This is a genomic window from uncultured Senegalimassilia sp., from assembly GCF_902464545.1.
Taxonomy (GTDB): domain Bacteria; phylum Actinomycetota; class Coriobacteriia; order Coriobacteriales; family Eggerthellaceae; genus Senegalimassilia.
The window spans coordinates 1-115,343 of record NZ_CABQJR010000003.1; the positions used below are offsets into that span (position 1 = coordinate 1).

92 protein-coding genes, 9 tRNA genes and 1 riboswitch (1 of these 102 running past the window's edge) are annotated in these 115,343 nt (G+C 61.1%); of the genes, 67 read left to right on the plus strand and 34 right to left on the minus strand.

Going from position 1 to position 115,343, the window contains the following annotated elements; all coding sequences use genetic code 11:
• Positions 1–114 precede the first annotated feature (114 nt).
• The 14 genes from rplI to RDW26_RS01265 all read right to left on the minus strand — a co-directional run bounded on the left by rplI (position 115) and on the right by RDW26_RS01265 (position 8,940).
• Positions 115–642, minus strand: a complete 528-nt coding sequence (gene rplI / locus RDW26_RS01200; RefSeq protein WP_281624589.1) for a 50S ribosomal protein L9 — start codon at positions 640–642, stop codon at positions 115–117.
• Positions 643–657: 15 nt separating this feature from the next.
• Positions 658–918: a 30S ribosomal protein S18 gene (gene rpsR, locus RDW26_RS01205; RefSeq protein ID WP_042432253.1), complete on the minus strand. Its 261-nt coding sequence runs from the start codon at positions 916–918 to the stop codon at positions 658–660.
• An 18-nt stretch (positions 919–936) separates the two neighbouring features.
• Positions 937–1,404 (minus strand): single-stranded DNA-binding protein, encoded by a 468-nt coding sequence (locus RDW26_RS01210; RefSeq protein WP_114620663.1) that lies wholly within the window; start codon positions 1,402–1,404, stop codon positions 937–939.
• 49 nt (positions 1,405–1,453) lie between these two features.
• On the minus strand, positions 1,454–1,747 hold the full coding sequence (rpsF, locus tag RDW26_RS01215; RefSeq protein WP_042432258.1) for a 30S ribosomal protein S6: 294 nt from the start codon (positions 1,745–1,747) through the stop codon (positions 1,454–1,456).
• A 343-nt stretch (positions 1,748–2,090) separates the two neighbouring features.
• Positions 2,091–2,633 carry a hypothetical protein gene (locus RDW26_RS01220; RefSeq protein ID WP_307982193.1) on the minus strand — a complete coding sequence of 181 codons (543 nt, stop codon included), beginning with the start codon at positions 2,631–2,633 and terminating at the stop codon, positions 2,091–2,093.
• Positions 2,634–2,767: 134 nt separating this feature from the next.
• Positions 2,768–3,241: a MarR family winged helix-turn-helix transcriptional regulator gene (locus tag RDW26_RS01225; RefSeq protein ID WP_294415249.1), complete on the minus strand. Its 474-nt coding sequence runs from the start codon at positions 3,239–3,241 to the stop codon at positions 2,768–2,770.
• A gap of 246 nt (positions 3,242–3,487) precedes the next feature.
• A tRNA-Ser gene (locus RDW26_RS01230) sits at positions 3,488–3,580 on the minus strand.
• Between the two features lie 76 nt (positions 3,581–3,656).
• A tRNA-Ser gene (locus RDW26_RS01235) sits at positions 3,657–3,748 on the minus strand.
• A 73-nt stretch (positions 3,749–3,821) separates the two neighbouring features.
• Positions 3,822–4,637 (minus strand): ATP-binding cassette domain-containing protein, encoded by an 816-nt coding sequence (locus RDW26_RS01240; protein WP_307982194.1) that lies wholly within the window; start codon positions 4,635–4,637, stop codon positions 3,822–3,824.
• An 81-nt stretch (positions 4,638–4,718) separates the two neighbouring features.
• The gene (locus RDW26_RS01245; RefSeq protein ID WP_307982195.1) at positions 4,719–5,933 is read right to left on the minus strand and encodes a peptidylprolyl isomerase; all 1,215 of its coding nucleotides are present in this window, start codon (positions 5,931–5,933) and stop codon (positions 4,719–4,721) included.
• 286 nt (positions 5,934–6,219) lie between these two features.
• A complete protein-coding gene (gene typA / locus RDW26_RS01250; RefSeq protein ID WP_294415255.1) occupies positions 6,220–8,031 on the minus strand; it encodes a translational GTPase TypA in 1,812 nt (603 codons plus the stop codon).
• A gap of 9 nt (positions 8,032–8,040) precedes the next feature.
• On the minus strand, positions 8,041–8,601 hold the full coding sequence (locus tag RDW26_RS01255; RefSeq protein WP_307982196.1) for a J domain-containing protein: 561 nt from the start codon (positions 8,599–8,601) through the stop codon (positions 8,041–8,043).
• Positions 8,602–8,716: 115 nt separating this feature from the next.
• Positions 8,717–8,792 (minus strand) — tRNA-Ala (locus RDW26_RS01260).
• Positions 8,793–8,863: 71 nt separating this feature from the next.
• A tRNA-Ile gene (locus RDW26_RS01265) sits at positions 8,864–8,940 on the minus strand.
• 205 nt (positions 8,941–9,145) lie between these two features.
• On the opposite strand from RDW26_RS01265, the gene RDW26_RS01270 reads away from it, so the two are divergent.
• Complete coding sequence (locus RDW26_RS01270) at positions 9,146–9,655, plus strand: bifunctional nuclease family protein (protein WP_294362460.1); 510 nt, start codon at positions 9,146–9,148, stop codon at positions 9,653–9,655.
• Positions 9,656–9,845: 190 nt separating this feature from the next.
• On the opposite strand, the gene gyrA is transcribed toward RDW26_RS01270, so the two are convergent.
• From gyrA to RDW26_RS01310, 8 genes are all read right to left on the minus strand, one after another.
• A complete protein-coding gene (gyrA, locus tag RDW26_RS01275; RefSeq protein WP_307982197.1) occupies positions 9,846–12,578 on the minus strand; it encodes a DNA gyrase subunit A in 2,733 nt (910 codons plus the stop codon).
• A 9-nt stretch (positions 12,579–12,587) separates the two neighbouring features.
• A complete protein-coding gene (gene gyrB / locus RDW26_RS01280; protein WP_307982198.1) occupies positions 12,588–14,549 on the minus strand; it encodes a DNA topoisomerase (ATP-hydrolyzing) subunit B in 1,962 nt (653 codons plus the stop codon).
• Positions 14,550–14,688: 139 nt separating this feature from the next.
• Positions 14,689–15,279, minus strand: coding sequence for a hypothetical protein (locus tag RDW26_RS01285; protein WP_307982199.1), 591 nt, complete (start codon positions 15,277–15,279; stop codon positions 14,689–14,691).
• Positions 15,276–16,400 carry a DNA replication/repair protein RecF gene (gene recF, locus RDW26_RS01290; RefSeq protein WP_307982200.1) on the minus strand — a complete coding sequence of 375 codons (1,125 nt, stop codon included), beginning with the start codon at positions 16,398–16,400 and terminating at the stop codon, positions 15,276–15,278. Before recF ends, RDW26_RS01285 begins: the two co-directional genes overlap by 4 nt.
• Before the next feature lie 15 nt (positions 16,401–16,415).
• Complete coding sequence (dnaN, locus tag RDW26_RS01295) at positions 16,416–17,516, minus strand: DNA polymerase III subunit beta (RefSeq protein ID WP_114620671.1); 1,101 nt, start codon at positions 17,514–17,516, stop codon at positions 16,416–16,418.
• Between the two features lie 364 nt (positions 17,517–17,880).
• The gene (dnaA, locus tag RDW26_RS01300; RefSeq protein ID WP_307982201.1) at positions 17,881–19,635 is read right to left on the minus strand and encodes a chromosomal replication initiator protein DnaA; all 1,755 of its coding nucleotides are present in this window, start codon (positions 19,633–19,635) and stop codon (positions 17,881–17,883) included.
• 81 nt (positions 19,636–19,716) lie between these two features.
• The gene (locus RDW26_RS01305) at positions 19,717–20,829 is read right to left on the minus strand and encodes an ATP-binding protein (protein WP_307982202.1); all 1,113 of its coding nucleotides are present in this window, start codon (positions 20,827–20,829) and stop codon (positions 19,717–19,719) included.
• 198 nt (positions 20,830–21,027) lie between these two features.
• On the minus strand, positions 21,028–21,468 hold the full coding sequence (locus RDW26_RS01310; protein ID WP_307982203.1) for a hypothetical protein: 441 nt from the start codon (positions 21,466–21,468) through the stop codon (positions 21,028–21,030).
• A 537-nt stretch (positions 21,469–22,005) separates the two neighbouring features.
• On the opposite strand from RDW26_RS01310, the gene rpmH reads away from it, so the two are divergent.
• The 8 genes from rpmH to RDW26_RS01350 all read left to right on the plus strand — a co-directional run bounded on the left by rpmH (position 22,006) and on the right by RDW26_RS01350 (position 27,322).
• Positions 22,006–22,140 (plus strand): 50S ribosomal protein L34, encoded by a 135-nt coding sequence (gene rpmH, locus RDW26_RS01315; protein WP_042432297.1) that lies wholly within the window; start codon positions 22,006–22,008, stop codon positions 22,138–22,140.
• 11 nt (positions 22,141–22,151) lie between these two features.
• Positions 22,152–22,478 (plus strand): ribonuclease P protein component, encoded by a 327-nt coding sequence (rnpA, locus tag RDW26_RS01320; protein WP_081468856.1) that lies wholly within the window; start codon positions 22,152–22,154, stop codon positions 22,476–22,478.
• Positions 22,479–22,529: 51 nt separating this feature from the next.
• Entirely contained in the window at positions 22,530–22,724 is a 195-nt protein-coding gene (yidD, locus tag RDW26_RS01325) for a membrane protein insertion efficiency factor YidD (protein ID WP_258795731.1), read from the plus strand.
• A 54-nt stretch (positions 22,725–22,778) separates the two neighbouring features.
• A complete protein-coding gene (locus RDW26_RS01330) occupies positions 22,779–23,570 on the plus strand; it encodes a YidC/Oxa1 family membrane protein insertase (protein WP_042432299.1) in 792 nt (263 codons plus the stop codon).
• Positions 23,571–23,646: 76 nt separating this feature from the next.
• Complete coding sequence (locus RDW26_RS01335; RefSeq protein ID WP_042432302.1) at positions 23,647–24,186, plus strand: R3H domain-containing nucleic acid-binding protein; 540 nt, start codon at positions 23,647–23,649, stop codon at positions 24,184–24,186.
• A gap of 168 nt (positions 24,187–24,354) precedes the next feature.
• Positions 24,355–24,996: a 16S rRNA (guanine(527)-N(7))-methyltransferase RsmG gene (gene rsmG / locus RDW26_RS01340; RefSeq protein ID WP_307982204.1), complete on the plus strand. Its 642-nt coding sequence runs from the start codon at positions 24,355–24,357 to the stop codon at positions 24,994–24,996.
• A 405-nt stretch (positions 24,997–25,401) separates the two neighbouring features.
• Positions 25,402–26,151 carry a ParA family protein gene (locus tag RDW26_RS01345; RefSeq protein ID WP_181859460.1) on the plus strand — a complete coding sequence of 250 codons (750 nt, stop codon included), beginning with the start codon at positions 25,402–25,404 and terminating at the stop codon, positions 26,149–26,151.
• Entirely contained in the window at positions 26,144–27,322 is a 1,179-nt protein-coding gene (locus RDW26_RS01350) for a ParB/RepB/Spo0J family partition protein (protein ID WP_307982205.1), read from the plus strand. Before RDW26_RS01345 ends, RDW26_RS01350 begins: the two co-directional genes overlap by 8 nt.
• Positions 27,323–27,417: 95 nt before the next feature.
• Here RDW26_RS01350 and rlmN read toward each other — a convergent pair whose 3' ends face one another.
• Entirely contained in the window at positions 27,418–28,467 is a 1,050-nt protein-coding gene (rlmN, locus tag RDW26_RS01355) for a 23S rRNA (adenine(2503)-C(2))-methyltransferase RlmN (RefSeq protein ID WP_307982206.1), read from the minus strand.
• A gap of 109 nt (positions 28,468–28,576) precedes the next feature.
• On the opposite strand from rlmN, the gene RDW26_RS01360 reads away from it, so the two are divergent.
• Positions 28,577–29,530 (plus strand): D-alanine--D-alanine ligase, encoded by a 954-nt coding sequence (locus tag RDW26_RS01360; RefSeq protein ID WP_307982260.1) that lies wholly within the window; start codon positions 28,577–28,579, stop codon positions 29,528–29,530.
• Positions 29,531–29,965: 435 nt separating this feature from the next.
• On the opposite strand, the gene RDW26_RS01365 is transcribed toward RDW26_RS01360, so the two are convergent.
• The gene (locus tag RDW26_RS01365) at positions 29,966–30,610 is read right to left on the minus strand and encodes a hypothetical protein (RefSeq protein ID WP_307982207.1); all 645 of its coding nucleotides are present in this window, start codon (positions 30,608–30,610) and stop codon (positions 29,966–29,968) included.
• Positions 30,611–30,744: 134 nt separating this feature from the next.
• On the opposite strand from RDW26_RS01365, the gene RDW26_RS01370 reads away from it, so the two are divergent.
• The 5 genes from RDW26_RS01370 (at position 30,745) to RDW26_RS01390 (ending at position 40,671) form a co-directional block, all read left to right on the plus strand.
• The gene (locus tag RDW26_RS01370; RefSeq protein WP_307982208.1) at positions 30,745–33,831 is read left to right on the plus strand and encodes a helicase C-terminal domain-containing protein; all 3,087 of its coding nucleotides are present in this window, start codon (positions 30,745–30,747) and stop codon (positions 33,829–33,831) included.
• Between the two features lie 14 nt (positions 33,832–33,845).
• Positions 33,846–35,186 carry a hypothetical protein gene (locus tag RDW26_RS01375; RefSeq protein ID WP_307982209.1) on the plus strand — a complete coding sequence of 447 codons (1,341 nt, stop codon included), beginning with the start codon at positions 33,846–33,848 and terminating at the stop codon, positions 35,184–35,186.
• Between the two features lie 55 nt (positions 35,187–35,241).
• Positions 35,242–38,946: a hypothetical protein gene (locus tag RDW26_RS01380; RefSeq protein WP_307982210.1), complete on the plus strand. Its 3,705-nt coding sequence runs from the start codon at positions 35,242–35,244 to the stop codon at positions 38,944–38,946.
• 132 nt (positions 38,947–39,078) lie between these two features.
• Positions 39,079–39,228, plus strand: coding sequence for a DUF5679 domain-containing protein (locus RDW26_RS01385; protein WP_042432320.1), 150 nt, complete (start codon positions 39,079–39,081; stop codon positions 39,226–39,228).
• A 96-nt stretch (positions 39,229–39,324) separates the two neighbouring features.
• Positions 39,325–40,671, plus strand: coding sequence for a citrate/2-methylcitrate synthase (locus tag RDW26_RS01390; RefSeq protein WP_307982211.1), 1,347 nt, complete (start codon positions 39,325–39,327; stop codon positions 40,669–40,671).
• A 230-nt stretch (positions 40,672–40,901) separates the two neighbouring features.
• Here RDW26_RS01390 and RDW26_RS01395 read toward each other — a convergent pair.
• Positions 40,902–40,989, minus strand: a tRNA-Ser gene (locus tag RDW26_RS01395).
• Positions 40,990–41,023: 34 nt separating this feature from the next.
• Between RDW26_RS01395 and RDW26_RS01400 the strand changes: the two genes are divergently transcribed.
• The 4 genes from RDW26_RS01400 to RDW26_RS01415 all read left to right on the plus strand — a co-directional run bounded on the left by RDW26_RS01400 (position 41,024) and on the right by RDW26_RS01415 (position 43,639).
• Positions 41,024–41,527 carry a nucleoside deaminase gene (locus RDW26_RS01400; protein WP_298628479.1) on the plus strand — a complete coding sequence of 168 codons (504 nt, stop codon included), beginning with the start codon at positions 41,024–41,026 and terminating at the stop codon, positions 41,525–41,527.
• A 56-nt stretch (positions 41,528–41,583) separates the two neighbouring features.
• A complete protein-coding gene (gene ispE, locus RDW26_RS01405) occupies positions 41,584–42,546 on the plus strand; it encodes a 4-(cytidine 5'-diphospho)-2-C-methyl-D-erythritol kinase (protein ID WP_294416204.1) in 963 nt (320 codons plus the stop codon).
• 174 nt (positions 42,547–42,720) lie between these two features.
• Positions 42,721–43,272: a LemA family protein gene (locus RDW26_RS01410; protein WP_307982212.1), complete on the plus strand. Its 552-nt coding sequence runs from the start codon at positions 42,721–42,723 to the stop codon at positions 43,270–43,272.
• Position 43,273: 1 nt separating this feature from the next.
• The gene (locus RDW26_RS01415) at positions 43,274–43,639 is read left to right on the plus strand and encodes a hypothetical protein (protein WP_307982213.1); all 366 of its coding nucleotides are present in this window, start codon (positions 43,274–43,276) and stop codon (positions 43,637–43,639) included.
• Positions 43,640–43,950: 311 nt separating this feature from the next.
• Here RDW26_RS01415 and RDW26_RS01420 read toward each other — a convergent pair.
• Positions 43,951–44,041, minus strand: a tRNA-Ser gene (locus tag RDW26_RS01420).
• A gap of 218 nt (positions 44,042–44,259) precedes the next feature.
• On the opposite strand from RDW26_RS01420, the gene RDW26_RS01425 reads away from it, so the two are divergent.
• The 3 genes from RDW26_RS01425 (at position 44,260) to RDW26_RS01435 (ending at position 47,736) form a co-directional block, all read left to right on the plus strand.
• Entirely contained in the window at positions 44,260–46,110 is a 1,851-nt protein-coding gene (locus tag RDW26_RS01425; RefSeq protein ID WP_307982214.1) for a DUF2207 domain-containing protein, read from the plus strand.
• 107 nt (positions 46,111–46,217) lie between these two features.
• Positions 46,218–47,129: a DMT family transporter gene (locus RDW26_RS01430; protein ID WP_307982215.1), complete on the plus strand. Its 912-nt coding sequence runs from the start codon at positions 46,218–46,220 to the stop codon at positions 47,127–47,129.
• 82 nt (positions 47,130–47,211) lie between these two features.
• Positions 47,212–47,736 (plus strand): shikimate kinase, encoded by a 525-nt coding sequence (locus RDW26_RS01435; protein ID WP_294362530.1) that lies wholly within the window; start codon positions 47,212–47,214, stop codon positions 47,734–47,736.
• A 600-nt stretch (positions 47,737–48,336) separates the two neighbouring features.
• Here RDW26_RS01435 and RDW26_RS01440 read toward each other — a convergent pair.
• On the minus strand, positions 48,337–49,911 hold the full coding sequence (locus RDW26_RS01440; protein WP_307982216.1) for a sodium:alanine symporter family protein: 1,575 nt from the start codon (positions 49,909–49,911) through the stop codon (positions 48,337–48,339).
• A gap of 170 nt (positions 49,912–50,081) precedes the next feature.
• Positions 50,082–50,228, minus strand: a riboswitch (glycine riboswitch).
• A gap of 556 nt (positions 50,229–50,784) precedes the next feature.
• Here RDW26_RS01440 and RDW26_RS01445 point away from each other — a divergent pair.
• The 16 genes from RDW26_RS01445 (at position 50,785) to RDW26_RS01520 (ending at position 71,138) form a co-directional block, all read left to right on the plus strand.
• Positions 50,785–51,264: a 23S rRNA (pseudouridine(1915)-N(3))-methyltransferase RlmH gene (locus RDW26_RS01445; RefSeq protein ID WP_307982217.1), complete on the plus strand. Its 480-nt coding sequence runs from the start codon at positions 50,785–50,787 to the stop codon at positions 51,262–51,264.
• Between the two features lie 267 nt (positions 51,265–51,531).
• A complete protein-coding gene (locus tag RDW26_RS01450; protein WP_307982218.1) occupies positions 51,532–52,476 on the plus strand; it encodes an exodeoxyribonuclease III in 945 nt (314 codons plus the stop codon).
• 385 nt (positions 52,477–52,861) lie between these two features.
• On the plus strand, positions 52,862–53,443 hold the full coding sequence (gene folE, locus RDW26_RS01455; protein ID WP_294418531.1) for a GTP cyclohydrolase I FolE: 582 nt from the start codon (positions 52,862–52,864) through the stop codon (positions 53,441–53,443).
• Between the two features lie 15 nt (positions 53,444–53,458).
• Positions 53,459–54,256: a TSUP family transporter gene (locus RDW26_RS01460; protein ID WP_307982219.1), complete on the plus strand. Its 798-nt coding sequence runs from the start codon at positions 53,459–53,461 to the stop codon at positions 54,254–54,256.
• Positions 54,257–54,392: 136 nt separating this feature from the next.
• Positions 54,393–54,662, plus strand: coding sequence for an ACT domain-containing protein (locus RDW26_RS01465; protein WP_307982220.1), 270 nt, complete (start codon positions 54,393–54,395; stop codon positions 54,660–54,662).
• A 157-nt stretch (positions 54,663–54,819) separates the two neighbouring features.
• Positions 54,820–56,190, plus strand: a complete 1,371-nt coding sequence (locus RDW26_RS01470; protein WP_307982221.1) for an isochorismate synthase — start codon at positions 54,820–54,822, stop codon at positions 56,188–56,190.
• On the plus strand, positions 56,187–58,196 hold the full coding sequence (gene menD, locus RDW26_RS01475; RefSeq protein WP_307982222.1) for a thiamine pyrophosphate-binding protein: 2,010 nt from the start codon (positions 56,187–56,189) through the stop codon (positions 58,194–58,196). Before RDW26_RS01470 ends, menD begins: the two co-directional genes overlap by 4 nt.
• Before the next feature lie 148 nt (positions 58,197–58,344).
• Positions 58,345–59,232 (plus strand): alpha/beta fold hydrolase, encoded by an 888-nt coding sequence (locus tag RDW26_RS01480; protein ID WP_307982223.1) that lies wholly within the window; start codon positions 58,345–58,347, stop codon positions 59,230–59,232.
• A 343-nt stretch (positions 59,233–59,575) separates the two neighbouring features.
• Positions 59,576–61,483 (plus strand): diguanylate cyclase, encoded by a 1,908-nt coding sequence (locus RDW26_RS01485; RefSeq protein WP_307982224.1) that lies wholly within the window; start codon positions 59,576–59,578, stop codon positions 61,481–61,483.
• A gap of 86 nt (positions 61,484–61,569) precedes the next feature.
• Complete coding sequence (locus RDW26_RS01490) at positions 61,570–61,926, plus strand: Hpt domain-containing protein (protein ID WP_307982225.1); 357 nt, start codon at positions 61,570–61,572, stop codon at positions 61,924–61,926.
• Between the two features lie 167 nt (positions 61,927–62,093).
• The gene (gene menB, locus RDW26_RS01495) at positions 62,094–62,933 is read left to right on the plus strand and encodes a 1,4-dihydroxy-2-naphthoyl-CoA synthase (protein ID WP_294416228.1); all 840 of its coding nucleotides are present in this window, start codon (positions 62,094–62,096) and stop codon (positions 62,931–62,933) included.
• Between the two features lie 42 nt (positions 62,934–62,975).
• A complete protein-coding gene (menC, locus tag RDW26_RS01500) occupies positions 62,976–65,825 on the plus strand; it encodes an o-succinylbenzoate synthase (protein WP_307982226.1) in 2,850 nt (949 codons plus the stop codon).
• Positions 65,826–66,153: 328 nt separating this feature from the next.
• Positions 66,154–67,674 (plus strand): basic amino acid/polyamine antiporter, encoded by a 1,521-nt coding sequence (locus tag RDW26_RS01505; RefSeq protein WP_307979782.1) that lies wholly within the window; start codon positions 66,154–66,156, stop codon positions 67,672–67,674.
• Positions 67,675–67,719: 45 nt separating this feature from the next.
• Positions 67,720–68,298, plus strand: a complete 579-nt coding sequence (locus RDW26_RS01510) for a xanthine phosphoribosyltransferase (RefSeq protein ID WP_298628405.1) — start codon at positions 67,720–67,722, stop codon at positions 68,296–68,298.
• Positions 68,295–69,635, plus strand: coding sequence for a nucleobase:cation symporter-2 family protein (locus RDW26_RS01515; protein WP_307982227.1), 1,341 nt, complete (start codon positions 68,295–68,297; stop codon positions 69,633–69,635). The genes RDW26_RS01510 and RDW26_RS01515 overlap by 4 nt, the downstream gene beginning before the upstream one ends.
• A 180-nt stretch (positions 69,636–69,815) precedes the next feature.
• Positions 69,816–71,138, plus strand: coding sequence for a hemolysin family protein (locus RDW26_RS01520; protein WP_307982228.1), 1,323 nt, complete (start codon positions 69,816–69,818; stop codon positions 71,136–71,138).
• A gap of 163 nt (positions 71,139–71,301) precedes the next feature.
• Here the strand turns inward: RDW26_RS01520 and RDW26_RS01525 are convergent, their stop codons facing one another.
• From RDW26_RS01525 to RDW26_RS01535, 3 genes are all read right to left on the minus strand, one after another.
• A complete protein-coding gene (locus RDW26_RS01525; RefSeq protein ID WP_307982229.1) occupies positions 71,302–72,108 on the minus strand; it encodes an amidohydrolase family protein in 807 nt (268 codons plus the stop codon).
• A gap of 416 nt (positions 72,109–72,524) precedes the next feature.
• Complete coding sequence (locus RDW26_RS01530; protein ID WP_307982230.1) at positions 72,525–74,489, minus strand: UvrD-helicase domain-containing protein; 1,965 nt, start codon at positions 74,487–74,489, stop codon at positions 72,525–72,527.
• Between the two features lie 163 nt (positions 74,490–74,652).
• Positions 74,653–75,474: a hypothetical protein gene (locus RDW26_RS01535; RefSeq protein ID WP_307982231.1), complete on the minus strand. Its 822-nt coding sequence runs from the start codon at positions 75,472–75,474 to the stop codon at positions 74,653–74,655.
• A 384-nt stretch (positions 75,475–75,858) separates the two neighbouring features.
• On the opposite strand from RDW26_RS01535, the gene RDW26_RS01540 reads away from it, so the two are divergent.
• From RDW26_RS01540 to yhbY, 7 genes are all read left to right on the plus strand, one after another.
• A complete protein-coding gene (locus tag RDW26_RS01540; RefSeq protein ID WP_307982232.1) occupies positions 75,859–79,650 on the plus strand; it encodes a molybdopterin dinucleotide binding domain-containing protein in 3,792 nt (1,263 codons plus the stop codon).
• 19 nt (positions 79,651–79,669) lie between these two features.
• Positions 79,670–80,329, plus strand: coding sequence for a 4Fe-4S dicluster domain-containing protein (locus RDW26_RS01545; RefSeq protein WP_307982233.1), 660 nt, complete (start codon positions 79,670–79,672; stop codon positions 80,327–80,329).
• 4 nt (positions 80,330–80,333) lie between these two features.
• Positions 80,334–81,251 (plus strand): DmsC/YnfH family molybdoenzyme membrane anchor subunit, encoded by a 918-nt coding sequence (locus RDW26_RS01550; protein ID WP_307982234.1) that lies wholly within the window; start codon positions 80,334–80,336, stop codon positions 81,249–81,251.
• Positions 81,252–81,468: 217 nt separating this feature from the next.
• Complete coding sequence (locus RDW26_RS01555; RefSeq protein ID WP_307982235.1) at positions 81,469–82,203, plus strand: 4Fe-4S dicluster domain-containing protein; 735 nt, start codon at positions 81,469–81,471, stop codon at positions 82,201–82,203.
• A gap of 10 nt (positions 82,204–82,213) precedes the next feature.
• The gene (locus tag RDW26_RS01560; protein ID WP_307982236.1) at positions 82,214–83,143 is read left to right on the plus strand and encodes a 4Fe-4S binding protein; all 930 of its coding nucleotides are present in this window, start codon (positions 82,214–82,216) and stop codon (positions 83,141–83,143) included.
• A gap of 601 nt (positions 83,144–83,744) precedes the next feature.
• Positions 83,745–85,136 carry an MFS transporter gene (locus tag RDW26_RS01565; protein WP_307982237.1) on the plus strand — a complete coding sequence of 464 codons (1,392 nt, stop codon included), beginning with the start codon at positions 83,745–83,747 and terminating at the stop codon, positions 85,134–85,136.
• 91 nt (positions 85,137–85,227) lie between these two features.
• Positions 85,228–85,530 carry a ribosome assembly RNA-binding protein YhbY gene (gene yhbY / locus RDW26_RS01570; RefSeq protein WP_042432390.1) on the plus strand — a complete coding sequence of 101 codons (303 nt, stop codon included), beginning with the start codon at positions 85,228–85,230 and terminating at the stop codon, positions 85,528–85,530.
• Between the two features lie 535 nt (positions 85,531–86,065).
• Here the strand turns inward: yhbY and RDW26_RS01575 are convergent.
• On the minus strand, positions 86,066–87,070 hold the full coding sequence (locus RDW26_RS01575) for an SGNH/GDSL hydrolase family protein (RefSeq protein ID WP_307982238.1): 1,005 nt from the start codon (positions 87,068–87,070) through the stop codon (positions 86,066–86,068).
• A 410-nt stretch (positions 87,071–87,480) separates the two neighbouring features.
• On the opposite strand from RDW26_RS01575, the gene RDW26_RS01580 reads away from it, so the two are divergent.
• The 10 genes from RDW26_RS01580 to RDW26_RS01625 all read left to right on the plus strand — a co-directional run bounded on the left by RDW26_RS01580 (position 87,481) and on the right by RDW26_RS01625 (position 97,771).
• On the plus strand, positions 87,481–87,849 hold the full coding sequence (locus RDW26_RS01580; RefSeq protein ID WP_303868747.1) for a hypothetical protein: 369 nt from the start codon (positions 87,481–87,483) through the stop codon (positions 87,847–87,849).
• Position 87,850: 1 nt separating this feature from the next.
• The gene (locus RDW26_RS01585) at positions 87,851–88,315 is read left to right on the plus strand and encodes a PIN domain-containing protein (protein WP_307982239.1); all 465 of its coding nucleotides are present in this window, start codon (positions 87,851–87,853) and stop codon (positions 88,313–88,315) included.
• Between the two features lie 260 nt (positions 88,316–88,575).
• Complete coding sequence (gene htpG, locus RDW26_RS01590) at positions 88,576–90,531, plus strand: molecular chaperone HtpG (protein WP_307982240.1); 1,956 nt, start codon at positions 88,576–88,578, stop codon at positions 90,529–90,531.
• A gap of 206 nt (positions 90,532–90,737) precedes the next feature.
• A complete protein-coding gene (locus RDW26_RS01595; protein WP_199669273.1) occupies positions 90,738–90,875 on the plus strand; it encodes a hypothetical protein in 138 nt (45 codons plus the stop codon).
• A gap of 49 nt (positions 90,876–90,924) precedes the next feature.
• A complete protein-coding gene (locus RDW26_RS01600; RefSeq protein WP_307982241.1) occupies positions 90,925–92,460 on the plus strand; it encodes a potassium transporter TrkG in 1,536 nt (511 codons plus the stop codon).
• The gene (locus tag RDW26_RS01605) at positions 92,457–93,038 is read left to right on the plus strand and encodes a hypothetical protein (RefSeq protein WP_307982242.1); all 582 of its coding nucleotides are present in this window, start codon (positions 92,457–92,459) and stop codon (positions 93,036–93,038) included. Before RDW26_RS01600 ends, RDW26_RS01605 begins: the two co-directional genes overlap by 4 nt.
• Before the next feature lie 18 nt (positions 93,039–93,056).
• Positions 93,057–94,067 (plus strand): ribosome small subunit-dependent GTPase A, encoded by a 1,011-nt coding sequence (rsgA, locus tag RDW26_RS01610; RefSeq protein WP_307982243.1) that lies wholly within the window; start codon positions 93,057–93,059, stop codon positions 94,065–94,067.
• A 187-nt stretch (positions 94,068–94,254) separates the two neighbouring features.
• Positions 94,255–95,550: a hypothetical protein gene (locus RDW26_RS01615; RefSeq protein ID WP_307982244.1), complete on the plus strand. Its 1,296-nt coding sequence runs from the start codon at positions 94,255–94,257 to the stop codon at positions 95,548–95,550.
• An 18-nt stretch (positions 95,551–95,568) separates the two neighbouring features.
• A complete protein-coding gene (locus RDW26_RS01620; RefSeq protein WP_307982245.1) occupies positions 95,569–96,396 on the plus strand; it encodes a sulfite exporter TauE/SafE family protein in 828 nt (275 codons plus the stop codon).
• A gap of 58 nt (positions 96,397–96,454) precedes the next feature.
• Entirely contained in the window at positions 96,455–97,771 is a 1,317-nt protein-coding gene (locus tag RDW26_RS01625) for a histidine kinase (protein ID WP_307982246.1), read from the plus strand.
• 43 nt (positions 97,772–97,814) lie between these two features.
• Here the strand turns inward: RDW26_RS01625 and RDW26_RS01630 are convergent.
• A tRNA-Leu gene (locus tag RDW26_RS01630) sits at positions 97,815–97,898 on the minus strand.
• 62 nt (positions 97,899–97,960) lie between these two features.
• Here RDW26_RS01630 and RDW26_RS01635 point away from each other — a divergent pair.
• From RDW26_RS01635 to RDW26_RS01665, 7 genes are all read left to right on the plus strand, one after another.
• Positions 97,961–99,472, plus strand: coding sequence for a Sapep family Mn(2+)-dependent dipeptidase (locus tag RDW26_RS01635; RefSeq protein WP_307982247.1), 1,512 nt, complete (start codon positions 97,961–97,963; stop codon positions 99,470–99,472).
• 220 nt (positions 99,473–99,692) lie between these two features.
• A complete protein-coding gene (locus RDW26_RS01640) occupies positions 99,693–100,406 on the plus strand; it encodes a LytTR family DNA-binding domain-containing protein (RefSeq protein WP_042432415.1) in 714 nt (237 codons plus the stop codon).
• A gap of 265 nt (positions 100,407–100,671) precedes the next feature.
• On the plus strand, positions 100,672–101,391 hold the full coding sequence (locus tag RDW26_RS01645) for a CPBP family intramembrane glutamic endopeptidase (protein ID WP_307982248.1): 720 nt from the start codon (positions 100,672–100,674) through the stop codon (positions 101,389–101,391).
• Between the two features lie 68 nt (positions 101,392–101,459).
• Positions 101,460–101,546: transfer RNA gene (locus RDW26_RS01650), tRNA-Leu, on the plus strand.
• Positions 101,547–101,729: 183 nt separating this feature from the next.
• Positions 101,730–101,816, plus strand: a tRNA-Leu gene (locus tag RDW26_RS01655).
• Positions 101,817–102,029: 213 nt separating this feature from the next.
• The gene (locus RDW26_RS01660) at positions 102,030–104,126 is read left to right on the plus strand and encodes a Na+/H+ antiporter (protein ID WP_307982249.1); all 2,097 of its coding nucleotides are present in this window, start codon (positions 102,030–102,032) and stop codon (positions 104,124–104,126) included.
• Between the two features lie 7 nt (positions 104,127–104,133).
• Entirely contained in the window at positions 104,134–104,769 is a 636-nt protein-coding gene (locus tag RDW26_RS01665) for a YigZ family protein (protein WP_307982250.1), read from the plus strand.
• Here the strand turns inward: RDW26_RS01665 and RDW26_RS01670 are convergent.
• Positions 104,766–106,481, minus strand: a complete 1,716-nt coding sequence (locus RDW26_RS01670; RefSeq protein WP_307982251.1) for a LuxR C-terminal-related transcriptional regulator — start codon at positions 106,479–106,481, stop codon at positions 104,766–104,768. The two genes, RDW26_RS01665 and RDW26_RS01670, sit on opposite strands and share 4 nt — an antisense overlap.
• Before the next feature lie 351 nt (positions 106,482–106,832).
• Here RDW26_RS01670 and RDW26_RS01675 point away from each other — a divergent pair, with 351 nt between their 5' ends.
• Together RDW26_RS01675 and RDW26_RS01680 are read left to right on the plus strand one after the other, a co-directional pair.
• Positions 106,833–107,492, plus strand: a complete 660-nt coding sequence (locus tag RDW26_RS01675; RefSeq protein WP_307982252.1) for an iron-sulfur cluster assembly scaffold protein — start codon at positions 106,833–106,835, stop codon at positions 107,490–107,492.
• On the plus strand, positions 107,489–108,715 hold the full coding sequence (locus tag RDW26_RS01680) for a hypothetical protein (protein WP_307982253.1): 1,227 nt from the start codon (positions 107,489–107,491) through the stop codon (positions 108,713–108,715). The genes RDW26_RS01675 and RDW26_RS01680 overlap by 4 nt, the downstream gene beginning before the upstream one ends.
• Positions 108,716–109,079: 364 nt before the next feature.
• Here the strand turns inward: RDW26_RS01680 and RDW26_RS01685 are convergent, their stop codons facing one another.
• On the minus strand, positions 109,080–111,218 hold the full coding sequence (locus RDW26_RS01685) for an aldehyde ferredoxin oxidoreductase (RefSeq protein ID WP_307982254.1): 2,139 nt from the start codon (positions 111,216–111,218) through the stop codon (positions 109,080–109,082).
• Between the two features lie 385 nt (positions 111,219–111,603).
• On the opposite strand from RDW26_RS01685, the gene RDW26_RS01690 reads away from it, so the two are divergent.
• The 3 genes from RDW26_RS01690 to RDW26_RS01700 all read left to right on the plus strand — a co-directional run.
• Positions 111,604–112,293: a ferredoxin-like protein gene (locus RDW26_RS01690; protein WP_288285480.1), complete on the plus strand. Its 690-nt coding sequence runs from the start codon at positions 111,604–111,606 to the stop codon at positions 112,291–112,293.
• Between the two features lie 109 nt (positions 112,294–112,402).
• Complete coding sequence (locus RDW26_RS01695) at positions 112,403–113,095, plus strand: molecular chaperone TorD family protein (RefSeq protein WP_307982255.1); 693 nt, start codon at positions 112,403–112,405, stop codon at positions 113,093–113,095.
• A 59-nt stretch (positions 113,096–113,154) separates the two neighbouring features.
• Positions 113,155–115,343 carry the 5' portion of a molybdopterin-dependent oxidoreductase gene (locus tag RDW26_RS01700; RefSeq protein WP_307982256.1) on the plus strand. Its footprint extends 16 nt past the window's final position, so the window shows 2,189 of its 2,205 coding nt (coding positions 1–2,189); the start codon lies at positions 113,155–113,157; its stop codon lies off the right edge, out of view.

The window sequence follows — 115,343 nt, forward strand, 5'->3', positions numbered from 1 at the left end:
ATAGCGGGCGGTTTACTTGGCGCGGCTACGCGCGCGCCAGACTGAAGTCATTAAATAAAAAAATCCCCCGCACTAGTGTGCGGGGGATTTGCTAGTTCGCTTTAAAGCGCTGAGTTATTCAGCGGCCTCTTCAGCAGCAGCCTCCTCGGCGACAGCCTCGGTCTCGACCTCTTCGGCCTCTTCCTCGGCAGCAACCTCGTCGATGCCCACCAGCAGCGTAACCGTGGCCTTGATGTCACGGTAGATGGAGATGACGACCTCGTGCTGACCGGCGGTCTTGATAGCCTTGCCAGCCTCGACGCGACGGCGGTCGATCTCCACGCCCAGAGCCTCCTTGATGGCCTCGGCGATCTGGGTGGCGGTGACGGAGCCGAACAGCTGGCCCTCTTCGCCGACCTTCGCGTCGACCTTCACGGAAGCACCGTCGAGCACGGACTTCAGCTTGTCAGCATCGGCCAGGCGAGTAGCCTCACGCTTGGCGATGTTGTTCTTGCGCATCTCCAGCTGCTTCAGGTTGCCCTTCGTAGCCAGGATGGCGATGCCCTGAGGCATCAGGTAGTTGTTGGCAAAACCGGGGGCCACGTCCACGACGTCGCCTTCGCCGCCCTTGCCCTTGAGCTCTTGGAGCAGGATGACTTTCATGGTTCCTCCTTGCGCCTAGCGATTGCGGCGGTCGCCGCGGCCGCTAATTGCGGGAACCGCGTAGGGCATCAGAGCCATCTCGCGAGCGCGCTTCACGGCGTTCGCGATGTCACGCTGGTGCTGGGTGCAGGCACCCGTCACGCGGCGCGGCTTGATCTTCCCGCGGTCGGTAACATACTTGCGCAGCATCTGAGTATCTTTGTAGTCGATGTACTCCGCGTCCTCTTTGCAGAACTGGCAGTACTTGCGACGAGGCTGCTTCGCGTAGTCGGACATTTGGTAAACCTCTTTCGCTTAAAACGGGATGTCTTCGTCGTAAACCGAAGCAGAGGCATCTACGATCGGAGCTGCAACGGGAGCGGCCATCGGAGCGGGCTGCGGGGCATAACCTGCGGTCATACCGTTGTCGTAACCCTGGTTGGCGTTGTTGCCGTTGCGGCTGGACATGAACTCCAACTCGTCGACGATCACTTCAAGCTTGCTACGGCGCTGACCATCGCGCTCCCACGAGCTGTAACGAAGCTTGCCCTCGATGGCCACTTTCGTGCCCTTCGTAAGGTAGGGCTGCAGCTTCTCGCCACGGGTGCCGAACATGGTGCAGTCGACGAAGTTCGGGTAGTCCTCCCATTCGCCGGTCTGCTGGTTCTTGCGGCGGTCGTTGACCGCAACGCCGAACCCCAGGATGGCCATACCGCTTTGCGTGGAACGAATTTCGGCGTCGCGCGTAAGATTTCCGCTGATCATGACACGATTGATGCTCATGTGTATCTACCTCTTCTCATGCTGGGACCTTGTGGGCCCCTACGTAATCCTATTCGCGGTCGGTGCGCTTTACGATCATGTGGCGAACAACGACATCAGAGATGCGCAGCACGCGATCGAGTTCTGCAACCTCGGCGGGATCAGCGTGGAAATCGATGAGGGTGTAGACACCGTCGGTCAGACCATTGATCTCGTAAGCGAGTTTACGCTTGCCCCACTCGTCAACGTTGTCGACGGAACCCTCAGCGGACGTGATAATGCCCTGGATACGATTCATCGTATTTGCACGGGTTTCCTCGTCGGTAGACGGAGCAATAATAAACAGCAGTTCGTAAGCCTTCATCAGCTCACCTCCTTTGGACTTTACGGCCCCGGGCTGGTGAAGGCATACACCGGGGCAGGAATTAGCCTGATTATATTATCAAGCCCGATTCCTTAATGCCAGCCTTTCACCTTGCTTTCTTTCTTCTGCACCGTTTCAACACATCGCCGCACCTCAGACGGCAGGCCCCTGCTCCACAGCCCGCCGTCTGCCCGCATCTCCAACTATAGGCACGCCATCTTGCAGAACCCTTGTCGAAATGACGAAGGCGGTTCACCTGAACCTTGCTGGTGAACCGCCTTCGCGTCTATCCGCCATCTTTTAGCTTGGCTGAATAAGCTTGCATGGCTTGCCTGTGTTTTGGCTATTCCTCTTCGGAACCTTCGTCCACCATATCGAACTCGGTTTCGTCCTCTGCGGTGTACTTCTCGTCGATCTCGTCATCGCTGTACTCGCCCGGGGCCTTCAGAGCGATCATGAAGTTCGGGGCCTCTCCGATGTACGCCGGCTCATCCTCGAACTCGACGGTGCCGTCCTCGGAGCACTCGTACAGATAACCCACTGCGAAACCCTTGTCAGCGCCGGGCACGCCGCCCTCGGCGATAAGAGCATCCTTCGTACCCTCGTCAACCTCGACGTAACCGTCGTAGCAGAGCGCATAAGCCTGCGCGCCCTGGGCATGCTGCACCGTATGGCGAGCTGCGTTGAAACACGCCTCCACGGACTCGCCGGGGTGGTTCTCGATGAACAGGTTCTCTTTGACCGCCAGCGCGGTGAAGGGGACCACTTCGCTGCTCTGGGTCAACTTCTGCTTCGCCTCATCCAGCGAGAACAGCAGCACCTTCTCCAAGATCTCGGGGATCTCGGGAACTTCGTTATCCTGATTTTCAACGACGCGATCAGCCATTGCCGTATCCTTTCGATTCTTTACAATGCGAAAGCCACGCCCCCGCATGCATTTCATGATGCATCCAGTGTAGCGTGGCTTTCGACCCGCGATATCGTTATTGCAACGAACCGCTGAAAATCCGCGTTCAGGTTTTAGCGACGATGACGCTTGCGGCGCACCTTGTAGCCCTTCTTCTTGCCGCAGATGCCCTTATCCTTCATCGCCAGGATCAGCTTTTCGGTGATGGCGTCGAGCTGGGCGACCTCTTCGGCGCTCAAGCAGGAGATGATATCCTCGGCAGTCTTATCGTTGGCTGCAACGCGCTTCTCGGCAAGCTCACGGCCAAGATCGGTAAGTTTCACCGCGTAAGTGCGCGGCTGATCGACCGACTCGATGGTCACATAACCGTTGCGCTCGGCCTTCTTCACGATGTCCTTAAGGTTGCTGCGGTTCATGCCCAACGTCTTGGTGAGATCGCGCTGCGTAGCGCCACTGTCGGCCAGCAGGGCCTGAAGCAGTGCGCCCTGACCGCGCTTGAAGCTCTTCGGACCGTTCTTGCGGAATGCCAAGCGGACGAGCTTGTTTGCCTTCTTCATTTGAGCCAAAGACTTTGCGGCTTCGTTCATGGTGGTTCCTTTCCATGCCGATAAGGTAAGGGTAGTCTTCGAATAACCTAAGTATATGAGTGTTGTTCACACGATGTTTCACGTGAAACACGTTATCCATAAACACTCCGTGGATTACTATTTTCCCAGGTTATATTCATAGATATAATTATTCATGAATAAGGTGTTTCTTGAAAACCCCAAAGCAATCGTGCGACTACCTGGAAAATGAAAAAGCCCCTGCATTTGCAAGGGCTTCAAGTTTCCTGGCGGAGGAGGAGGGATTCGAACCCTCGTCACCGGGGTTGCCGGTGAAACGGTTTTCGAGACCGCCGCATTCAACCACTCTGCCACCCCTCCGCGTGGGGTGGGCCGGCTGGGTATTTATGCCGACCTACAAAAAAGGCGTTACCGTAAAGGTTCCGCCGGAATAATCTGGCGGAGAGATGGGGATTCGAACCCCAGATACGCTTTTGGCGTATACACGATTTCCAATCGTGCACCTTCGGCCAGCTCGGTCATCTCTCCGCTTGCTTACAGCCTGCATCGCTTTCACGTTTTCTCTCGTGCGCTCATGCAGCGTTTAGGTATTCTACACTATCTAGTACGAACTCACAAGAGAAAAATACTCATTCTTTTTGCCATTTTTCGCAACCTGCAGCGGAACGTCGAACAGCGAGCTCATCATCTGGTCGGTCAGCATATCCTCTTTCGAGCCATCAGCGAACAACTTTCCTTCTTTGACCAGGACCAAACGCTTGATCTCAGGGATGATGTCCTCCGGATAGTGGGTGATCAGCACGATTCCCTTGCCCGCCCTTGCGAGATCGCGCATGCTCGAACGCACGTAATACATGCCTTCAGGGTCCAAACCCGTGCACGGCTCGTCAAGCAGCAGCGTGCTCGGGTCATGCACGAGAGCGCGAGCGAAGAGCACACGGCGCGCCTGACCGCTCGACATGGTCATGATGTCCTGATCGGCAAGCTTCGCCACCCCCAGCATCTCCATAGCTTCAAGCGCCTTCGCATGCGTGCGCTCATCCGGGTGGACGTGACATGGAAGGCCGAGCGTGCCGAACAGGCCGCCTTCGACGATATCCACGGCAGGCAGATGGACGTTAATCTGCGCCTGCATGGTAGACGACACGATACCCAGCGTTTTACGCACATCCACCAACGTCGCGCGCGGATTGCCGTTGAACTTCACCGGGGGCTGCTCACGATAGAGCGGCATCACTTCCCTAGTGATCAGCTTCACAAACGTCGATTTACCAGCGCCGTTCGGACCCAAAAGCGCGATGTTCTCCCCTTTAGCAAGCAAGAACTTATCAACGTGCAGGATTGTACGGCCCGCTCTCACAACCTCGGCATCGTTGAGCTCGAACAGCGGCTGCACTTCGGTGTTTTCTTCGCTCATACACCCATTCCTTCCAAAACGAAGAAGGGAACCCGTTGAAACGGGTTCCCTTCTTATACTTGCTTCACGCGCCCTTGCAGGCTAGTTTGCCGAAGACTTTCCGTCTGCGTCGGCAGCGGTGGCGGAGTTGTCAACGGAGCCATCCGTGCTGGCAGAGGCGTCGCCGTCCGTCGAGTCAGCAGCCGAAACGTTAGTATCGGCATTATCGGTGCTGTTGGAATCCTCGGTCTGATACTTCGACATATCAACGTCGTAGGGCAGGCCGGAGGGCATGTCGTTGATCTTGAGGTCGGAAGATTCCTTCTTCTCCTTCAGCCAGTTCTGATAGTTCGTGGTCTGTCCCTGCGACTGCAGCGACTCCTTGATGGTCTCCTGCCACTCGGAAGGGATCTGGTCGAGGCTGGTGATCTTCACCGTCTCGGTGCCGTCATCGGCCTTCTCCTTCGGAGCGTTGTACACGTCGGTGCACTTGATGATATGGATACCATAGCTGCTGGTAACCAGACCGCTGACCTGGTCTTTCTCAAGGCCGCTCAGCGCATCGGTGTACTCCTGCACAAACGAGCTGGTCTTATCCCAACCCACATCGCCGCCGGCGTCCTTGGAGCCCGTGTCCTTGGAGTACTGCTTGGCAGCCTCGGCGAAGTCGAGCTCGCCGGAATTGATCTTGTTCAGCACGTCCTGAGCGGTTGCCTCGTCATCGGAATCGAACAGGATATGGCTGGAGCGCTTGGCGCCGTCGTAGGCGCTGGCGTACATCTGCGCGTACTGGAGCATGTCGTCGTTGGAAGGCTCCTCGCTGGAAGTGAAGGTGTTGTACAGCTCCTTTGCCTTCAACTGCAGCTCAATCTCGGAACGATACTCATCCTCGGTCATGCCAGCCTGCTCGAGGGCGGACTGCCACTTCTCGTCGCTATCGTAGTTGGACTTCATCTTGTCGACATAGCTATCGACCTCGGAGCTGTCGACGGTAATGCCCTTTTCCTCGGCGCCGGAATTGATGAGCTCGCGCGTGACGTACGTGTTGATGATCTGCTCGCGCACGCCTGCCGGATCGGTGCCCATCTGCGCCAGGTAGTTACCCCAGGAGTCCTCGTCGGTCAGACCCTGCTGCTCGCGAACGCTTTGAATATAGTCGGTAACCGTGTCCTCGTAGATTTCGGTACCGTTAATGGTGGCGGCCACCGCGCCCGAACCGGAGTTCTGGTTATTGCTGGAGCAACCGGCAACGCCCATGATGCACGCCGCCGAAAGACCCATCGCGCAAACCGTTGAGATAATGCGAGATGCCTTCATAAAACCCTTCCTCAAACGCATGAAACCGCTGGACAGACGCGTCCGACGGTCAAATCGAATGCCTCGTGCGTATTTTCCCACACGGCGGAATTCGCCTTTCTTCCAGCACAATATGCCCATGCAGGTTTCACAGGAGCTGGGCTTTCCTACAGTATTCGAGGTACTTCCCTATAGAAAAGGCGGCCCGGAGGCCGCCTTTTGAGGTTCAAGCTGATTCTGTCGCGCTTTGCCGCCGCTCAACCAAACCACGCTCGAATACGAAGTCGTTTCGAAAACGCCTTTTGCGCTATTTCTTGTTCGCCTTCTTGCGCTCGATGGTGCTCAGGATGCGCTTGCGCAGGCGAATGGACTCGGGAGTGACCTCCACCAGCTCGTCATCCTCGATGTACTCCAGCGCCTCTTCGAGCGTGAAGGTGATCGGCGGGGTCAGCTGGATGGCCTTGTCCGCAGTGGAGGAACGCTGGTTGCCCAGGTTCTTCGTCTTCGACACGTTAACCACCATGTCGCCTTCCTTGGCGGACTCGCCGACGATCATACCCTCGTAACACTCGTCGCCGGGCTTGACGAACAAGCGGCCACGCTGCTGCAGCGTATCAAGCGCGTAGGCGACGGCCTTATCGGTTGCCATGGCGATCATGCAGCCGTTCTTGCGGCCGTCCATCTCGCCGGAATACGGGCCGTACTCACGGAAGTGGTGGAACAGCACTGCTTCGCCGTGCGTCGCATTGAGGATGCGGGTTTTCAGGCCCATAGTGCCGCGGGACGGGATGCTGAAGGTCAAGTGCGTCATGCTCTCGTCGGAGAACATGTCCTCCATGATGCCGCCGGCGGTGCCCATGACCTCGATGGCCTTGCCGGAGTAGTCGTTCGGCACGTCGACGGTTGCTTCCTCGATCGGCTCGAGCTTGTTGCCGTGCTCGTCGGTCTTATACACGACCTGCGGGCGACCGACTTGGAACTCGAAGCCTTCGCGGCGCATGGTCTCCATAAGGACGGACAGATGCAGCACGCCACGGCCGGCAACGCGCACGCCGGACTTGTCCTCGGTCTCGTCGATGCGCATGGAGATGTTGCTCTCCTTCTCGCGCATGAGGCGCTCCTTGAGCTGACGGGCGCCGACGATGTCACCCTCACGGCCAACCAGCGGGCTGGTGGAAGCCTCGAACACGACCGCCATGGTGGGCTCCTCGACAGCGATGGGCTCCATCTCCACCGGGTTCTCGGGGTCGGTGATCACGTCTCCGATATCCGCCGCCTCGACACCGATCACGGCAACGATATCGCCGGCATGGGCTTCGGGAACCTCGGTCTTGCCCAGGTTCTCGAAGGTGTAGACCTTGCGGATGGTGGCGTTGTACTGGTTGCCGTCGGGCTGCACGACCAGCACCTGCTCCTTCTCGTGCAGGGTGCCGCTATGCAGGCGACCGACGCCGATACGACCCTCGTAGCTGCTGTGGTCGACGGTGCAGACCTGCAGGGCCACCGGACCCTCGGCATCCACCTCGGGACACGGGATCTCGTTGATGATGGTGTCGAGCAGCGGGATCATGTCCATGTTGCCGTCTTCGGGCTCCAAGCGTGCGTAGCCGTTGACCGCGGAAGCGTACACCACGGGGAAGTCAAGCTGCTCGTCTGAAGCACCCAGCTCGACCATCAGGTCGAACACCTTGTCCACGGCTCCCTCGGGATCGGCGTTGGGACGGTCGATCTTGTTCACGACGACCACGATGCGCAGACCGCGCTCGAGGGCGTGGGAGAGAACGAATCGGGTCTGGGGCTTGGGGCCCTCGTAAGCGTCGACGATGAGCAGAGCGCCGTCGGCCATGTTCAGCACGCGCTCCACCTCGCCGCCGAAGTCGGCATGGCCAGGCGTGTCGATGACGTTGATCTTGACGCCCTTGTAGTGAATGGAGATGTTCTTGGACAGGATGGTGATGCCGCGCTCGCGCTCCTGATCGTTGGAGTCCAAGACGCGCTCCTGCACTTCCTGGTTCTCGCGGAACACGTGGGACGACCACAGCAGGCGGTCGACCAGCGTGGTCTTGCCATGGTCGACGTGCGCGATGATGGCAACGTTGCGAAGGCCTTCTTGCTTCATACGGGTGTGCTACTCCTCTTCAGATTCTTGCGCGATTTTGCGCTCTTCCCTATTCAATTCTTCAATATGCTCGGTAAGCGTGTTGATGGAACGTTGCGATGATACCACCTGGACAATTCCCCAAATAGCCGCAGTCGAGGCAATAGCCGCAACCACACCGAACAACCCGAAAGGGCGTCGGCCGCAGAACAAAGCCACCAATCCGCCGATAGCCGCCATTCCCATGCCGTTGCGGCGTTCGTCGTACACCGCATCGCGTTGGCGCACTAGCTGCGTCCTGGCCGCGGCTATGCCGGCGAGACGGGCATCGACATCGTCGTAAGCCGCGCGCGTCGAACGCCCCGAGGACGAGGAGCCGCCTGCTTTCCTGCGACCTTTGGATGACGTCAGGAAATCGTAGGCCTCCTGCAAGTTCTTGAATTGCTCGGTTGCCCGGTCCTGCAGCTTTTTATTGGTAGCGAAGCGGTCGGGATGCAGGATCTGCGCCGTTTCGCGATAAGCCGTCTTGATATCCTCGTCGGTAGCGTCCTCGTCCAACCCTAAGGCACGCAATGCTTCCAGACGGTTCATGACACCTCGCTTACCAGCTCGACCGTTTCCTACCCCGATACGAAAGCAGGCCCGTTAACGGACCTGCGGACAAAAAAATTGCAGGCCCGTTTCCGGACCTGCAAATAATCTTAAATGGTGGAGGTTAGGGGGATCGAACCCCTGACCTCAGGCTTGCAAAGCCCGCGCTCTCCCAGCTGAGCTAAACCCCCAACTCGCACTTTACAATAATAAACGCTCCACCGGCAAACTCGGCTCACGGTGGAGCGTTTATCGCAAATACTGGTGGGCCCGAATGGATTTGAACCAGCGACCTCACGCTTATCAGGCGTGCGCTCTAACCAACTGAGCTACGGGCCCCTTCGAAAAGTGCTCGTTTATTATAACCAGGGTTTCCAAGAATGGTCAAGAAGAATTTTCAACTTTTAGGAAAATTTTTTCCAACCGCAGTTTTACAGAAGAAACCGCAGGTCAGAGCCTTAATCACGCGTATAATCCCTTATATAGAGCTACCTGAAGGGCTCGATTTCATATATGAGCGAAACGCTTATAGTTAGGAGCAGGCTTGGTTCCCATCGCCGTGCAAAAGATCATCGTCGGAAGCGCTCCGGGTCCTTCCATCCTTGTGTTGCAGCCTATCGAGGAAAGCCCCGTGCCTGGAACATCGCGCATCGTTCCCATCATGGTGGGTGCCGCCGAAGCTGCTCAACTGCATCTGGCGGTCACCCATACCAAGGTGGCACGCCCTACTACGCACGACCTGCTTCTCGACGCCCTTACAAATCTTGACGCAAGCGTCGACCACGTCCTTATCGACAAGGTGAAGGGATCTTTGTTCTTCGCAAAGCTTACGCTGCGCCAGCACGGAAGGCTTATCGAACTTGATGCTCGTCCCAGCGATGCGCTCTCCCTGGCGTTGCGCGAGGATTCGCCGATCTATATCAACGAGGACGTGCTCGAGCGCGCTTCGTATCCCTATATCGTTCGCAAGCCCATCGAGGACGAATCTGCCGAAGAGGAGCTTGAGGAGTTCCGCTCATTCCTGGAGAACCTCGATCCGAAGGATTTCTCGTAACGCCGATCAGGCTGCCCACGCGCGAGGTATAAGCTCCCGCGATAAATCAGGTCGGCTGTACCCTAAATCAAGATGTTTCACGTGAAACATCCCATGCGGCCAGACAACAATGCACCCATGCAACAAGAGAGCCGCCCCAAACGGAGCGGCTCTCTTACAAGCTTGCATATGTCGGTAGCTAGCTGGCTGGCTACTCTTCCATCTCGTCGATGGATGTCTCGTCAATCTCTTCGGCGCCGTCGGCGTTAGCGGCACGCTTCTTCTTGCCGTGGGCGGCGATGGCAACCGCGGTCACGCGGTCGTTCTCGGCCACGTTCATGACGCGTACGCCTTGCGTGGAGCGGCCGAGCTCGGAAATGCCCTCGACGGAAGTGCGCACCACAACGCCCTCCTCGGACATGATCATGATCTCGTCATCGGACCCGACGATCTTCATGGCGGCCAACAAGCCCTTCTTCTCCGTCATGGTGATGGTGAAGACGCCCTGGCCTCCGCGATGGTGCGACGGATACTCGGAGATAGGCGTGCGCTTGCCGTAGCCCTTCTCGGTGATGACGAACAAGTCGGTCTCGGGGCGCGCGATCTCCATGCCGAGCACCTTGGCGTCCGCCGGCGCGTTCATGCCGCGCACGCCCATGGTGCCGCGACCCATGGCGCGAACCTCGTCCTCGGGCCACATGATGGCCTTGCCAGCTGACGACACCATGATGACGTTCTCGCCCTGAGCCACGCGGCGCACGCTGATAAGGCGGTCGTCGTCCTTGAGGTTGATGGCGATAAGACCGTCGCGACGCGTACGGTCGTACTGCTCCATGGACGTCTTCTTCACCATGCCGTGCTCGGTGGCGAACATGAGATACTCGTCTGCCGGGAAGTCCTTCGTCGCGATAACCGCACTGATGGTCTCGCCCTTCTCAAGCGGCAGCAGGTTCACGATGGCCGTGCCGCGCGCATGACGCGACGCCTCGGGCAGCTCGTAGACCTTCAGGCGGTATACCTTGCCCTTCGTGGAGAAGAACAGCATGAAGGAGTGCGTGGACGCGACGAACAGGTGCTCGACATAGTCGTTGTCCTTCAGGTTCACCGCCTGCATGCCCTTGCCGCCGCGCTTCTGCTGGCGGTACGTGGCAACGGGCAGGCGCTTGACGTAGCCGGCCTTCGTGACCGTGACCACCATGTTCTCCTCGGCGATGAGGTCTTCGACATCCAAGTCCTTGGCGGCATCGGAGAGCTGCGTTCTGCGGGGAGTGTCGAATTTCTTCTTGATCTCCTGCAGCTCCTCCTTGATGATGTCGCGCACCAGCTGAGGATCGGAGAGCACGCGGTTGTAGTACGCGATCTTCTCGCGAAGCTCTTCCAACTCGGACTGGATCTTCTCGCGCTCCAAACCGGTCAGGCGGCGCAGGCGCATCTCCAGGATGGCCGTGGTCTGCTTATCGGTCAGGCCGAAGCGCTCGGTCAGGCGAGCCGCCGCCTCCTTATCGGTTTGCGATGAGCGGATGATGCTGATGACCTCGTCGATATGGTCGAGGGCAACTACATAGCCTTCCAAGATATGGGCGCGCTCCTCGGCTTTGGAGAGCTCGTAGCGTGTACGACGCACGATGACGTCTTCCTGATGGGCGATGTAATAGTGCAGCGTCTCCTTCAGGGAGAGCACGCGGGGCACGCCGTCGACGAGCGCCAGCATGATGACGCCGAAGCCCACCTGCAGCTGCGTGTGCTTGTAAAGCTTGTTGAGCACCACCTGCGGGATGGCGTCCTTCTTCAGCTCGATGATGATGTCGATGCCGTGGCGGTCGGCGCCGTCGTGGATGTTCGAGATCTCGGGAAGCTTCTTCTCGCGAACCAGCTCGCCGAGCTTCTCGAGCAAGCGCTGGCGGTTCACCTGGTACGGGATCTCCGTGACCACGATGGAGCTTTTGCCGTTCTTGCCCTCCTCGATCTTGCACTTCGCGCGCACGGTAAGGCTACCGCGACCCGTCTCATAGGCGTCCAGGATGCCCTTCTTGCCCATGATGATGCCGCCGGTCGGGAAATCCGGACCGGGAAGGGCGGTCATGAGCTCGGCGGTGGTCACCTCGGGATTGTCGAGCATCATACACGTGGCGTCGATGGTCTCGCCGAGGTTATGCGGCGGGATGTTGGTGGCCATGCCGACGGCAATGCCGTTGGAGCCGTTTACCAGCAAGCTGGGGAAGCGCGCGGGCAGGACCGTGGGCTCTTCCAGGCTTTCATCGTAGTTGGGCTGGAAGTCGACCGTTTCTTTGTCAAGGTCGCGCAGCAGCTCCATAGCCGCTTTACCCAGACGCGCCTCGGTGTAACGCATTGCTGCAGCCGAGTCGCCGTCAATGGAGCCGAAGTTGCCATGGCCGTCGATGAGCGGCACGCGCATGCTGAACGGCTGGGCCAAGCGCACCATGGTGTCGTACACGGCGGAGTCACCGTGCGGGTGATACTTGCCGATGACGTCGCCGACGGTACGGGCCGACTTCATATGCGGGCGGTTCGGCGTGTAGCCGGACTCGTTCATGGCGTACAGGATACGGCGATGGACCGGCTTCAGGCCGTCGCGCACGTCGGGCAGGGCGCGGCTGACGATGACGCTCATGGAATACTCCAGGAACGAAGAAGCCATTTCCTTGCCAAGATATGCCGCACGAACAGTAGTGCCTTCGCCGCCGTTGGCGTCCTCGATGATGGAGCCATGGGGGTTAGCGACGGTGGACATGTCGATGAGCGAGCGGGCCTTGTCCTCCTCGGACACCGGGCCCGACGTCACCGTATGGCCGGGCTCGGGCTGCTCGACGTCCTGCTCGCCGGCGTCCGCCGCGTCTTCCCCAGCGGCATCGACCAAGCGCTTCAGGTCGTCGGGAAGCTCCTCGCCGCCCTGGCCATCGCGGTTGTCAGTGTTATCTGCCATTCAATTCTCCTAGATGTCCAAGAATCTAACGTCGCGGGCGTGCTTCTGGATGAACTCCTTGCGCGGCTCGACCTGGTCGCCCATAAGCTCGCTGACCGTGCGCTCGGCCTCGGCGGCATCGTCGATGCTCACCTGAAGAAGCGTACGGGTGGCGGGCTCCATGGTGGTTTCCCACAGCTGCTCAGGGTCCATCTCGCCAAGGCCCTTGTAACGCTGCACGTCGAACTTCTCGGAACCGCCCATTTCCTCGAGCTCGCGGCCCAGGCTGTTCTCGTCGTAGATGTAGCGCTCGATCTTCGTGGAGCGCGTGTTCTTCTTCTTCACGCCGAAGATGGGCGGGCATGCGATGTAGACGTAGCCGCGGTTGATGAGCTCGGGCATGTAACGATAGAAGAACGTGAGCAGCAGGATGCGGATGTGCGCACCGTCGACATCGGCATCGGTCATGATGATGATGCGATGGTAACGCGCCTGATCGGCGTCGAAATCCTCGCCGATGTTCGTACCGATGGCCGTGATAAGCGAGCTGATGGTATCGCTGGACAGGGCACGGTGCAGGCCGGCACGCTCGACGTTCAAGATCTTACCGCGCAGCGGCAGGATGGCCTGGGTCTTGCGGTCACGCGCCTGCTTGGCGCTGCCACCTGCGGAATCGCCCTCTACAATGAAGATTTCGGACTCTTCGGGCTTTTTGGACGAGCAGTCCGCCAGCTTGCCCGGCAGGGCAAACGAGTCGAGCACGCCCTTGCGGCGCGTCATCTCGCGGGCCTTACGGGCGGCCTCGCGGGCCTTCAGGGCCTGCGTTGCCTTGCCGATGATGCGCTTGGCCGGCGCGGGGTTCTCCTCCAGGTATTCGGCCAGACCCTGTGTGACGGCGTTCTGGACAAGCGGGCGGATCTCGGAGTTGCCGAGCTTCGTCTTCGTCTGGCCCTCGAACTGCGGGTCGTGCAGCTTCACGGAGATGACGGCGGCCAAGCCCTCGCGGGTGTCGTCGCCGGAGAGGTTGTTATCCTTTTCCCTCAGGATGCCCTTGCTGCGCGCGTACTCGTTGATGGTGCGCGTGACGGCCTGTTTGAAGCCATCAAGGTGCGTGCCGCCCTCATGCGTGTTGATGTTGTTGGCGAATGCCATGACGGAGTTCGCGGAGAACGACGTCGACCATTGCATGGCCACCTCGACCGTGCCGTCGGCGCTTTCGGCCTCGAAGTAGATAGGCTTGTTCAGCGTTTCGCGGCCCTCGTTAAGATAGGTCACGAAGTCGATGATGCCGCCTTCGTATTGGAACACGTCGCTATGCGGCTCGGGCGAGACATCCGACACGATGAGACTCGGGTTTGCCCGCTCGTCGGTCAGCGTGATCTTCAGACCCTTGTTCAGGAAGGCCATCTCGCGGAAACGCGCGGCAAGCACGCTGTAATCGTAGATGGTGGTCTCGGTGAAGATCTCGGGGTCGGGCCAGAAGGTGACCGTGGTGCCGGTGTGGTCGGAAGTGCCCACCTCGTGCAGCTTCTCGCAGGTTTTGCCCTGCTCGAAGGCGATCTGGTATTCCTTGCCGTCACGGCGCACGTTCACCTGGACGCGCGTGGACAGCGCGTTCACAACCGACACGCCCACGCCGTGCAGGCCGCCGGACACCTTGTACCCCTCGCCGCCGAACTTGCCGCCGGCGTGCAAAACGGTCAGGACGACCTCGACCGTGGGGATCTTCTCCTTGGGATGCTCATCGACCGGGATGCCGCGTCCGTCGTCGGAGACGGTGATGGAGTTGTCGGGGTGAATGGTCACCTCGATATGGCTGCAGTAACCGGCCAAAGCCTCGTCGACCGCGTTGTCCACAACCTCGTAAACCAGGTGATGGAGACCGCGCGGGCCCGTGGAGCCGATATACATGCCAGGACGCTTGCGAACGGGTTCGAGGCCCTCGAGGACCTGAATGTCCGAGCCGTCGTAATGATCAGGTTTTGCTGCCACTGACACGCTCCTCTAGTATTGAATGTTTCGATTCCGGATGGTTCTGGAACCTATTAATTCTACCACAACGCGTCTTGGCACCGGGGCTCTCCACGCCCTTTACAGGCCTTCAGATGCCTTCTAAGGCATGATTTTCGCTCTAAAGACCACTTTTGCCGTTTTTTGAGCTTTCCGGCTTTTCGCTTGCCTCCAAGGCTTTCAAAATCGATTCCCTGAGGCGCTTGTCCTCAACGCCGGCGGCCTGCTCGCGCAAACGGGCCGCGGCCTCGGAGCTGATAAGCGGCTCCGGAGTGCGCGAGGCCTGAGCCGCCTGCTGCGCGGCGCGCGCCGCCTCCTCGCGAAACGGATGGCGGGCCTTCATATCGAAGCGGGCGGGCTTGATGGAGAACAGGGCCACATGCTCGCCTTGCTCGTTAAGGCGGATCTTCAGCATTTCCTGGCGGGCATCGATGTCCGATCGGATCATGGCATCGTCGCAATACACCACGAGCAGGGTCTTGCCTGCGGGCACGCGCGCCGCCATGGGGTCGTTGGCCTGTTCGGGCTTCATGATATACACGCCATTGGTGTGATCGAGCACCAGCGGCGCCGAATCGCGATACACGGCCTCCACCGCGCACTTCCAGCGCACGTGCACCTCCGCAACGCGCTGGGAACGCGCCGCCTGCGCGCCGGAGGCGCCGAGGCTTCGCAGCAATTGCTGCAGCCCGCTGCCGAGATCGGCCATCATTCACCGTCCTTCTGCTCAAGGGGCAAGCGCACGACGCGGGCCGCTGCGAGCAGATCCTCGTCGAAATACGCCAGGTTCGCCGTGGTTATAAACGTTTGGATATCCCCTGAGACGAACTTCACCAGCGCGCGGCGGCGCTGCTCATCGAGCTCGCTCATCACGTCATCGAGCAGCAGCACCGGCTGCTGGCCCAGAAGATCGCAGATAAGCGTGACTTCCGCCAGCTTGAACGCCAGCACCGCCGAGCGCTGCTGGCCTTGGCTTCCGTACACGCCCACCGGACGCCCCTCGACGAAGAACTCGATGCGGTCGGCATGGGGTCCCACCAACGCGCGATGACGGGCACGCTCCTGCGCCATCGACCCCGCAAGAGCTGCGGCGAAACGTTCGCGGGCCTCGTCACGGTCGAGCGTTTCGCCGGCATCGAGCCATTCGCCCTCGGCAAGCCACGACGGCGCATAACGGGCCGACAGCGCCTCCCGATTCCCCACGATCTCGGCGTAATAGCTTGCCATAGACGCCGCCAGCTTGCCGAACAGGGCCGCCCGATAGCACACCAGCTGAGCACCGCAGGTGACCATCAGGTCGTTTAGGCTCTCCAGCAAAAGCGGCGATGCCTCGTCTTTCAGCAGCGAGTTCTTATGACGCAGCACCTTGTCGAAGTCTCGACGAATCAGGTAATGGTTGCGCGAAAGCTGCGACCCCACGGCGTCGAGCGCGTTGCGGCGGGTGGTACCCGAACCCTTCGCCAGGTTCAGATCGTCAGGGGTGAACGCGACCGAGGGGATGACGCCCTTCAGGTCCGCCGTTCGTTTCTGCTTGCCGTTGAGGGTGAACCGGCGTTTCCCTGCCTCGATCGTCAGGCCCAGATCCAGCAACCTGTTCTCGTCGGCGGCGGTTGCATGCAAGCGCGCAAAATCGGCGCCATCGCGCACAAGCTGCACTCCGGTGGGATTTCTGAACGACGTTTGCGCCGTAAGCAGCTGAATCCCTTCCACGACGTTGGTTTTGCCGACGGCATTGGCCCCCACCAGCACGGTCAGGGGCCCGATGTCGCTCAAGCGGAAATGCTCATAGCTGCGGAAATCGTCGAACGAAACGTCTTTGATGCGAAGGCTCATGCAACGCCTTCGTTGTTAGGAGATGCGCACAGGCATGACCAGATACAGGAAGTTCTCGCCTTCGCCGGCTTTGAAGATGCCCGGTTTCATGCCCGACTGGACTTCCAGGAACACGTCATCGGTGTTCACCGAACCCAAGCCGTCGAGCACGTATGCGTAATTGAAGGCGATCTCGACGTTCTCGCCCTCGCCCTGGCACGCCAGCGTCTCCTGAGCACTACCCACATCCTGGGCGGCGGCGGAAAGCTGCACGGTCTGGCTTTCCACGTCGATGGCGAACTTCACCGGCGAGCTTTGCTGACCCAGAATCGACGTACGCTTCACGCCGGAGACAAGGTGGCTCACGTTGAGGCGAACGCGCGTCGCATAGGAATCGGGCAGCAGCTGACGATAATTCGGGAAATTGCCCTCGATGCGGCGGTTGATGAACACAGTATCGTGATAGGTGACCACGATTTGGTTCTCCGCCAAGGCGATGGTCAGCGGATCGTCCGTACGCGTCAGGGAAGCAAGCTCCTGCAGGAACGAGCCGGAGATGACGGCCTGGAAGCCCTCGGCCGCGGGCTCGCCAAGCTGAGCCTCAGTGATGGCAAGGCGATAGGAGTCGGTTGCCACCATCTTCAGCGTCTCGCCCTCGAACGTGATGAGCACGCCGGTGAGGATGGCGCGGCTCTCGTCCTTGGAAACCACGCGTGCCACGCGCTTGACCATGGACGAGAATTGGGAGAACGGGATGGAGATAGCCTGCTGCGTATCAACATGAGGGAATCCCGGGAAGTCCTCGGCATCCAACGTCTTGATGGAGAACGAGGATGCGTCGCACGTGATGACGGCGGAATCCTCGCCCGTTTCAACATGCACGGCGGCATCGGGCAGGTTCTTCACGATATCGAAGAACAGCTTGCCGGGAAATACCGAGCGACCCTCCTCTTCCACCAAGGCAGGGATGGTGAATTGAATGGACAGCTCCAAGTCGGTTGCCTGCAGCGTCAGGTTGTCGTTATGGGCATCAAGGTAGATACCCGAAAGAATGGGCAGCGTGGAACGGGTGGCAATGCCCTTGAGCACAACGGCGAGCGCATCCTGCAGTTCCGATTGGTTGATGCTGAATTTCACTGGCTCCTCTTTCCTTTTACGTAAGGCGTTGCTCCATGATAGATGGTTCATGCAACGTTGTTATTTATCTTCAATGCTTTTCTTTTAATAATAGGTTTTTGAATAGCAGTAATAATAAGCGCGGTGGAAATGTTGAGAACTCGCAAAACCCCATGTCATTCTTGAAAAGTAATTCAACTTCAAATGTGGGTTGCCTGTTCCTTCCATCCACCGCGATTATTGACTACATTATCTTTCCTCTTGAGTTCGATGGTTTTCGCCATGTTTTACGATGTTTATCCCCATGTTTTCCCGAATCCTTTAAAGTGCCTGTTCAACCTGGTTGTTTCACGTGAAACATTGCGTTTCCCTCGATGGTGTTGCGTTATAGCTCGCGAATGATCTGTCTGAGCGCTTCCATCTCCTCACGGGCTACGCGGTTCTCCTTCATCTTCGCTTCGATGTTGCCTACCGAATACATGATGGTCGAGTGGTCCCTGTTGAACTTCTTCCCGATGTCCCCGTAGGGGATGTCGAGCAGCTGTCGGCACAGGTAGATGGCGGTTTGGCGCGCGTGGGCGATGTTACGCGTCCTCTTCTTTCCCACGATGTCGGTGTGGCTGACCTTGAAGAAGTCCTCCGTCACCTTCAGGATGTCGTCTGCGGTGAGCCTTTTGCTGGGGCCGCCTGAGAAGTGGTTCTCCAGCAATTTGCGCACGTCGGCAACGGTGATATCCGAGCCTTCCCCGCACTTCATCTTGACGATGACGTTAGTCACCGCGCTTTTCAACTCTCGGATGTTCGACCCTGAGCTCTCGGCGATGCATATCTGCACGTCTTCGGGCATGTTGATGGGCCCGGACTGCTCCATATCCTCGTATTCGCGGATGAAGCTTTTGACGATGCTCAGCTTGGTCTCGATCTCGGGCGGCTGGATGTCGAATGTGCCGCCGGAGTTGAATCGCGTTTTGTAGCGTTCGTCGATGTCGATGTTCTTCGGCGCGCGGTCGGCGGAGAGAACGACCTGCTTGCCTTGGCTTGTCAGCTTGTTGAATATCTGGAACATGATGTCGAGCGTCTGCTTCTTACCCTGCAGTTGCTGGACGTCGTCGACAAGGAGGACGTCGGCTTCCTCGTAGTACATCTTGAAGTTCTTGTAGCTGGACTTCTCCGTGTCGTGCGCCGCGGATGCGTCCATGTAGTCCTCGAGCAGCTCATTCGAGTCTTTGTAGACGACCTGCAGGTTGGGCATGTTGCTGTTGATGTAGTTCTGTATAGCCCGAAGCAGATGCGTCTTGCCCAGGCCCGACCTTCCGTAGATGAACAACGGGTTCAGGTGCGGTTTGCCCGGGGTTTCGGCAACGGAGACGGCCATGGAATACGCCATGCGGTTCGAGTCGCCGATGACGAAATTCTCGAACGTGAGCGTCGAGGTGACGGAGTTGTTCGGCGCAGGTTGACCGGCCGCGGCGCTGTCAGCCGGGATGGCCTGCGGGGCGGGTTCTTGCGGGCTGGTGGCGACGGGCACTGGGGCGGTTTGCTGCTCCGGTGCGCTTGCTGGGGCAGCGGTGGCTTGCTGTTCCATTGCGGTAGCCGGTACTGCAATGGAGACAGGCGCCGGGGCTGCCGGCTGGCCAGGATTGGGCTGCGCTGTCGTTTGGGCCGGCGTCGCGGCCGGCGCTTCGGTCGCCTGCATCGTCGCTGTCGCGGGGACTGTTGCTTGTTGTGCGGTGACGGGATCGGCTGCTGCCGTAGCAGTGGTTTGCGCTGTCATTTGCGGTGCGGGCGCGGGGGCTGCGGCCGGCGCTGCTGCCGCCGGCGCTGCGGCCGGAGCGGGTGCGGCTGCTGGAGCCGGTGCAGCTTGCGGTGCAGGAGCCTGCGATTCGTCGATGCCGATGAGCACGTCGAAAGGCACCCCGCGAATCTCTTCGAGGGCGCGCTTGATGTGGTCGATGTAATGGCGCTCGATGAAGTTCTTGATGAATTCCGTATTAGCGGTCAGCATCATGAACCCGTCGCTTGCGGCCTGGGGAAATAGCTGGCTGAACAGCGCATCCACCTGGGGGCCTATGATTCCCTCATAGCTTTTAACGCGGCTGCATACCTCCGCCCATAGCTGATTGATTTCTTCCGTGTTCATAAGCAGGCCTTCGATCATGCGCGCTCGGGCGTGTTCGCCTTGCGCGGTTTCGGTTCGTTGAAAACTGATAGTCGCCGTGTTTTACAGCAGCTGCGCAACCTGGATGCCCAGGTTCGTGAGCATGCGCTTTTTGCCGGACATTTTCAAAAGGCCGATACCTTCCAGCTTTTTCAGCGTGTTATGCACACTTGATTGCGCTGCTCCGGTCAGTTTGACCACGTCCGATACACCCAGCACCCCTTCTTTCAGGTAGATGACGAGGAAGTCCTTCTCGCGCTGGGACAGGGACGCGATGATCGGCTGTGCATCCACCGGTGCGGGCTGAATCTGCGGTTGCTGTTGCATTTGCTGGCCGTAGGGGTAACCCATCGGTTGCTGCATGGGTGCTTGCATGTAGCCCTGCTGAGCGGGCGCCGTGTATCCGGGCTGCGCGAACTGCTGAGGGGCTGCGTATGCCATCTGCGGAGCCTGCTGATATGCCTGCATAGGCGGCTGGGCCGCAAACCCCGGTGCGTATTGAGCTGAAGGCTGAGCGTATGCGGGCTGGGCGTTGTATGCGGGTTCGTGATCCTCCTCGGCGATTCGATAGCGCGGCGCCGTGGGTTCGGGATGCTCTGCGTCCTCGTCCTCCTCGACGTGGTCGATCTCCAGCTCCTTAGGAAGCTGCGGGTTACTGCCGTTGGCGCTGATGGTGACTACCGATCCTGTGCCGAGGTTGTCCTCGATGCTGATGGTGCCGTGGGTGAAGTCGAGATATTCCTTCACGATGGGAAGGCCCGACCCTACGCCGCGGATGTAGCTTTTCATGGGCTCGATGGCGGAGGTGAATCCGGGCAGTTGCGCACGGTCTTTGCAAGCGATGCCCGGCCCCTGGTCTGCGAAACGGATGGTGCAGCCGTGATCGAGGATGGATACCGTGGCTTCCTGGAATCGTGCGTGTATGAAGTTCTCCGAAACCTCGCGGATAACCGTATAGGGAATGGTGCCGCCTGCCGCCTGCGATTGCTGGTATACGTTCGTTGCCAGGCTTTCGATGAATTCGCCGGTGGGAGCGGGCTGGATTTCGGTGACACGCGGCGCGCTCAGCAAGTTGTCGTATAGGGCGATGCGTGCAACCGAATTCACGTGAGTGAAGTCGAAACCCTCATCATCGTTGTTTTCAGGCGATTCCTGATGCTGTTCTTGCTCGCTCATCTGCGCTTTTACCGCTTTCCACATTCGTTGTTTTCCAAAGTTTTACACATTTTCGGGAAAAATCCTTGAAAAGTGTACCCTCTTTTCCAGTTGAATTCCATTCAACTGGGCAAATTCCGGAATCGAATGTGGAAAAATCACTATCGATTGAAAGTTTTTCACAACGATGAACTCATTGTTTCCTTCGTTTTCCACTTTCTATTCAAAGATTGTTGAAAACTGGAATGAAAACTCGAATAAGTGTGAAAAACTGAGGTGTAAAGGTTTTCGACATTGTTGAAATTCCAGCTTGTTCCGACAAGTTTCGACGGGTTTTTTCAGCCGGTGAGAGGGTTTTGCTACAGGAGTCGGAAAGCACCAGGTCAGTTGTGCGTTCCAACGAAAAGTATCATGATGGTGCCATAAAGAACGGAAAAATGCCTGCTCAGAAGCGTGTTGAAAACCATACGCATGCTTAATTGCCTGGTCAATCGCTTGCTTGCTTACGGTTTTGAGCAATCCGAAAACGCGCGTTTCGATATTTTTCCACAGCGGTTTTCGAATGAATTCCAAGTTTTCAACGTTTTCCACAATCGTTGGAATCGGCTGCTGGGGAGAAGATTGTTTTTTCAGCCGTTGGTTGCGGGTTTCGGGGCGCATTTCCTTCTTATTGGCGGCAGCGATCGGTTATGAAGGTTCGTTCTTGTTGAATTTCGTTTCATTGCTCAATCTGGTTTTCAACTTCCGCCCTTCTGCCATTTGGATTTGGCGTCGCCGAGGTGCTTGGTGGGCATTCTTCGCGCATGGTTTTCCCCGGATTGCCGAACGCGGATTGAGATCGCTTCGCGTGTGGTCTCCCCTTAGGCTGTCGGAAACGCTTCTGCTGGATGCGGAGATCGGTATCTCCAATCGGTGCCGAAGATACCCCGTTTTTTCTCATGCTGATGCGTTCGAGCTGCTGGAAAGACGTCTCCACTAGATGTTGCGACCCAAGTTTTCAATCCCCCAATGAATTGTTGAAAGCAACGTTTTCCAGTGCATGGGCAATGTTGTGGAAAACTTCGTGTTTTCGCAGGTGGGCTTTCATAATGTGGGTATCTTGTGCATCGGCTGGCATATATAGGTAAAAACCTTTTGACAGCTGTGCTGTTCCGGTTATACTCAACAAGTTGCTCTAAACCATGAAAGGGAAACGATATGAAGCGCACCTATCAACCTAACACTCGTAAGCGTGCCAAGTGCCACGGCTTCCGTGCCCGCATGGCAACCAAGGGCGGCCGCAAGGTTCTGGCTGCTCGCCGTGCTAAGGGTCGTAAGCGTCTCTGCGTGTAAAGAGTATTCGATTGGAGACTATCAAGTCCAAAGCGGACATCTCCGATCTGTTCTCTAGCGGAAAGCGCCTGCGTACACCGTACCTTACGCTCATAGTGTTACCAGCGAAGCAGCACGGCCTTCACGGTCGTGTTGCTTTTATTGCAGGAAAAAAATCCGGTAACGCTGTATGGCGTAATAGCGCGAAACGTCGAATGAGAGCTATTTGCCATGAGCTGGGCGGCCCATTCCCGAATCTCGATGTGATATTTCTCGCGAAGTCGGGTATTTGCCGCGCTAAGTATAGTAAAGTGCTCGAAACATGCGACGAAGCGCTGAAACGCGCTGGAATTCGGTAGGGTCTGATTGGAATGAAGAAAGGTTTCGGAAGCATACCGTGTAAGGTGGCTATGTTTCTCATTACCTTTTATAGGGCGGCGATCTCGCCTATGTTCCCGTCGTGCTGCCGTTTTACCCCGACGTGCTCGGAATATGGGCTCATCGCGTTTCAACGCTACGGTTTCGCAAAGGGCTTAAGGCTGACGGTAAAACGTATTCTACGGTGTCGACCTGGAGGGCCGCACGGCTACGATCCCGTTCCGTAAGGGCGGGGCTTCAGCCGGCGGCTTTTTGTCGGTTAAAGGAAGGAAAACCATAGTATGTGGGAAGTGTTCAAGAACTGGATATTCGACATCATCCAATTCTTCTTTGGCTTCTGCCAAGACTGGGGCTTGGCTATCATCATCGTGACCATCATCTTCCGTGTGCTTATCTCCCCGTTGATGCATAAGCAGACGAAGTCTTCTTACCAGATGCAGAAGGTTCAGCCTCTGATGCAGGAGATTCAGACGAAGTACGCCAACGACCCGCAGCGCATGCAGGAGGAGATGCAGAAGCTTTACGCTGATGCTAAGTTCAACCCCTTGGCCGGCTGCCTCCCCATGCTCCTGCAGATGCCTATCTTCATCGCCCTGTTCCAGGTGCTGCGTGAGATGCCGAACTATCTGGGTTCCGACGAGGGCTACCAGTTCTTCAATCTGGTTCCCAACCTGGTTATGACGCCGTCCGGTGCGGTTGCCGGCGGCTTCGGCACGTTCCTTCCGTACCTCATCCTTATGGTCGTGTTCGCCGGCGCTACGTTCCTGCCCATGATCTTGATGCAGATGGGCCAGAAGGATAACCCGCAGCGCAACCAGACCATGATCATGGCTGGCGTCATGAGCTTGTTCATGCTGTGGATCAGCTGGAGCTCCCCCGCTGGCGTTCTTCTGTTCTGGGGCGTTTCCTCCATCATCGGCGTGTGCCAGCAGCAGATCTCCATGCGCCTCATGAAGAAGCGCGATGCGGAGAAGGAGGAGACCATCGAGGTGAAGCCGATCGAGGTCGACGTTACCCGCAAGGCCAAGAAGCCGCGTCCGAAGAAGAAGGACACCTCCAAAAAGCACGCTTAATCGATTTTGCGTAATGGTGCGCGGTGTTTCACGTGAAACACCGCGCACTGTGGTTTTTAGTTCTAAGGAGCTGCAAATGGCAGAAGAAGAGAACGTGGAATTGACCGCAGAAGAGGCTCAAGACGCCCAGGTCGAACAAGACGGCATCAGCGACGAGGATCTCGATCGCATCGCGGATACCGCCATTGCAACCATCCAGGACATCCTGAAGCACTTCGACGTCGGTGAGGTCACCATCGACGAGTACGAAGGCGATGAAGGCGAGCTTATCCTCGATATCACCGGTGACGACCTGGCCGTTCTCATTGGCCGTCACGGCAAGACCCTTGATGCGTTGCAGTTCCTGGTGTCCGCCATCACCGTTCGCACTATGGGCTTCCGCTACCCCGTCATCGTCGACGTTGAGGGTTACAAGAACCGTCAGCGAGAGAAGCTTGAGTCCATCGCTCGTAACGCTGCCGCAAAGGCTGCTAAGCAGCATCGCAGCGTGAAGCTTCGTCCTATGACTCCGTACGAGCGTCGTATCGTGCACATTGCCCTTCGTGACGACGAGCGCGTTGAGACGGCATCTGAGGGCGAGGGTTCCGCGCGTCACGTCGTGGTTGTCCCGCTCTAGGCAGTTGCTTCTATTCGGTTCTTGGCTGATATCGCAAGAACTTATCAGGCCGCATCTTCGGATGCGGCCTCTTTGTTTTTCAAGGGGTTCATATGCTTGGTATCCAATATGCTGCATGAAGGGCTAAAGTATGTTTCACGTGAAACAACAGGACAGAAGGAACGGTTCATGCACGAGGACTTGCTCAAGCGACATTTGGAGTTGGTTATCGAAGCCAACAAGACCACGAACATCACGCGCATCTCTTCTTGGGAAGATGGCATGGTGCTCCATGTGCAGGATTCCCTGCTCGGTCTTGATGCTTTGAATGCGTGCCCTGAGGGCCGCTATGCCGATATCGGAACGGGCGCGGGCTATCCTGGTATTCCGCTTGCCATTGAAACCGGTAGGCCCACGTTGCTGGTCGACTCCGTTCAAAAGAAGGTTCAGATCCTTGATGGTTTCATTGAGGAGCTCGGCCTTTCTAACGTTTCCACGTACGCTGGCCGTATCGAAGATCTGGGTCGTGAACAGTCTGGGCAATTTGCTGCGATCAGTGCCCGGGCGCTGTCGAAGCTATCCGTTCTGCTGGAGCTCTCTTCCCCGTTGCTGAAGATGGGTGGTCGTCTAATTTGCTTCAAAGCCCTTGTCGAACAGGATGAGCTTGATCATGCTCGCGTTGTCGGCAAGCAGGTTGGTATGGAACTGGTCGACGATCAGACTTACGAGCTTGATGACTACTCGCGTAGAATCCTGTGCTATGAGAAGGTTGCGAAGCCGAAGCTGAAGCTGCCTCGCAGAACCGGTTTGGCTCAGAAAAAGCCATTGTAGCGTTATAAGCCGTTCCCGATATTGTAGGGGCGGCTTTTTTCTTATCGAGGTTTCGTTGATTTCCGTTCAAAAGTCCCCATTGTGCGTTGGGGTTTTATACGCGTGAATCGAAACACGGTATACTAGCGTCTGAAACCATGAAAGGGGGTTCCTGTGGGATTTTTCGACGGCCTCAGGAAAGATAAAAAACAAGCTGAGCCGGTTCAGCAGGAACAACGCGTACAGGAAGATACCGTTGAGGATGAGATAGCCATCGAGCACATCGAAGTGGTCGAGCGCGACCCTCATAGCTCGACTGAGCTTGAGCCTGAGCCTGTTGAATCTCGCCCCGAGATCGAGCCTACGCCTATTCGCTCCTACCGCGATAAGAAGCCGGTGAAGCATGTGGTCGGCCAGACGAAGATCATGGCGATCATCAATCAGAAGGGCGGTGTGGGCAAGTCCACCACTGCAATCAACCTTTCTGCTGCGCTTGGTGAGATGGGCAAGCAGGTTCTTCTCGTCGACCTTGATCCTCAGGGTAATTCCTCGAGCGGTTTAGGTGTTGAGAAGAGCCAGGTGCAGAATTGCATCTATGATGTGCTGCTCAACGATGTCCCCGTCGAAGAAGTCATCATCCCCGATGTGTGCGAGGGTTTGGACTTGGTTCCGGCGACCATCAACCTTGCCGGTGCTGAGGTCGAGCTGGTTTCCGAGATGGCGCGCGAGAATCGCCTTAAGGATGCAATTGGAGCTCTTCGCGGTAAGTATGATTACATTTTCATCGACTGCCCCCCTTCTCTGGGTCTGCTGACGGTTAATGCCTTGGTTGCCGCCGATAAGCTGCTTATCCCCATTCAGTGCGAGTTCTATGCACTGGAAGGCGTGACAAAACTCCTTGATTCAATGAAACGTGTCAAAACTCGCCTGAACCCCACGCTGGATATCTATGGCGTGCTCATGACCATGTACGACGGTCGTACCACGCTGTCCCGCCAAGTGGTCGAGGAGGTGCGCAGCTATTTCGGGCGATTGGTGTTCGAAACGCTGATTCCCCGCACTGTGAAACTCTCCGAGGCTCCTAGCTTCGGTCAACCGATAACCCTGTACGACCCTTCAGGTAAAGGTGCCCAGTCGTACATGAGTCTTGCTAAGGAAGTGATTGCCCGTGGCTAGGAATGGTCGTGGTGGTCTTGGTCGTGGTCTAAATTCGTTGCTGGGCGGTGCCTATGAGGAGGCTATTCCTCAGGAAGAGCCGCAACGTGTGCGGGTGGAGCCGGAGCAGCCGCAGCAGTCTCAGCCGAAGCCTCAGTCTGAGCGAGAAGTGATCCGCGAGACCGTTCCCGCGCAAAAATCACCTGAGCCTCGGACGGCTCGCGAAGCTGTTCCCTCCTCTTCCTATGAGGAGCAGGAGCCTGAGTCTATTGTCGATAACGGTGTCGAGGTCACTATCAAGGGAGTTGCCCAGCGCGTTGCGCGCCCTGCTGTTCAGGAAGTGGTTGAGCGCACGATAGCGCCTTCTGCTGCTGCACAAAACGATGGCGATGGGCAATCTCGTGAAGTGAATGAAGTTGATATCAACGCTATCGCTCCTAACCCCGATCAGCCTCGTACGAATTTCAAGCGCGAAGAGCTGGAGGAGCTTTCCGCTTCCATCCAGAAAGACGGGCTTTTGCAGCCGATTTTGGTGCGTCCGCTCGAGGATGGTACCTACCAGATCATCGCCGGTGAGCGTCGTTGGCAGGCATCGAAGCTGGCTGGTTTGCAACAAGTGCCCATTCGGGTAAAAGAAGCTAGCGACGATAAGGCTCTGGAGCTTGCGCTTATCGAGAATATCCAGCGTTCCGATCTCAATCCCATTGAGGAAGCGTACGGCTATCGCCGCATGATGGAGCGTCTGAACATGACGCAGGCCGAGGTTGCTCAAGCCATGTCGAAGGGTCGTTCCACGGTTGCGAACGCTTTGCGCCTGTTGGAGCTTCCTGAGGAGGCTCAGCAGTTGCTGTTCGAGGAGAAGATTACCGCCGGCCACGCACGAGCTATTCTTTCCATCCCTACGAAAGAAGGACGCGAGCGCCTGACGCGTAAGCTGGTTGAGGAAAAGCTGTCCGTTCGCGAAGCCGAGGCTTTGGCTCGCTTGTTCTCTGGTAAGAAAAATGAGAATGCTAAGCCGAAGACTCCTGTGCCGAAGGAATACCGAAAGGTTGCCCGTACGCTTAAGGATGTTCTAGATACGCCGGTTAAGGTGAAATCCGTCAACGGTAAGAACAAGATTGAAATCGAGTTCAAGGATGAAGACGATCTTGAGCGTTTGTTCAAGGGCATTCTTGCTTCGAACCTCGCATAAAGGGTTTCGACTTTCGAGCAAAACAAACGAGCCGACGTTTTCATCGTCGGCTCGTTTTTTGTTTAGCGGGTGGTTGTGCGTTGCATTGTCGGTGATTATTGCTGTCCGTTCGTGAACGTGTTCTTCAGCTGTCCGCAGGCACCGGCGATATCGGATCCCCTGGAATCTCGCAAGGTGGTCTCTATCCCATGACGACCTGTTTCGGCGATCCATTTGTCGATGGTTTTGGAAGCGCTTGGCTTATACGGTGATTCCGGAATCGAGTTGATGGGAATCAGATTGATATGGCAAAGCAAGCCCTTACAGAAGTCCAACAACGCCGTCAGGTCCGCATCGGTGTCGTTGATGCCGTCGATCATGATGTATTCGAACGTGACGCGACGATTCGTTTTCTCGATATAGCGCAGCAGGCTTTGCTTAAGCTTTGGCAAAGGGAAGCCGCTCGTTTTAGGCATCAGCTCAAGACGTACGTTCTGTCGCGCTGCATGAAGGGAGACAGCAAGTGTGAATTGCTCGGGTTCTTCCGCAAAACGGTCGATTCCAGGAATGATGCCGCACGTGGAGATGCAGATATGGCGCGCTCCGATACCCAAGCCCTTTTCGTCGTTGATGATGCGCAGCGCGTTCAAGACGTTGTCGTAGTTCAGCAGCGGTTCGCCCTGCCCCATGCCGACGACATTGGTCACACGGCGTCCCATAAGGCGCTGAACCGTGACTATCTGGTCGACGATCTCGCCTGCGGATAAATTGCGCGTAAGGCCTTCTTTTCCCGTTGCGCAAAACGCGCATGCCATGGGGCAGCCAGCTTGTGTGGAGAAGCAGACTGTAAGACGGTCGCCGTTGCGCGACGGGATGGCAACGGTTTCAACGCATACGCCGTCGTGGTATTCCAGGAGCAGCTTGTGGGTGCCGTCGTTGGAAACAGCCTCCTCAAGTACGTTGGGTACGTACAGCGGATACTCCTTGGAAAGCTGATTTCGAAGCTTTGCAGGCAGGTTGGTCATATCGTCGTAGCTTTGAGCACCTTTGTTGTAAAGCCACTCGTAAAGCTGCTTCGCGCGAAAAGATGGTTGACTGAGCTCCTTCATGAGAGGGGCCAGGTCGCTTTGGGTAAAGTTTTTGATTGGTGTATTCATGCGGGTCATTATACCTGTTTCACGTGAAACATCAGCGCTTACCTTGCATGCTGCGAAGCCCGTGTTCTGGTTTTGCTATACTGCAGCAATACGATCTCTAAAGGAGAAAGAAGGAGTCATGTCTTCAAGTATCGATCCTCGTTCTTGCCGTGTTGCTCTTTTGTGTGGCGGTAAAAGCAACGAGCGTGAAATTTCCTTGGCATCCGGTAAGGGTGCTCGCGAAGCTTTGGAGACGGCGGGCTTTTCCGTCACCGATATCGATCCGGCGAATAAGGAAGACCTGAAGCGTTTGATCGAGGAACCGTTCGATGTGGCATTCCTTTGCTTGCATGGCAAATATGGCGAAGACGGTACGGTGCAGGGTTTGCTCGATATCGTCGGTATTCCCTACACGTGCTCTGGAGTATGGTCGAGCGCGCTTGCCATGGATAAGGTGAAGGCGAAGGTCTTCTACGAGCGCGAGGGTATTCCCACTCCTCCGTCCTTGACGGTTAACAAGGGTGACAAAGTGGATATCCAGCAGGTTATCTCGTCTATGGGCGAGAAGGTCGTCGTGAAGCCCGGTACCGAGGGTAGCGCTATCGGCGTGTTCATCGTAGAAGGTGCGGAAGCTATCGAAGACGCTTTGCAGAAAGCGCTCGATATCGATGATGAGGTACTTATCGAGCGTTATATCAAGGGCCGTGAATTTACTGTCGCCGTTTTGGGGAACCATGAGCCGAAGGCTATGCCCGTTATCGAAATCGTTCCCAAGAGCGATTTCTACGACTTTGAGTCGAAGTATGCCGTGGGCGGCTCTCAGCATATCTGCCCTGCTCGCATTCCTGATGACGTGACGAAGGTCATGCAGCGCGAGGCGGAGAACGCTCACAAGGCGCTCTCGTGCAGCGGCACCTCTCGCACCGATTTCATCTTGGAAGAAAACGGTGATTGCTGGGCGTTGGAAACGAACACCATTCCTGGTATGACGGCAACGTCCCTTCTTCCCGATGCCGCTCGCGCCGCAGGCATGACCTTCCCCGAGCTGTGCACCAAGCTTATCGAGCTTGCTTTGGAAGAGCCTGTGCGATAAACGGGTTTGTGCGGAAAAGTCTGTTTGGCAATCGATCGAAACGATTGGCTATCTACGAACGGATGACTAAAAGCGATTCAATGGCATCCATGAGAAATGGAAGTCGTTGGATAAAGAATGAGTGACAAACAGAGGGGGCTGATCCCGGAAGCGTTCCGGGATCAGCCCCCTCTTACTGTAGCTTGGCGTCTTGCGGTGTCCAGCGGGTCGCATAGCGTTGAAGTTGATTTCAGGACCGCGCCTTATTCACGGAGCAGGCAATCATGTTGTTCATCGATTCAGAGGTTGAACTTTATGCAGGGACTCGAGATTGAATAGTCTTGCAATAAAACATTATGTCGTCCTGCGGCAGGATGAACTCCGTAGTGTTAGGCAAACCCTTGAAACTTCCTTTAAGAAAGCCATTGGCTAGTTAAGATCGGTGAAGGAATGTGGCTAGAACAGCCCACAGCTTTTCAATCCGAATACCGCCAATGCGACCAGCGCTAACAGGAATGCCCAGCTGATCAAAAAACAGCCCTTGTTCCCTTCTCTGCTTTTCTGGACCATCAGGTCGGTGAAGCCACGGGATTTCTTGAGGATGGCGGTATGGCTGTCGCCCTTGGGCATGTCGGCTCGCTGCGAAGGCTGCCAGGTTCCGTGAGAATCGAGAATCGATTGCACACCCTGGTTCTTGATGTCGATGCGTGGGCGTATGCCTTGCGAAAGCGACTTCATGGTCGTGCGCATGAAGATATCGAAATCCGATTGATGCACTTTGTCGTAGCAGAAGAGGGCGACCTCGCCCCAGTAGAAACCCGGTTCCGGTTGATCGGTGAAAGCTACGAACGATAAGACGGCATGCATTTCCCAGCTTTTAGCGGCTAACAGGTTGAGTTTGTGGGACGTTTGCTCATCAAGGTAGCCCAATACATCGCCGTAATCGTTCACGACCCATGCGCGCGTTTGGCCTTCCAAGGGTTTGAATTCGATATTGAAAACGTCGCCGATGATGCAATTCGATCCAAGCAGAATCGCCGCATCTTTCTTGGAAGTGGTGTCAAAGCGGGCATATGCGCCGAAATAGCAATCAGGCAGCATGGGATCTCCTATCTGAAATGAAGTGAAAAAAGCGTAACACAAACGAAGAAGCGGAATACCCGGCATCCATCGATGCCGGCTGACTTACAATAAGAAGGTTACAAAGTGATAGAAGCAAACATGGAAGCATCCATGTGGGAGATAAGGAATATGCCGTGCGTGGTGATTTGCTCGCGTATATCAGTGATGGAACCCCTCAGGCGATCGTCGATCGCTATGCATCGCTTGCTGATGCTTCGAAAGAATGCGATTATGGTGAGCTTGACCGCGATATCGTCGTTATAGACACCGAGACAACCGGCTTCTCGTTCAATCACGACGAGTTGACGCAGATTGCGGCCGCCCGCATGGATAAGGGCGAGATAGTCGATTGGTTCGTAACGTTCGTAAACCCCGGAAAGCCTATTCCGGAAGATGTTGCGCACTTGACCAATATTCACGATGAGGATGTTGCCGATGCTCCTTCTCCTGAAGAAGCGCTTGCGCAGCTTGCCGAATTCGTTGGTGACTCGAAGCTTGTGGCCCATAATGCCGCCTTCGATCGTACCTTCACCACGCGACATCCAAGCGGCTATCCTTTGCTGGAGAACATCTGGCTTGATTCTTTGGATCTTGCTCGCATTGCTCTTCCCCGCCTGAAATCCCATCGACTTATCGACTTGGTTCGCACCTTCGGGGCACCGGTTTCCACGCATCGCGCAGATGATGACGTTGCTGCTACGTGCGCCGTGTTCCGTATTTTGCTGGCTGCAGTGGATGCCATGCCGAAGCCCCTTGTGGCTAAAATCGCATCCCTTGCAACGCCTGAGCAATGGGAAACCCAGGTTGTTTTCCAGTACTTCGCCGACCATTCCGGTGATGCTGCCGACGTGGCGTCCGATGAAGCTGCCTTGATCGAAGATGCTGCGCATGACATTGTTTCACGTGAAACAAACGGGGGGCAGCTCTCATGGGCAACGAGTCAGCTGGATCTGTTCTCGCTGCAATCCATTCGCCGTGATCGTCTTCGTAAGATTGAAAACAGGCCGAAGGTCGATGCCGATGCGATTGCCTCCGATCCTATGCGCAGTATGGAGTACCCCACTGCCGAGGAGATTGCCAAGGCCTTCAGCCAAGAGGGTCTTGTGGGCAACCTGTATAAGAATTACGAGCCGCGCGCCGAGCAGCGAGACATGAGCACTTCGGTGCGTAACGCATTCGCTTCTGGGGACAATCTTGTGGTTGAAGCTGGAACCGGCGTCGGTAAATCCATGGCGTATCTGGTTCCTTTGGCGCTTACCGCGCAGAGGAACGGTATTACCGTCGGTGTGGCAACCAAAACGAATGCTCTGCTTGATCAGCTGGTATTCAAAGAGGTTCCCGCTCTTGCGAAGGCATTGCGCGCATCCGATCCCGACGCAAAGCCTTTGACGTGTGCGCCGTTGAAGGGCTTCTCCCACTATCCTTGTCTTCGCAAGATTCGCAGCGTGGTGGATGACGGCGCTGCGATGAAGGAGGTTCAGGGCAAAGAGCTGTCGCAGGCCCCTGCGATGGCGGCGCTGCTTTCGTTTATCGAGCAAACGGAATATGACGATATCGATGGCTTGAAGCTTGATTATCGTTTGCTGCCGCGAAAGGTGATCACGACAAGCAGCCAGGAATGCCTTCGCCGCAAGTGCCCGTTCTTCGGCAACCTGTGCTTCGTCCACGGGGCGCGCAAGCGTGCCGAAGCTGCGGATATCCTGGTTACCAATCATAGCCTGCTGTTTTGCGACATGGCCGCCGACGGTGGTTTGCTGCCGCCGGTTCGCTACTGGGCGGTTGATGAGGCCCATGGTGCCGAAAGTGAAGCGCGCCGTGCTTTCTCCATTGAACTCGATGCCGAGAATATCCTCCGAGAGGCTCGCCGAGTAGCGGCAGATGATGCTCGCAGGAACGTGTTCTCCCGCGCGGAACGCCGTGTGGTCCTGAACGGCACGAAAGAGGAAAGCGAAACGCTATTCTATACGCTCACGCAAAAAGGCAAGAGTGCGGGCGAGGCGTATCGTCAGACTGCTGAAGCCTTCTGCGCCAGCCTGAAGGGTCTGCTGTTCTTCGATACGAACCGGCATGGGCGCGGCTATGAGATCGTTGAACTGTGGGTGAACAGCGATATCCGGAGTTCCGCCACGTTCGGCGACATCGTGGACAAGGGTGTCGCGATGAGAGAATCTGCCGAGAAGCTGATTGCAGCTTGTCAGAACCTGGTGGCGTATCTTGAGGACATCGAGAATGCAGCTGCGATACAGCGCGAGATAGCCGCGATGGCCATCGACTTGAAGGAGCAGGTCAATGCGGTGCAGGTGATCCTCGAAGACCCCAACGAAAGCTATGCGTACGCTGCAACGCTGTGCCGGAAGAAGGACCGCGTCGGCGAAAAGCTGCAAGGCATGCCCGTTAACGTCGGCGGAAAGCTGAACGATACGCTGTATGCTTCCACGCATTCGGTGGTGTTCGCGTCGGCAACGCTGTCTGTCAACGGCAGCTTCGATGGCTTCACGAACGCTATGGGTCTGGGTCAAGGAGAGTTCTCGCCGGTCAAAACCTGTCAGCTTGATTCCAGCTACGACTTCGACAAAAACATGACGGTGTACGTTGTTGCCGATATGCCCGAGCCGAACGAGCCGAGCTATATGGCCACCTTGCAAAAGTTCCTTGTCGAGGCGCATAAAGCGCAGCAAGGTTCGATGCTCACGCTATTTACGAACCGTCGCGAGATGGAGCGTTGCTTCGACTATGTTCAGCCTGAACTGAAAAGCGATGATTTGCGCTTGGTGTGCCAAAAGTGGGGCGTGTCGGTGAAGGGTCTGCGCGATGACTTCCTTGCTGATGAGCACTTGTCGCTGTTCGCGCTGAAAAGCTTCTGGGAAGGGTTCGATGCCCCGGGTGCAACCCTGAAAGGCGTCGTTATCCCGAAGCTCCCCTTCATGAAGCCGACCGATCCGCTCTCTTGCGAGCGTGCGGAACGCGATGACCAAGCTTGGCGACATTATGTGCTTCCCGCGGCGGTGCTCGAGGTAAAGCAGGCGGCTGGTCGATTGATCCGTCGTGCCGATGACACCGGCGCGCTGATTCTCGCAGATCACAGGTTGGTTTCGAAGAGCTACGGGAAAGTGTTCCTGAACTCCTTGCCAAGCAGCAACATCAAAGTGCTGTCTGCTGCCCGGATCGTTGCTGAATTGGCGGCAACGAACCGAGGCTGAACCTGGCGGCGTATATGAGAAGACGAGACGATAAAATCGCCCGAGCAGCTCATATCAAAGAGAGGACGCACGGAACGTCCAACGAGATATCGTTCAGCGTTCTCGATGCTGCTAAATATAAGGAAACAACTCAGCGATTCAGCTTGAGGGATTTGCTCGCTGCCCGTAGGGATGCGAATGCTCAGAGTGTTTCACGTGAAACAGGCGAACATGTTTCACGTGAAACATCCGGTCATAAGGCGTCAGTTGGTTCGCACGCTAACGAAAACGGTGCTGGCAGGCGGCGAAGCGGAGTCTGGCTTAAACAGAAACAAGCTAAGCAGGCAACCCAACGCAAGAAGGCTCTCCACGCATCAGGCTATAGCGAAGAAGCTTCGTCTCAGGCGCCGGCTGCTGCTAAGCGCATGTCCATCGAAGAGGAGATAGCGCGAAGAAAAGCGCGCCGTCGCAAAGGGAGGATTGCTGCGGTATCCGTGGTGGCAGCTGCCTCTTTGGCGATCGTATCCGTTGGCGTTTGGGCGTGGCACTGTCAGGTCACCGAGCAGCAAGGTTACGAGTCTGAGCTTATGGATGCGCTGAGACTGGTTTCCGAAGCTGATGAGACCATCTTGCAAATTGATGCGATAGTGGATGACCCCTTTGCAGCAGAAAGCGAAGGAAAGAGGCAAGATGTTCTTTCCTTCGTCGAGCAAACCAAGCAGTTGCTATTCGATGCTGATGGGAAGGCGCGCAACGTTTCGGAAAAGCTATCCGATCCTTCCGTTCGCGAAGTCGCCAATCAAACGGTTATATCGATAACGGCACGCAAAGGCATGATAATGCAAGGCATGCAGCTGGTTGAGGCGTCGGAAGATGCTGAGCAGGCGGCGAAGGAATGCGACGCTGCGTGGCAGGTGGTGCTGGACGCGGATGCCAAGGTTCGCGAGGCGACAAAACTTGCCGGACGGAACGAGGTCGATGCATCTAGGGAGTGCACCTTGGAAGCAAAGGAAACGTTTTCCAAAAGCCTTGATCAGCTGAAGGTGCTTCAAGCGGATTACCAAACAGCTGATGTTTCACCGCTGATCGAGTATGTGGAAAAGCGAATGGAAGCGATGGATTTGGCCGTGCAGTCCGATGAGGCTCTCACAGCGAAAAACAAGGATGAGGCCATCGCGCGAAACGATGCTTACAACGCTGCCGAAGAGGAAGCGGCGACGATGGCTGCAGCTTTGCCAAGCGACCCGAAGCAATTGGTCAAAGATGCGTATTTCGCAACATGGGCAGAGGTTATCAGAAGCTATTCCGGACAGCGTGCTGCTGCCGGCACCAGTGATGCAGTTATACGTGATTATTTGGGCGCGCAAGGCAAATAGCGTATACTGCAACCCGTATATGCCTTGCTGTAATTGAGGAACGAGAGGCACAAAAATGCCGGATATTAAAGAGCATATCGCATACCTGTCGCAGGAAATCGGCGCCCGTCCCGCTGGCACCGAAGAGGAACAGCAGGCTGCGTTGTACATTACCGAGCAATTCCAGAAGGAAGCAGGTCTGCCTGCTAACATCGAGGATTTCAACGGGGTCGGCGACCCTCATCTGCCTAGCATGATTTACTGCGGCGCAGCTGTGGTGCTCGCCTTGCTGTCGTTGATCGTGCCCGTGCTGAGCATCGTCGGGGTTATCGGCTGCCTTGCGGCCGCCGGCTTGTTCGCCGCGGAGTATCTGGATAAGCCCATCATCTCGAAGCTTCTGGGGAAAGGCGTGAGCCAAAACGTTGTGGCGAAGTACGCCCCTGCAGCTGTTGAGGATGGTGAAGGCGCTCGTCGCCGAAAGGTGATCTTGGTGGCTCGTTACGACACCGGCAAGGTTCGTGCCGAGCTTGCCGGTCCCACGGCGCAGGTCATGCCGCTTGTCGGCAAAATCTCCTTCGGTGCAATGGTTGCCCTTCCCGTGCTGCTGCTCATCAAGGGCGTTGCGCTGGGGTCTTCCGAAGGTACGCTCACCACGACCTTCACGCTGCTGACCGTTATCGCAATGCTGCTCACCGCTATCCCGCTTGCTCTTGGCGCATTGCATCAGACCGCAGCCTACAACGAAGGTGCGAATTGCAACGCTTCCGGCGTTGCCGCTCTGCTTGAGCTGGCTCGCCGCATCGGTGCGGGCCGTGTGAGCGAAGCCGAGATCGCCGAGCGCGAGGACGCCCTGATGCATGGACCGGAGGCCGCGTATGAGAGCGGTCTTGTGCCCGAAGGCGCCGAGTTCGTGTATTCGTCCCATCCCCGTTCCTCCATGGAAGATGAGGAGAGCCTCATCGCCGCCAAGGCTGCAATCTCGGCATTGTCCGGCAAGCCTGTCGACGGCATGACCGCTGAAGAGGTTGAGCGCAACCTTCAGAAGATCGAGCGACACGATCGCGAGGAAGCTGAAGAGGAAGCTCGAATGCAGCGCATGGAGGCGCGCGCCATCGAGAGCGCCCGTCGCGATGCCGAGCAGGCTCGTCTTGCGGCCGAGCAGGAGCAGCGGGCTCTTGAGGCCCAGCAGGCAGAGGAGGCCGAAAAGGCCCAGGCTGAGTTCGAGGCCCAGCAGGCGGCGATGCAGCAAGCCGAGCTCGAGGCCCAGCAGGCAGCGGCCCAGCAGGCTGCTATCCAGCAGATGCAGGCGGCTGCGGAGCAGCAGCGCGCGGCGCAGGCAAGCGTGCCTGATTGGTATGCTCGCGCTCAGGAAAAGGCCAAGAAGCCCCGTAACGCTGAGAAGCCGGCGCAGCGTTCCCGTTATGCTAGCGCCCTTGATGCCGCGGTCGCCGAAAGCGCCGGTCATTTCGCGAAGGCGAACAACATCGTAGAGCATGAGCTTGAGCGCTCCTTCGATATCGATCGCGATACCATTCGCGAGGTTCGCGCTCCGCAGTGGGCGACCATCGCGCCCGTGCAGCCTGCGGTGCAGCCTGAAACCGAGCAGCCGGTCGTGAACGCCGCAGCCCCTGAAGTCTCCGTGAATGCGGTGTCGGCGGTTGAGCAGGCTTCGCAGATGCAGCAAGCCCCCGTGCAAGAGGAGCCTGCCGTCCAAGCACCTGCGCCGCAGCAGGCAGCACAGCCCGTGCAGTTCGAGGAGTTGCTCGAAGCGGCTTCCGCTGACGAGAACGCAGGCGCAGCGCTTCAGGCAGATACTGCCGTTGCAACCTTCGCCCCCGAGCCTTCCGCTCCGGTGGCCGAGCACGCACCTGAGCCCGCGGCCGAGCAGATGACCGCTCAGCAGCCCGTCGTGCAGTTCGCCCCCGCGCAGGTTTCCGCACCGGAACCCGCTCAGACCCAGGTTGTCGCTCCTGCAGAGGTTGCCGACCCCTTCGCCACGGCGGCTACGCCCCCGATCGATGTGACGAAGCTCCATCTTGAGGATGTTCCTCCGATGGGCGACGTTCCCATGCCGGCGTTCTTGGATCCGCGCAAGGTGCAGGAAGAGGCCCAGTCCCGCCAGTCCGACGCTCCTCGCTCGGGCAATCGCGTCGATGTGACGCAGGCTTCCATCAACGAGGCCGGCCGTGTCGATGCGGCAAACGCTCCTGCGGTACCTACGCCCGCACCTATGCCCGAACCTGCGGATGAGACGGTGCCGGAACTGCAAGCCAAGCCGCTTGATATCCCAGACGCTTCCGTGGTCCCCGCGGCTCCCGTCACCTTGCCGGAGATCTCCGCGACCGCCCCGGCGGCCCCCGTTGCGGCGGCTGTGAAGCAGCGCGCTCCGCTTGCCGACGTCGAATCCGCCGGCAAGACCGCGGCACGTAGCTTACTGAACCTGCTTCCCTCCATCGGGTCGTCCGATATCAAGGCTGCTCATGAGCAGGAGGACGAAGAGGCTGAGATGTCTGGCGAGAAGAAGGATTCCAGGCCTTCCCTGCTCGCATCCTTGCCTTCGCTGTCCGGCTCCATCAAGGCGGCGGATGCGGCTCAGGCCCAGCCGGGTGTGAACGCTGCCGCAAGCTTCGGTACTGCTGGTGCTACCGGCTCGTTCGCTCCGGTGAGCAGCGAGCTTGCCAGCACCATGGACCCTGAGGACATGTACGTTGATGATGCGGATGATTCCGCTTACGACGATCACTTCACCGAGACGGGTGCGTTTGCGGGCCCTGGCTACATGGAGATGCCTAAGTCGCGCTTCCGCCGCCTGTTCGACAAGTTCCTCCATCGCAAGGAAGACGAAGAGGATACGCCGCAGGAGTGGCTCGACGTGGACGACAACTTCGAGGCTCGTGCCGCCGGAAAGGCGCGCGGCGGCTGGGAGAGCTTCCAGGAAGAGCACTACGAGCAGGGCGAGTATCAGGGTGATTACGCTGTCGAAGCCGATCAGGATGCTGCAGCTTATCCTGGGGCTACGCAGGCTCTGCCGGCTTTGCAGAGCGATGACCTTGGCGCAACCCAGGCTTGGACGCCCCAGCCGATCGATGTTGAGGCGGCAGGCCAAGAGGCTTCCCAGGTCGCGTACGACGATTCGTTCAACGTCGACGACGTGGCAGACGACGAGCAGTCCGGGTCCAACCGCTTCCGTCCGTGGCATGGCGGCGCTTACTCCGCACGTCGCATGGAGAACAGCAACCTGTCCTCCGAGGAGCTTGCCGATGAAGCGGCCGCGGCGGCTGTGCCCACGCCCGTCGAGCTTAACGAGGAGCTTAACGAGGTGTACCAGTTCCGCAACCCCGACATCGATGCCGAGGTGTGGTTCGTGGCCCTGGGTTCCGAGCTTGCTCAGAATTCCGGCATGAAGGCGTTCCTGGAGGCTCATCAGTCCGAGCTGCGAGGTGCGTTCATCGTCGATATCGACGCTATCGGCGCCGGTGATCTGACCATGATCGAGCGTGAGGGTTTCTTGAAGCCCTCGAAGGCATCGTCGCGCATGAAGCGCTACATTCGCAAGGCTTCGCAGGCTACCGGCATCAAGGTGGCGTCCGGTGCGTTGCTCGGCGAGGAGAGCGCTGCATCGTATGCGGCGAAGCATGGCTGCCAGGTAACCCATCTGGTGGGCATGGAAGGCGGCAAGCTCGCGCTGTATGGCCAGCAGGACGACATCGTCGAGAACATCGACGAGAAGAAACTGGCCTCCAACGTGGACTTCCTTATGGAGTTGTTGAAGAATATGTAAGGCCTGTAACATGCTCGTTATCTGACTGGACGGCCGCTGGCCTATAATTTCAGCCCGCACGAGCATGAACTGAAAGTGCATTCACCGATTCACGGCGCTTGCACTCTTATACGGCAACTAGAGAGGTTTACTATGGCTATCGAGGCATATTGCGTGAAATGCAAGGCAAAGAAGATCATGAAGGATCCCGTTGAGGGCGTCACGAAGAACGGCAAGCCTATCACGAAGGGCAAGTGCCCTGACTGCGGCACCACCATCTGCCGTATCGGCGCTGCAAAATAGCATATCGTTCGAGCAACAACCAGCAATGCCCGCCCCGCGCGGGCATTGCTGGTTTTGAAGCGGCGGGAATGAATGACACGAAAGGAAGGGAGCGTAATGGGCGGCACGCAGAAAATCGACCTGTACGAGAATTTCAAGAGCATCAATTCTATCGATGCTGAAAAGTACAAACGCTACGATGTGAAGCGCGGCCTGCGCAATGCCGACGGAACCGGCGTTTTGGCGGGTTTGACGGGTATCTCCAACGTGCATGGCTACGTCATGTCCGATGGCGAGAAACGCGCCGACGAAGGTGAGCTGCGTCTTCGCGGGTATGACCTGTACGACCTTCTGGGTGTTGATGCGAAGGATCGTCGATTCAACTACGAAGAGGTCTCTTACTTGCTGCTGATGGGCGAACTTCCTACGGAGCAGCAGCTTTCCGACTACATCGCCACCATCGACGCGCAGCGCGAGCTGCCCGACGGTTTCACTGCGTCCATGATCATGCGCGACACGCCTCCTGACATCATGAACGTGCTGGCTCGAACCATCCTGCTTTTGTACGCTTATGACGAAAACGCCGAGGATCGATCCGTCCAGCACGAGATCAGCACCGCTATCTCCCTTATTTCCCGTCTCCCCCGCATCATGGTGTTGACGTACTACGCGATTCGCGCGCGCTACAACAACGAGTCCATGATCATGCATCGTTTCATCCCAGGTCAGTCCACGGCGGAGACCATTCTGTCCATGCTGCGCCCCGACAGGCAGTTCACGGCCGAGGAAGCGCGCATGCTTGACATCATGCTGTGCCTGCACGCAGAACACGGCGGCGGCAACAACTCGTCGTTCACCACGCATGTGCTGACGTCCGCCGATACGGACGCGTACTCCACGTATGCGGCGGCCATCGGTTCGCTGAAGGGCCGCAAGCACGGTGGCGCGAACCATCAGGTTCTTGCCATGCAGAAAGAAATCAAGGACAACGTCGTCAATTGGGAGAACGATGACGAGGTTGCCGCGTATCTCGCCAAGATCGTGAACAAGCAGGCCTACGACAAGAGCGGTCTGGTATACGGCATGGGCCATGCGGTGTACACGCTGTCCGATCCCCGTGCCGTCATTTGCAAGCGCTTCGCCGAGAAGCTGGCCAAGGGCACTGAGTTCGAGGCGGAGTTCCGCCTGCTCGAGAAGATCGAGCGCCTGGCGCCCGAGGTGATTCTCAACGAGAAGGGCCCGAAGAAGGATATGTGCGCGAACGTGGATATGTACTCCGGTTTCGTGTACTCCATGCTGGGAATCCCGGAGGATCTGTTCACCCCGCTGTTCGCCTGCGCCCGCATGTCGGGTTGGGCTGCGCATCGCTTCGAGGAGATCGTTTCGGGCAAGCGCATCATCCGCCCGGCGTACAAGTCGATCTACAGCAAGAAGCGCGCATACATTCCCATGGACGAGCGCTAAGCGCAAAGCAACGCAAAACCCTGTTGAAGCGCCCGGATCACTTCCGGGCGCTTTTGCGTTGTTTTAGGATGAGTAAGTAGGCGAAAGAGTTTAAGGTTGCATAAAACTAAGCAGTTCTATCGCTATCTTTCGGGTCGCGACGTTCGCGTGGCTCTGCTTTGCAAATGGGCAGCTGGGGCTGGTTTGGTTTCAAAAAAAGAAAACGCCCGGGGACCCGGGCGATAGCATTCTGGCGGAGGAAGTAGGATTCGAACCCACGGAACCTTGCGGCTCAACAGTTTTCAAGACTGCCGCCTTCAACCACTCGGCCATTCCTCCATGTAGCTTGCTAGGATACCATATAATGATGCTTATGAATGACGAAGAATACATGCGCATGGCGCTTGAGGAGGCGCAACGTGCGGCGGCTATGGGAGAGGTCCCCATCGGCGCCGTGGTTGTGTACCACCCTATCGACAAAGCAACGCGTCGACCGCTTGCCGAGCCTCGCGTGATTGCGCGGGCATGCAACATCCGCGAGACGCAGCAAGATCCCGCAGGGCATGCGGAGTTCGTTGCCATGAAGATGGCGGCGGCCGAACTTGGCGTGTGGAGGCTTACGGGTTGCACGGTGTACGTGACGTTGGAACCGTGCATCATGTGCGCCGGGCTCATGCACCAGGCTCGGGTCGACCGATGCGTGTTCGGTGCGCCCGACCCGAAAGCGGGTGCTTTGGGCACGCTGTATTCCATTCACGAGGATAAGCGCCTCAACCATACATTCGACGTAAAGGCCGGCGTGCTGTCCGAGGAATGCGCAACCATATTGCGAGAATTCTTCAAGGCACGTCGAAAGAAACGAACGGAGCAGCAGTGATGCAGCAAGATGAAAAACAGAATGTTTCACGTGAAACATTGGAAGGGTCCGTGGACATGCTCGACATAGCCCGCGTTGCCCAGGACGTGGAAGCGCGCGAGTTTGCCGGTATGGGTTCGCTCAAGCTGGTTGCCCCGGCGAAGGTGAATCTGTACCTGAACGTCAAGGGCGTGCGCGACGACGGATACCATGAGGTGTCTACGACGATGCATGCGCTGATGCTGCATGATGTGCTGCGCATGAAGATCATCCCGGGCACCGGTGAAGCGGTGAAGCTGACCACGCGCAGCTTCGAGGGGCTGGCTCCCCTGGATGTCGACCCGCAGGACAACATCGTGGTGAAGGCAATCTTGAAGCTGGCCGAGGCATTTGGCCGAACGCTGGGCGAAGAGGAAACGATGCGCGTGCATCTTGAGAAGCGCATCCCCGTTCAGGCCGGCCTGGGCGGCGGTTCTTCGGATGCGGCCGCAGCGCTGCTGGGCTCGGCGGTTCTGTGGGGCGAAAGCGTTTTGGATCCGCGAATCAAAGAGGTTGCCGCTCAGTTGGGCGCCGACGTGGTCTTCTTCTTGCAAGGCGGCTGCGCCCTTTACGACGGCATCGGCGAGAACCTGGTCCGTACGCTCAAGCCGATGAACGACTTCCTGGTGCTGGTGAAACCCGAAGGCGGCGTTTCCACGGCCGAGTCCTACAAGAAGATCGACGAAGACCCTCAGCCTATTTCAGCGGAGGACGCGGAAGCCGCGGAATCAGCGGAGTATGCGATGAGCGTGCCGCTGCTGAACAACATGGCGAAGGCCAGCGAGCAGCTGAATCCGGGGATCCGCACCGTGCGCGAGTGGCTGCAGGAGCAGCCGGGCGTATGCAACGCCATGATGTCCGGCAGCGGCGCCGCAGTGTTCGCGGTATGCGATTCCTTTGCATCGGCGGCCAAGGTGGCAACCGATGCGCAGGCCAAGGGATGGTGGGCTCGCACCACCACGTTCGGCCCCTTCAAGGCGACGCTTACCACGAATTGCTAGACAAACCTCGCGGGGCAGAGGATTCCAGCGTGGCAATGTAGTTTATGCTGTATCCACGGTCGGAGCACCTCTCCTAGAGGGCTTTTCGGCCTTGCAAGGGTTTGGACTGCGATGTGCAGAGAAGCGCGATCTTCAAGGTCGCGTAATGCAGGCAACCGGTAGAAGGAGGAAGCCATGACGGCAGCAATCATGCTTGTCGCGATAGCCGTAGTGCTCATCGTGCTCATCATCGCGCTCTATAACAAGCTGGTGAAGCTTCGCAACATGGTGGACAACGCTTGGGCGCAGATCGATGTGCAGCTTCAGAGGCGTTTGGACCTTATCCCGAACGTGGTGGAAACCGTGAAGGGTTACGCGCAGCACGAAAGTGCTACGCTGGATGCCGTGACGCAGGCTCGTGCGGCTGTGGCGAGCGCAAGCACTCCCGAGGGCCGCATGGGGGCCAACAACCACCTTACCGAGACTCTGAAAAGCTTGTTCGCGGTGGCGGAAGCCTATCCCGACTTGAAGGCGAACGCCAACTTCCAGCAATTTCAGGCCGAGTTGTCTAGCACCGAGGACAAGATCAGCTACATGCGCCAGAGCTTCAACGATACGGTGATGAAGTACAACACCGCCATTCAGACGTTCCCGGCCGTGCTTTTCGCAGGCATGATGGGATTCAAGGAGCGTCCGAGCTTTGCCGCTGAGGAGGGCGCTTCCACCGCGCCGAAGGTGACGTTCTAGCATGGTTGCAAGGCTGACGCGCATCATACCGTTGCTGCTATTACTGGCTTTCGTGGCCGGCGTGGTATATGTGGTGGCGGCATGGCGTTATTCGCCGGCGCGGGCGAAAGAGATCCTTATCAAAGCTTTCACCATGTTGAACGTGGTGCTGGCCGCGTTCTTCGGCCTGGCAAGTTTATATGCGCTGTCGGAGGGCAACGGCGATGTGCTGGATTTAACGCTTTCGTTCATGGTCACGGCGTTGGTGGCGCTGGGGATCACGCGGATATGCCGAGCCGTGTTCCTGAAACACAACCCCTCGTATCGGATGAAGCCGATGAAGGCGAAGCGTTTGCGACGCTGGCCCTGGCCTTGGGGAAGAAGATAGATTGCGTAGGCGCCCGATTTCGGGCGCCTACTTTTTTAGTGCGGGAAAGCGTTGGGAAAACGGTCCACGAAAGAGAGGGATAGCATCTCTCAAAGAGCATGCTGTTGAGGTGGTTTCTTATGTAAGGTGCCCCCCTGTAGGCGTTCTTGTCTGAATTCCCTGCATTGCTCACGACCGCCTACGAAGTTTAGAAAGTCGTGACAAAGGGTTGGTTGTAGGCTTGCAGAAGATGGCGTCGACACCGGTGATGGTAGGGTACAAAAAACGAACCCCATCAGGATGGCCCTGATGGGGTTCGCGTAAGTATCCAGTGGCGGAGAAGTAGGGATTCGAACCCTAGATGCCCTTGTGGGGCATACTCACTTAGCAGGCGAGCACCTTCGGCCTCTCGGTCACTTCTCCACGCTATAATAGGTGCGGGTAGATATAATACCTTGACTGTCGGAAACTTGCAAGGAGCATTCTCGATGCAATACACAAGGACACCTCATTTCCCAGGCAGCCAGCGGGATGGTGCGCGTTGCCGCGTCGCATGGCTGGTTGCGGTCGCTTTAGTGGTCGTTGCTTGCGCTTGCGCGCTGGCAGCTTTGCCGGGCAAGGCCTACGCGAAGTCATACACCATGCCGCAAGTGGATATCCAAGCTCAGCTTGAAACCGACGGAACGCTTCACGTGGTTGAGCAGCGTACGTTTGATTTCGACGGTTCGTTCTCGGCGGTATGGTGGACGCTGAATCTACTGCCCACGAATGCGGAGTTCACCGTAAACGGCGTCCGCATGATGAGCGTTGACGGGTCCAACGACGCCGAAGGGTCCATGTCGGCGATGCCCGAGGTTCCGTTCGAGCTGAAATGGCGTGAGGAAGGTGGCCCGGGAAAGGATTCGTATTCCGTCGATAGCCCGAAGAACACCGTGTACGTATTCTTCGGATCCCAGCCCCAGCGTGTGGTCGTGGAGCTCGACTACACCATCACCAACATGGCGCAGGTCTACGATGACGTCTCTGAGGTGTACTGGCAGTATCTAGGCTCCGCCTGGGCGGTTCCTTCCGAGAATGTGACGGCTACGCTTCAGCTTCCCCTTCCCCAGGGCGTCACGGTCGACCCTGGCGAGAACGTGCGCGCGTGGGGTCATGGTCCGTTGAGCGGCAACGTCTCCGTTAACGCCGATGGGTCGGTCACCTGCACGGTTCCTCGCGTGGAATCCGGTGAATATGCCGAGATGCGCGTGTGCATCCCCTCCAAGTGGTTGACGAACGTGTCGCTGAGCACGCAGCGCCTGCATGCCGGCGAGCAGCGCCTGGACACGGTCCTGAAGGAGGAGAAGGCCTGGGCGGATACGGCGAACAGCAAGCGCATGATGTCGCTGGCGTTCTCCGTGGCATGCGTTGCCGTGTGCGTTGCGGTCTTGATTTGGGCCATCGTCATGTTCTTCCGTCACGGCAAAGAGCACAAGCCGGACTTCACGGAGCAGTATTGGCGCGACGTGCCGCGCCAAGGCATGCACCCAGCCGTTATCGGCCGCCTGTGGCGTTGGAACAGGGAAAGCACCGACGATCTTACGGCAACGATCATGCATCTGGCGCAGACGGGAGCCGTGCGCATTGATTCCGGTTCGTACATGGCACCGAAGAAGCATGGCGGCATGAAGACTGTGAACGACTTCTATATCACGAAGCTGGTGGAAGCCGATGCCGTGAGCGACCCGATCGACAGGACGACGTTCAATCTGCTGTTCGACAGGGTGGCGTCAGGTCAGAACTCGCTGTGGTTCGGTAGCATCAAGAAGTATGGCGAAGACCATTCGGAGCAGCTGGTAAACGCGGTGAAGAATTGGCAAGGTGTGCTGACCGCGGAGACGGATAAGCACGGCTTCTTCGAGGAGAAGGGCAATAACCTGCGCGGTTGGACGTGGACGATCGCTGTTGCGTTGCTCGTTATCGCCATGGTGATCTGGTTCATGTCCGACAACATGCTCCCGATGATATGCGGTGTTCCGACCGTTGCGGCGCTGGCGTTCATCGGCAACAACATGACGCGACGCAGCATCGACGGCAACAACCTGGTTGCGCACTGCAAGGCGTTGCGCAACTGGCTGCGCGACTTCAGCTCGCTTGAGGAGCGCCCGCCCGCCGATGTGAAGGTGTGGGGCGAGTTCATGGTGTATGCGTACTTGTTCGGCGTTGCGAAGCAGGCCATCGAGCAGCTTCGCAAGACGCAGCCTCAGCTGTTCACGGTCGACCAAACGTATGGAGACACCTATGTGCCCTGGTGGGGTTGGTATACCTCTTACGAGAGCGGCGCGAACGCCGGGATGCCCGATGTGGGAAGCTTCCTTTCCTCGTCGTTCAACCAAGCTGTGAAGACCGCTAACGAGGCCATTCAAGCCGAATCGAGCGGCAGCGGAAGCGGCGGCGGATTCTCCAGCGGCGGTGGCGGCGGCTTCGGTGGCGGTGGCGGCGGAGCCCGCTAGTCGTTGAGAAGGTGAAACGCCGATCTGCGTCGCTTTGTGCGGCTGCAGGTTGGCGTTTCTTTATGCCCCTGGTAGCGGGTTGCGATAGAAGGCAAAGGGAAGGGTGTATGAAGAAGGAATTGCCCGCTTGGGCGTATAAGGTTGCCATCGTGGTGGCAACCATCATCTGGGGATATAGCTTCGTGTCCATGAAGGGCGTTGTGGCGGTCCTTCCGCCAGCGTGGCTGTTGGGGTTCCGCTTCCTGTTCGCGGGCATCGTGTTGACTGCCATTCTTTGGAAGCGTGTTCGCAAGGCGTTCAGCGGCAAGATGGTGCTTGCCGGCACGGTGCTCGGCCTTGCCGATTTCCTGGCGTTCTGGACGCAAACCGTTGGTCTGGAGCACACGACACCAGGCATCAACGCGTTTCTGACGGCGACGTATTGCGTGATCGTCCCCTTCTTGTGGTGGGTCGTCGCCCACAGGCGCCCAACGGTGTTCAATATCGGAGCCGCCGTGCTTGCCTTGGTGGGCATTTGGCTCGTGTCGGTCCAGTCGGGCGGCATGACCATGGGCTTCGGCGAGGTCATGACGCTGCTGTGCGCGGTCTTGTTCGCCGTGCATATGGTGCTGGTTTCGAAGCTCTCCCGCTTCCATGACGTGCTGGCCCTGACGGCTGTGCAGTTCGTCGCTGAAGGTTGCATGGGCTTGCTGTCGGGAGCGGCTTTTGAGACGTTCCCAGGGTTCGCGGTCTTCACGCCCGACATCATCGGCCAGCTGCTGTTCCTGTCTATCTTCGCTTCCATTGTGGCGTTCGGTATCCAGAATGTGGCGCTGGCGCACATCCCTCCCGCGCAGGCATCGCTGTTCTTGAGCCTGGAATCGGTGTTCGGTGTGCTGTTCAGCGTGCTGCTGTACGGCGAGCAGCTGAGCCTGCGTTTGCTGGTCGGCTTCTCCTTGATTTTCGTGGCCATCATCATCAGCGAGACGTTTCCGTTGAAGCGCAAACAGCCTGATGATGCCGTTGGGGAGGCTGTATAAGAACAGCTTGTTACCGTTGTCCTGACGTATGAGCAGGCATGATACAATTCGAACGTACATGACCGATCAAGGAGGGCTTACCATGGCGGAGAAGAACAACGTTGTTCTTATCGGCATGCCCGGCTCGGGTAAATCCACGCTGGGCATCGTGTTGGCGAAAATCATGACGAAGGACTTCATTGACGCCGACATTGTCATCCAGAACCAGTGCGACAAGACGCTGCAGAAGATCATCGATGCATGCGGCCCTGAGGGCTTCATCGAGGTCGAGAACGAGATTCTCAGCAAGATCGATGCGGAGAATAGCGTCATCGCCACGGGCGGTTCCGCCGTGTATTCCGATGAGGCTATGAAGCATCTGGCGGAGATCGGCACGGTTGTGTACCTCAAGATCTCCTATGATCAGCTTGTGCATCGTCTGAGCGACCTGCAGGAGCGCGGCGTCGTTTTAAAGGGCGGCATCGGCATGAGCTTGAAGGAGCTGTATGACGAGCGCCTGCCGCTGTATGAGCACTATGCCGGTATCACGGTGGATGTGAACGACCTGTCCATCACCGCTGCGGCTCGTAAGGTTGCAGATGCGCTTGCTCATGAAGGCGTGAAGTAATGTTTCACGTGAAACATTAGATGTTGAAAGGCCACCGAAAGGTGGCCTTTCTTGTACACGCGAGCAAGTTAAGAAGTTGAACATGGCTGCGCTGTAGAGTTCGGAAAACCACGACATGCGGTTCGGTGGTGAAGCGCTCTATGGCGCTCGGCTAGCTACGGGCATCGATGCGTTTCAGCTTGGAGGAGGAAATCGGACAGCGCGTCATGGCGTTTATGAGGCGATGAAGGCCGTCGGATAGATGACACGACGTTACTGCTGCGGTTTTGGAGGTGGCCGGCTTGGGACTTACTGCAGAGGCTTGGGGTGTGTAGGGGATTTAGCAACGCTGGAGTTCCAAACAAGGCGAAAGCATTTGGGATAGGTTTATACACCACTCATTGAGCCCGGGTATAGAATCCTCGACTAAGCTTATATCGCGCTTTTGCCTTAGTTTTGCTGGTAAAGAGCGGTGATAGTCGGATTGTGAACTCCCCTTTGCTTATAGGAGCGGCGCTTAAAGATTACGCAGCAAGTCTGCGTTAAATGATCTCGCAGAAACAAATAAGGCCCCGATGTTTCACGTGAAACATCGGGGCCAGCATGAGGGGCAGGCAGTTGCTATGCGGTGGCGAAACCTTGTGCAGCTGCTGCGAGGTCCTCCTGGGCGTTCTTTGCACCCAGGCGATCAGTAAGGGGATCGATCGGCGGCACGTCGTCATGATTCTTGTGCGGAACCATGTCCTCTTCCTTGCCGCCAGCGTCGTTCAGACGCTTGAAGAAGTCCTTCGTTTCACGGACGACCACACCGGAGAGAACGATCAAGGCGATCATGTTCGGCACGGCCATGCATGCGTTGAAGATGTCGGCGATGGTCCAAACGGCGGAAACGGTCATGTAAGGGCCGATGAACACAGCGGCGATGTAGAGCCAGCGGTAAACCTTCACGGCCTTCATGCTGCCGTTGCTGAAGTACTCAAGGCAACGCTCGCCGTAGTAGTCCCAGCCGAGGATGGTGGTGAAGCCGAACAGGGCCAGGCACGCCATGAGCACGAACGACACGACGGTGGGAGGAATGAACGGCAGGCCAGCCTGGAAAGCTGCGGTGGTGACGGCAGCGCCCTCAAGGCCGGGGACCTGGTAAGCGCCGGTCATGACCAGGGCAAGGCCGGTCATGGTGCAGACCACGATGGTGTCGAGGAACGTACCGGTCATGGACACGAGACCCTGACGCACGGGCTCCTTCGTCTGAGCGGCAGCAGCGGCGATAGGTGCAGAACCAAGGCCGGCCTCGTTGGAGAAGATACCGCGGGCGATACCCTTCTGCATGGCGATGAAGATGGCGCCGAGCATACCGCCGGCAGCAGCATCAAGGCCGAAGGCGGAACGGAAGATGACCACGAACGCGCCGGGGATCTTGTCCAGGTTGGTCAGCAGCAGGACCAGGGAGAAGCCCACGTAGAGCACTACCATGACGGGGATGACGCGCTCGGAGACGCTGGCGATACGCTTGATGCCGCCGATGACCACCAGGCCGACCAGCACGGCAACCACGATGCCGCCGATGACGGTGGCGATGGAGTAATCCATACTGAGGATGCTGATGGTGAAGGACTTCTCAGGATCGAAGAAGTTCGTGATGGCGGTGTTGATGGAATTCACCTGGGTGAAAGTACCGATGCCGAACAGGCCGACGCACATGCCGAAGAAGGCGAAGATCTTGGCCAGCCAACGCCAGCTGATCTTGGGCAGACGCTTGCCCATGCCGCGCTCGATGTAATAGAACGGGCCGCCCAGCACGTGGCCGGTGTTCTCGTCGATGCTGCGGAACTTGACGGCAAGCAGGCCCTCGGAGTACTTCGTGGCCATGCCGAACAGCGCTGCCAGCCACATCCAGAACATGGCACCAGGGCCGCCGACCACGACAGCGGTTGCAACGCCCACGATGTTACCAGTACCGATGGTTGCTGAAAGCGCGGTGCACAGCGCGCCGAAGCTGGTCACTTCGCCGGAGCCGCCCTTTTCGTTCTTGACCATGTAGCGCAAAGCGCGCGGCAGTTGACGGAACTGCAAACCGCCCAGACGAACCGTCAGCAGGATGCCTCCGAACAGGATGAGCACCATCAGCGGTACGCCCCACACAAAGTCGTCAATGGCGGTGATCACGTTATTGACGACGTCGAAAAACCCTTCCACAACTCACTCCTAACTAAAACTCTGAACCGATACAACCTCTGCGAGACCCTGAGGATGCACGGAAAGAGAGCTCAGCGAAAGCAATGGGGTCCTGGGATATGGGATTATGGAAAGGGAAAAGTTTCGGTGAACGCCGAGTTTGAGTTTCGTTCACGTTTGCGACAAGTCACTGACTTTTCTCTGTCCTTTTGCCTGAGAGTTTCAGTGAAACGGTTCGCCACTGCAGCTTGTTGAAGCTGTTTGCGGTTAGGTCTTGCGGCCTGCGTTTCACCTTGCCCCTTCGGCACCCATGGTTGGGATTCTCCAGAGGCCCCTGCTTGCCCTGTTTCTTGCGATCCAGAACATATCAACGGGGTGACGCTATGAAATTGTGGCATGAACTTTAACAGCGGGGTAACGGCTTGTAAACACCCTAATATTTCGAACGTGTAACTTTTTGGGCAAGTGGACAAAAAAGGCCGGAATGAGACAGAACGGTTTTTAAGGCCGGGATGCGGAATGAACGCCGAGGAGATTCTTGTGCAAGAATGATTGAACGCAATGTTGTACTAATGCCGTTGCGCATGGCTTCTTGCGAAGATGCCGGCTTATTTGTCGAGGTGGATGTTTCTTTCTGATAAGGGTTGCACCTTCGTTTTAGGGAGTGCGCCTTGTTAACATGGTTTCGACCTGGAACGGGCGAATGATTGCTGCATCTGCTCTCACAACAAGTGGGTTCAAGCCCGGGCTATTCAATGCAAAGGGCTGCCTGAAGAGAGCTTCGTCCCCTTGTGAGCAGGACTGCCCGCCCTTGCTTCTCAAGGGGGGCAGAACCCGGCGGATGCTGTTGTAATCGCTTTGCTCAATATTATGTTGCGCTATGAAAGGGTTAGGATGAAGTTCACGGTTGTGGCGGTTGGAAAGTTGAAGGAGCGATTCTGGGCTGATGCGTGCGCGGAGTACCTGAAGCGCCTGCAGCCTTATGCGAAAACCCAGGTGCGCGAGATCGCCGACGTCGACCCGCGTAAGGCCGGCGGCGTGGATGGCGCACGCGATAAAGAAGGCGCCGCGATCTGCGCTGAGCTGGAGAAACTTGGCGCAGATACGCACATGGTGCTGCTAGCCATCGACGGCAAAGAGCGTTCAAGCGAGGGGTTGTCGAAGCGTTTGGGCAACCTTATGCTGCAAGGGAAGAGCAACTTCGCATTCGTCATCGGCGGATCCGACGGCGTGAGTGATGAGGTGCGCAAACGCGCCGACGAGCTGCTGTCGTTCGGACCGATCACGCTCCCCCACAACCTTGCGCGCGTGGTGCTGCTGGAGCAACTCTATCGTTCGCAGAAGATATCCCACGGAGAGCCGTACCACAAATAACGTTGTACGGTGTTCCGAGGCATTGTCCGAAACGTGCCGGGCAATGCGCACGCCGATAAGCCTGCGGAACAGGCATGCGCCGATGTTTCGCGCGTGAAGCGCCAGCTGCTCTGGCCGCAACCGCCTGTCGGAGCTGACACTTAGGGGACGTGTCGCTAACTGTCCGGTTTCCTGCGGTCGCCATGTGCGAAGTAGGTGTTTGCCTGCGTTTCCCGAGCTTCTTATACTGTTTCGGAACGAATTTGCCTGCGAAGGAGGCGCTTCCCTATGCGGATGATTTCTTGGAACGTGAACGGTTTGCGCGCCGTTTTGAAGAAGGGCTTCGAGGATATCGTGTGCCAGTTCGATGCCGATGTCGTCGCGCTGCAGGAAACGAAGCTGCAGGCGGGTCAGGCGACGCTTGATTTGCCGCAGTATCGCGAGTTTTGGAGCTATGCGGAGAAGAAGGGCTATTCCGGTACGGCGGTTTTCACAAAGGAAGAGCCGCTGCAGGTGCTTCATGGCCTGGGCTTTCCCCATTTGGATACCGAAGGCCGCATCGTGGCGTGCGAATTTCCCGAGTATTGGTTCGTTTGCGTTTACACGCCGAACGCGCAAAACGAGCTGGCGCGTATCGATCATCGCATGGAATGGGATGACGCGTTCCGCGACTTTTGCAAGGGCTTGGGAGAGGGTGTGCTCCCGGCAGGCGTTCCGGTGGAACGTGCCGGCGCCGATGGCAACGTGGTGCTGCGCCCGGAGGCAGGCCGTGGTGAAGGCAAAAACGGCGCGGATGTGATCCCGGAATCGGCTCCCATGGGCGACGGGCATTTGCCCACGCAATGGCTTCCGTTGACGCAGCCTGGTGAATCGGCACAGCCGAAGCCGGTGGTCATGTGCGGCGATTTCAACGTGGCGCATAACGAGATCGACCTGAAGAACCCCGGCCCCAACCGTGGAAATGCGGGCTTTTCCGATGAGGAACGCGAGAAGTTCACCAAGCTGCTCGACGCCGGGTTCACCGACACCTTCCGCAGCACGCATCCCGATCTTGCCGGCGCATACTCCTGGTGGAGTTATCGTTTTAACGCACGCAAGAACAACGCAGGATGGCGCATCGACTATTTCCTGGTCAGCAACGCCTTGGCGCCGCGCATCGAAGCCGCCAGCATCTACAACGAGGTGTTCGGCAGCGACCACTGCCCCGTCGGTCTCGAGCTCGACCTGGGTTAACTCCGGCGCTTTGACTCTGACGTTTTGGGGACGTAGCGCTATGTGTCAAGCTTTCTTCTCGTTGTGCAGAACGCAACTTCTGAGAAGCTCGCAAAACCGGACACATAGCGCTACGTCCCCTATCTGTCCGGAGTTGGTTTGCTTGAGGGAGCGGCTTGAGCGTGCCATATCGTGCTTTCCATAAGACTGCGAGAAAATGGAAGTCGGGGAAGGCGATTCGCGAAACCGGACACTTAGTGCTACGTCCCCGATGTGTCTGGGATGGGGGTTGGCGAAGCTGCTGGTGGCGCGTGGTATCATGCTAGGGTTCGAAACGAGAGGTTGCGGCGGTTGGAAGTGGTGCTGCCGGACCTGTATTCAGTACTGCTAGAAGGAAATCAACCATATGGATACTGCAAAGATCGAAGCCGGCGTTCGCATGATTTTGGAGGGCGTGGGCGAGAATCCCGACCGCGAGGGTCTGAAGGAGACGCCCGCGCGCGTTGCCCGCATGTACGAAGAGGTGTTCGCCGGCCTGACGGAAGACCCTGCTGTGCATTTCGCCACCACGTTCGACGAGCACTGCAGCGAAATGGTGCTTGTGCGCGACATCTATTTCTACTCCATGTGCGAGCATCACCTGGTGCCGTTCTTCGGCAAGGCGCACATCGCCTACATCCCGGCCGCCGATGGTCGCGTGTGCGGTCTGTCGAAGCTGGCGCGCCTGGTCGAAGTGTATGCGAAGCGTCCGCAGGTGCAGGAGCGTTTGACCTCGCAGATTGCCGACACCCTGGTCGAGCAGTTGAACCCGCAGGGCGTTGTGGTGGTGCTGGAGGCCGAGCACATGTGCATGAGCATGCGCGGCGTGAAGAAGCCCGGCAGCCACACGGTCACCAGCGCGGTGCGCGGCGTGTTCGCCGGCAGCACCGATGCGGCCCGAGCCTCTCGCACGGAGGCCATGTCGCTCATCTTGCGCGAAACCCGATAGCGCAAAGGCTTGGTTATGGAAGCCGTTGCCGACGTGTGTCACCAGCTGTTCGGCATTGCCCCGGGGTCTATGCTGCTGGTGTGCCTGCTCGTGTTCCTGGCGGGTTACGTCGACGCCATCGCGGGCGGCGGCGGGCTGATCTCGCTGCCCGCCTATATGATCGCCGGCCTGCCCACGCATGCCGCCATTGCAACGAACAAGATGAGCTCGACCATGGGCACCACCATCGCCACCTGGCATTATGCGAAATCGGGCTACATTCAATGGAAGCTGGCGGGCGTTTGCGTGGTGCTCGCCGTAGCCGGATCGACCATCGGATCGAACCTGGTGCTCATCACCAGCGACGCATTCTTGCGCGTATTTCTGCTGGCGGTGCTGCCGATCACGGCCATCTACGTAATGAGATCGAAGAGCTTCGGCAAGCAGGACAAAGAGCCGCTTTCGTCGAAACGTACCGCGGCGCTTTGCGCGCTGGTGGCGTTTTGCGTGGGCATATACGACGGCTTCTACGGTCCCGGAACGGGCACGTTTCTGATGCTGCTGCTCACTGGCGTGGCCCATCTGAAGCTCAAATCCGCCGCCGGCATCACGAAGGCCATCAACCTGACCACCAACGTCACGGCGCTGGTGGTGTTCCTCCTGCATGGCCAGGTGCTGCTGGTGCTCGGCTTGGTTGCAGGCGCCTTCAACATCGTGGGCAACTACTTGGGCTCCCATAGCTTTTCGAAGAACGGCGGTGCGGTCGCCCGACCCATCACCATCGTCGTCCTGGTCATCTTCTTCGCGAAGGTTATTTGGGATTTCGTCGCCTAAGCCGTGAAACTACCCGCCGCTGGCTGCGGATGTTTCACGTGAAACGCCACCTGAAAATACAAGGTGCATGACAATCGGGTACTATGGAAGCATACTGAAACGAGCGCGTCGGTCGCGCGGGTGAAAGGATTCGAACATGAAGTGCGTTATCAGCGTTCTTGGCAAGGATCGTAGCGGTATCGTCGCAGCTGTTTCGGTTGCGCTGGCCGAATGCGGTGCCAACATCGACGACATCAGCCAGACCATCTTGGGCGAAATGTTCTCCATGACCATGCTGACCACGCTGGACACTGAGAAGGCTGACTTTAACGCTGTGCAGGAGAAGCTTGAGGGCGTCGCCTCTGAGCTGGGCGTGCAGATCACCATCCAGCGTGAGGACGTTTTCCAGTTCATGTACAAGATCTAGTTCGCGAATCGGATCGTGCTGCTTGCGAACAAGGGCGCAAGCCGAATCGCTTGCATACAAGCCGCCGAACGACGGCCCGGAGTCGGAGACTCCGGGCCTTTTTGCGCACCGTTATAATAGGAAACTGTGACCCATCAGACGATCAGGGAGAAGTCGAATGACCCGAATCTATTCGTACACCCAGCCGCTCGATGCCGATATCGTCGACGCGTTCTGCCTCATGCAGAAGGGCTTCACCGATCAATTCGTGTATTACCGCAAGGACCGTCCTACGCGTTTCATGGGCTTGGGACGCTGCATCGCGCTGCCGACCTTGGACGAGGCCGAGTGTGAGCTGACGGGGCCGGCCGCCGAGCAGCCGGTGTTCTTCTCGTTCAATCGCTTCGACGCGCACAACCCAGCGCCGGCAGATGAGCTGTTCCAATCGTTTCCCAACTTGCATTTCATGCTGCCCGAGGTCGTGCTCATCGAGAATGAGAGCGGCGCTTTCCTGCAGGTGAACTCCCTTGGTCCGGTGTACGCCGGTCGCGTCGAGCGCTTTGCGCGCCTTGCCTTGACGGCGCCGCATCGCACGCGCCGCACCGTTTCGTACCAGCTGGAGCTCGATTCGCGGTCCGCTTGGGAGCAGGCGGTGGGAAGCGGGCTCGACGCCATCAAGGGCGGCCGCGTGGAGAAGGTGGTGCTTTCGCGCCGCCTGAAACTGCGTGCCGACGAGCCATTCTCTTCGAAGGACCTGTTGGTGAACCTGATCGACGGCACCGCGCACGGAACCGTGCTGCTCTACCGCTACGCCGACGTGTTCTTCTGCGGCTGCACTCCCGAGTTGCTCGTGCGCAAAGCCGGCTGCGAGCTGGAAAGCATGTGCTTGGCGGGAACCTGTCCGGCATCGCCCGACCCCGCCGAGAACGAGCGCCTTGCGCAGGGCTTGCTGAATGATGCGAAGAACCGTGCCGAACATGACTACGTCGTGCGATTCATCCGGGATGTGCTGGGCCGCACCTGCTATGCGGTCGATGTCCCGAAAGAGCCGACCATCATGCCGTTGACGCGCATCCAACATCTGATGACGCCTGCGCGCGCAAAACTGCTTGAAGGCGTTGACCTGTGGTCGATGATGGGCGATTTGCACCCCACCCCCGCGGTTTCTGGCACCCCGGTCGGCGAGGCGAAGATGCTCATCCGCCAGATTGAAACCTACAACCGCGGCTTCTTCGCCGGCGCATGCGGCTACGTGGATGCTGCGGGAGATGGCGAGTTCAGCGTGGCGCTGCGCACCGGCGTGTTCGACGGCGAGATCGGCTACGTGTACGCCGGATGCGGCATCGTCGATGGCAGCCGCGCGGCGGACGAGTACGATGAGATCGCGCTGAAGCTGAAAACCGTGCTCTCCGCATTCGATGGCGAAGCCGGCGCGGCTTCGTTCTGCGCCGCGCAAATCAACCCGCAAAAAGCAACGCAAACTGCGGGTCAAACCGCTTCGCAAGCTGCTGCGCAAACCAGAACCTCAGGGAAAGGGGAAGCTCGATGACCGTCGCCGATCCGCGCGCAACCGCGCGCTTTTTGGGAGCGTTCTTCGATGAGCTTGCGAAATGGGGCGTGCAAAACGTGGTAATCAGCCCCGGTTCGCGCTCCACCCCGCTGTCTATGACCGCCTACGAGCTGTCTTGCCGCGCTCCGCAACGGATGAGCACGTATGTGGACATCGACGAGCGCGGCGCCGCTTTTCTGGCGTTGGGTATGGCGAAGGCGTCCGGTCGTCCGGCGGCGCTGGTGTGCTCGTCGGGCACGGCCATCGCCAACTACTATCCTGCCATCCTCGAGGCGGAATCCTCACGTGTGCCCCTTATCGTGCTGACGGCCGACCGCCCGCCGCAGCTGCAGGGGCTGGGTGCCCCGCAAACCTGCGACCAATCGCACGCTTACGGTACGCACGTGCGCGCCTATCGCAGCATGCCCTTGCCCGCAGATGATGAAGGTTCGCTGCGCTTCGCTCGCCAAGCTGCCCGCGAGGCGTGCATCGCCGCACTCGGGTTGTGCGAGCCTGCGCAAAACCAGGGAGCGCAAAACTCCTCGGCAGCGCCCTCGGCTGCGGCGGCGTGCGCATCCCAGCGTCTTGCCGGAGCCTGCTTCGGCGGCCCGGTGCATCTGAACTTCCCGTTCGACGAGCCGCTGAAGCCCGACGTGACGCTGCCCGACCTGTTCGACGCCGGTGTCCCTTGCGCCGAGTCCGCTGCGGACAGCGCGGCTCCCGGGGCAAAACCCACTCGAAAGCCGTTGCTTCCCGTCGGCGTCGCGCACGTGCACGGGGGTATGGAAGGCGTTGCGGCGGCGCAGCTTGCCCGTGAGCTGCTGGCCAACAGCGTGCTGCTGCTGGCGGGCGAAGGCTCCTGCGCCACGCACGAGGAGGCGCAGCGCGTGCTGGCCTTCGCGCGCACCTTCGCCATTCCCGTGCTCGCCGACCCGCTCTCGGGCCTGCGCTCCTTCGACGATCCGCTGGTGATCGGCAACTACGACAGCGTGTTCCAGCCTGGCGGCATCTCGCCTGACGAAAGCCTGAACCCGCAGATCATCGTGCGTTTTGGCCGCTACCCCGTGTCGAAGCGCGCGACGCAGTGGGCCCGTGCGCGCGAGGACGCCGGCGTGTTGCAGGTTGTGGTCGACCCCTTGGAAACGCGCGACACCAACGCCGCCACCACGGTGTTCGTCCGCACGAAGCCCGCCGATTTCGCGCAAAGCATGCTGCGCGCGCTGCGCGTGGAGGACGGCCCCGCGGCGGCAGGCGCCAACGACCTCTCGTTCGCCAACGCCTGGCAGCAGGTGGAGGAAGCCGCCGCAAAACGCATAGCCGCGGTGGATGCCGACGAAGAACCCGGTGCCGACGGCTTCGAGGGCGCCTACGTCCGTCGCGTGCTGGAGCTTGCCCCCGAAGGCTCGTGCCTGTTCGCGGCAAACTCCATGAGCGTGCGTGCCGTGGACACCTTCTACCTGAAGGGCGGCAAGCAGCTGACCGTGTTGGCGAACCGGGGCCTGAACGGCATCGATGGCACGGTTTCCACGGCCATCGGCGCCTCGCGCTGCTTCGGCCGCACCACGCTGATCACGGGCGATTTGACCATGCAGCACGACTTGAATGCCCTGGCGTTGCAGCGTGAGCTTCGCGTGCAGCGGCAGCTCGTCGACGCCGCAGGCGACGAGAACCGCGCGCCGAAACAGGGCGCCAAGCGTAATAGCTGCGAAACAAACGCCGGTGAGCAGGGCATTACCATCGTGCTGCTGAACAACAACGGCGGCGCCATATTCGATATGCTGCCGCAGAAGTCGCAGGAAGCGTATTTCGAGCGCCTGTTCCTCACGCCTCAGGACGTGGACTTCCAGGCAGCGGTCGCCGCATTCGGCGTGCCCTACAGCAAAACGGCCACGTTGGCCGAGTTCGACCGGGCGTATCGAGCATCGCTGGATGTTCCGGGCATTAGCTTCATCGAAGTGCCCGTGCCCCTGCAGGGTCTGCGCGAACGCTACGCCAAGTATTGGTAGGCGCTCGGCGCGCAACCGTCGCTGGCAAGGTAAGCGCTTTGCGCGATTATCGCCGCAGCGTCGGCGATTTGCGCCCTAGCGCTGCCGGCATACTGTGTTGTACGCAACACATACAACGATAGAACATCAAGGGATCGAGGAGGCGCTCATGGAAATGATGAACGAGCAGTCGGAAACCGCCTGCTTCGACGTTGACGGAGTCCGATATCGTTACCTGTATATGAAGGAGGATAATCCCGCCCGCGGCCGTCGTCGCACCCCGGTGCTGTTCGTGCACGGATTCGCGCAAAACGCGCTGTCCTGGTTCCCCACGAGCCGCACCATCTTCCTTGAGCGCGACGTGTACGGCATTGACCTTGTCGGCCACGGCGGGTCATCGGTCCCGGTCCATCCGGCGCCGTACAGCTTGCCGGCCATGGGTGAGGCGCTCCTTGCCCTTATCAAGCTGATTCCGGGAAAACCCCTGGTCGTTGCTTATTCAATGGGTGGGCGCGTTGCTCTTTCCGCGTTGCTCGAGGTCGGCCCTGCCACCTTCGCAAAGCAAACGAGCGGCTTGCTTCTGGAGAGCGTGGGCATGGGACCGAAAACGCAGGCGGAGCGCGATGCCGCCATCGAGCGCGATGCCGACATGGCGCGCCGCCTGCGCGAGACGCCGCTGAAGGACTTCATGACCTACTGGGAGAACCTGCCGCTGTTCGAATCGCAGAAGGCGTTGCCGAGGAAGGTTCGCGCCGCGGTGCGCGCCAACAGGCTTGCCAACGACCCCGAGGCGCTGGCGAAGTGCGTGGAATGCGCAGGTCAGCACCGCATGCCCTCATATCGCGAGACCACGGCGGCGCTGCGCGACCTCGGCTTGCGTGGCTACCCGGCCCTCTACCTTGCTGGCGAAAAGGACGTGAAGTACAGCAAGCTCGCAGCAAGCCTGCACGAGGAGGGCATCGTGAGGACGCGCATCGCGCCGAAGGTGGGGCACAACGTCCATCTGGAGGCCCCCGAGGTGTTCGCCGCCTGCGTGCACAGCGTGGCGACTCGCTAGCAGGGAGTCGCCGCCCGCCCGTGCAGCCTGACGCCTGCCGTCCGCCCGTGTTGCGTGGCGGCGCGCTAGCGGGGCGTCCCCGGTCCACTCGAACAACGTGGTGCCGGGCTGCGAGCTCCGCGGCCTTATCCGTCAGTCCCCTCTCAACGGCCTGGAAGGCGCTTGCCGTAACCTTGCTCCAAGGTACTTGCGGCAAGCGCCCGTTTCGCCCCTTCCATTCCGTGCCATGTTCCCGTGCATTGCTGATCAGCGTCTTGACGTGGTGCTACTTTGCTACAATGCACTCATTGGAAACCAGTATGCACGCAAGTTCGAATCAACTCGAAACAGAGGCTCACCGGCTATGGATGACAAAACGCAAGGTACCGAGCAGCAAGACCAGCTATCCGATATGTCGAGGGACGAACTCGATGCGGAGATCGGCCGCTTGCTCGGCGTCTATCCCGTCGTGCGCTTTCTTGACGAGCGCGACATAGAGGAAGATGAATCTTGCCTCCTGTACGGCGGCGCGTGCGTTTGCATGCGCGGGGTGTGCAAGGACATTCTGCGCGATGGAGGTTCCCGAACGCATAGGGTGCTCATGGGCGATCAGGTCCATCGCGCATCGGCTTGGTACGTGAACGTCGATGGCAAGCCGGGTGTGCTCATGTGCGCTCAGCCCATCGACGCGGTCGCTGGCGGCTTGCCTTCCGAGGAGCTGCTCTATCACGATGCGCTATCGGGCGCGTACAACCGGCGATTCTACGAGGACAACCTGCGTAATCAGCACGTGTTCGCCGGCGTGGCGGTTTTGGACCTGGACGATTTCAAGCTGGTCAACGATACGCTGGGCCATCATGCCGGCGATGTCGCCATCAAAACGGCCGTGAGCGCGCTCAGGAGCTGCATCCGGTCCAGCGATATGCTCGTGCGTTACGGCGGCGACGAGTTCGTGCTGGTCATCCCCGGCATTTCCGCTGACGTCTTCGCGCGCAAGCTGCACGATATGGTGGATAAGCTGGCCGAAACGCCCGTTCCCGGATACGAGAACATCAACCTCACCGTCAGCATCGGCGGCGTGTTGTCCGAGGGTCGCACCGTCGAGGAGGCGGTGCGCCAGGCGGATGGCCTCATGTACAAGGCGAAGGGCCGCAAGAACCTCGTCATAACCGATTCCGACGACCTTGATCCCTACGAGTTCCATAAACCGTTGCTGTTGGTGGTGGACGATTCCGAGATGAACCGCGTCATCCTGAGCGAGATGCTCAAGGACCAGTACGAGATCCTCGAGGCGGATTGCGGCGAAGCGGGCATCGCGTGCCTGGAACAGCACGGAAGCGGCATCTCCATCGTGTTGCTCGACATCGTCATGCCCGGCGCCGACGGTTTCGACGTGCTCTCCTGCATGTCGCGCAACGGCTGGATCGACGACATCCCCGTCATCATGATCTCGAGCGAAGACTCCGACGACTCGGTGCTACGCGCCTATGAGCTGGGCGCTTCCGACTACATCAGCCGCCCCTTCGACTCGCGCATCGTGCGCCAGCGCGTCAGCAACATCATGCGCCTCTACACCAAGCAACGGCGCCTTTCCACCATGCTCGCGCAGCAGTTCTACGAGCGCGAACGCGAAAGCCGCATGCTCGTCGACATCATGGGCGGAGCCATGGAGCTGCGCAACGGCGAAAGCGGGCCGCACGTGCAGCATGTGCGCAAGCTCACCGAGATGATGCTGGAGCATCTGATGCGCAAAACGGACCGCTACCACATCACCTCAAGCGATCGCAGCACCATTGCCGCCGCCTCCACGCTGCATGACCTGGGGAAGCTATCCATCCCCGACAACATCTTGAACAAGCCGGGCAGGTTGACGTCCGAGGAGTTCGAGATCACGAAGACCCACACCACCATCGGCGCCGATATGCTGGAGGGCATGGTGCAGTACCGCGACAGCGCCCTGGTGCGCACCGCGCGCGACATCTGCCGCTGGCATCACGAGCGCTACGACGGCAGCGGATACCCTGATGGGCTGAAGGGCGAGGAGATCCCCATATCGGCGCAGGTCGTGGCATTGGTCGATGTCTACGACGCCCTGACCAGCGACCGCGTGTATAAGAAGGCGTTCTCGCACGAGAAGGCCATGCACATGATCTTGAACGGCGACTGCGGCGCGTTCAACCCGCTGCTCATCGACTGCCTCATCGATCTGCAGGACCGTATCGTGGTCGAGAAGGACGAGCAAGATCCACCCCCCCCCTATTTCAGTGAATGACGAGGGGGCGGGAAAGAGCGGAAGCTTGATCGATGAAGGGCGCCCCGATGATGAAAATGGGCCGACAAGGAAAGGCGAGATAGGCCATGAGTGCGATTGAGAGCGCATATAACCAGGTAGGAGCCGATTTCAACGACGTGTTGCGCCGTTTCACCAGCGAGGAGCTTATCGTGCGATTCGCCAAGAAGTTCCTGGAGGACGGCAGCTTCGAGCAGCTGGGCGAAGCGCTGCGAAGCGGCAACGCGGATGCTGCGTTCCTTGCCTCCCATACGCTGAAGGGCGTCGCGCAGAACATGGGCTTCACCGGCCTATACGAGCCGTCGAACGCGCTGACCGAGGAGCTGCGCGCCAAGCCTACCGACCTCACGCGGGCGAAGGAGCTGTTCGAGCCTGTGGAGGCCGAGTACGGCAAGACGGCGGAGGCCCTGCGCGCCGCCCTGTAGCAACCGCGCGGCCTGGCTGCACAATGGAATGGGGAACCTCAGACGCTCCGTACGATGCGGATATCGTGCGGAGCGTGCTTATGTCGGGCGAATTCGCTACCATTGTTTCGTACACGTAAAACTTCGCGCAAACCCTTGCGTTTTCGCGTAGCAGCGGAAGGAATCACATGAGCGACATCCAGTGGCAACCTGGAAAGCAATACCGCGAGATCGTCTACGAAACGTACGAGGGCATCGCGAAGATCACCATCAACCGTCCCGCCAGGCGCAATGCCTTCACGCCCCTGACGGTCAACGAGATGTACGACGCGTTCTCCGTTGCGCGTGACGACGCCTCCGTCGGCGTCATCATCCTCACGGGCGCCAACCATGGCGGCCGTCACGAGGACGAGGCGTTCTGCAGCGGCGGCGACCAAAAGATCCGCGGCAACGGCGGCTACGTCGGCGAGGACAACATCCCCCGCCTGAACGTGCTCGACCTGCAGCGACTGATCCGCGTGGTGCCCAAGCCCGTCATCGCCATGGTCAACGGCTACGCCATCGGCGGCGGCCATGTGCTGCACATCCTGTGCGACCTGTCCATCGCCGCGGAGACGGCGAAGTTCGGCCAGACGGGCCCGAAGGTGGGCAGCTTCGACGCCGGGTACGGCGCGGGCTACCTGGCGGCCATGGTCGGCCAGAAGAAGGCGCGCGAGATCTGGTACCTGTGCCGTCAGTACACGGCGCAGGAGGCGCTCGACATGGGCATGGTCAACAAGGTGGTGCCCTTCGAGCAGCTCGAGGAGGAGACCGTGCAGTGGGCGCGCGAGATGCTGCAGTTCAGCCCCACGGCGCTGCGCTTCATGAAGGCGTCCTTCAACGCCGCCACCGACGGCTTGGCCGGTCTGCAGCAGTTCGCCGGCGACGCTACGTTGCTGTACTACACCACCGACGAGGCGAAGGAGGGCCGCGACGCGTTCAAGGAGAAGCGCAAGCCCGACTTCTCCAAGTACCCGAAGTTCCCGTAAGTCGTTTCAGTAGTTCAAGGTAAAGGTAGGCGCAGAACCCTCATGATCGGCGTATTCGAAGGCATGGTGCGGCAGAACCCGCAGCGCACGTGCTTCACGTTTGTCGATAAGGAAGGGAACGTGGAAGCGTTCTCGTATAGGGAAGCCCGCATGATGGCGGCGGGCCTGGCCAGCTTGTTGCGTCGAAGGGGCGTCGAGCCAGGCGATGCCGTGGTGATCGACCTGCCGAACAACCCGGCCTTCGTCATCATGCTGCTTGTGGCCGCCTACGGCGGGTTCTCGCTCATCACCATGAACACGCGCCTGACCGATGCCGAGAAGCAGGCGCGCCTGCTCGACCTGCAGCGCTCCCGCGCTGTGAACATCGCCTACACCGTCGATATGTCGAACGCGGCGCACCTGCTGCAAACCGTGGCCGACGAGGCCACCGGCACCGCTGAGACGGCTTCCCATGGCCGCGGCCATGCGCAGCGCACGGCCTTTACGGCGCGCACCAACATCGCCACGGCCGAGGCCCGCACCACCCGCGCGCTCGGCCGTGCGGGCCACGGCCGCCAGGCGGCGGCGCGCCGCCGCGAGGACGTCGCTCGTCAGGATGCCGTGGAAAGCGTCATCCATTTCGCCGAACGCGGCGCGCATGTGTTCGATCATGGCGCCGTGGCAGTGGTCATGTTCACTTCCGGCACCACCGGCCGCTCGAAGGCCGTGCCCTTGACCTGGGACAACCTGTGCGGCTCGGCGGCGGTTTCGAATGCCTCGCTCAACCGCCGCGGCGAGGGGCTGTGGCAGGCGGCGCTGCCCTTGTACCACGTGGGCGGCCTGCAGATGGTCGTGCGCAGCTTCCTGAACGCGAACCCATTCATCCTCTACGAGCGCTTCGACGCCCGCCGCGTGCTGGCGGATGCCGCCCGTCGCGGCGCCACCCATATCTCGGTGGTTGACAAGATGCTGCAGGACATGCTGGCGGCGCCGAACGCCGACCAGCTGCGCCGCTACGTGTGCATCCTGCTGGGCGGGGGCCCGCTGAACGCGCAGACGCTCGGGAGCGCCCTGGCCGCACGCGCCCGCGTGTACGCCAGCTACGGCATGACCGAGACGTCCAGCAACATCGCAAACTCCCTGGTGTTGCCCGGTTTCACGGGCGGCATGCAGCTGCTTCCCGGCTACGAGGCGCGCATCGTGGACGCCGGTCCCGACGGGTTCGGCCGCCTTGCCGTACGCGGCCCCGGGTTGTTCTCCGGCTACCTCAACGCGCGGGCCGCCTACACGGCCGACGGGTTCTTCCTCACCGGCGACACGGCGGCGATCGCGCCCGACGGCAAGCTGTACGTCAAGGAGCGCACCGACGACATGTTCATCTCGGGCGGAGAGAACGTCTATCCCGCCGAAATCCGCGAGAAGCTGCTGCGCGTGCCCGGTGTGGCCGACGCCTACATCTTCGGCGCTCCCGACGAGAAGTGGGGCCGCCGCCCCGTCGGCTTCATCGAGCGCGATGCGGCCTTCGACCTGCCCAGGTCTCTGTCCGCCTCCGTCGCCTCGAGCGTCGCGGGACAGCGCGGCCGCACCGTCTCCGACCGCATATTCGCCCAGGAGGCGGCGCGCAGCGTGGCGTCCCAGCTGTCGCGTGTGTACCAGCCCAAGCACCTGTTCGTGCTGGATGCGTTCCCGCGCACGGGTATCGGCAAGGTGGACCGCACGGCGCTGCGCAAGCTCTACGAGCAGCGCATCGAGGTCAAGCGCGTGAACCTGTACCGCATCCGCCTGCCGTTCCGCAAGCCCTTCGCCACGGCGAAGGGGACGCTGTCGTTCCGCGAATCGCTGCTGGTGGAAGTGGTGGACCATGCCGGCCGCACGGGCCTTGGCGAGTGCGCGGCCTTCCCCACCGACTGGTATCTGCCTGAAACGCTCGACCAGGACCTGCGCATCCTGCAGGAGCAGCTCATCCCCTTGGTGCTGAACACGGTGCTCCTGCACCCCTCCGAGGCGGACGGCCTGCTGGCGGCGTGCCCGGGCGCCGACGCGCTGCCCATGGCGCGCGGGGCCATCGAGCCGGCGCTGTGGGACCTGTACGGCAAGATCGTCGGCCAGCCGCTGTGGCGGCTCATCGGCGGGCAGGCGCCCGAAGATGGCCGGCCTGCATCGGCGTCGGCGGGGGCCGCCGTACCCGTGGGCTCGGTGCCCGACACGCTGGCCGCCGTGCAGCGCTGCGTGGACGACGGGTATGCGCGCGTGAAGCTGAAGGTGACGCCGGGCACGGCGCCGTTTTGCGTGCAGGCGGTGCGCGAGGCGTTCCCCGACCTGGTCATATCGCTGGACGCGAACCAAAGCTTCACCGAGCGCGACCTTGACGTGCTGCGCGGCCTTGATGCGCTGGGAATCGCCTGGATCGAGGAGCCCCTCGATCCGCGGCGCACGCCGGCCAACGGCCCGCATGACCTGTTCGCGCGCCTGGCCCAGCTGCAGCGCCGCATCCAAACGCCGGTGTGCCTGGACGAGTCCATCTTCACCGCAAGCGATCTGGCGAAGGCGCTCAAGCACCAGGAGCTGAAGTGCTACGCGCTCAAGGTCGGGAAATTCGGCGGCATCCAGCCTGCGCTGCAGTTCGTGCGCATGGCGAACGCGCGCGGCATGAGCGTGTGGATGGGCGGCATGTACGACACCGGCATCTCGCGGCGCATGCATGCGGCGTTCCAGATGCTGCCCGGTGTGGTCGACGCGGGCGACATCGGCGCTACCTCGCGCTACTTCGACGTCGACGTCACCGATCCGCCGTACACGGTGGAGCGCGGGATGGTCACGCTCGAGCGTCGAGGCCATGAGCACGGCCTGGGCTGCACGCTCGACCGATCGGCCTTGTCGCGCGTGCTCATCGACCAGCAGACATACGAATAGCGCTCGCCGTCCCCGGCGGCGTCATGGCGGCCCGAGGCATCGTTCCCCTCGGGTCGTCGCCGTTCCGGCGAACGGTGCTCGCCTTTTCGGGCCGCTGCGTTCTTGACGCGCAGAGCCGCTTCCCACGCGGCCGCGACCTTGGCACGCGTCGCCCTGCGTCTCCGGCCAGGCTTCGCGCGTGCCCCGCCGTGTGAATCGCCTTACGCAAAACCGCGCATACACCCCAGGCATTATTCATTTGCATCGGAAAATATCCTTTACGAATCCTTTATATAGCCTCGTGTGGGGTATAGTGGTGAGAACTATTTACTCTGACGAGGAGGGTTCGATGAACAACGCTAACGAAGCGGCAGGCGCTTCTATGGCCGCTTCCGGCACGGTGGCAACCGGGTCCGGCGCGCTGCATGATATGGAACATCACGGCAAGCTGGGCATTTTCCGTCTAGTGGCGTCGGTCATCACGCTGATCCTCGGCGCCGGCGTGTTCACGCTGTCCGGCGATCAGGCGGCCCATGGCGCCAGCGGTGCCGCTATCCTCACGGCTTGGGGCATCTCGGCTGTGGGCGTGCTGTGCCTGGTTATGACGTTTTTCGCGCTGTCGCGCCTTAAGCCCCAGCTCAAGGGCGGCATCTACAGCTATGCTGCCGCCGGCTTCGGCGACTTCCTGGGCTTCAACAGCGCCTGGGGTTACTGGATCTCGGCCATCCTGTGCACCGTCAGCTTCTCCGCGCTCCTGTGCGGCGCCCTGTCGTACTTCTTCCCCGTCTTCGGCACGGGCAACAACCTGGCCTCCGTCATCGCGGCCAGCTGCATCATCTGGTTCTACGCGTTTTTGGTCAGCCGCGGCGTGAAGGAGGCTGCGGGCGTCAACCTGATCATCACCATCAGCAAGTTCGTCCCCATCTTCGTCGCGCTTACCGCCATCATCTTCTTCCAGAAGTTCGACGTGAACATCTTCATGGAGAACATGGCGCACGGCTCGATGGAGGGCATGACGTTCTTCGAGCAGGTCAGCGGCACCATGATGGTCACCATCTGGGTGTTCCTCGGCATCGAGGGCGCTGTTGCCATCTCCGGCCGCGCCAAGAAGGACAGCGACGTGGGCAAGGCCACCGTCATCGCCTTCGTCTGCGTGCTCACCATCTATCTGCTGGTCTCCACCTTGTCCATGGGCGTCATGCCGCTCTCCGAGCTGTCCGAGCTGTCCAACCCGGCCCTTGCCGGCGTCATGGAGCGCGCCGTCGGCCCGTGGGGCGCCACACTCATCAACGGCGGTGTGGTCCTGTCCCTGGTGGGCGCCATGCTCGGCTACACCGTGCTCTCCGCCGAGTGCCCCTACGAGGCGGCGGCTCAGGGTGGTTTCGTGAAGGCGTTCGCCCGTGTGAACAAGAAGGGCGCGCCCATCGTCACGCTGGTCGTCACGAACCTGATCATCGAGGTGTTCCTCGTCATCATGCTGTTCTCGGAGAGCACGTACCAGTTCTTCTACGCGCTGTCCGCCGGCATGATCTTGCTGCCGTACCTGCTTTCGGCCGCGTATTTCGCGAAGGTCGCCTTTACCGAGGCCGATTCCTTCAAAGGTAAGCTGGGCGCTCCCGTGCCCGTTTGGCGCGTGTTCGCCGTCCTCGGCGTCATCTACAGCGTGTTCCTTGCATGGGCAAGCGGCGCCGTCGGCGTTACACTCATGTCTATCCTGTATGCTCCTGGCATCTTGCTATATATCAAGGGCAAGAAGGAGCGTAGCCAGCCGTTCTTGGACAACACGCTCGATCGCGTGGTGGCCGCCGTCATCCTCATTGCGGCCATCGTGTCGATCGGCCTGCTGGTCACGGGAACGGTTTCCATTTAGCGCAAGCCGCATGGTATAGGTAGGAATCGGAAGAGGGATAAGACAGTGGAACTGCTTGAAGAGCGCATCAGGCGCGACGGTGTGGTGAAGTCGGAAGGCGTTCTGAAGGTGGACGGTTTTCTGAACCACCAGATGGACATCAACCTGTTCAACGAGATGGGCAAGGAGCTCAAGCGCCTGTTCGCCGACGCGCCCATCAACAAGATCCTCACCATCGAGGCGTCGGGCATCGGCATCGCCGCCGTGGTGGCACAGCATTTCAACGTGCCGGTGGTGTTCGCGAAGAAGAGCCAGTCCATCAACCTTGATGGCGACGTGTACTCCACGAAGATCCAGTCGTTCACGCATCAGCGCATCTACGACGTCATCGTGTCGAAGAAGTTCCTGAACGCCGACGATCACGTGCTGCTCATCGACGACTTCCTGGCCAACGGTTGCGCCCTGAACGGCCTTATCGACCTGGTCGAGGAAGCTGGCGCTACGGTCGAGGGCATCGGCATCGCCGTGGAGAAGGGCTTCCAGCCCGGTGGCGATGATCTGCGCCGTCGCGGTTATCACCTGGAGTCGCTGGCCATCGTGCAGTCCATGAACCCCGAAACCGGTGAGATCGAATTCCGCCGATGAGCTTGCATATGAAGCCCTTCGACCACGACGAGCTGCTCAAGCTTGACGGCGATGTTCCGCTCATCCGTTCCGTGCCATACGGCATCCAGCATATCCTGGCCATGTTCGTGGCCAATCTGGCGCCCATCATGATCATCGCCGGCGCCGCCGGCCTTGACGATGTCTCCACCGGAGGCATGATCCAGGCCGCCATGCTGATCGCCGGCATCGGCACGCTCATCCAGCTCTTCCCCATCGGCCGCTTGGGCAGCGGTTTGCCCATCGTCATGGGCATCAGCTTCACCTTCGTCACCGTGCTCGCGGGTGTGGTGGCTACCTACGGCATGGGTGCCGCCATGGGCGCCATCATCGTGGGCGGCTGCATCGAGGGCGTGTTGGGCCTGTTCGCGCGGTATTGGCGCAAGCTCATCACCCCCATTGTCGCCGCTGTGGTGGTCACTTCCATCGGCTTCTCGCTGCTCTCCGTGGGCGCCACGTCGTTCGGCGGCGGCAGCGGTGCGGCTGATTTCGGCAGCCCGCGCAACCTGCTGCTCGGCACGGTGTCCCTGGTCGCCTGCTTGGCGTTCCAGTGCCTGGTGAAAGGCAAGCAGAAGCATCTGTCCGTGCTGTTCGGCCTGGTTGTGGGTTATATCGTGGCCATCCCGTTGGGTGCTGTCGATTTCAGCTCGTTCTCCGATATCAAGCTGTTCGCCGCACCGTCCATCATGCCGTTCGCGCCTGAGTTCGATCTTGGCGCCATCATCTCGGTCACCCTCATCTTCCTGGTGTCGGCCACCGAGACGCTCGGCGACACCACCGCCGTGTGCCAGACGGGCCTGAACCGCAACGTTACCGACAAGGAGCTCTCCGGCTCCATTGCCGCCGACGGCTTCGTCTCCGCGGTGTCCGGCTGCTTCGGCTGCATGCCCATCACGTCGTTCTCGCAGAACGTCGGCTTGGTGGCCATGACGAAGGTGGTCAACCGCAAGGCTATCGCCACGGGCGCGTGCATCATGATCCTGGCGGCGTTCTGCCCCGTGATCAGCGCGCTGTTCAGCAGTTTGCCCGAGCCCGTTCTGGGCGGCTGCACCATCATGATGTTCGGCAACATCATCGTGGCGGGCTTCCAGATGATCGCCTCCGCCGGCTTCTCGCAGCGCAACATCGTCATCGCGGCGCTGTCGCTGGCCATCGGCGTGGGCTTCACCCAGGTCGCCGAGATCTTCTCATGCTTCCCCGAGTTGGTGCAGAGCGTGTTCGCGCAGAACTGCGTGGCCGTGGTGTTCCTGGTCGCCGTCGTGGCGAACCTGGTGCTGCCCCGGGACATGGAGGTCAACGCCGCGGCTTCCGAAAAGTAACGGTTCCGTAAAACGCGGCCTGACTTTTGGATATAGCGTAAAGGAACCCTGTGAATGCGGGTTCGCATGCCAAAATAGAAGAGCTACCTGATTAGCAAGCCTCCGGCACGCCGGAGGGCTGGGAGGCGGGCCAAGTGCCCGCTTCTTTGATATGCACCCGACATAAGGAGACCCGCTTTTATGCACATAGGCTTAAGCCTGATTCTTGTCGTTTTGTTCCTGGCTATGAACGCGTTTTTCGTTATCGCCGAATTCGCTTTGGTGCGCGTTCGAAAATCCCAGCTCGAGCTGGCCGTCGAGCAAGGCAAGAAGGGTGCGAAAAGCGCCATGTACATTGCCGAGAACGTCAACCAGTACCTGTCCGCATGTCAGCTGGGCATCACGTTGGCGTCGCTGGCATTGGGCTGGTTGGGCGAGCCCGCGTTCTCCGCTCTCATCCGCCCGCTGTTCGAGATGTTGCACCTGCCCGAGGCCTTGATCAGCGTGGTGGCCGTGGCCATCGGCTACTTCATCATGACCACGCTGCACGTGGTGGTGGGCGAGCTGATCCCCAAATCGTTCGCCATCTTCGCAACCGAGCGCTATGCGCTGTTCACGGCCGGGCCGCTCATGGCGTTCTACAAGATCACCTACCCCATCATGATCCTGTTCAACGGCATCACCAACGGTGTGGTGCGCCTGACCGGCCATGACCCGGCAAACGAGCGCGAGGTGTACACGGGCGACGAGATCAAGCTGCTCATCGACGAGTCCACGGAAAGCGGTCTCATCGACCCCGAGCAGAACGAGTTCGTGGACAACATCTTCGACCTGGGCGACAAGGACGCCGAGGCCATCATGACCCCGCGAACCGACCTGGTGTGCATCGACCTCGAGGACTCCCTGGAGGAGAACATGGCGCTGGTCACGCGCTACAAGTACACGCGCTACCCCGTGTGCCGCGAGACTAAGGACCGCATCGTGGGCTTCGTGCACGTGAAGGACCTGTACCTGATGCAGAAGGGCTCCACCATCGACGACCTGCCGGTGCGCACCATCGAGGCCGTGCCCGAGAGCATCCCCGTGGCGAAGCTGCTGCAGGTGCTGCAGGAGGGCTCCACGAAGATCGCCGTGGTGGTCGACGAGCACGGCGGCACGGCCGGCATCGTCACTATGACCGACATCATGGAGCAGATCGTCGGCCACGTCGATGACGAGTACCGCCACGCCGACAGCGAGCTCGTGAAGAAGCTCACCGACGACACCATGATGATCGACGGCGGCATGGCCGTGGGCGACTTTGAGGAGCTTATCGGCTTCACGCCCGAGGACGCCGAGGACTGCGAAACGCTCGGCGGCCTGATCATGGACGTGCTCGACCGCATCCCCTCCGAGGGCGAGAGCCTGACGCTCGAGGGCAAGGAGGCCACGGCGAAGCTGACCGTGGTGCGCATGGACCGCCATCGCGTCGACCGTGTGAAGCTGGTGCTCACCCCGAAGCCCAAGCAAGAGGAAGACGAATAGCAAGAAGGCCTCCCAACCGGGAGGCCTTCGTTTTGCCGTGCATCGTTTTCCGTCCGGCGTTCTTGTCGAGCTCGGCGCGGAGCGCGCCTTGCGGAGAGTCGGGGTTCGGGGCGAACCGACCTGGCAGCTGCACATTCGCGGCTTCAACCGCGCGTTCGCCCTGCTACTCGACCTTCACGCCGGCGAAGCGCTCGGCGTTGTGCCATAGGATGTTCTCCAGCTCGTCCTCGGTGAATCCGGCGGTGGTGAGCGTACGGTACTCCTCGGCGGGGTCCCACATGGGGAAGTCGCTGCCGAACATGATGCGGTCGGTACCCCACATGCGCGTGAGCTCCACCGTGCGGCGCTGTCCCAGGAAGAACTGCGAGCTGGACTCGTCAAGGAACACGCGGTCGTTCATGGCAACCTCGTGCAGGATGTCGTAGCCCACCTCGTAGCGCGACCAGCAGCCGAAGTGCGCGGCGTCAACCACCAGGTCGGGGAACGTGCGCAGGATGTTCACCAGGCGGCGCGGGTGCGAGAAGTCGTAACGATAGTCGCCCGTATGGATAACTACGGGCAGCCCCAGCTGCTCGCAGATGGCGTACACCTCCATGAGGCGCGGGTCGTCCATGTCCACCTTCTGCGTGTCGGGGTGCAGCTTGACGCCGCGCAGGCCCAGCTTGACGGCGCGCTGCAGCTCGACTGCGGGGTCCTCGAAATCCTGCTGCATGGCGGCGAAGCCGATGAACTCGGGGTGCGCCTGGCACTGCTTCGCGATGAAGTCGTTGATGGCGGTGACGGCGTGCGCGGTGGTTGCCACGGAGTGCACGATGAAATGCGTGATGGGCGCGCGGTCTTTCGCTGCAAGCAGGCCGTCGGCCGTGCCATCGCCGAACATGCCAACGTTGTAGAAGTCTCCGACGGCCTCCACGGCCTTCGGGGCGATTTTGTCGGGATAGATATGCGCATGCGCATCGATAACGGCCATAATGCAACTCCTCATCTGAAAACTTCCCCGATTGTACGGCAGCGCAAAGCCAGGTTCCCCGGACATTTCGGGAAATCTGCCGGTATCGCAATCATGCTTTGGCTACCGGTCTGCTGCGCATCATGCGGACGCTGTCATACGAGTAGATCTTCTGGGCGGTTTTGCAGAAAAAAGGGTCGGATTTGTCCGTCCCTCCCGGACTTCTGGGCAGTTTGAAGGGGCTGTTTTGCTTCGCCGAAGGTAAAACCCCAGGTCACAATCATGCTGAAAACCAAATTACCTCGAAATCGCCTGCAAAACCGCCCAGAAGTTTGGAAGGTGCAGCCTCGAAACGTGCGCAGGGGGCGCGGCTGGTGCCGCGCCCCCTGCGCCTGCGGGCCGCGATCCGCGCAAGCCCGCTCATATCCGGTTGCGGCCTAGTTCAAGCCGTACTCCGCCAGGAGCGCCTGACCGCCCATGGTGGTGGGGGCGGCGTCGCCGGCCTCGCTCAGGAAGCAGGACGGGCGCACGATGGCCATGCGCTTGCCGTTCTCGCTCTTCACGCGCACCACCTGCATCTTCGTGCGCTCGGCCAGCTCAAGCTCGGCCTTGCTGAAGTGCGACAGCACCAGCAGGTGCTTGGCCTTCGCCACGCCGCCCATGAAGTCGCGGCGCTCGGAGTCCATGATGCGGTTGCGCTCGCCGTCGGTGCTGATCACCTCGAAGGCGTTGCGCTGCGGGAAGAAGCCGTCGATGCAGCCGACCACGAACATGTTGTCGTACTCGGTGCCGCACAGGTTCTGCGGCAGGCAGATGTGCACGACGTGCGGGTCCTCGGTCCACACCGGGTCGGAGATGGCGGCCTGCTCGAGCTCGAGCAGGGTCTTCGCCGTCTCGTCGCCCACCATATCGGCGGCGACGGCCTCGAACTCGCTGATGCCCTCGGCGCCGATGGCCTTCATGAGGCCGAAGCCGCGGCGCGTGGCGTTCTTCTCAAGGAAGTCCTGGCCGGAGCGCCATTTCTCTGCCAACGTGCGGGCGCGCAGGAACGGCTCCTTCGCGCCGAAACCGGCGTTGCCCATCTGCTGGAGCGCCTGGTATAGCGTAAGGCCCTCGGCCTCGGCGAAGTCCTGCAGGCCCATCCAGGCGTCGGAGTTCGTCAGCGCGTTGTCGAAGCCGCACCAGCTGCGCCACGCGATCATGTCGGTGGGGTCGGCCAGCAGGCCCAGCTTCGTGTACGCCACGAGCGCGCGGGAGCGCGTGGAGTCGCGCGGGTCGCCTGCAAGCGTGCCGGCGGCGCCGGCAGCGGACACGTTGAAGCCGCGGCGGCGCAGCATCTTCTCCACCATCACGGCCCAGCGGCGGTTGGGGACGACGACGCAGGTGTTGGCCTCGCGCGCGTCCTCCTGGCCGTCCATCAGCTTGCGCAGGTACTTCGTCAGGCCGTTGAGCTCATCCTCGGGCGTGTTCCACTTGATGGACTGCACGCCCTGCGGCAGGCCCTCGGCCCCGGCGGCGCGCTCGATGGGCGTGGCGGTGCCGGCGATGTAAGCGCTATCCATGTCGCCCTCGGTGCACAGCGCATCGGCCAGCGCGATGACCTGCGGGTTTCCGAACGCGCCCTGCAGATGGAACACCTCAACGTCGCGGCGCACGGCCTCGAACTTCAGGAATCCCTCGATGTAGGGGTGGTTGCCGCGCTTGGACATCATCTGGTTGGGGTTGCCCGTCACCATGATCTGCTTGTCGGCCAGCAGGCACAGCACCGTCTGCTCGGCGTGGGAGAAGTTCTGGAAGTCGTCGGCCAACACGTAGGCGAAGCTGCCGCGAGCGCCCTCGCCGGCATCGCTTTTCAGGAAGTCGGCGGCCAGCATGGGGACCTCGCCGGCAAGCATGGCGCCGCGCAGCTTCAGGATGCGCGTGGCGTAGGCCAGCAGGTTGTCCGCCGCGGTGCCGGCGTTCCACTCCTCGCGCGGCTCGTAGCCGGCCATCTTGCGGTCTAGGAAGCCCAGCATGCTGCGCAGCTTGCGCGGATGCTCGCCGATGGTCTTCAGATCCTCCAGGAAGAAGTTGTACTCGGCGCTGTTGAGGATGCGCGGCACGCGGCCGGTGGCCTCGCGGGCGGCGGGCTCGTCGAGCACCGACACGGCGGCGTCGAGCGCGGTGCACACGCGCACCGACAGGGCGGCGCCGATGAGATTGGCGGGAAGGGCGCGGCGCAGGCGCTTGCGGAAGGCCTGCGCTGCGAAGGCATTGGTGACCGCTACCAAGATGGATGCGGGAGCTTCCCCGTTCTGGATAAGGTGCGCGCAGTGCGCCACGAGCGCCTGCGTCTTGCCGCTGCGCTCGGCGCCCTCGACCTTGGCGAGGCGCCCATCGAATGCGGCGATGGTATCTATCATGTGAAACTCCCTTCGGTAGCGGCTATCTGGGGCCCCGTCGCGCGCGCACGGCACGCGGCGGGGCGGTTTTCAAAAGGTGGCGAAGGCGTTGCCGCGCAGGCGGCGCCTTCTGGCGGGCGCGGCAGTTCGTGGGCGGGGCGCGCTCGCGCGCCCCGCAAGGCCCTTAGGCCTCGAACACCTTGCTCGTGCCGTCAGTATACTCCACGGTCCACGTGCGGTACGTCGGCGTGAACGTAGGCTCATCAAGTTCGAACACAAGCTCCGGCGGCTCCATGCCGCCGCCGTCGACGGTGCCTTCGCCCGCAGCGGCGCGCGCGTCGGCCTCCACCAGCTCGGGCGACTCCAGGAACGCCTCGGCGGCGGCCTTTTCGGCGGCGACGCGTTCGGCTTCGGCAGCTGCCTTGGCCTCGGCGGCGGCTGCCTCCTCGGCGGCCTTGCGCTCGGCGAATGCGACGGCGCCGGCTTCCACCTGCGCGGCCCAATCCTCGTCGGAGGGCATGCTCACGCGGGCGATCGAGCCGGCATCGCCCAGCTTGCCCTCATTGTAGGCGTCGCGCACGAGCGAGAGCATGTCGGCGGCGTCCTCGGCGATGCCGCTTACGTCGTCCATGTGCAGGCGCACGGGCAGCGTGCCGTTCTGCAGGTCCACCTCAAGCCACGTGAACGCAAGCTCGCTTCCGTCCTCCATCTCCTTCTGGCGCTTGTTGTAGATGAGCGCCTGGTTGCCCAGCTTGCGGAACTGGTTGCGGAACCAATCGCGCATCACGTCGTTCCACAGCTCGTCGGAGCCTTCCTCGCCGGCCGCCAGGTACTGGCGCGTGCCCAGCTTCACCAACATGCGCATGGTGTTCTCCACCGGGGCGTCCTCGCTCGCGGCGGCGTGCGTGCGCACCAGCGTCGACCCCACGTAGGCGTAGCTGCGGCCGATCTCCAGGCGCAGCTCCTCGGAATCCACGCGCTCGTCCAGGTCCAGTATCAGCGTCATCGAAGGCCTTGGTTGTGCCATGTCCTTTACCCCTAACTCTTCGTTCGGCGAACGCCCCGCGGGCTGCCCGATTCGGGCCCGCCCCAGGTTGTCCGCCTGCGTCCTCTTCGCTAATCGAAGTATAAATGCCCAGTTCAGCGCAAAATCATCCCGCAAGGATGATATGCGCGCGCTCATACATCCCACCCTTATGATTCCCGTCCGGCCCGCCGCCGTACCATCGGGTCATCGCATTGGGAACGCTGCGCCGTAGCCGCATCCGGCCCGGCCGCCACCTCCTCCCTCCCTTCCCCCTTGCAGGCGGAGGCAGGGTGCCGGCACGGCGCCGCGTTCCCAATGCGGGAGACGAAGGAGAAACGAATCAGAAAAGGAGAGGAGGGGCATATGGCGAAACTATCTTTGACTCGCCGCAGCTTCCTGAAGGCGTCCGCTATGGCGGGTGCCGCCGCGACCGTAGGGTTCGCGGCAGCGCCGTCCGCGGCTCTGGCCGAGGGCGCCGACCCGACGGCCGGCGAAGTGAAGCGCATCCGCTCGTGCTGCCGTGCGTGCGGCAAAGTCGAGTGCGGCACATGGGTCACCGTTCAGGACAACAAGGTGATCAAGGTCGAGGGCGATGAGTCCAACGCTCACAGCCGCGGCCACTGCTGCGCGAAGTCTCAGTCGTCGATGCTCGCACTGTACCACCCCGATCGTCTGCGCTACTGCCTGAAGCGCACGAACCCCAAGGGCGAGGACGATCCCGGTTGGGTCCGCATTTCCCTGGCCGATGCGTTCGACGAGGCCGGAGCCAAGCTCAACGAGATCGTGGAGAAGTACGGCGGAGAGGCCAACTTCGCCATGGGCGGCACGTCCCGCGTGTGGGCGCAGCCCCCGTACGGCACGCTGAAGTCCATCTTCCCGACCCCGAACGCCCACCTGGCGTACGAGATCTGCAAGGGCCCGCGCCACTTCGCCGGCATCCTGACCGACGAGATCGGCTCGCCCTGGATGGAAGTCGAGCAGGGTCCGTTGGTGTACGTGCAGTGGGGCACCGCCGCCGAGTACTCCAACTACGACTCCACGAACCGTACGGTCGTGGACTGCTCGCAGCGCGCTTACAAGCATATATTGGTGGACCCGCGCATGACGCCGCTGGGAAAGGAAGCCGACCTGTGGCTGCCGCTGCGCGTCGGTACCGACCTGTGCCTTTCCCTGACCTGGCTCAAGTGGATCCTGGACAACGAGGCCTACGACGACCTGTTCGTCCGCCGTTGGACCAACGCCCCGTTCCTGTGGAACCCCGAGAAGGACGGCCGCACGAAGAAGGGCTGGTTCCAGGAGATGAACGGCGGCGTGGATATGGAATCCCGTATCCTGACCGAGGCCGACGTCGACCGCGAGTGGATCAGCCAGTGGTGGGAGCCGGCGGACGAGAAGTACAGCTATCGCCGCTTCATCTGCTGGGATGAGAACAACAACAAGCCCACCTACTGGGACGCCGAGGCCTGCCAGTGGGAAGGCGAGAAGCATAAGATCCCGACGACCGGCACCTGGATCGAGCATCCGTACAAGCCGATCATCGCCGATGCGTGGCTGCCCGACCCGTCGCACTTCGCCGACCCGGCCGACCCGTCCTACGACGCGTATTGGAACGAGGGCAACGAGGGCGGCAAGAAGTCCAACCCCATGGGCCTGCCGAAGAACCCCGCGCTGTTCCCCGGCGGTGTGGACATCAAGCTGAAGAACGGCACCACCATCAAGGCCGGCACCGTTTGGGAGGCCTTCTCCGACAGCCTGTCCGAGTACACGCCCGAGTACTGCGAGAGCGTGACCGAGGTCCCCGCCGAGAAGATCGTCGAGGCCGTGAAGATCTACACCACGCGCCTGAACCCCCTGCATGGCAACGGCGGCATCCACTACCAGCTGGCTCCCGACCAGACGGGCCACGCGGTGCAGAACTCCCGCGCCCTGCAGCTGATCGCCTGCATCACCGGCAACTCCGACGAGCCCGCCGGCAACCGCGGCTCCTCCAAGGCCGAGGTCGACGGCTGCTGCGGCCGCGCGAACATGAAGGTCACCGACCATGCCCCGCAGGACTGGGGTATCCGCGACGGCGTCGGCTCCATGGAGCTGGGCGACACCCCGCGCGACCTGTCCATCGACGACCAGGTGCCGCTGATCCAGAACTTCGTGCAGCACCTCATCGACGTGAAGTCCCCGCTGGCCGAGCGCTACGGCAACCACGTGCCCTCCGCCGAGGAGGCTCGCTGGATCGCCGAGCGCAAGGGCGGCGCCTACAAGAGCTCCCGCACGTGGCCGGGCCTGAAGACCAGCTTCGACAGCAACGCCAAGCAGATCTCCGCAGAGCGCTTCCCGCTGCTTCGCTACTGGAACCGCTGGGCCGACTCCGCGACCATCTGGGACTCCATCAACGGCATCGACACCCCGTATCAGATCCACGGCGGTGTGTGCATGTCCGGCGACTTCATGAACGAGTCCAACCTGCTTGAGGCCTGGGAGGCCCTGACCCGCCTGGACTTCTGGCTGGACTTCAACCTGTGGAGCTGCCCGAACAACGGCTGCGCCGACATCGTCATCCCCGTCCTGCACTGGCTCGAGGTCAACACCGGCCGCGTGTCCCAGGGCGCCGGCGGCATCTTCGGCGCAGGTCAGCGCGCCGTCGAGCCGATGGGCGACTGCATCTACGACCCGGTCGCCGTCATCTGCCTGTACCTGGGTATGGCGAAGGCGGTCTCGGGCAAGGAGCATCCAACCCGCGCCGACATCCCTGCCGACCGCAGCGCCGTGATCTGGAACGACCGCGACCTGAACTACGACGGCTGGAACAACCTGGACTACAACGAGTTCGTGCAGATGGGCGGCAGCATCACCTATGAGCAGCAGGAGTACCGCGTGCTCAAGGACGCTACCGACTGGTGGCGCATCGAGGAGTTCAAGGACAAGGAGAGCAAGCCCGAGCAGGTCATCCCGGCCTTCCCGAGCTACGCTGCCGCCGAAAAGCCCGCGCAGGCCATCAATGACGTGGCCGGCCCGGACTTCCCCGAGTACGCCGCGAAGTTCCAGGAAGAGGGCTGGTTCGACTGCCGCAAGTGGCACCCCGAGCGTTGGGGCACGTATCGTCGCTGGGAGATGGGCTACCGTCGTCAGCAGGGCGGCTACAACCTGTACGCTGCCGTCGACGAGAAGTGCGGCTTCATGACCCCGACCGCCAAGGTCGAGGTGTGGTCCACCATCGCCGAGACCTACATCCCGGACACCACCAAGACGTTCGCGGAGAGCTGCAGCCCGGACCGTGCCGCCTATGACGGGAAGATCCCCGACATCGACAAGTTCCCGCACTGGTTCGAGCCGAAGAACTCCAAGGTCGAGGCTCCGCGCTACTATCACAAGGACCAGGCGGACCAGATCGCCACGACGGACTCCTACATCAATGACAACTACAAGGGCGATCATCTGATGGAGGAGTACAAGGAGAACCTGCAGAAGTACGGCGACGACCACGCGTTCATCATGACCACTGGTTCCCGCCAGCCCGTGTATTTCCACTCCGAGCACCGTCAGCTGCCCTGGTGCCGCGAGCTGTGGCCGTCCCCGCGCGTCGAGATCAACCCGAAGGACGCCGCGCGTATGGGCGTCGAGCAGGGCGACTGGGTGTGGATCCGCACCCCGTGGGGCGCGGTCCGCGAGGTCGCCGACCTGTACTACGGCATCAAGGAAGGCACCATCAACGCCAACCATGCCTGGTGGTACCCCGAGATGGACACCGCAAGCCACGGCTTCGAGCTGGTCGGCATCAACTGCTGCATGGACAAGTACGCTCAGTGCTGGGTGTGCGGCGCCTCGCAGCTGCGCGGCATCCCCGCGCTGATCTACAAGGCCACGCCGGAGAACTCCCCGTTCAAGAACCCGGTGCCGTGCGATCCGAAGGGCAACCCCGCCATCACGAACGCCAACGACCCGCGTCTGAAGGAATGGCTGTCCAACGACCCGCGTCTGGCCGACGCCAAGGTGGAGCTGACCTTCGCCAACATGGATGCGAAGGGCTGCAACCCGTCCATCCAGTCCCCGGAGGCTCTGGTCACCGGCAAGCTGCCCAAGGGCGAGCGCGGAAACGACGCCCTCGGCCAGCACAGCAACAAAGGCCAGCTGAGCGACAAGCTCGGCTCTTACAAATAAGGAAAGGAGGTAACAACCCATGGCAAATTACGCGATCATCACCGACCTGAACCGTTGCACCGGCTGCTTGGCCTGCACGGTCGCCTGCAAGGCGATCAACGGCGTCGACGTCGGCAACTTCTGGATCAAGACGCTGCGCATCGGTCCGCACCCCATCGAGGGCGGATCGGGCGATTTCCCGGACGTGGAGATGTACTTCCTTCCGGTTCAGTGCCAGCATTGCGCCAACCCCGAGTGCGTGCGCGTGTGCCCGACGGGCGCATCCCACATCCGCGAGGACGGCACCGTGCAGATCGACAAGTCCAAGTGCATCGGCTGCCGTTTCTGCGCCCTGGCCTGCCCGTACGGCGTGCGTTACCTCAACGAGGAGGAGCGCGTCGTCGAGAAGTGCACCATGTGCGAGCAGCGCATCAGCCAAGGCGAGCTGCCGCAGTGCGTGGCCCAGTGCGGCGCCCGCGCCCGCTTCTTCGGCGACCTTGACAAGGGCGTCGACAACTTCGAGGGCCCGGCGCACCCCGACAGCCCCGGCTGCCAGTACGACGAGATGACCAAGACCCGCGTCAAGCTCAAGGACTATGTCGAGGCGTACAAGGAAAGCGATATCCATCATCTCAAGGACGCAGGCAACAAGCCCAAGCTGATGTACCTGCTCCGCGAGGGCCGAAAGTGGAGGGAGTAGACTCATGAATCCGGAATGGCCTCTAATCCTCTTCACCTTCTTCCTGTGTCTGTCCGGCGGCATCTTGGGCGCACAGGGCCTGCTCACCGTGCTCGGCAAGGGCAAGAAGATGCAGAACGTGGCGCTCATCGCCGCGCTGGCGACGCTCGTTATCGGCGGTATCTGCGTGTTCATGCACCTGCAGCATTGGGAGCGCATCTTCAACGCGTTCGGCGCGCTGCTCGCCGGTAACGGTTACGGCGTGTCCGGCATCACCCTCGAGCTGTGGGGCTGCGTCGTGGAGTTCATCGCGATCGTGCTGTTCTTCCTGTTCGCCCGCCGCTCCGAGGACGGCACCGCCCCGAAGTGGGCCGGCGTCCTGGCCATCGTCGTGGGCCTGGCGCTTCCCATGGTCACCGGCGACTCCTACCTGATGCCGTCGCTGCCCACCTGGGATAACCCGCTCCTGATCGTGTACTACCTGACGAACACGGTCTTCATGGGCGGCCTGGCCGCGCTCGTGATCGCCGGCGCCACCGGCGACGTCGAGGCCCGCGACTTCATGGTCAAGACCGCCCTGGTCGGCGCCGTGGCGCAGCTGGTCGTCGTGCTGGTGTACGCGATCATGATCAACGGCTCCGCCGGCACGTACTCAGCCGACATCGCGTTCTACTTCGACCCGACGCTGCCCGACGTGCCCATGGTCGACCGCGCCGCCGTCGTCGGCAGCCTGCTGGCAGGCTCCAACGCCGTGATGTTCTGGCTGGGCGCCATCATCGTCGGCATCATCGCCCCGGCCGCCATCCTGTGGTTCGGCAAGGCGAAGGAAGGCCAGCAGCTGGCCATCTACGCCGGCGGTGCAGGCGTGTGCTGCATCATCGGCGGCATCATCTGGCGCGTGCTCCTGTACTCGGCGGCGATGCACATCTTCGCCCTGTTCTAGGAAACGAAGGCGCAAGGCCGGTTCTGGTCGGCCGGCCTTGCGGGCGAGTTGGCGGGAAAACGCCAGCTCGCAAGCTGAAAAGGCGTGTTGGAGGGGGCTTACCTGAACGCCCCGCTTTCGGCAACGGAAGCCCCCTCATATACGCGTTTTCGCAAAGCCCCGACCGGGGCTTTCACGCATAGGAAGAGGAAACGGAAAGACACGGAGAGGGGTCTTCATGAGCGAAGAGAAGAAGGAGGGCGCGCAGCCCGCCGTGGCGAAGGATGTCGGCGCTGCGATCGATGCGGCGCCCGCGCAGCCTGCTGCGAAGAGGGCGAAGGAGCCGATGAGCGTTTCGCGCCGCTCGCTGCTCATCGGCGTTGGCAGCACGGCTGCGCTGCTTGGTTTGGGCGCCCTGCGCTATGCCGGCCACGTGCCGCTGAACCGTCCGCCGGGAGGTCAGGACGAGGCGCACTTGGTCAGCGCCTGCATCCGCTGCGAGAAATGCTACGAGGCGTGCCCGCGTCACGTCATCAAGCCGGCCAAGATCGAGGACGGCCTTCTGGGGATGCGCAGCCCGCAGCTGGACTTCAGCGCCGATTACTGCGACTTCTGCGCCGAGGAGAACGGCGGGGTGCCGCTGTGCGTGGCATCGTGCCCCACCGAGGCACTGCAGCTTCCCGCCGGCGCCGATGCGAACAACACCATCATCGGCCTGGCCGAGATCGATCCCAAGACGTGCCTGGCGTTCCGCGACACGGGTTGCCATTTCTGCTTCGACGCCTGCCTCGATGCCGGGTACGACGCCATTCAGCTCGATGGCAACGGCTACAGCCCGCGCCCGTACGTGATCGAGGACAAGTGCGTCGGCTGCGGCGCCTGCGAGAGCGTGTGCGTGTCGCTGCAGCAAGGCTCCATCGTCGCGGGAGCCACCGAGCGCGCCATCGTCGTCCGTCCTGCGTCCTCGCTGTAAGGGGGTTGTCATGAAATTGAGCAAGATCCGCACCATCGTGGCGGCCGCCGTGTTCTGCATCCTGGCTGTGTGCCTGATCGCGGGCATCAACATGGGTACGTTGTCCGGTTTCGGCCCGGGCTCGTTCAGCGCGTTGTGCCCGCTTGGCGCGATCACCACCATGCTGGCCACTAAGACCCTGGTCCCGCGCGCCGTGTTCAGCATCATCATCATGGCGCTGCTCGTGTTCCTGTTCGGCCGCGCATTCTGCGGCTGGATCTGCCCCGTACCCGTGCTGGGCAAGCTGCGCGCGTTCTTCCGTTCGCCGAAGAAGCGCCGCGAGCTTGAGCAGGCGAAACGCGACGAGGCGCTTGATATCGCCAAGTTCGAGCTGGGCTGCGGCGTGAAGGGCGGCTGCGAGAGCTGCAGCGCCTGCAAGCAGCAGCGCGCCAAGCTGGATTCGCGCCATTACGTGCTCGGCGGCGCGCTGCTGTCCACGGCCACCTTCGGCTTCCCGGTGTTTTGCCTGGTTTGCCCCATCGGCCTGACCTTCGCCACCGTGCTGGTGTTCTGGCGCCTGTTCGCCAATGCGGACATGACCGTGGCCGTGGTCCTCATCCCGTTGATGCTGATCATCGAGCTGGTGTTCCTGCGCAAATGGTGCACGCGCTTCTGCCCCATGGCCGGCCTTATGAACCTGATGGGCCGCTTCAGCCGCACGTTCAAGCCCGTCATCGATGACGCGAAGTGCCTGGAGACGTCGAAGGGCACGCCGTGCAGCCGCTGCACCATGGTGTGCGAGGCCGACATCAACCTGCGCCATCCGGACTACGGCGAGCGCACGCTGGCGGACTGCACGCGCTGCAACGCCTGCGTGGACGCGTGCCCGGCCAACGCCATCACCATTCCGGTGGTCGCCAAGCGCGGCCAGGCAGTGAAGCTGGCGCCGAACGAGAGATAACCATTCCGAAAGGCAAGCGCCCCTTGTGCATCCTCTTCGCGCCAAGGGGCCCTCTGCCGATCGCCGCGTGTTGGGCGCTCCCTCCCCTCTAACATGCGGCGATATCCGCCCCGGGCCCCATCGGCCCGGGGCGGTTCTCGTAGGCCGCGTTTCGGGTCCCCTTTCCCGGTACGCGCCATCCGCCCCGGACTCTCCCCATCGGCCCGGGGCGGTTTTGTCTGGCTGCGTGTTTGGAGCCCCCGCTCCGCCGCGCGCCATCCGCCCCGGGTCCTCGCTGGCGCCGGGGCGGTTTTCTTTGTGGGGAAAGCCCGCGGCGAAGCGGGGATGTGGCTAGAATACGTTGCGTACCACGGGTAAGCGTGCCCAAGCCGTGCATTCGCGCTTCCGCGCCGCACGCGCCAGTTTGCCGGGGGTTCCAGAACACAATCGATATGCAGGGGTTTGCCCGACGCGGGCCTTTGGGTTTTGCGCGCGCTCCGGGCGGGGTTTCGTTTGCCGCCGCCCGCCTTCGCAGCCCGCTTCCCGCGCAAGCGGTCAGCGCCGGCTGCGTCTTACGCCCTTTGCGTCGATTGTCCGGTCAACGAGTGCGAAAGGATGCGGAATGCAGGGGAAATCGCTGGTCATGCTGCTGGTCGTTCTATACGCCAGCGCGTTTTTGGCAGGATTCAACGAGAATCTGGTGAACATGGCGCTCATGTCCATCATGGGCGAGTACGGTGTCGATTCGGTTGCGGCGCAATGGCTGGTCACGGGCTATATGATCGTGGCGACCATCGTGGTCATGTGCATGGCGTTCATGTACCGCCGCTTCAAGCTGCGCCCTCTGTACTTCGCCGCGGCGGCGTTTACGCTGGTCGGCTCGGTGATGGGGCTGTTCGCTACAAGCTTCGAGCTGCTCATGGCGGCGCGCTTGGTGCAGGCGGCGGGCTCGGGCATCTTCATCCCGCTCATGATGAACACGGTGCTGGTGGTTGCGCCGAAGCACAAGCTGGGGACGTTCCTTGCCATCGGCGGCTGCGTGATCACGTTCGGCCCCGCCTTGGCCCCGACGGTGTGCGGCGCGCTGGTCACCTCGTTCGGCTGGCATAGCGTGTTCGCGTTGCCCCTTGCCGCTATGGCAGTGTTTGCCCTGGTGGCGTTGTTCGCCGTCAAGAACATGGGCTTCTCCCCTGCTCACCTGGACATTCCGTCTACGGTGCTCTCGGCGGCGTTCCTCTGCGCGCTGAGCCTGGGACTCGTCGAGCTGACCATCGACGTTGCGCTTGCGGTCGGGTCGCTTGCGGCGGCGGCGGTCACGGCGGCGCTGTTCGTGCTGCGCCAGCTGCGCTGCGAGCATCCGCTCATCGACCTGACGCCTATGAAGAGCCGCGCGTTCTGGCCGTCGGTGGTGCTGACCACCATCGCCATGATGGGCAGCTTCAGCGTAAGCGTGCTGCTGCCGCTGTACCTGGAAGGCGGCACGGGCCTGACGGCGTTCGCGGCCGGCCTGCTGATGCTGGTCCCGGTGCTGGCGAACGCGGGCACCACGCTTTTGGGCGGCCGCATCATGGATGCGCGCGGCGAGTGGCCGCTGCTCCCGGCTGGTTTCGCCGTCATCACCGTGGGCTTTATCGTGATCGCCGTGTTGGCCCCTGCGCAGTCGTTGCCGGCGGCGTTCGTCGCGGCGTTGCTGATCATGGGCGGCACCGGCTTCATCTTCTCGCCCTCGCAGACGGCGGGCCTGCGCACCCTGCCTCAGGAGATGAACCCGTTCGGGGTGGCCATCTCCACCACGTTCGTGCAGATCGCGGCCTGCATCGGCCCTTCGCTGTACACGGGTATCATGTCTACCGCCCAGGCGGGCGCCTTGGCGGCGGGCGCCAATGAGGCGCTTGCGACCGCGCAAGGCTTCTCGGTTGCCATGGTGGTGGCGGCGTGCATCGCCGCGGCAGGTTGTGCACTCGCGCTGGTTTATTCGCGTGCTGCGGTGAAACGCGAGGCGAAACGCGCGTGAAGCATGTAAAATAGACGTAAGCGAATCTGCGGCGCGCCTTCACGGGCGCGCCGCTTTAGCGTTAACACACGAAGAGAAACGAGCGCAACCCATGGCTATCACCGGCAAGCAGGTCCGTCAGCTGCGCAGCATGGCGAACAACTTGAAGCCCACCGTCATCGTCGGCAAGGAAGGCGTCACCGCCAACATCCTCAAGCAGGTCAACGAGGGTCTTGAGGCCCACGAGCTCATCAAGGTCAGCGTGCTGTGCGAAACGGGCAGCCAGGCCGCCGAGGCCGGCCGCGAGATCGCCGATCAGGCCGAGGCCGAGCTGGTGCAGGTCATCGGCAAGCGCGTGGTGCTCTACCGCGAGACCACCCGCGACGACATCGAGAAGATCCAGCTGGTCAAGTAAGTAAGCAAGCGAGCAGGCGAGCAAGCTTTCCAGCATAGTTGCGCGGCTCTAGGCCGCGTGAAGCAAATCGGGCCCCGGCAAACGCCGGGGCCCGATTGCGTTCAGGGGAGGGTGGCGCAGCCACGCCGCACCGGGCTCACTGGTCCTCCCGGTTCTGGGCGGTTTCCTGCCGCGCATCCCTCTCTCGGATGTCGTACACCCCCATGTTCTGGGCGGTTTCCCGTCGCTCGCCTCCATCTCAGGCGCCGCACACCCCTCTCGGATGCCGCACACCCTAACTTCTGGATTGTTTCGCAGGAAAACGGGCCCGAATTTGACGTCCCCTCCGAAGTTCTGGGCGGTTTTCCCGGCCCTTCGCTGCGATTCTCACCGGTGGTCGCATCATAACCCCAGGTCAGGAGTATCCGTATTGTCGGCGCCCCGTTCTGCAGCCTGCGAAACCGCCCAGAACTTTGCTTGGACGCTAGTTGCGAGATTCTTTAGCGCGTCCTACCCGATATGCCCGCGATATGCGCGTCGTCGGGAGTGCGGCTGCCTACTTCAGGCACCTGCAGAGCCATTGGTTGCCGGTGTTGGCGGCGTGGGGGCAGCCGATGCAGGTGGGCGCATCGCAGAGTTGCGCGCTCTCGGGCGCGCCGCAGAAATCCCGCAGGTCAAGTGCGGGATTGTCGGCATCGGGCTGCGCCCCGACGGTGACGCCTTCCGCCGCATCCGCTTCCGCCACGTCCGCGTCCCCCACATCGCGAACGCACCTCCGTCCCCCGTTCGCGCTCGCCGAGCTCGCTTCCGCCGCATCTGCCAGCTGCATTGCGCGCACTACCATGCTGGCGAACTGGCGCATGCCCAGATTCGTGGGGTGCGTGCCTTCGAGCGAGTCGTAGTCGCGACCGAACGCTCGCACGTTGGCGACGCGGCAGCCTTCGGTCGCAGCAGCCTCGCGGATGGCGGCGTTGTATTCGTCCAGGTGATGACCGCGCAGACGGTAGCAGAATTCGGGGTGGTCGACGCCATTCGTGCGCCCAGGCAGCAGCGTGATGCAATACACCGCGGCTTTAGGGGCGGCAGTGCGGATGTTGCGCAGCATGGTGCGATATGCCGCGCCGAAACGCTCTACGGCGTCGGCGGGCGCGGCGCCGGCCACCTGCTCGGGAACGGTTGCCGGGTCGATGCAGCGCGGCATGGCGTGGCTGTGGCCGGCGGCCTGCGCCTCGGCGCCGCCCCAGCCGTAGTCGTTGATGCCGATGAACACGAGCACCGCATCGGGCACCTGGCCGTCGGGGCCCAGCAGGGCCGCTGCGCGTTCGGGGCTGCTGGCGGCGGGGAAGCCCGCGCCTTCGACCATGCTGCCTGACCAGGCGCTATCGGCAAGTACGGTGCCGCCGAGCGCGCGCACCGCGTGCGACCACCAGGTATCCTCGGGGCGCAGCACGCCGGATCGCTCCAAGTGCTCGTCGTTATAGAACAGCGTGTAGCCATCGGGCACGCACCCCTCGAAGGTGCTGATGGAATCGCCCATGATGGAGAACGTTTTCGCGGGCATGCCCGACCGCCTTCCTTGTGTCATCCGTTTTTGGGCCCTGGCGCCGTGCGTCGGGCAGTTTTCGTCCAGTAGCACATGGTAGCAAAACCTTGCATGCGGTCTGTTAACAGTCTATGTAGGTGTAGGCTTGAATCTTGGGCTGGCTCCTCCGGCCTTTCGCCCATGCCGTCTTCGCTATCAGAATAACCCCAGGTAAACCGCATAAAAACTTGTGTGAAAGCAATGAACGCCGCAGACTGTCCCCTTGACGTTGTACGTAAAACGTTGTACAATAATACGAACCACGCACTCACACAAGTTGCGCCGGCGGAGCCCGGCGTAACGCTGGTAAACGCTGCGGGAAACAATGGCCGGCCAAGCGGCCGTCCCCCGTTTCCCCGTGCAGCGAAGCGGGACGATCGGAGGTTGCAATGGGCGAGGCAATGGTCACCGGCCGCATGGCGCCCGGCAAGAAGCGCCGCGGCGGCCTTGTGCTGCAGCGGGAGGGCCTCACGGCCTCCCAGGCCATCAACCGCATGTACGACAAGCTCATCGAGAACGGCGACGCGTCGTTTCTCACGGGCATCGTGGCGGCGGAGGATGAAGCGGCCTGGGATAACGCCGTGGAGTTCGTCGATTCCCTCTCCGAACCCGTATCCGGCGGCACATCCGATGTCGCCGATGAAGCGCCCTCGGCGCTGGTCGACGGTGCCTTCGAGCACGGCGACCTGCCGGCCGACGGCCCGGACCTCGCGGCCATCGCCCGCGCCGCGCGATTCTCCTCGCGGGGGGTGATCTAGCATGCCTCAGGCCCGTGTCCTGCTTGGTACCGAAGTCGTCATGGACTTCATGAACGAGCGCCAACCGTTCTACCAGCAAACGCGCATGCTCATGGTCGCCGGCCGCGTCGGCGAGTTCGACCTGTGGGTCACCGCCCCGCAGGTGGTCGACCTCGTCTACCTGCTCTCCGAGGGCGGCAAGCCCGAGCTGCTGCCGCGCGCCATGGAGCGCACCCGCGGCCTGCGCACCTTCGTGCAGGTGGCGGATCTCACCGAGGCCAACATCGACCGCATGCTGGCCTCGTCGGGGCAAAACCCAGAAGGCCAGCTCATGGTCAACGCCGCCATCGACCTGCGGGCGGACTTCCTGCTCACGCACGAACCGGACGGCCTAGGAAACGGCCTGGTCAAGGTCACGAACGTGCCGGGCATGTTCGAATGGCTGTGCGAGAACCGCGATCTGGACTACACGCAAATCGAGATTTAGCGAAGCCTTCCCGCTGTCACCTTCCTGTCACTTGACACTCCCAAGTGCCAGACTACAATCGAAATTAGCACTCAAGCTGTGAGACTGCTAACGCGCCCCGCATCTGCGGGGCGTTTCATTCGCCGGGGTATGCACGGCCCGGCGCCCCGCCTGCGGGCGGGCGCCGCAAGCCTGCGTTTCACCAGGTGAACGAAGCGTCCCCGCGCCGCGCGGCCGGCCCCGCAGCACCGAAGCACGAACGGAAAGGAAGCGCCGCACCTATGCGCAAGTTCAAGACAGAGAGCAAGAAGCTGCTCGACCTGATGATCAACTCCATCTACACCAACCGCGAGATCTTCCTGCGCGAGCTCATCTCCAACGCGTCGGACGCCGTCGACAAGCTGTACTTCAAAAGCCTCACCGACTCCAGCATCCAGCTGACGAAGGACCAGCTCGGCATCGACGTCGCCTTCGATAAGGACGCCCGCACCATCACCGTGTCCGACAACGGCATCGGCATGACGCAGGAGGACCTGGACCGCAACCTGGGCACCATCGCCCATTCCGACTCCATGGCCTTCAAGCAGGAGAACGCCGAGCAGCAGGGCGACGACGTCGACATCATCGGCCAGTTCGGCGTGGGCTTCTACAGCGCGTTCATGGTGGCCAAATCCGTGCGCGTGGTGTCGAAGGCCTACGGCAGCGACCAGGCGTGGGCCTGGGAATCCGATGGCGTCGAGGGCTACACCATCGAGGAGGCCCAGCGCGAGGGCAACGGCACCGACATCATCCTTACGCTCAAGGACAACACCGACGAGGAGAACTTCGATCAGTTCCTCAGCGAGTACGGTCTGAAGGACCTCATCAAGCGCTACAGCAACTACGTGCGCTACCCCGTGCGCATGGAGGTTTCGAAGTCCCGCCAGAAGCCCAAGCCCGAGGACGCCGGCGACGACTACAAGCCCGAGTACGAGCAGTACACCGAGGTCGAGACCATCAACTCCATGGTGCCGATCTGGAAGCGCAGCAAGTCCGACGTACAACAGGAAGAGTACAGCGAGTTCTACAAGCAGACCTTCCACGACTTCACCGACCCGGCGGCCACGTTCTCCATCCACGCCGAGGGCGCGCTGTCCTATGACGCGCTGCTGTTCATCCCCGGCCGCGCGCCGTACGACCTGTACAGCAAGGACTACAAGAAGGGCCTGGAGCTGTACAGCTCCAACGTGCTGATCATGGAGAAGTGCGAGGACCTGCTGCCCGACCACTACAACTTCGTCCGCGGCGTCGTGGACAGCCAGGACCTCACGCTCAACATCTCGCGTGAGACGCTGCAGCAGAACAACCAGCTGCACGCCATCGCCCGCAAGGTGGAGAAGAAGGTCACGAGCGAGCTGAAGAAGATGCTGAAGAACGACCGCGCCGCCTACGAGAAGTTCTTCGAGGACTTCGGACGCGGCCTGGAGTACGGCATCTACACCAGCTACGGCATGCTCAAAGACGAGCTGGCCGACCTGCTGCTGTTCTACAGCGCCAAGGAGCAGAAGATGGTCACGCTGGCCGAGTACCTCGAGGCCATGCCCGCCGACCAGAAGTCCATCTACTATGCCGCCGGCGACAGCATCGACCGTCTGGCCAAGCTGCCTATCGTGAACACGGTGCTCGGCAAGGGCTACGACGTGCTGCTGTGCACGAAGGATGTCGACGAGTTCTGCTTCCAGGCCATGATGACCTACGGTCCCGAGGCCGAGCAGGACGCCGAGGGCAAGGACATCGAGGGAACCGGCCCCAAGGAGCTCAAGAACGTGGCGTCGGGCGACCTGGACTTCGCCTCCGAGGAGGAGAAGAAGGAGGCCGAGGAAGCCGAGAAGGACAACGAGGCCCTGCTCTCTGCCATGAAGGAGCAGCTCGGCGACGCGGTCACCAAGGTGGCCGTGTCCACGCGCCTGACCGATGCGCCGTCCGCCGTCACCACCGAGGGCCCCGTGTCGCTTGAGATGGAGCGCCTCATGTCGCAGATGCCCGACGGCATGGGCGAGGTGAAGTCGCAGCGCGTGCTCGAGCTGAACGCGAAGCACCCGGTGTTCCAGGTGCTTAAGGACGCCCAGTCCGCCGGCGATGCCGAGAAGGTGAAGCTCTACACTGAGATCCTGTACGATCAGGCGCTCATCGTCGAGGGCATGCCCATCGCCGACCCGGTCGCCTACGCGAACGCGGTCACGAAGCTGATGGCCTAAGCGGCCGTTTACGGCACACGGCACACGGCACACGGTCCGGGAACGCCTGCGCAACCCGGCGGCGCGCGGCCCCGTCGTCCCGGGCGGCACGCCCGCGCTCGGCGCGCGGCCCCAACCGCCTGTCACCTGCCGCAGCCCATTCCGAATGTGAAGCCTGCCGGCCCTCAACAGGGCCGGCAGGCTTTTTGTATTATGATGTTCACGCTATGCAGAAGAGCATCCACGACATATTGCAGATGATCGAAACGCCGCTTATCAGCTTCACGGTGGTGGTGCTGAGCTGCGTGTGCTTCCTGTTGTCGCTGTGGATCATCATGATCTTGGTTAGGCTCGTGGTGGGATGAGCTCGCAACGGCACATTTTGCGCGCCGGGCGGCGGGGGTAGGCACCGCTATGTGGCAGCGCTTCACGTGGTATGACGTCAGGGTCATCGGCCATTACCTGGGCATGCTGGTGCTTTTCTCGTCCGTGGCGCTTATCGTGCCGTTGGTCACCGCCATCGTGTTCCGCGAATGGACCCCTGCAAGCCATTACCTGCTTTCCATAGGGTTATCGCTCATCGTCGGGTCGGCGTTGCGCTTCCTGCGCATCGAGCCCGGGCGCCTGAACCGTCAACAGGCGTTGGTGGTCACGGGCCTGGCGTGGGTGGTCCTGGCATTCATGGCCACCATTCCACTGTATCTTTCGGGCCACTACAACACGTTCCTTGACGCCATGTTCGACGGCGTCTCGGGCATCACCACCACAGGGGCCAGCATCATCTCCGACCTTGACCACCTGTCCTATGCCGACAGCATGTGGCGCTTCATCATGATCTTGCTAGGCGGCTTGGGCCTGGTAGTGGTGGCGTTGTCGTTTGGCCTGTTCGGCAAGCGCTCGGGCGCCAGCCTGTACATGTCCGAGGGCCGCAGCGAGCACGTGGTCCCCAACATCGTGCAAACCGCCCAGTTCATCGCAAAGCTGTCGCTGGGTTTCATCTTTGTGGCCACCGCCGTGCTGGCCGTCATGTGCGCGTTCGCCGGCATGGAGGCGCCGCGCGCGTTCCTCAACGGCCTGTGGTTGGCCATCTCCAGCTTCTGCACCGGCGGCTTCGCGCCCATGAGCACGTCCATCCTGTACTACCATTCGTTCCCCATCGAAGTGGTGCTGATGCTCCTCATGATCATCGGATCGGTGAACTTCGTGCTGCATGCCGAGCTGTGGAAGGGGCACCTGAACGTGTACTTCCGCGACATGGAAATCCGCACCATGTTCATCTGGATCGCCGTGATGACCCTGGTGTTCGCCGCGTCGGTGTCGGCAAGCTCGGATTTCTCGAACCTTGCCACCATGATGCGCCGCGGCGTGTTCCTGATCGTGTCGGCGTTCTCCACCACGGGTTTCCAAAACGTCACCACCAACCAGTTGACCACGTCGCTGACCTCGGGCGCGTTCCTGGTCATCGCCGCGCTCATGTGCGTGGGCGGCGGCGCCGGATCAACGTCGGGCGGCATCAAGTTCAGCCGCATGGGCCTGATCATCAAGTCGCTGGTGGCCACGGTGAAGGAGACGCTGGCGCCCGACTCGGCGCGAGTGGTGGTGTCGTACTACCACCTGGGAAGGCGCATCCTGTCGCCTGAAGTGGTCAAGCAGGCCATGACCGTGTTCGTGCTGTACGTGGTCACCTACGCCGTGGGCGCGCTTGTGGGCATCGCGCACGGCTACGACGCCACGCAATCCATCTTCGAATCGGTTGCCATGGCCTCCAACGGCGGCATCTCGTCAGGCGTGTGCTCCCAGGGCATGCCCGCGTCGCTCGAGCTGTTCTACATGCTTGAGATGTGGGCCGGCCGTCTGGAGTTCCTCACGCTGATCGCGCTCATCGTCGAGGTCGTGGTGACGCTCGATCCGCGCAGGGTGGTAAGGAGCAGGCTGGTGAGGCGCTCATGATGCGGAAAGGAATGGCCGCCGCGGCGTTGGCCTTTGCGCTGGCGCTCCCTGCGTTCGCGTGCCCGCAGGCAGCCTTCGCCGACGAGCCCGCCGAAGGCGACAACGCCGTCAACGTCACGCAGCTGCCCGACAGCTCGTTTATCTACGACACGTCCATCACGGACCTGAGCACGGCTGATACCTATTACGACAAGCAGACGGTGCAGGTCACCGGCGAGGTGGTGGGCGATCGCATCACCGCCGGCGACGGCCGCCATTGCTGGCTGCAGCTGGCATCGCACTCCGATTCGTCCACGGTGTCCGTTTACCTTACCAACGAGTCCGCCGACAAGGTGGACACGTACGGCACCTATGGCCGCAAGGGCACCACGCTGCAGGTGCGCGGCACGTTCAATCTGGCGTGTCCCGACCACGACGGCGCATCCGATCTGCATGCGCAGGTGGTGACGGTCACGGAGAAGGGCAAGGCCACTCCCGACGAGTTCGACATCAACGCGTTCATCCCGGGCATGGTGACCGTCATGATCGGCCTGGCCATGATGGTGGTGTTCTATCTGCTGCGCGAACGCCAGCGATAAGGCTACAAGGAGGAAAGCTTGCAGAGAGCGCAGGTTGTGAAACTTGACCGCGGGTATCCGCTCGTGCGATGCGAGGATGGGCGCCTTGTGCGCTGCGAACACGCAACGGCCCTGGTCAAGGGCGAGAAGGTCCGTGCCGTCATCGGCGATTTCGTCGAGGTGAACGCGCCGGAGGGCCATGATAAGGGCATCATCGAGTCCATCTGCCCGCGTGAGCGCGCCTTCGTGCGCAAGGACCCCACCGAGCGCGCTGTCCCCCAGGTGCTGGCGGCGAACTTCGACCGCGTCATCTTGGCCCAGCCGCTGGCCGAGGTGAACCTGCGCCGCCTGGAGCGCGAGCTGGTGCTGGCGTACGAGACCGGCGCCGCCGTCACGGTGGTGCTCACGAAGGCCGACCTTGCCGAGAGCGAGGAGCAGGTGGAGCAGGTGGCCGAGCGCGTCCGCGCGCTGGCGGGTCCCGACGTGCGCACGCTGGTGGTGTCGGACGGCAACGCCGAAAGCGTGGAGGCCGTGCGCGCCCTCATGACCCCCGGTACCACCACGGTGCTGGTGGGGAAGTCGGGCGTGGGGAAGTCCAGCCTGGTCAACATGCTCGTCGGCGAAGAGGTGCAGGAAACGGGCACGGTGCGCGAGGGCGACGGCAAGGGCCGTCACACCACGGTCAGCCGCGAGATGGTGGCCATCCCCGGCGGCGGGTACGTGGTGGACATGCCCGGCGTGCGCGGCCTGGGGCTGTGGGACGCCGACGCGGGCATCGGCGCGGCGTTCGCCGACATCGAGCAGGTGGCGCAGCAGTGCCGCTTCCGCGACTGCAAGCATGAGAACGAACCGGGTTGCGCCGTGCGCGCCGCCGTCGAATCCGGCGAGATAGCACCCGAGCGTTTCGCCAGCTATCAGGCGCTCAAGCAGGAGACGGCCACGTTGCGCGACCGCCGCGAGGAGGCCCGTCGCATGCGCGGCGAGAAGGCCAGCGACAAGAAGCGCGGCGGCCAGGGAGGTCGTCCGGGCCGTGGCAAGCGCCGCCGCTAGCACCTGCGACGTCCATGGCGTCTCCATCCGATTGCCGGGCCGTTTCGCGCTCGCTTGCCAAACACGCTACAATATAAGGGTTAACCGAAAGCAACGCGCACGTCGGCGTGCGGCTGCTGCGCCCGGTCCACGGCCGCGGCCCGGCAACCCGCATTCGGCGTAAACGGACCCGAAACAAAGGACGTGCATGAATCCGGTCATCGTAATCCCGACGTTCGTGTCGCCGCGCCGCCGAAAGGATTCCGGCAGCGTGATCGCCACGTACGACCACACCACCCCGTTGAGCAATCCCGGCGAGCTGCCGCGTCTGCTCACGTCTTTGCAAAAGGTTCGCGGCATCGGGCAGATCATCGTGCTGGTCGCCGCCGAGCCCGCTATCTCCGACCAAGCCGCCGAGAAGGTGCAGGACATCGTCTCGCGCTTCCCCAGCCTCAACATCGCCATCATCGGCGCCGATGAGTGCAACCTGGTGCAGCAGCGCATGGAGCAGCTGGGCCTGGGCAAGCTGTCGAAGGAGATCGGCCTTGTCGGCTACGGCGCCATCCGCAACCTGGGCCTGGTGCTCGCCAACGTCATGGGCTTCGACTCCATCGTGTTCCTCGACGACGACGAGGTCATCGACGACGCCGACTTCCTGCAGAAGGGCGTCTACGGCCTGGGCAAGCTCACGCGCAAGGGCGTGCCTATCTTGGCGAAGACCGGCTACTATCTGAATTCCGAGGGCTCGTACCTGTCGAAAAGCCAGGACAAGTGGTACAACCGTTTCTGGCAGCAGGGCAAGGCCTTCAATAAGTGGATCACGAAGGCCATGCGCGGCCCGCGCCTGTCGCGCAGCAACCATGTGTGCGGCGGCTGCCTGGCCATTCACAAGGAGGCGTTCAAACGCCTGTCGTTCGATCCGTGGGTCGCTCGCGGCGAGGACCTGGACTACATGTTGAACCTGCGCATGTACGGCAGCGACATCTGGTTCGACAACCAGTGGAGCCTGCGCCACTTGCCGCCGGCGTCCACCAGCGAGGGCACGCGCTTCCGTCAGGACATCTACCGCTGGCTCTACGAGTACCGCAAGATGGAGTACAGCCGCACGCAGATCGACTTGATGCAGGTCAAGCCGCAATCCCTCGAGCCCTATCCGGGCCCGTTCCTGGAGCCGGGCATCACAAAGCGCATCCGCATCACGGCCATCCTGCGCAGCCTTGCCCGCAAGGACAAGAAGGCGTACCGTCAGGCCGCCAAGGCCGCGCGCACCGAGGCCGTCATGTACGCGCAGCGCAACTGCTCGAAGTATTTCGAGTTCCAGTTCGTATGGCCCGAGCTCATGGCCCGTATGGACAGCGACCAGATCCTGCACACGGCCATCGTGCAGTCCGTGGCGCGTCGTCAAGCGGCGGCGAACATGGCGGCGGCGTTCCCCGTGGCGGGAGCCGGCGCGGGCGTCGACCCGGGCGTGACCAGCGAGATCCGCCTGAACATAGCCGAATAGGGAAGGCGGCGCGGCGCAATGGACGTGTTCGCAGCCTTCATCGCGCCCGCTTTGGCGGGCGTGTTCGTCGGCGTGATGTCGGGGCTTCTCGGCGTGGGCGGCGGCACCATCATGGTGCCCATCTTCCGCCTGGCGTTCGGCATGAGCCCGCTTGCCAGCACGGCGACCAGCCTGTTCGCCATCATCCCCACGTCCATCTCGGGCGTGGTCGCGCATACCCGCGCGAAAACCTGCGTGCCCAAGCTCGGCCTGGCGCTCGGCGTAGGCGGCGCGGTCATGTCGCCGCTCGGCGTGTGGCTGGCAAGCGTCTCGCCCGGCTGGCTGGTCATCTGTGTGGCGGCGATAGTCATCGGGTTCAGCGCGTTCAAGATGTTCAAGAAAGCTGTGAAGTGCGCGCCCACGCCCCGCGCGGGCGCCGCTTCCGCCCATTCCGCAAATCCGAAACCCGTTCCCGACCAGCCGCATCTTTCCCGCAAGCAGTACCTCCAGGGCGCGTGCATCGGCTTGATCGCCGGCCTGGCCTCGGGCTACGTGGGCGTGGGCGGCGGCTTCATCATGGTGCCGCTTATGCTGGCCGTCCTGGACATTCCCATGAGCCTTGCCTCGGGAACGTCGCTCATCGCCATCATGATCTTGGCCATCCCCGGCGTCATCGAGCAGGGCCTGCTTGGCAACATCGACTACCTGGCGGGCATCGCCATCGTGGTGGGCAGCATCCCCGGCGCCCTGGGGGGCGCGCGGCTGGTGCGCGTGGTGCCCGAGCGGCAGCTGCGGTTCATCTTCGGCGGCTTTCTGCTGGTGGCGGCCGTCATGCTCATGCTCAACGAATTCGGTATACTGGGCTGACGCCGCACGCGGGCCTTTTCGGCTTGCCCGTCGTGCCCGACAAGGAAGGAGTCGGCGTATGAACGTCGATATGGAGGATAACCGCGCAAGGCTTCCGCGTTACTTCACGCTCGAGATGCTCATGTCGGTGATGGTGGCGCTATCGGGCCTTGTGCTCATCTGGAACCTGGTATCGCCCGTCGTCAGCGTGTTGGCGCTGTTCATCGCGGGCATGGTGTTCACCCTGTCCATCACCGTGCTCATCCGCCTGCTCATGGACCCCGACTCCGTGCGCGCGCGCCAATCCAGCAACGTGCTGCAGCTGGCAAGCCAAACCCTTGAGGCCATGGGCGAGGAAGGCCTGGACAGCAAATCAGCCCAGCGCATCTGCAGCCTGCTTTTGCCCTCTACCGCGGCCATCGCCGTGGCCATCACCGACGACCGCTTCATCCTGGGTTACGCCGGCTACGAGGAATCGCGCAACCTTTCCGGCAGCGTCATCCGCACGCATGCCACGTACTCCACGCTGGCGGACGGCAAGACGCGCGTGCTGTTCACCCCTGAGGAGATCGGCTTCCCCAAGGGCACCCATGGCATCAACGCCGCCATCATCGTGCCGTTGACCGTGGGCAAGGATGTGAAGGGCACGCTGAAGTTCTACTATCGCCGTGCCAACCACATCAGCGAAACCCAGAAATCCATCGCCACCGGCTTCGGCCAGCTGCTGTCCACGCAGATGGCGGCATCGGCGCTCGAGGAGCAGACGGCCCTGGCAACCAAGATGGAGCTCAAGATGCTCCAAAGCCAGATCAACCCGCACTTCCTGTTCAACACCATCAACACCATCGCGTCGTTCACGCGCACCGACCCCGTACGTGCCCGCACGTTGCTGCGCGAGTTCGCGAAGTTCTACCGCAGCACGCTTGAGGATTCCGGCGACCTGATCGAGTTCCGTCGCGAACTCGAGCAGACGCAGCGTTACTTCATGTTCGAGCTGGCGCGTTTCGGCGAGGACCGTTTGGAGCTGATCTGCAACGTGGAGCCCGAGGTCGAGGATATGATGGTGCCGCCGTTCTTGATCCAGCCCCTGGTGGAGAACGCGGTGCGCCACGCCATGCCCTCCGAGGGCAAGCTGACCATCCGCGTGGAGGGCGTGCGGCAAGGCGACGATGTCATCGTCTCCGTTATCGATGACGGCAACGGCATGACGCAGGAGGCTTGCAACAACATCCTCCATCCCGGTTCCACGACGGGTTGCGGCATAGCCGTGGGCAACGTGCACGACCGCATCTGCGGGTATTTCGGCGCGGGCACGCATTTGGAAGTGGAAAGCGAGCTGGGTCAGGGCACCACGGTGCGCCTGGTTTTGGTCGAAGGCGCTTTAAGACAGTATTAGAGAATGAAAACGGCCCCGCGGATGCGGGGCCGTTGATTGCGAATGGTGCCCGAGGCGAGAGTCGAACTCGCACGTCTTTCGACAACGGTTTTTGAGACCGCCGCGTCTGCCATTCCGCCACTCGGGCATTGAGCTTTACCATTGTACCGGATGATTCTGGTCCGCACAACAGGAAATGGAGATGACTTCATGGTTGAGAACGCAGCATTAACGGCTATGCCGTCGGACGAGCTGCTCGAGCAGTGCATCGATCGTTACCTTGACGAGCATTGGGAGGATATCGTCGCCGATATCGATAGGCTTGTGCGCATCCCCAGCTTCGAGGACCTTGGCGCAGCGGCCGAGGGCGCGCCGTACGGTCCCGGCCCGCGCAAGGCGCTCAACGCCGCGCTCGCCATGGCGAACGACATGGGCTTCGAGGTTCATGACGACGCCGGCCACGTCGGCTACGCCGATCTTGTCGGAGCCTCCGAAGAGCAGCTGGGCATCATCGGCCACATCGACGTGGTGCCGGCGGGCCCGGGCTGGCATTTCGAGCCGTACCAGGTCACGCGCAAGGACGGCTATTTGCTGGGCCGCGGCGTCATCGACGACAAGGGCCCGAGCGTGGTGGCGCTGCACGCTATGAACCTGTGGCGCCGCATGCAGCTCGACGGCCAGGCGCCGCAGCTTCCCTACACCCTGCGCTTCATCTTCGGCGTGAACGAGGAAACGCGTATGGACGACGTCCATTACTACCGCGCTCACCACACCGACCCGGCGTTCCTGTTCACACCCGATGCTGAGTTCCCCGTGTGCTACGGCGAGAAGGGTATCTATCACAGCCTTATGACCAGCGCTGATGTGCCGGTTGAGCGGCGTACGGTGATTTCGCTCGAAGGCGGCACGGCGGTGAACGCGGTGCCGGGTCATGCGCAGGCGGTGATGCGCGCGGGGGCGTGCGAGCTCCCGGCGGCGCAGGGCATCGAGGTGGAGCTGCTCGACGAGCGCGATGCCGCGGCGGCCTTGGAAGCTGCCGGCGCGCAGACTGACGCGGCCGGCTGCCGCCTGGCGCGCATCACGGCCACGGGTCGCAGCGCGCACGCGAGCCTGCCGCAGGGCGGCGTGAGCGCCATCGGGATGCTGATCGGTTACTTGCTGGAGAGCGGCCTGATCGGCGAAGAGGAGCGCGCCTACTTCCAGACGGTGGCGCGCATCGCGGCGGCAACGGACGGCACCACGGTCGACCTCGCCTGCTCTGACGCCGATTTCGGCGAGCTCACCATCGTGGCGGGGCGCGCCGCCATGCAGGACGGCCGCTTCACGCAGACCATCGACGTCCGCTATCCTACCGCCATCACGGGCGACGAAGTGCACGCGAAGCTGGAGGCGCTGGCGAAGGCGGCGGGCGGCACGTGCGAGAAGACGCGCGACGACGCGCCGTTTCTGCTCGACCCGCAGGGGCCGGCCATCCAGGCGCTGCTGGCCTCGTACAACCAGGCCACGGGCGAGGATGCCGAGCCGTTCACCATGGGCGGCGGCACGTATGCACGCGAGTTCTCCCGCGCGGCAAGCTTCGGCCCCGAGAAGCCGTGGGAGCAGGCGCCCGAGTGGGTGGGCGGCATGCACGGTCCCGATGAGGGCGTTGGCGAGCAGCTGCTGAAGGAGGCCTTCCGCATCTACGCGCTCACCATCGGCAAGCTCATGCAGCTCGACTTGTAGGGTAAGCGCGGTCTTGTCAAGCGTGTGCGCGGAAACCACCGTTCACCGCCGAAATCGACCGCTTAAACCCCTAACTCGACCGTTCGCAGCGCAAATTGTTGGGAAAAACGGTCTGCTTTACATAAGGCAACGCGCCAGCGCATCGCCGTATGCTACACTGCAGGAAGAAATGATTCTCAGATTCGCCATCTGATAAAAGGAAAGCAAGGAGGCCCTACTTATGTTGAAAGCGATGATCGTCGACGACGAGGCCCCTGCGCGCTCCGAACTGAAGTTCCTGCTCGACGAACTGGGTCAAACGGAGGTCGTCGCCGAGGCGGCAAGCGTGCGCGAGGCCATCGAGAAGCTGAAAGAATATCCCTGCGACGTCATGTTCCTGGACGTGAACATGCCCGAGGCAACCGGCCTGCAGCTTGCCGAGGCCCTGCAGCACCTGAAGTTCCCGCCCGCGGTGGTGTTCGTCACCGCTTACAGCGAGTTCGCGCTTGACGCCTTCAAGGTCAACGCCATCGATTACCTGGTGAAGCCGGTCGAAACCGACCGCCTGTCCCAGGCCATCACCCGCGTTCGCGAGCACGTGCAGCTGCATGCGCAGGCCCAGAAGTCCGAGCGCATCCCGGTTGAGAAGGCCGGTAAGAAGATCCTCATCAGCATCGATAAGATCCGTTTCGTCATGGCACGCGACGACTATGCGTACCTGCAAACCGACACGGACCGCTACTTCAGCACCGTCAGCCTGGCACAGCTGGAGAAGCGCCTGGACGGCCACGGGTTCTTCCGCGTGCACCGCGGCTATCTGGTGAACCTGTCCATGGTCGAGGAGATCGAGCCCGTCGCCGGCGGCACGCTGCTGCTCACGCTCAACGGCGTGGAAGAGAAGATCCCCGTCAGCCGCCGCCGCGTGTCCGCGCTGAAGAAGGCGCTGGGCCTGTAAGGAGCAGCTGGTTGAGCTCGGGAATATGAGCCAAGTATCAGGCCGGTGCCGAAAGGCGCCGGCCTTTTTGCCATCAGATGCGGAAGGCGCTTGGCTGCTCGGTACGTACTTGCAGGCTTGCGCGGGGAATCTGCGGGCGAACCTACTGAAGTGACGGGAGCGGGGCGGAGGAGTATGCGCGGAGGAGGTGCGTAAGGTGCGAAGCGGAAAGCCCGCTGCGGCATTTACTGTGCTGCTCGTCGTATCATTTGCGACTATGAACGCCATGCCTTCCGATACGCTGCTGGCCGCGATGCTGCAGGAAGCGGTGTTGGCGCTGGTCGCACTTGTGGCCGTGAGGTTCGCCGTTCCTGATGCGCTCAAGCGTTGTACTCAATCTGTGCAACAACGGAACACTGTGCGTTTTGCAGGGATTACCTTACTCTTAACGGGTCTTGTCGGCGGTGCGATAACCATTTTGACCTGGTATTTCGCTAATAGCGGCAACGGGGCGGGCTTTGTATCCGCTGTGTTGCCGTCGGCTGTCGACCTTATGGAAAACCTGCTGCTCTTGTTAGGCATCTGCCTGCTCACCGGTCTGTACGAGGAATCGTTCATGCGTGTGCTGGGCATAGAGGCGTTCGAGCGGGCGTTGGATACGAAGCGCGCCATCTTGGCGTCAGCGGCGTTGTTCGCGCTGCTGCACGTGGGCGCGCCCGATGTATCGGCAGGCCAGCTGGTGCTTTTGCAGACGGCGTTGAAGTTTGGGCAGGCTCTGCTGTTTGGCGTGATCCTGGGTGCGCTGTATGTGCGAACGCGTCGGTTATGGCCTTGCGCATTCATCCATGCCGGCTTCGATGTTCTGTATATGACGCCAAACGTGCTCCTAACAGGCACGATGCCCGAAACATATGCATCGGGGGCGATGGGCGACACCGTGCTGCTTGCGGTGTCGGTCCTTATGCTCTCAGGCATCGTCTTGAAAATTCGCAAAGAAATTGCGTGATAGCACTTGCGTGCATACGTCTTAACGTGTAGTATACATACCCGCTTTGAGAAATCAGGCGCCAATTCGCGGGCGTGGCGGAATTGGCAGACGCGTACGGTTCAGGTCCGTATGGGGGCAACCCCATGGAGGTTCAAGTCCTCTCGCCCGCACCATTCGAAATCGAAAGACCCGCTTCGGCGGGTCTTTTTGCATCTTGGAAAGATGCACTGCAGTTCGCTCTGCCGAAGCTTGCTTTCTCGTGCTGCAAGAGGGTGCAAGATGAATTTGAAATTCCCTCTTGCGCAGATTGAGGAAATGACGTAACATACTTTCTTGCCTTGTTAAGGCGCCAATTCGCGGGCGTGGCGGAATTGGCAGACGCGTACGGTTCAGGTCCGTATGGGGGCAACCCCATGGAGGTTCAAGTCCTCTCGCCCGCACCATTCGAAATCGAAAGACCCGCTTCGGCGGGTCTTTTTGCGTATGCGGACAATTGCAGCGCCCTGCCATTCGTTTCGCAAAACTACCCATTTTGCTGTAAAACGCTGTGCTTCATTCTTGTTGACGCAGCGTTGCTTTCTTCGGGCTGGTTTCGCTTGCTACTATAGTGCGGAAACCTTAATACCGTGGCGTTGATCCCCGAAGGAAGTATGCTTATGGAAATGCTCGAGTTCGTGTTGCTGTTGTTGGCGGCGGTGCTTGTCTCCGCCGTGCTCGATCAGGTCACCCCGCGCGTGTCGTTGCCGCTGGTGCAGATCGCGCTTGGCGCCGTCATCATCTTGCTGGTGGGCACGCCCGTCGACGTGGCAATCGATCCTGAGCTGTTCCTTGTGCTGTTCATCGCTCCATTGCTGTTCGACGAATCGCGGCATGCAAGCAAACGTGGGCTGTGGGACAACAAGGGGGCCATCGTATCCCTTGCGGTCGGCTTGGTGCTCGCCACGGTTTTGGTGGTCGGTTTCGTGCTGAACTGGCTGGAGCCCTCCATCCCGCTTGCGGCGGCGTTCGCCCTGGGTGCGGCGTTGGGGCCCACCGATGCCGTGGCCGTCTCGGCCCTTGGCAAGGATATCCACCTGTCCAGCCGTCAGAAATCCCTGCTCTCCGGCGAGGCGCTCATCAATGACGCATCGGGCGTCGTTTCGTTCCAGTTCGCCATAGCTGCGGCCATCACGGGCTCGTTTTCCCTGGCCAACGCTGCGCAAAGCTTCGTCATCAGCTTCTTTGGCGGCATCGCGGTCGGCCTGGTGGTGGGCTTGCTGGCGGTGCTGGCGCTCGGCGCCATCCGTAGCTACGGCTACGAGAGCATCACGGTGCACGTGGTGTTCGAGGTGTTCACGCCCTTCATCACGTTCCTGACCGCTGAGCATTTCGGCACAAGCGGCATCCTGGCCGTGGTGGCTGCCGGCCTGCTCATCGCGCTGATGCCGCATAAGCCAACGCCGGCGGCCGCGCGTCTGAAACTTGCGTCGAACAGCGTGTGGGAGGCGCTCGTCTTCGTCATCAACGGCGTGGTGTTCGTCATGTTGGGTATGCAGCTGCCGAAGGCCGTCATGCCGTCGTGGCACAGCAGCGAGACCAGCTCGCTTCTGCTGTGCGCCTTGGTGCTGCTCGTCACGGCGCTGGTGGTCGGTGTGCGTTTCCTGTGGGTGCTTATCATGGAGCGCGTGCATCGCAGCTCAAAGCTGCGCACGGGAGGTCAGTTGGTGCGCGACGCCCTGGTCACCACGCTTTCGGGTCCGAAGGGCGCCATCACGCTGTCCATCATCATGACCATCCCGTTCACTCTTTCCACGGGCGAGGCGTTCCCTCAGCGCGACAACCTGATCTTCCTGGCATCGGGCGTCATTCTGTGCACGTTGCTGCTGGCGAACTTCGTGGTGCCGCTGCTTGCGCCGAAGGAGCAGGCTGACGAGCGGGATGACCAAGCGGTGAATGCGGCGCACATCGAGATCCTCAAACGCGTCATCCGCCAAGTGCGCGAGCAGAAGACGCCGACTAACGAGGCTGCCACGCAGATCGTCGTCCGGCAGTACAGCGAGCGCATCAAGCGGCTGCGGCGCAAGAACACCTCGGCCCCGTGCTTGCTCGAGCTGCGCGCAACGGCCATCGAACAGCAAAAGGCCCAGGTGGATAAGTACATCCGCGAAGGACGCATCTCCCGTGCCGAGGGTGAGCGCGAAATTGAGCGTCTCGAAAGCTCTCGTCGCACGCTTCTGCGTGCGCATACGCGTCGCCAGGCGCTGGGAGAGGTGTGGAGCCGCCTGAAGGTGGGTACCGTGCATACGGCGCGCCGCGTCGATCGCGCTGTTCGCCATGTGGTTGACGACGAAGCCAAGATCGAGCAGCATCGCCAGCTGCGCATCGAGCTGGAGGAGTGCGCGCTTGCGTACTACAACCTACAGATGACCGACGAGAACCTCGAAATCGCCGACGGTGCGGGCGTGCTTGCAGCGGAATGCCGCTCCACGCTGGCTTTTTTACGCGCGGCTAACGAGCCGGAGAAGCTGGCCAGGGCCAACGTTGCGGGCAGCGTCGTCGGCATGGACGCCGGCGGCATGCGCGGCGCGCTAGAGGGCATGGACACGCAAAAAATCCAGGTGATCAAGGCGCGCGTGTCCGATGTGGAGGCCGACGCCCTGCGCATCGAGCTTGAGGAGATCCAGGCGATGCGCGATGAGGGAGCCATCAGCCGCGAGACGGCGCGGAACTTGCGCGAAGAAGTATACTTGCTTCAAATGACCATTGGAGATTAGGAACCGAATGAGCTCGTACACCACCATCGAGGGGCGCGCCGTCGCCGAGATCGAGGAGAAGAAAAGCCGCTTCATCGCCAGCCTGGCCCATGTGGAGACCGAGGAAGAGGCTCTGGCGTTCCTCGAGGAGATCCGTGTGGCGAACCGCATGGCGCGTCACAACGTGTATGCATACATCCTGCGCCAGGGCGGCGCGGGTGCCGCAGGGCGCGTTCGCTATTCCGACGATGGCGAACCTCAGAAGACCGCGGGCCTGCCCACCCTCGAGGTGCTGCAGCATGCGGGGCTGACCGACGTGGTGTGCGTGGTCACGCGCTATTTCGGCGGCGTGCTGCTGGGTACGGGCGGCCTGGTTCGCGCCTACACCCAGTCAACTCAGGCGGGTATCGATGCCGCGCAGTTGGTGGTGGTGTCGCGCTGCGTGGATTTGCACATCCGCATAGCGTACCCGCGTTACGAGCAGCTGATGCGGTTGGCGGAAGACCACGGTGCCAAGGTGCTGTCAACCGACTTCGCCGATGCGGTCACCATGAACCTGCGCATGCTCGATGGCACGCAGCAGCCCTTGCTTGAAGCGCTGACAGCGCTAGAGCGAGGCCAAGAGGACGTGGAAGTCAGCGACCCTATAGATGCCGCTTTCTAGGACGTGTACTGGTCCATGAAGTCTAGGATCTCCTGGCGGGAGTGCAGGCCCGTTTTCGCGTAGATGCGCTTGATGTGGGCGTGTGCGGTGCTGGGGCTGATGTAAAGCTCCTCGGCAACGCGCTTTTGCGTCCAGCCCAGCGCGTACAACGCAAGCACTTCCACCTCGCGATCGGAGAGCAGGAACTGCTTGCCCATCTGTTCGGCATTATTTCGCATGGTGGCCTTGCGGATATCGGCTATGGAGTCGCCCTCGTCAAGGCCCATCAGCCGCACCAGCCGCATCCCGTGTTTGGAGTCGGGTTGCGCGTTGCGGCTCTCGTCTGCCGCTTCATCCTGATCGACGTTTTCGGTGGGCATTATCCCCGCGCATTGCAAGGGGCTGGCGCCACCGGCGCCCACAGGTGCCGCATTCACGCAAGCGCTGCATTCGCCGTAGCCGCCTGCGTTGTCTTTCAGAATCGTAAGAGCTTCAACGTTCGCTTGCGCCCGCGACAGCTGCTTCTCCAGGCGCTCCATGCGGCGCACGTGCAGATCGTGGCGCTCATCGGCTTCCATCTGGGAGACCTTGAGGAACTGGCCGAGCGCAACCTGTGTGGAGATGACCACGCAGGTGCCCATGATGGCATTGATGAGCAGGTCGTTCGTGGAAAGCGATTGCACGTTTATCAGCGTCACGCGTGCGATGGCGCGGCAGCCGAGCCACACGATCCAGCCGCCCAGGGCGTAGTAATACGGGTCGCGCCAGCCGAAGCTCATGAACGCGATGATGATGTACCAGGTGAACGCCACCAGCAGCGCGTTGAGCGTGGTGGTGAACACGGCGCCGATATCCGGCATGTCGGGGAAGGCCGCATACAGCACCAGTGCGGCGCACGCGAACAGCTCCAAGAGGATGAACATGCCCACGGTCATGACGCTCTTGCGCTTGTGCATCATCATGGAAATGACGATGACGCAGATGGCTATGGTGAGCAGGCCATATGCAACTCGGGTGGCGGGCTGGAACGCGATGGGCACGCCGTCGGGGTAGCCGCGCAAAAAGCCGTCCACGATGGAGAGCACGCCGATGCTCGTTGCCGTCGCCGTGAGGAAGCGCTTGCTCGACAGCAGCGTGGTGGCGAACCCGAAGAAGTCGTCGTTGGGCGTGAACGACTCGATGTCGTTCGCCAGCTTGTTTTTGCGCGCGCTCAGCATGCAGGGGAACTGCAGGAGGGCGAGCGCGGCGGCAACGTAGAAGCCGTAGGTGCCGATGAGCGAGCAAACGTAAATCTCCACCTCGCTGATGGCAAGGGCGCTGAACACATACAGCACGGCGGTGGTGCTGCCGCATCCGCGTGCGCGGCGCAGCCAATAGAAGATGGCGAACGACCCGAAGAACGTGACGGCAACGCATAGCCAGAAATGCACGTTCGGCGAGAAGGCGCCTGCAACGTGGGCCAGGGGAAGGATAAGGACGCATGCCGCTTCCAGCACGATGCACGTGCGCATGATGCGGTTGGTGGTGCGCTTCTTCAGGCGGATTTTCCGCACTCCGATGACCAGCATGATAACGGCCATGATGGAAAGCGCCGCAAGCATGGCGCCGTCGGTGAATATGCCCTCGTCGGTGTGGGTGTAGCTACCGTAGCCGGCGACGATGAGGCCGGCGCGCGCGAAGCACAGGCCCAAGATGGAGGGGATGAGCGGGATGTACAGGGTGAGCAGCTTCATGCCGGTTGGCATAGGGTGAGCGGCGTCATCGGGCGCAAGGCGGTCCGTGCGCGTTTGGGCGCTCGGCTCCGCTCCGACGGCGCTTGAAGCGCTTGCCGGTTGCCTAGAGGCCGAGGCCCCTCCCTGCCCTTGTGCGCGCTGAGCGATCGAGTCGCCCGCTTTGTTGATCCTCACTGATCCTCCTGGTTTATGCAGCGCGATTTGCCAGGTGGCCGTCCCTCTCCCCAAAAGGCCGGCTTACTTGTTCGCAAATTCCCTCAAAGAGGGTATGCGCGAAACGCCATGTTCGCCATCATAACATATGGGAAATAACGCATAGTAACAGCAACGTTAACTGTAGGGGGTATCGATATGGCGAACGAGCAGGAAATCACGTTCGATGAACCGGATGAGGGCCGTGACATCTACCACGAGCCGGACGACCGTGCGCTCATCCGCACGAAGGACGTGTATCAGACCGAGCTGGACAACGGCGTGGAAGGCTACTCGGAAACGATGCTCGCCATCGTGGCGAACTTCAAGAACGCCGGCAAGCCCGAGGGCTTCAACGTGCAGAGCATGGTGGGCAAGTCGAAGCGCGGCGAAGTGGCGTTGCGCCTGTTCGCGGTGGTCGACGACTCCGTTGCCGACCCGGTGTTCGTGAAGGTGGGCTTCAAGAGCCGCGGGTGCCTGGCCATGACCGGTTGCGCAAGCGCCATCTGCTCCATGATCGAGGGCAAGACGTTCTCGCAGGCGTTTGAGCTGACGCCCAAGGACGTGGAGCTTGCGGTCGACGGCGTGCCAACGGGCAAAGGGCATACCACCCTGTTCGCCATCGAGGCCGTGCGCGGCTTGGTGGGCGATTGGATGTACCGTTGCGGTATGTCGCTCGCGGAGATGGACGAGAAGCTGCCCTGCGACGAGATGTCAGTGGCGTGCTTGATGTGCGAGCATTGCAGCCTGCGCGACACGCGCGTCGAGATGAGGGTTAACGAGGCCATCGCGAAGCAGAAGGCCGGCGAGGCGAAATGAGCGAGCAGATGAAGACGGCCGGGGAGTCTCTGGGCCAGGATATCGTTTCGGAAGACGCGGAATCGGCGGTGGGGGAGGTTGCCGCCGACCAGGGCGTCGCAGCCGCTGGGAATGCGGAAGCTGCCGCAGCCGGCGTCGATGAGGCACCTGAAGGGGAAGCGGCCGACGAGCCCACGGAGGAGGAGCTTGCGGCCGCACGCGAGCTGGCCGAGAATAACGCGCTTGCCGATGTGTTCGATGACGTGCGCAAACAGTCTGCCGACAGCCACCTGGTCACGCCCGAGCGTTGGCCAGAGATCGGCTTGGTACCCGAGCATATGACGGCCGAGGACTTCGAGATGTTCGTGTACGAATGGCTCGAGGATTACCAGGCGGAACACAAGGAAGAGATCGAGGCGGAGCGCGCCGCCGAGCGCGCGAAGGCCGCCGCGGTGCGTTCTGCCACTCGAGCGGTGGGCGTGCCCCCGAAGATCCCGAACCGCCGTTTGGAGCAGATCGAGGCCGACAATGAGGCGAAGGCGGCCGAGGCTGCCGATAAGGCGCCGGAAGCCGTTGAGGATTCCGCTGAAGCCGAGTCCGCTGCGGACGTCGATGCTTCCGTGCAGGTCGATAACGCTGCGGAATCCGCCGAAAGCGCCGCCGTTGCCGCAACGCCTGCGGCTTCTGAGCCCGCCCCGGGTTCCCCTGATAGCGCAGCCGAAGATGAGCAGCCTGCCGATGACGACAGGAGCCCCTTCGCCGGCTTGCGCATCCCCGAGGGCTACCGCCTTGAGCAGATCGAGGGCGAATGGGTGCTCGTGGAGGACGAGAACGCCGCGCCCGTGCGCAAGGAGATCAAGTGCAACCGCATCAAGGTGCTCATGGGTATGCACAGCTACTATCTCTACGACGAGACGCTCATGACCGCCAGCTACGCTCGCTGGGCATTCCTGGCAGCCGAGGATAACCCGGTGGTCACGTTCGTCGAGTGCGTGCGCGAGGATTCGCGCGTGTACCCGCGACCTTATGCCGCCGAGTGCCTGAAGAACCCGCCCTTCCGCATGACCGACGAGCAGATCGAGGAAACGTGGCAGGCCGTGCGCGATTCCGGCAACTATCCGGACATCGAGCGCACCGAGGCATCCAGCGGCGACGTGTACTACTACTCAACGCAGTACCTCGAGCCCGGTTACGCGGCATCGCTGGCGGAATACGACGCAGTGGAGCGCCCTGCCGACGTGTAATGCCCGACGAGGGCCTAGCGCGCAGCGGCAGTACGCAATGCAATGCGCCCCGAGCAGTCTCGCCCGGGGCGCATTTTTTTTGCGAAGAGGTGCTATCCCCCCTCATTGCATCTTTTCTTGTCTCCCTGTAAATGGGCGTCTCCTGGAATTCGCACCAGCCTTCGGGATAGCGAGATCGTTTCTCCTTGGCTCATGCCGACCGGCTGGGATAAAGGCGGGATGTGGACGCGCTCCTTGTTCCATAGCCGTAGAAGCCCGCATGCCAGAATCGCTCTAGAACGCAAAAACGCCCCCCGCTGTCTGCGCAACGGGGGGCGTTCGCGATTCAAGCTTGCTTTGCTGGTCTAGCTTGCCAGCTTAGCGTTTACGGCAGCAGGTTCAGGCTCTGCAGCTCGGCCTTGACGTCGTCCATGCCGTAGTAGTCCAGGCAGTCGGCCGTCGGGCAGCCCTTCTCGGAATCCCAACCAAACTTCTCGTACAGCATGGTCAGGCCCTTCTGGAAGTCTTCCTTCTCCATCTTGTCGGTGCCCTTGGTGAACGGCTCCTTGTCCGGGTCCTTGGTGAACGGCCACTGGGTGATGACGTCGTGGATGGTGCGGCAGTCGTTGCAGCCCATCTTGCCGTCCTTGTCGGTCATGCCGCGCACGGTGTTGGCGCGCTGCAGCGTCATGATCTTGGCGGCGCGCTTGTACAGCTCGTCGGTGGTGATGTCCTCGCCGGTGACGGCCTTGTAGAACTTGGCCTCCAGGTCGAGGTCGCCGCGGTAGTTGCGGCTCTTCGACGGGGACTGGGCCATCGGCCACACCCAGTTGCACAGCGTCAGCGAGTCATGCAGCACGTCGGTGACGATAGACCACCAGCAGAAGTTGGCCTTGTGCTCGTTCATCGGCTTGTAGTCCTTCTCGGCGTCCAGAGCATCCTCGCCGCCCCACAGCTCGGCAGCGATCTGCTGCTTCAGCTCGTGCGGAAGGCCGCACTGCAGCATGTTCTGATGCGAATGGATCATGGGGTCGCGGTTGAACACCATGTTCAGCAAGCCGCCGACCTGGCCGTAGGACTCGATTGCGTGGTGCACCGGCCAGCCGCGGTAGTTGATCAGGCAGCTAGCGGTGGTGTCGAACCACTCCATGTCGTCCCAGCGCGGGCACCACACGATCGGGCCGTGGCCAAGGTAGGACATCTCATTGTCGTTCTGGGCGATGTGCTTGAGCAGCTCCACCATGATGGTCGGGTCGTTCTTCTCGAACTTGGTCCAGTCGAACATGTTGTACTCGGCCTCGGGCAGCACCTTCTTGAAGATGCCCTTGGACACGCAGTGCGCGATGTCGCGGTAAATCTGAGCGTAGTTGCACCACATGCCCAGATCGTCCATCGTGCCGCCGACAACCTGGTCCCAGATCAGGCCGTCCTCGGTGGAAGCCTTGACGGAAGTGTGATCGCCCAGGATCTTCACCATGTAAATGGAGAACGGGAAGTTCGGCACGCAGGTGTTGCCGGTGATCTCGAAGCCGCCGTTCTTCTTGGCGTTCGGCACGCGCATGTCGGAGTAGCAGTGAATCGGGCAGCTGTGGCAGCCGTTCATCTTGATGGTGTACTTTTCGGCCTCGGGACCCTCGTCCTTGGTGGTCTTCATGCAGCGGTAGCCGACGGTGTTGATCTCGCCAGGCTTCGGCTCGCCGGTCTCGATCGGCTCGCCCTCGGCGTCGGCCCAGTACAGGCCCTTGCGAGCGGTCCAACGGGTGCCCTTGTCGTAGTACTCGGCCCATTCCTGCTGGGTGGACGGCACGACATGGTTGTTGTTGGAGCCGACGATCTCGCGCAGCATGTAGTCGGACAGGTCTGCCAGGGCCTTCGGGTCCTTGACGTTCACGCTGCCGTTGCCCTCGACGACCAGGGCCTTGAGCTTCTTGGAACCCATGATGCAGCCCAGGCCGGCGCCGGCGGAGTGGTTACGGGAGTTCATCATGACGGCGTAGGGCAGCAGGTTCTCACCGGCAGGGCCGATGGTCGCCACGCAGGCACGGTTGCCCTCGAGGCGGTTCAAGGCCTCGGTGGTGGAACGGGTGCCCATGCCCCAGACGAAGGAGGCGTCCTTGATCTCGACCTGATCGTCCTTGATGTGCAGGTACACCGGCTTGTCGGACTTGCCCTCGACGATGATGGCATCGTAACCGGCCAGCTTGATGCGGGCGCCGATCATGCCGCCGCAGTGTGCGTCGACGACCAGATGGTCCTTGGTGAACGTGGACAGGAAGCTGATGGTGGTACGGCCAGCCAGCGGCACGCCGGAAGCGGTCAGCGGACCGACGGCGTAAACGATCTTGGACTCCTCGGAAAGAGGATCGGTGCCAGCGGGCACCTCGTCGTACATGATCTTGTTAGCAAGGCCCATGCCGCCGATGTATTCCTTATAAGGTGCGGTGGACTCGGTGGTGATGCTGCCCGTCGTCAGATTGACGCGCAGGATCTTGCCGGCCCAGCCGTATGACTTCTCGTCAGCCATGTTGCATCTCCAAATCTCTTCTCGATACATGCGTTGCGTGACATGTCGGGCGATTCGGGTGCAGACGACAATTCGTCACTGGGCAGTGTTGCGCACCTTATGAATCGGGTATCCCCTCTTTGAGGGTAATTTATGGAAATGGCCTGGTAAACGGCGAACGGATTCGATTTTCCGGCGAATGAGGGGACAAATTCGATCGCATTGACCCCCAAAGAGGGGATACCGAAAAAGTGGTGAGCCGCATACTACTTACCGTTGCGTGACCCGGAAAGGGCGAAGAGTGTGCGCCGGAAATCAGAAGGGACGAGGCGGACGAGGCCTCGGCTGAGGGAGGAACCGGCGCAAGGTAGCGACTCACCAATATATGTGAGGGGGAGTACTGAGAATGTCAGATACGAATACAAGCGGCAGCGCCCCGGTCAAGAAGAACATCACCCGCCGCGACGTGCTGGCCATGGCCGGCTGCGGCGTTGCAGGTTTGGTCGTCGGTGGCGCGCTGGCCAGCTGGGGTGTAACCCAGGAGTCCATCGCATCCGGCCGCATCGAGCTGCGCACCACGCCCACCAAGATGATCGTCACCGATCGCGCCCGTTGCTCGGGTTGCCAGCGCTGCGAGATGATGTGCACGCTGAAGAACGACGGCCGCGTGTGCCAGCACATCGCCCGCGTGCGTGTGTGGGATAACTATTACTGGGGCAAGTCCGCCGACACCGGCGACGGCTCCTTCGGCGACGGCAAGGGTGCTTGCGAGTTCACCGTCGAGCACTGCAAGCAGTGCGCCGACCCGCAGTGCGTGAAGTACTGCCCGGTCCACGCCATCTACGCCGACGAGAAGACCGGCGCCCGCACGGTCGACACCAAGAAGTGCATCGGCTGCGGCATGTGCAGCCAGGCTTGCCCCTGGAACATGCCCCGCGTCGACACCGAGACCGGCGTGTCCACGAAGTGCATCTCCTGCGGCCGCTGCGCAGAGCAGTGCCCCAACGGCGCCATCCAGTTCATCGATTGGCAGGATATCGCGCAGAAGATCATCGACGAGGGCATCGTTCGCACGACGACCGCGGTCACCGCGTAATCGTTTCGGGGCGATATACCCCGCATGATGCGAACGCCCGCGCGGCAAGCGCGGGATAAGAAAGGTTTAAGACCTTATAACCGCGACCAAGGAAAGGAGTGAGCGCGAGATGATGGACGACGCAGCGGTGTTCTCGGTGCTTTCGAAGTGCTTCGGTTCCGTTGAGAAGGACGAATGGAAGCAGATGACGCGCAGCGCTGCCTGGGCCGAGTTCATGGACGGCGTTCGCCGTCTTTTGCAGGACGACACGCGTTTCGGCAAGCAGGCAACCCCCATCGAGCGCATGCATGTGCGCGCGCCCATGCAGGAATTCCTTTCCGCCAACGAGGTCGACGAGCTGTTCTGCCCTCCGCTTTTCGATGAGAAGCAGGGTTTTGCGGCGCGTCACTTCACCGGAGGGCTTCCCCAGTCGGCGATTCCCGTGGAATCGCTGTACACGGATTGGAACACCCCCGGCAACGTGAATCCGCTCATCGGCAAGCAGAAGGGCCTGTACCTAGGCGCTTCGGCGCGTTACATGCGGGCATTGATCGAGCAGCTGGGCCTGGAGGTGCCGGCGGAATACGCCGACTGCCCCGATCACCTGGCATTGGAGCTCGACTTGGTGGCAGTTCTGCTGCGAAGCGGCATGGACGCCGAAGCCCGTCAGTTTGTGGCCGAGCGCTTCGATTGGTTGACCGATTACCGGTTGAAGCTGCTGAAGCTTGACGATGACGCGCGGTTCTACATCAGCCTGGTCGACGTGATCTTGGGCATCTGCGCGGAACAGCGCGCGGAGTCCGAGTCCGACCAAACGGCTTGATGGCGGTTCGCATCATGGATGAAACGATGACGCAGGATGCATATAGAGAGGAATCAGCAATGTCAGAAAACGCTATTACCAGGCGAAGCTTTCTGGCCGGCAGCGCCGGGGTCGCAGCAGTAGCGGCCGGCGCGGGCTTCATGAGCTTCGGCGCCTGGGAGCAGGCTGACGCGAGCGGGACGAAGGATGTGGAATCCCACACCGCTTACTCGCTGTGCAACTCCTGCTCTTCCAAGTGCGGGTTCAAGGGGTACGTGGTCGACGGCAAGCTCACCAAGATGATCGGCGAGTCCAGCCATCCCCACTGCGAGGGCACGCTGTGCGGCCGCGCATACGGCTACGCGTCCATCGCCTACTCCGAGGACCGCTTGACCGACCCCTTGAAGAAGAACGCCAAGGGCGAGTTCGAGAAGATCAGCTGGGACCAGGCCTACTCCGAGATCGCCGAGAAGGTCAAGTCCATCATCGGCTCCGACGGCCCCGAGGCCCTGGCCATGGTCCAGGACCCGCGCCCGTCCGGCTCCTACTACACCAAGCGCTTCATGCAGGCGCTCGGCAGCGCCAACGTGTACACGCACGGCGCCGCCTGCAACATGTCGAAGAACGCGGGCTTCACGCAGGTCATCGGCGCGGGCGACTACCTGGCCGACGTCGAGAACGCCAAGGCCTGCATGTTCATCGGCCGCAGCTACGCCGACGCCATCCGCCCGAGCCAGCTGCACGCCCTGGAGAAGGCGCACGAGAGGGGCGCGTACATCGTGCTGGTCGACCCGCGCCTGAACAACTCCATCGCCTTCGCCGACGAGTGGCTGCCCATCAACCCGGGCACCGACCTGGCGCTGGTGCTGGCCATGAGCCACGTGCTGGTCGACCGCGGCCTGTACGACAAGAAGTTCGTGTCCGAGCAGGCGACCGGCTTCGACGAGTGGGCCGCCACCCTGGGACAGTACACGCCCGAGTGGGCCGCCGGCATCACCGGCCTGAGGGCCGCCGACATCGAGCGCATCGCGGTGAAGTTCGCCGAGTGCGCCCCGGCCGCCTGCATCGAGCCCAGCTGGCGCGGCGCCTACGGCTGCAGCTACGCCAACTCCGGCGAGACCGCCCGCGCCGTGGCCTGCTTCAACGGCCTTCTGGGCTGCTGGAACCAGAAGGGCGGCGCCCTGTTCAGCGCGTCGGTCAAGGCCGGCGACGTGGACAAGGCCAAGTTCCCGCCCGTGCCCAAGGTCGAGGCGAAGATCGCCGGCCAGTCCGAGTACCCGCTGTCCCTGTCCGGCATGGGCGTCAACGTCTACGCCGCGCAGCTTGCCAAGGAAGGCAAGATGAAGGGCATGTTCTTCTACAACTCCAACATGGTGGCGGGCTATTCCAACCCGGCCTACCTGCAGGAGTGCCTGGCCAACCTGGAGCTGTCGGTGTGCATCGACGTCCAGATGACCGAGACGTGCCACGCGTGCGACTACGTCCTGCCCGACACCAGCTACCTCGAGCGCCTCGAGCTGCCCGAGTTCTACGGCGGCAAGATCCCGGCCGTGGCCATCCGCGACCAGGTCATCGAGAAGGTGCATCCCAACACCAAGCCCGTCGACCAGATCTTCTCCGAGCTGGCCGATGCGTGCGGCGTGGGCCAGTACTTCGACTTCACCGTCGAGGAGCTCGCCGACGCGCAGCTCAAGACCGTGGGCCTGTCCCTCGACGGCCTGCGCGCCTGCGGCGTGAGCACCTTCCCCGAGAAGGCGTTCAAGTACGGCTCGTACCCGAAGTGGAAGACGCCCTCCGGCAAGTTCCAGTTCGCCTCCGACGCGTGCGAGAAGGCGGGCCTGCCCCGCACCCCGCAGTGGCTCGAGCCCGCGGTGGCCGTGCCCGAGGACGGCAAGTCCTTCCGCCTGATCGGCGGCAAGCAGGCCATCCACACCCACACGCAGACCGCCAACAGCGAGCCGCTCATGGCCATCACGAAGCAGTACGGCCTCGAGCGCGTGTGGATGAACGTGAGCCGCGCCGAGGAGCTCGGCATCTCCGACGGCGACACCGTCGAGGTCTCCAACGAGCAGCACACGGGCAAGGTCCAGGTGAAGGTCACCCAGCGCATCAACCCCGACGCGCTGTACATGCCCAGCCACTATGGCTGCTCCTCGAAGGAGGAGAAGACGGCGTACGGCGTCGGCCTGCGCCAGATGGACTACGTGCCCTTCCGCATCGAGCCCGGCTACGGCGGAATCTGCTCCCAGGAGGCCGTCGTCACCGTCAA

Bases quoted from the DNA above. Each gene is read 5' to 3' on its own strand.
- rplI (WP_281624589.1), bottom strand. From the start codon at position 642: ATGAAAGTCATCCTGCTCCAAGAGCTCAAGGGCAAGGGCGGCGAAGGC.
- rpsR (WP_042432253.1), bottom strand. From the start codon at position 918: ATGTCCGACTACGCGAAGCAGCCTCGTCGCAAGTACTGCCAGTTCTGC.
- RDW26_RS01210 (WP_114620663.1), bottom strand. From the start codon at position 1,404: ATGAGCATCAATCGTGTCATGATCAGCGGAAATCTTACGCGCGACGCC.
- rpsF (WP_042432258.1), bottom strand. From the start codon at position 1,747: ATGAAGGCTTACGAACTGCTGTTTATTATTGCTCCGTCTACCGACGAG.
- RDW26_RS01220 (WP_307982193.1), bottom strand. From the start codon at position 2,633: ATGGCTGATCGCGTCGTTGAAAATCAGGATAACGAAGTTCCCGAGATC.
- RDW26_RS01225 (WP_294415249.1), bottom strand. From the start codon at position 3,241: ATGAACGAAGCCGCAAAGTCTTTGGCTCAAATGAAGAAGGCAAACAAG.
- RDW26_RS01240 (WP_307982194.1), bottom strand. From the start codon at position 4,637: ATGAGCGAAGAAAACACCGAAGTGCAGCCGCTGTTCGAGCTCAACGAT.
- RDW26_RS01245 (WP_307982195.1), bottom strand. From the start codon at position 5,933: ATGAAGGCATCTCGCATTATCTCAACGGTTTGCGCGATGGGTCTTTCG.
- typA (WP_294415255.1), bottom strand. From the start codon at position 8,031: ATGAAGCAAGAAGGCCTTCGCAACGTTGCCATCATCGCGCACGTCGAC.
- RDW26_RS01255 (WP_307982196.1), bottom strand. From the start codon at position 8,601: ATGAACCGTCTGGAAGCATTGCGTGCCTTAGGGTTGGACGAGGACGCT.
- gyrA (WP_307982197.1), bottom strand. From the start codon at position 12,578: ATGGCAGATAACACTGACAACCGCGATGGCCAGGGCGGCGAGGAGCTT.
- RDW26_RS01285 (WP_307982199.1), bottom strand. From the start codon at position 15,279: ATGATGGCCGATCTCGGCAGCGGGCTGCAGCAATTGCTGCGAAGCCTC.
- recF (WP_307982200.1), bottom strand. From the start codon at position 16,400: ATGAGCCTTCGCATCAAAGACGTTTCGTTCGACGATTTCCGCAGCTAT.
- dnaA (WP_307982201.1), bottom strand. From the start codon at position 19,635: ATGAACACGGAAGAAATCAATCAGCTATGGGCGGAGGTATGCAGCCGC.
- RDW26_RS01305 (WP_307982202.1), bottom strand. From the start codon at position 20,829: ATGAGCGAGCAAGAACAGCATCAGGAATCGCCTGAAAACAACGATGAT.
- RDW26_RS01310 (WP_307982203.1), bottom strand. From the start codon at position 21,468: ATGCGCCCCGAAACCCGCAACCAACGGCTGAAAAAACAATCTTCTCCC.
- rpmH (WP_042432297.1), top strand. From the start codon at position 22,006: ATGAAGCGCACCTATCAACCTAACACTCGTAAGCGTGCCAAGTGCCAC.
- yidD (WP_258795731.1), top strand. From the start codon at position 22,530: ATGTTTCTCATTACCTTTTATAGGGCGGCGATCTCGCCTATGTTCCCG.
- RDW26_RS01330 (WP_042432299.1), top strand. From the start codon at position 22,779: ATGTGGGAAGTGTTCAAGAACTGGATATTCGACATCATCCAATTCTTC.
- RDW26_RS01335 (WP_042432302.1), top strand. From the start codon at position 23,647: ATGGCAGAAGAAGAGAACGTGGAATTGACCGCAGAAGAGGCTCAAGAC.
- rsmG (WP_307982204.1), top strand. From the start codon at position 24,355: ATGCACGAGGACTTGCTCAAGCGACATTTGGAGTTGGTTATCGAAGCC.
- RDW26_RS01345 (WP_181859460.1), top strand. From the start codon at position 25,402: ATGGCGATCATCAATCAGAAGGGCGGTGTGGGCAAGTCCACCACTGCA.
- rlmN (WP_307982206.1), bottom strand. From the start codon at position 28,467: ATGACCCGCATGAATACACCAATCAAAAACTTTACCCAAAGCGACCTG.
- RDW26_RS01360 (WP_307982260.1), top strand. From the start codon at position 28,577: ATGTCTTCAAGTATCGATCCTCGTTCTTGCCGTGTTGCTCTTTTGTGT.
- RDW26_RS01365 (WP_307982207.1), bottom strand. From the start codon at position 30,610: ATGCTGCCTGATTGCTATTTCGGCGCATATGCCCGCTTTGACACCACT.
- RDW26_RS01375 (WP_307982209.1), top strand. From the start codon at position 33,846: ATGAGAAGACGAGACGATAAAATCGCCCGAGCAGCTCATATCAAAGAG.
- RDW26_RS01380 (WP_307982210.1), top strand. From the start codon at position 35,242: ATGCCGGATATTAAAGAGCATATCGCATACCTGTCGCAGGAAATCGGC.
- RDW26_RS01385 (WP_042432320.1), top strand. From the start codon at position 39,079: ATGGCTATCGAGGCATATTGCGTGAAATGCAAGGCAAAGAAGATCATG.
- RDW26_RS01390 (WP_307982211.1), top strand. From the start codon at position 39,325: ATGGGCGGCACGCAGAAAATCGACCTGTACGAGAATTTCAAGAGCATC.
- RDW26_RS01400 (WP_298628479.1), top strand. From the start codon at position 41,024: ATGAATGACGAAGAATACATGCGCATGGCGCTTGAGGAGGCGCAACGT.
- ispE (WP_294416204.1), top strand. From the start codon at position 41,584: ATGCTCGACATAGCCCGCGTTGCCCAGGACGTGGAAGCGCGCGAGTTT.
- RDW26_RS01410 (WP_307982212.1), top strand. From the start codon at position 42,721: ATGACGGCAGCAATCATGCTTGTCGCGATAGCCGTAGTGCTCATCGTG.
- RDW26_RS01415 (WP_307982213.1), top strand. From the start codon at position 43,274: ATGGTTGCAAGGCTGACGCGCATCATACCGTTGCTGCTATTACTGGCT.
- RDW26_RS01425 (WP_307982214.1), top strand. From the start codon at position 44,260: ATGCCGCAAGTGGATATCCAAGCTCAGCTTGAAACCGACGGAACGCTT.
- RDW26_RS01430 (WP_307982215.1), top strand. From the start codon at position 46,218: ATGAAGAAGGAATTGCCCGCTTGGGCGTATAAGGTTGCCATCGTGGTG.
- RDW26_RS01435 (WP_294362530.1), top strand. From the start codon at position 47,212: ATGGCGGAGAAGAACAACGTTGTTCTTATCGGCATGCCCGGCTCGGGT.
- RDW26_RS01445 (WP_307982217.1), top strand. From the start codon at position 50,785: ATGAAGTTCACGGTTGTGGCGGTTGGAAAGTTGAAGGAGCGATTCTGG.
- RDW26_RS01450 (WP_307982218.1), top strand. From the start codon at position 51,532: ATGCGGATGATTTCTTGGAACGTGAACGGTTTGCGCGCCGTTTTGAAG.
- folE (WP_294418531.1), top strand. From the start codon at position 52,862: ATGGATACTGCAAAGATCGAAGCCGGCGTTCGCATGATTTTGGAGGGC.
- RDW26_RS01460 (WP_307982219.1), top strand. From the start codon at position 53,459: ATGGAAGCCGTTGCCGACGTGTGTCACCAGCTGTTCGGCATTGCCCCG.
- RDW26_RS01465 (WP_307982220.1), top strand. From the start codon at position 54,393: ATGAAGTGCGTTATCAGCGTTCTTGGCAAGGATCGTAGCGGTATCGTC.
- RDW26_RS01470 (WP_307982221.1), top strand. From the start codon at position 54,820: ATGACCCGAATCTATTCGTACACCCAGCCGCTCGATGCCGATATCGTC.
- menD (WP_307982222.1), top strand. From the start codon at position 56,187: ATGACCGTCGCCGATCCGCGCGCAACCGCGCGCTTTTTGGGAGCGTTC.
- RDW26_RS01480 (WP_307982223.1), top strand. From the start codon at position 58,345: ATGGAAATGATGAACGAGCAGTCGGAAACCGCCTGCTTCGACGTTGAC.
- RDW26_RS01485 (WP_307982224.1), top strand. From the start codon at position 59,576: ATGGATGACAAAACGCAAGGTACCGAGCAGCAAGACCAGCTATCCGAT.
- RDW26_RS01490 (WP_307982225.1), top strand. From the start codon at position 61,570: ATGAGTGCGATTGAGAGCGCATATAACCAGGTAGGAGCCGATTTCAAC.
- menB (WP_294416228.1), top strand. From the start codon at position 62,094: ATGAGCGACATCCAGTGGCAACCTGGAAAGCAATACCGCGAGATCGTC.
- menC (WP_307982226.1), top strand. From the start codon at position 62,976: ATGATCGGCGTATTCGAAGGCATGGTGCGGCAGAACCCGCAGCGCACG.
- RDW26_RS01505 (WP_307979782.1), top strand. From the start codon at position 66,154: ATGAACAACGCTAACGAAGCGGCAGGCGCTTCTATGGCCGCTTCCGGC.
- RDW26_RS01515 (WP_307982227.1), top strand. From the start codon at position 68,295: ATGAGCTTGCATATGAAGCCCTTCGACCACGACGAGCTGCTCAAGCTT.
- RDW26_RS01520 (WP_307982228.1), top strand. From the start codon at position 69,816: ATGCACATAGGCTTAAGCCTGATTCTTGTCGTTTTGTTCCTGGCTATG.
- RDW26_RS01525 (WP_307982229.1), bottom strand. From the start codon at position 72,108: ATGGCCGTTATCGATGCGCATGCGCATATCTATCCCGACAAAATCGCC.
- RDW26_RS01530 (WP_307982230.1), bottom strand. From the start codon at position 74,489: ATGATAGATACCATCGCCGCATTCGATGGGCGCCTCGCCAAGGTCGAG.
- RDW26_RS01535 (WP_307982231.1), bottom strand. From the start codon at position 75,474: ATGACGCTGATACTGGACCTGGACGAGCGCGTGGATTCCGAGGAGCTG.
- RDW26_RS01540 (WP_307982232.1), top strand. From the start codon at position 75,859: ATGGCGAAACTATCTTTGACTCGCCGCAGCTTCCTGAAGGCGTCCGCT.
- RDW26_RS01545 (WP_307982233.1), top strand. From the start codon at position 79,670: ATGGCAAATTACGCGATCATCACCGACCTGAACCGTTGCACCGGCTGC.
- RDW26_RS01550 (WP_307982234.1), top strand. From the start codon at position 80,334: ATGAATCCGGAATGGCCTCTAATCCTCTTCACCTTCTTCCTGTGTCTG.
- RDW26_RS01555 (WP_307982235.1), top strand. From the start codon at position 81,469: ATGAGCGAAGAGAAGAAGGAGGGCGCGCAGCCCGCCGTGGCGAAGGAT.
- RDW26_RS01560 (WP_307982236.1), top strand. From the start codon at position 82,214: ATGAAATTGAGCAAGATCCGCACCATCGTGGCGGCCGCCGTGTTCTGC.
- RDW26_RS01565 (WP_307982237.1), top strand. From the start codon at position 83,745: ATGCAGGGGAAATCGCTGGTCATGCTGCTGGTCGTTCTATACGCCAGC.
- yhbY (WP_042432390.1), top strand. From the start codon at position 85,228: ATGGCTATCACCGGCAAGCAGGTCCGTCAGCTGCGCAGCATGGCGAAC.
- RDW26_RS01575 (WP_307982238.1), bottom strand. From the start codon at position 87,070: ATGCCCGCGAAAACGTTCTCCATCATGGGCGATTCCATCAGCACCTTC.
- RDW26_RS01580 (WP_303868747.1), top strand. From the start codon at position 87,481: ATGGGCGAGGCAATGGTCACCGGCCGCATGGCGCCCGGCAAGAAGCGC.
- RDW26_RS01585 (WP_307982239.1), top strand. From the start codon at position 87,851: ATGCCTCAGGCCCGTGTCCTGCTTGGTACCGAAGTCGTCATGGACTTC.
- htpG (WP_307982240.1), top strand. From the start codon at position 88,576: ATGCGCAAGTTCAAGACAGAGAGCAAGAAGCTGCTCGACCTGATGATC.
- RDW26_RS01595 (WP_199669273.1), top strand. From the start codon at position 90,738: ATGCAGAAGAGCATCCACGACATATTGCAGATGATCGAAACGCCGCTT.
- RDW26_RS01600 (WP_307982241.1), top strand. From the start codon at position 90,925: ATGTGGCAGCGCTTCACGTGGTATGACGTCAGGGTCATCGGCCATTAC.
- RDW26_RS01605 (WP_307982242.1), top strand. From the start codon at position 92,457: ATGATGCGGAAAGGAATGGCCGCCGCGGCGTTGGCCTTTGCGCTGGCG.
- RDW26_RS01615 (WP_307982244.1), top strand. From the start codon at position 94,255: ATGAATCCGGTCATCGTAATCCCGACGTTCGTGTCGCCGCGCCGCCGA.
- RDW26_RS01620 (WP_307982245.1), top strand. From the start codon at position 95,569: ATGGACGTGTTCGCAGCCTTCATCGCGCCCGCTTTGGCGGGCGTGTTC.
- RDW26_RS01625 (WP_307982246.1), top strand. From the start codon at position 96,455: ATGAACGTCGATATGGAGGATAACCGCGCAAGGCTTCCGCGTTACTTC.
- RDW26_RS01635 (WP_307982247.1), top strand. From the start codon at position 97,961: ATGGTTGAGAACGCAGCATTAACGGCTATGCCGTCGGACGAGCTGCTC.
- RDW26_RS01640 (WP_042432415.1), top strand. From the start codon at position 99,693: ATGTTGAAAGCGATGATCGTCGACGACGAGGCCCCTGCGCGCTCCGAA.
- RDW26_RS01645 (WP_307982248.1), top strand. From the start codon at position 100,672: ATGCCTTCCGATACGCTGCTGGCCGCGATGCTGCAGGAAGCGGTGTTG.
- RDW26_RS01660 (WP_307982249.1), top strand. From the start codon at position 102,030: ATGGAAATGCTCGAGTTCGTGTTGCTGTTGTTGGCGGCGGTGCTTGTC.
- RDW26_RS01665 (WP_307982250.1), top strand. From the start codon at position 104,134: ATGAGCTCGTACACCACCATCGAGGGGCGCGCCGTCGCCGAGATCGAG.
- RDW26_RS01670 (WP_307982251.1), bottom strand. From the start codon at position 106,481: ATGAAGCTGCTCACCCTGTACATCCCGCTCATCCCCTCCATCTTGGGC.
- RDW26_RS01675 (WP_307982252.1), top strand. From the start codon at position 106,833: ATGGCGAACGAGCAGGAAATCACGTTCGATGAACCGGATGAGGGCCGT.
- RDW26_RS01680 (WP_307982253.1), top strand. From the start codon at position 107,489: ATGAGCGAGCAGATGAAGACGGCCGGGGAGTCTCTGGGCCAGGATATC.
- RDW26_RS01685 (WP_307982254.1), bottom strand. From the start codon at position 111,218: ATGGCTGACGAGAAGTCATACGGCTGGGCCGGCAAGATCCTGCGCGTC.
- RDW26_RS01690 (WP_288285480.1), top strand. From the start codon at position 111,604: ATGTCAGATACGAATACAAGCGGCAGCGCCCCGGTCAAGAAGAACATC.
- RDW26_RS01695 (WP_307982255.1), top strand. From the start codon at position 112,403: ATGATGGACGACGCAGCGGTGTTCTCGGTGCTTTCGAAGTGCTTCGGT.